93 protein-coding genes and 7 tRNA genes (2 of these 100 running past the window's edge) are annotated in these 115343 nt (G+C 59.4%); 64 read left to right on the forward strand and 36 right to left on the reverse strand.

Annotation, left to right across the window (positions count from 1 at the left end):
• The 19 genes from HGHM_RS07360 to HGHM_RS22240 form a co-directional block, all read left to right on the forward strand.
• Nucleotides 1-47, forward strand: the end of a protein-coding gene (locus tag HGHM_RS07360) for a DegQ family serine endoprotease (RefSeq protein WP_026075792.1). It extends 1423 nt beyond the left edge of the window; the window shows 47 of its 1470 coding nt (coding positions 1424-1470); the start codon falls outside the window, past its left edge; the stop codon is at nt 45-47.
• A gap of 118 nt (nt 48-165) precedes the next feature.
• Entirely contained in the window at nt 166-447 is a 282-nt protein-coding gene (locus HGHM_RS07365) for a glutaredoxin family protein (RefSeq protein ID WP_019140881.1), read from the forward strand.
• A 314-nt stretch (nt 448-761) separates the two neighbouring features.
• Complete coding sequence (gene lepA, locus HGHM_RS07370; protein WP_019140882.1) at nt 762-2555, forward strand: translation elongation factor 4; 1794 nt, start codon at nt 762-764, stop codon at nt 2553-2555.
• Nucleotides 2552-3466, forward strand: a complete 915-nt coding sequence (gene lepB / locus HGHM_RS07375) for a signal peptidase I (protein WP_019140883.1) — start codon at nt 2552-2554, stop codon at nt 3464-3466. The genes lepA and lepB overlap by 4 nt, the downstream gene beginning before the upstream one ends.
• Nucleotides 3467-3484: 18 nt before the next feature.
• Complete coding sequence (locus tag HGHM_RS20945; RefSeq protein WP_245549177.1) at nt 3485-3874, forward strand: DUF4845 domain-containing protein; 390 nt, start codon at nt 3485-3487, stop codon at nt 3872-3874.
• 21 nt (nt 3875-3895) lie between these two features.
• A complete protein-coding gene (gene rnc / locus HGHM_RS07385) occupies nt 3896-4873 on the forward strand; it encodes a ribonuclease III (protein WP_026075793.1) in 978 nt (325 codons plus the stop codon).
• Nucleotides 4870-5772 (forward strand): GTPase Era, encoded by a 903-nt coding sequence (era, locus tag HGHM_RS07390; protein ID WP_019140885.1) that lies wholly within the window; start codon nt 4870-4872, stop codon nt 5770-5772. Before rnc ends, era begins: the two co-directional genes overlap by 4 nt.
• Before the next feature lie 12 nt (nt 5773-5784).
• Complete coding sequence (recO, locus tag HGHM_RS07395) at nt 5785-6696, forward strand: DNA repair protein RecO (protein WP_019140886.1); 912 nt, start codon at nt 5785-5787, stop codon at nt 6694-6696.
• A 15-nt stretch (nt 6697-6711) separates the two neighbouring features.
• Nucleotides 6712-7479: a pyridoxine 5'-phosphate synthase gene (gene pdxJ / locus HGHM_RS07400; protein WP_019140887.1), complete on the forward strand. Its 768-nt coding sequence runs from the start codon at nt 6712-6714 to the stop codon at nt 7477-7479.
• Nucleotides 7476-7868, forward strand: coding sequence for a holo-ACP synthase (acpS, locus tag HGHM_RS07405; protein ID WP_019140888.1), 393 nt, complete (start codon nt 7476-7478; stop codon nt 7866-7868). The genes pdxJ and acpS overlap by 4 nt, the downstream gene beginning before the upstream one ends.
• Before the next feature lie 14 nt (nt 7869-7882).
• On the forward strand, nt 7883-8914 hold the full coding sequence (gene nagZ, locus HGHM_RS07410) for a beta-N-acetylhexosaminidase (RefSeq protein ID WP_019140889.1): 1032 nt from the start codon (nt 7883-7885) through the stop codon (nt 8912-8914).
• 15 nt (nt 8915-8929) lie between these two features.
• On the forward strand, nt 8930-10786 hold the full coding sequence (gene uvrC, locus HGHM_RS07415; protein WP_019140890.1) for an excinuclease ABC subunit UvrC: 1857 nt from the start codon (nt 8930-8932) through the stop codon (nt 10784-10786).
• Nucleotides 10787-10906: 120 nt separating this feature from the next.
• Nucleotides 10907-11491, forward strand: a complete 585-nt coding sequence (gene pgsA / locus HGHM_RS07420) for a CDP-diacylglycerol--glycerol-3-phosphate 3-phosphatidyltransferase (protein ID WP_019140891.1) — start codon at nt 10907-10909, stop codon at nt 11489-11491.
• Nucleotides 11492-11552: 61 nt separating this feature from the next.
• A tRNA-Gly gene (locus tag HGHM_RS07425) sits at nt 11553-11628 on the forward strand.
• 104 nt (nt 11629-11732) lie between these two features.
• Nucleotides 11733-11808: transfer RNA gene (locus HGHM_RS07430), tRNA-Gly, on the forward strand.
• A 118-nt stretch (nt 11809-11926) separates the two neighbouring features.
• A tRNA-Cys gene (locus tag HGHM_RS07435) sits at nt 11927-12000 on the forward strand.
• Between the two features lie 64 nt (nt 12001-12064).
• Nucleotides 12065-12157: transfer RNA gene (locus HGHM_RS07440), tRNA-Leu, on the forward strand.
• Between the two features lie 451 nt (nt 12158-12608).
• On the forward strand, nt 12609-13502 hold the full coding sequence (locus HGHM_RS07445) for a hypothetical protein (protein WP_019140892.1): 894 nt from the start codon (nt 12609-12611) through the stop codon (nt 13500-13502).
• A 185-nt stretch (nt 13503-13687) separates the two neighbouring features.
• A complete protein-coding gene (locus HGHM_RS22240; RefSeq protein ID WP_019140893.1) occupies nt 13688-14104 on the forward strand; it encodes a hypothetical protein in 417 nt (138 codons plus the stop codon).
• Nucleotides 14105-14507: 403 nt separating this feature from the next.
• On the opposite strand, the gene HGHM_RS07455 is transcribed toward HGHM_RS22240, so the two are convergent.
• On the reverse strand, nt 14508-16256 hold the full coding sequence (locus HGHM_RS07455; protein ID WP_019140894.1) for a RecQ family ATP-dependent DNA helicase: 1749 nt from the start codon (nt 16254-16256) through the stop codon (nt 14508-14510).
• Nucleotides 16257-16491: 235 nt separating this feature from the next.
• On the opposite strand from HGHM_RS07455, the gene HGHM_RS07460 reads away from it, so the two are divergent.
• Complete coding sequence (locus HGHM_RS07460) at nt 16492-16695, forward strand: cold-shock protein (protein ID WP_019140895.1); 204 nt, start codon at nt 16492-16494, stop codon at nt 16693-16695.
• A 131-nt stretch (nt 16696-16826) separates the two neighbouring features.
• Here HGHM_RS07460 and HGHM_RS07465 read toward each other — a convergent pair whose 3' ends face one another.
• On the reverse strand, nt 16827-18479 hold the full coding sequence (locus tag HGHM_RS07465) for an L-lactate permease (protein ID WP_019140896.1): 1653 nt from the start codon (nt 18477-18479) through the stop codon (nt 16827-16829).
• A 395-nt stretch (nt 18480-18874) separates the two neighbouring features.
• Complete coding sequence (locus tag HGHM_RS07470) at nt 18875-19783, reverse strand: LysR family transcriptional regulator (protein WP_019140897.1); 909 nt, start codon at nt 19781-19783, stop codon at nt 18875-18877.
• A gap of 191 nt (nt 19784-19974) precedes the next feature.
• Between HGHM_RS07470 and HGHM_RS07475 the strand changes: the two genes are divergently transcribed.
• From HGHM_RS07475 to HGHM_RS07485, 3 genes are all read left to right on the forward strand, one after another.
• A complete protein-coding gene (locus HGHM_RS07475) occupies nt 19975-20661 on the forward strand; it encodes a haloacid dehalogenase type II (RefSeq protein ID WP_019140898.1) in 687 nt (228 codons plus the stop codon).
• Entirely contained in the window at nt 20658-21419 is a 762-nt protein-coding gene (locus tag HGHM_RS07480; RefSeq protein ID WP_026075796.1) for a sulfite exporter TauE/SafE family protein, read from the forward strand. The genes HGHM_RS07475 and HGHM_RS07480 overlap by 4 nt, the downstream gene beginning before the upstream one ends.
• 188 nt (nt 21420-21607) lie before the next feature.
• The gene (locus tag HGHM_RS07485; RefSeq protein WP_019140900.1) at nt 21608-23827 is read left to right on the forward strand and encodes a malate synthase G; all 2220 of its coding nucleotides are present in this window, start codon (nt 21608-21610) and stop codon (nt 23825-23827) included.
• Between the two features lie 157 nt (nt 23828-23984).
• On the opposite strand, the gene HGHM_RS07490 is transcribed toward HGHM_RS07485, so the two are convergent.
• Together HGHM_RS07490 and HGHM_RS07495 are read right to left on the reverse strand one after the other, a co-directional pair.
• Nucleotides 23985-24584 (reverse strand): MarC family protein, encoded by a 600-nt coding sequence (locus tag HGHM_RS07490; RefSeq protein WP_019140901.1) that lies wholly within the window; start codon nt 24582-24584, stop codon nt 23985-23987.
• A 58-nt stretch (nt 24585-24642) separates the two neighbouring features.
• A complete protein-coding gene (locus HGHM_RS07495; RefSeq protein ID WP_034348870.1) occupies nt 24643-25080 on the reverse strand; it encodes a thioredoxin family protein in 438 nt (145 codons plus the stop codon).
• A gap of 329 nt (nt 25081-25409) precedes the next feature.
• Between HGHM_RS07495 and tsaB the strand changes: the two genes are divergently transcribed.
• From tsaB to HGHM_RS07515, 4 genes are read left to right on the forward strand one after another with little or no spacing between them, the layout of a single operon-like run.
• A complete protein-coding gene (gene tsaB, locus HGHM_RS07500; RefSeq protein ID WP_019140903.1) occupies nt 25410-26099 on the forward strand; it encodes a tRNA (adenosine(37)-N6)-threonylcarbamoyltransferase complex dimerization subunit type 1 TsaB in 690 nt (229 codons plus the stop codon).
• A 59-nt stretch (nt 26100-26158) separates the two neighbouring features.
• Nucleotides 26159-26587: a ribosomal protein S18-alanine N-acetyltransferase gene (gene rimI / locus HGHM_RS07505; protein WP_019140904.1), complete on the forward strand. Its 429-nt coding sequence runs from the start codon at nt 26159-26161 to the stop codon at nt 26585-26587.
• Nucleotides 26588-26631: 44 nt separating this feature from the next.
• Nucleotides 26632-27411, forward strand: a complete 780-nt coding sequence (locus tag HGHM_RS07510; RefSeq protein WP_245549249.1) for a uracil-DNA glycosylase — start codon at nt 26632-26634, stop codon at nt 27409-27411.
• 30 nt (nt 27412-27441) lie between these two features.
• Complete coding sequence (locus HGHM_RS07515) at nt 27442-28419, forward strand: DUF1853 family protein (protein ID WP_019140906.1); 978 nt, start codon at nt 27442-27444, stop codon at nt 28417-28419.
• Here HGHM_RS07515 and lplT read toward each other — a convergent pair.
• The gene (lplT, locus tag HGHM_RS07520; protein ID WP_019140907.1) at nt 28416-29681 is read right to left on the reverse strand and encodes a lysophospholipid transporter LplT; all 1266 of its coding nucleotides are present in this window, start codon (nt 29679-29681) and stop codon (nt 28416-28418) included. The genes HGHM_RS07515 and lplT overlap by 4 nt on opposite strands.
• Nucleotides 29682-29831: 150 nt before the next feature.
• Between lplT and alr the strand changes: the two genes are divergently transcribed.
• Both alr and radA read left to right on the forward strand, forming a co-directional pair.
• On the forward strand, nt 29832-30908 hold the full coding sequence (gene alr / locus HGHM_RS07525; RefSeq protein ID WP_026075799.1) for an alanine racemase: 1077 nt from the start codon (nt 29832-29834) through the stop codon (nt 30906-30908).
• A 29-nt stretch (nt 30909-30937) separates the two neighbouring features.
• Complete coding sequence (gene radA, locus HGHM_RS07530) at nt 30938-32308, forward strand: DNA repair protein RadA (protein WP_019140909.1); 1371 nt, start codon at nt 30938-30940, stop codon at nt 32306-32308.
• Nucleotides 32309-32323: 15 nt separating this feature from the next.
• Here the strand turns inward: radA and hpnE are convergent, their stop codons facing one another.
• Genes hpnE through hpnC form a run of 3 tightly spaced genes read right to left on the reverse strand, consistent with a single transcriptional unit; the run spans nt 32324 to nt 35362 of the window.
• Nucleotides 32324-33661, reverse strand: coding sequence for a hydroxysqualene dehydroxylase HpnE (hpnE, locus tag HGHM_RS07535; protein ID WP_019140910.1), 1338 nt, complete (start codon nt 33659-33661; stop codon nt 32324-32326).
• Nucleotides 33648-34481 carry a presqualene diphosphate synthase HpnD gene (gene hpnD / locus HGHM_RS07540; protein ID WP_019140911.1) on the reverse strand — a complete coding sequence of 278 codons (834 nt, stop codon included), beginning with the start codon at nt 34479-34481 and terminating at the stop codon, nt 33648-33650. Before hpnD ends, hpnE begins: the two co-directional genes overlap by 14 nt.
• A 38-nt stretch (nt 34482-34519) precedes the next feature.
• Nucleotides 34520-35362, reverse strand: a complete 843-nt coding sequence (gene hpnC, locus HGHM_RS07545; RefSeq protein ID WP_034348872.1) for a squalene synthase HpnC — start codon at nt 35360-35362, stop codon at nt 34520-34522.
• A 115-nt stretch (nt 35363-35477) separates the two neighbouring features.
• On the opposite strand from hpnC, the gene HGHM_RS20955 reads away from it, so the two are divergent.
• The 10 genes from HGHM_RS20955 to HGHM_RS20960 all read left to right on the forward strand — a co-directional run bounded on the left by HGHM_RS20955 (nt 35478) and on the right by HGHM_RS20960 (nt 48631).
• A complete protein-coding gene (locus tag HGHM_RS20955) occupies nt 35478-36716 on the forward strand; it encodes an efflux RND transporter periplasmic adaptor subunit (RefSeq protein WP_407635407.1) in 1239 nt (412 codons plus the stop codon).
• Entirely contained in the window at nt 36713-39802 is a 3090-nt protein-coding gene (locus tag HGHM_RS07555; protein ID WP_019140914.1) for an efflux RND transporter permease subunit, read from the forward strand. The genes HGHM_RS20955 and HGHM_RS07555 overlap by 4 nt, the downstream gene beginning before the upstream one ends.
• A gap of 172 nt (nt 39803-39974) precedes the next feature.
• Nucleotides 39975-40061 (forward strand) — tRNA-Leu (locus tag HGHM_RS07560).
• A gap of 28 nt (nt 40062-40089) precedes the next feature.
• Nucleotides 40090-41439, forward strand: coding sequence for a trigger factor (gene tig, locus HGHM_RS07565; RefSeq protein WP_019140915.1), 1350 nt, complete (start codon nt 40090-40092; stop codon nt 41437-41439).
• Between the two features lie 32 nt (nt 41440-41471).
• Nucleotides 41472-42098, forward strand: a complete 627-nt coding sequence (clpP, locus tag HGHM_RS07570) for an ATP-dependent Clp endopeptidase proteolytic subunit ClpP (RefSeq protein ID WP_019140916.1) — start codon at nt 41472-41474, stop codon at nt 42096-42098.
• 162 nt (nt 42099-42260) lie between these two features.
• Nucleotides 42261-43529, forward strand: coding sequence for an ATP-dependent Clp protease ATP-binding subunit ClpX (clpX, locus tag HGHM_RS07575; RefSeq protein ID WP_019140917.1), 1269 nt, complete (start codon nt 42261-42263; stop codon nt 43527-43529).
• A 232-nt stretch (nt 43530-43761) separates the two neighbouring features.
• On the forward strand, nt 43762-46212 hold the full coding sequence (gene lon, locus HGHM_RS07580) for an endopeptidase La (protein ID WP_026075800.1): 2451 nt from the start codon (nt 43762-43764) through the stop codon (nt 46210-46212).
• Nucleotides 46213-46417: 205 nt separating this feature from the next.
• Nucleotides 46418-46493, forward strand: a tRNA-Val gene (locus HGHM_RS07585).
• 35 nt (nt 46494-46528) lie between these two features.
• A tRNA-Asp gene (locus HGHM_RS07590) sits at nt 46529-46605 on the forward strand.
• Between the two features lie 79 nt (nt 46606-46684).
• Complete coding sequence (locus HGHM_RS20960) at nt 46685-48631, forward strand: SurA N-terminal domain-containing protein (protein ID WP_019140919.1); 1947 nt, start codon at nt 46685-46687, stop codon at nt 48629-48631.
• Between the two features lie 177 nt (nt 48632-48808).
• Here the strand turns inward: HGHM_RS20960 and HGHM_RS07600 are convergent, their stop codons facing one another.
• Nucleotides 48809-49459, reverse strand: a complete 651-nt coding sequence (locus HGHM_RS07600) for an arylesterase (protein WP_019140920.1) — start codon at nt 49457-49459, stop codon at nt 48809-48811.
• On the opposite strand from HGHM_RS07600, the gene HGHM_RS07605 reads away from it, so the two are divergent.
• Nucleotides 49458-50141, forward strand: a complete 684-nt coding sequence (locus tag HGHM_RS07605) for an ABC transporter ATP-binding protein (RefSeq protein WP_019140921.1) — start codon at nt 49458-49460, stop codon at nt 50139-50141. The two genes, HGHM_RS07600 and HGHM_RS07605, sit on opposite strands and share 2 nt — an antisense overlap.
• A 26-nt stretch (nt 50142-50167) precedes the next feature.
• On the opposite strand, the gene HGHM_RS07610 is transcribed toward HGHM_RS07605, so the two are convergent.
• From HGHM_RS07610 to HGHM_RS20965, 5 genes are all read right to left on the reverse strand, one after another.
• On the reverse strand, nt 50168-51697 hold the full coding sequence (locus tag HGHM_RS07610) for a bifunctional ADP-dependent NAD(P)H-hydrate dehydratase/NAD(P)H-hydrate epimerase (RefSeq protein WP_019140922.1): 1530 nt from the start codon (nt 51695-51697) through the stop codon (nt 50168-50170).
• A 167-nt stretch (nt 51698-51864) separates the two neighbouring features.
• Nucleotides 51865-52974 (reverse strand): NAD(P)/FAD-dependent oxidoreductase, encoded by a 1110-nt coding sequence (locus tag HGHM_RS07615; protein ID WP_019140923.1) that lies wholly within the window; start codon nt 52972-52974, stop codon nt 51865-51867.
• Nucleotides 52967-54217, reverse strand: coding sequence for a D-amino acid dehydrogenase (locus tag HGHM_RS07620; protein ID WP_019140924.1), 1251 nt, complete (start codon nt 54215-54217; stop codon nt 52967-52969). Before HGHM_RS07620 ends, HGHM_RS07615 begins: the two co-directional genes overlap by 8 nt.
• 318 nt (nt 54218-54535) lie before the next feature.
• On the reverse strand, nt 54536-55207 hold the full coding sequence (locus HGHM_RS07630; protein ID WP_026075801.1) for a ParB-like protein: 672 nt from the start codon (nt 55205-55207) through the stop codon (nt 54536-54538).
• A 184-nt stretch (nt 55208-55391) separates the two neighbouring features.
• Complete coding sequence (locus tag HGHM_RS20965) at nt 55392-56651, reverse strand: amidase (RefSeq protein WP_245549251.1); 1260 nt, start codon at nt 56649-56651, stop codon at nt 55392-55394.
• 468 nt (nt 56652-57119) lie between these two features.
• On the opposite strand from HGHM_RS20965, the gene purL reads away from it, so the two are divergent.
• On the forward strand, nt 57120-61139 hold the full coding sequence (gene purL, locus HGHM_RS07640) for a phosphoribosylformylglycinamidine synthase (RefSeq protein ID WP_019140926.1): 4020 nt from the start codon (nt 57120-57122) through the stop codon (nt 61137-61139).
• Between the two features lie 102 nt (nt 61140-61241).
• Here the strand turns inward: purL and HGHM_RS07645 are convergent, their stop codons facing one another.
• The 5 genes from HGHM_RS07645 to HGHM_RS07665 form a co-directional block, all read right to left on the reverse strand.
• Nucleotides 61242-62018, reverse strand: coding sequence for a peptidylprolyl isomerase (locus HGHM_RS07645; RefSeq protein ID WP_019140927.1), 777 nt, complete (start codon nt 62016-62018; stop codon nt 61242-61244).
• A 61-nt stretch (nt 62019-62079) separates the two neighbouring features.
• On the reverse strand, nt 62080-62355 hold the full coding sequence (locus HGHM_RS22615; protein ID WP_019140928.1) for a BolA family protein: 276 nt from the start codon (nt 62353-62355) through the stop codon (nt 62080-62082).
• The gene (locus tag HGHM_RS07655) at nt 62352-62975 is read right to left on the reverse strand and encodes a septation protein A (protein WP_019140929.1); all 624 of its coding nucleotides are present in this window, start codon (nt 62973-62975) and stop codon (nt 62352-62354) included. The genes HGHM_RS22615 and HGHM_RS07655 overlap by 4 nt, the downstream gene beginning before the upstream one ends.
• Complete coding sequence (gene msrB, locus HGHM_RS07660; protein WP_019140930.1) at nt 62972-63391, reverse strand: peptide-methionine (R)-S-oxide reductase MsrB; 420 nt, start codon at nt 63389-63391, stop codon at nt 62972-62974. Before msrB ends, HGHM_RS07655 begins: the two co-directional genes overlap by 4 nt.
• Nucleotides 63388-64887 (reverse strand): protein adenylyltransferase SelO, encoded by a 1500-nt coding sequence (locus HGHM_RS07665; RefSeq protein WP_019140931.1) that lies wholly within the window; start codon nt 64885-64887, stop codon nt 63388-63390. Before HGHM_RS07665 ends, msrB begins: the two co-directional genes overlap by 4 nt.
• A gap of 205 nt (nt 64888-65092) precedes the next feature.
• Here HGHM_RS07665 and HGHM_RS07670 point away from each other — a divergent pair, with 205 nt between their 5' ends.
• The 3 genes from HGHM_RS07670 to HGHM_RS07680 all read left to right on the forward strand — a co-directional run bounded on the left by HGHM_RS07670 (nt 65093) and on the right by HGHM_RS07680 (nt 68259).
• Entirely contained in the window at nt 65093-65869 is a 777-nt protein-coding gene (locus tag HGHM_RS07670) for a class II aldolase/adducin family protein (protein ID WP_026075802.1), read from the forward strand.
• A gap of 32 nt (nt 65870-65901) precedes the next feature.
• A complete protein-coding gene (locus HGHM_RS07675; protein WP_034348447.1) occupies nt 65902-66480 on the forward strand; it encodes an HD domain-containing protein in 579 nt (192 codons plus the stop codon).
• Nucleotides 66481-66606: 126 nt separating this feature from the next.
• Nucleotides 66607-68259 carry a 3-(methylthio)propionyl-CoA ligase gene (locus HGHM_RS07680; protein WP_019140934.1) on the forward strand — a complete coding sequence of 551 codons (1653 nt, stop codon included), beginning with the start codon at nt 66607-66609 and terminating at the stop codon, nt 68257-68259.
• A gap of 27 nt (nt 68260-68286) precedes the next feature.
• Here the strand turns inward: HGHM_RS07680 and HGHM_RS07685 are convergent, their stop codons facing one another.
• Nucleotides 68287-70167: a potassium transporter Kup gene (locus HGHM_RS07685; protein ID WP_019140935.1), complete on the reverse strand. Its 1881-nt coding sequence runs from the start codon at nt 70165-70167 to the stop codon at nt 68287-68289.
• A 412-nt stretch (nt 70168-70579) separates the two neighbouring features.
• On the opposite strand from HGHM_RS07685, the gene HGHM_RS07690 reads away from it, so the two are divergent.
• Nucleotides 70580-72658, forward strand: coding sequence for a 3-hydroxyacyl-CoA dehydrogenase NAD-binding domain-containing protein (locus HGHM_RS07690; protein ID WP_019140936.1), 2079 nt, complete (start codon nt 70580-70582; stop codon nt 72656-72658).
• A 155-nt stretch (nt 72659-72813) separates the two neighbouring features.
• Here the strand turns inward: HGHM_RS07690 and HGHM_RS07695 are convergent, their stop codons facing one another.
• Nucleotides 72814-73905, reverse strand: a complete 1092-nt coding sequence (locus HGHM_RS07695) for an AraC family transcriptional regulator (protein WP_245549180.1) — start codon at nt 73903-73905, stop codon at nt 72814-72816.
• Nucleotides 73906-73992: 87 nt separating this feature from the next.
• Here HGHM_RS07695 and HGHM_RS23695 point away from each other — a divergent pair, with 87 nt between their 5' ends.
• Nucleotides 73993-75483, forward strand: a complete 1491-nt coding sequence (locus HGHM_RS23695) for a flavin-containing monooxygenase (RefSeq protein ID WP_245549182.1) — start codon at nt 73993-73995, stop codon at nt 75481-75483.
• Nucleotides 75480-76496, forward strand: a complete 1017-nt coding sequence (locus HGHM_RS23700; protein ID WP_245549184.1) for an alpha/beta hydrolase — start codon at nt 75480-75482, stop codon at nt 76494-76496. Before HGHM_RS23695 ends, HGHM_RS23700 begins: the two co-directional genes overlap by 4 nt.
• A 4-nt stretch (nt 76497-76500) precedes the next feature.
• On the opposite strand, the gene HGHM_RS07705 is transcribed toward HGHM_RS23700, so the two are convergent.
• Nucleotides 76501-77298, reverse strand: coding sequence for a ferredoxin--NADP reductase (locus HGHM_RS07705; RefSeq protein WP_019140938.1), 798 nt, complete (start codon nt 77296-77298; stop codon nt 76501-76503).
• Between the two features lie 180 nt (nt 77299-77478).
• Between HGHM_RS07705 and serA the strand changes: the two genes are divergently transcribed.
• Complete coding sequence (gene serA, locus HGHM_RS07710) at nt 77479-78678, forward strand: phosphoglycerate dehydrogenase (protein ID WP_026075803.1); 1200 nt, start codon at nt 77479-77481, stop codon at nt 78676-78678.
• A gap of 54 nt (nt 78679-78732) precedes the next feature.
• Here serA and HGHM_RS07715 read toward each other — a convergent pair whose 3' ends face one another.
• From HGHM_RS07715 to HGHM_RS07725, 3 genes are all read right to left on the reverse strand, one after another.
• Entirely contained in the window at nt 78733-80133 is a 1401-nt protein-coding gene (locus HGHM_RS07715; RefSeq protein ID WP_019140940.1) for a SpoVR family protein, read from the reverse strand.
• A gap of 11 nt (nt 80134-80144) precedes the next feature.
• Nucleotides 80145-81308 (reverse strand): DUF444 family protein, encoded by a 1164-nt coding sequence (locus HGHM_RS07720; protein WP_051155288.1) that lies wholly within the window; start codon nt 81306-81308, stop codon nt 80145-80147.
• A gap of 111 nt (nt 81309-81419) precedes the next feature.
• On the reverse strand, nt 81420-83369 hold the full coding sequence (locus HGHM_RS07725; RefSeq protein ID WP_019140942.1) for a serine protein kinase: 1950 nt from the start codon (nt 83367-83369) through the stop codon (nt 81420-81422).
• Between the two features lie 659 nt (nt 83370-84028).
• On the opposite strand from HGHM_RS07725, the gene HGHM_RS07735 reads away from it, so the two are divergent.
• Nucleotides 84029-84982 carry an AAA family ATPase gene (locus tag HGHM_RS07735; RefSeq protein WP_019140944.1) on the forward strand — a complete coding sequence of 318 codons (954 nt, stop codon included), beginning with the start codon at nt 84029-84031 and terminating at the stop codon, nt 84980-84982.
• A gap of 296 nt (nt 84983-85278) precedes the next feature.
• On the forward strand, nt 85279-85734 hold the full coding sequence (locus HGHM_RS23140) for a hypothetical protein (RefSeq protein ID WP_148415437.1): 456 nt from the start codon (nt 85279-85281) through the stop codon (nt 85732-85734).
• A gap of 86 nt (nt 85735-85820) precedes the next feature.
• Here HGHM_RS23140 and HGHM_RS07750 read toward each other — a convergent pair whose 3' ends face one another.
• Nucleotides 85821-86729, reverse strand: a complete 909-nt coding sequence (locus HGHM_RS07750; RefSeq protein ID WP_019140947.1) for a LysR substrate-binding domain-containing protein — start codon at nt 86727-86729, stop codon at nt 85821-85823.
• Nucleotides 86730-86915: 186 nt separating this feature from the next.
• Between HGHM_RS07750 and HGHM_RS07755 the strand changes: the two genes are divergently transcribed.
• The 8 genes from HGHM_RS07755 (at nt 86916) to HGHM_RS07790 (ending at nt 95435) form a co-directional block, all read left to right on the forward strand.
• On the forward strand, nt 86916-87779 hold the full coding sequence (locus tag HGHM_RS07755; RefSeq protein ID WP_019140948.1) for an FAS1-like dehydratase domain-containing protein: 864 nt from the start codon (nt 86916-86918) through the stop codon (nt 87777-87779).
• A 33-nt stretch (nt 87780-87812) separates the two neighbouring features.
• A complete protein-coding gene (locus HGHM_RS07760; protein ID WP_019140949.1) occupies nt 87813-88973 on the forward strand; it encodes an acyl-CoA dehydrogenase family protein in 1161 nt (386 codons plus the stop codon).
• A gap of 16 nt (nt 88974-88989) precedes the next feature.
• On the forward strand, nt 88990-90168 hold the full coding sequence (locus tag HGHM_RS07765) for a CaiB/BaiF CoA transferase family protein (protein ID WP_019140950.1): 1179 nt from the start codon (nt 88990-88992) through the stop codon (nt 90166-90168).
• 21 nt (nt 90169-90189) lie between these two features.
• Complete coding sequence (locus HGHM_RS07770) at nt 90190-91545, forward strand: MmgE/PrpD family protein (protein ID WP_019140951.1); 1356 nt, start codon at nt 90190-90192, stop codon at nt 91543-91545.
• 23 nt (nt 91546-91568) lie between these two features.
• On the forward strand, nt 91569-92384 hold the full coding sequence (locus tag HGHM_RS07775; protein WP_019140952.1) for an HpcH/HpaI aldolase/citrate lyase family protein: 816 nt from the start codon (nt 91569-91571) through the stop codon (nt 92382-92384).
• A 390-nt stretch (nt 92385-92774) separates the two neighbouring features.
• On the forward strand, nt 92775-93242 hold the full coding sequence (locus HGHM_RS07780) for a Dps family protein (protein ID WP_019140953.1): 468 nt from the start codon (nt 92775-92777) through the stop codon (nt 93240-93242).
• Nucleotides 93243-93498: 256 nt separating this feature from the next.
• Nucleotides 93499-94152 (forward strand): c-type cytochrome, encoded by a 654-nt coding sequence (locus HGHM_RS07785; protein WP_019140954.1) that lies wholly within the window; start codon nt 93499-93501, stop codon nt 94150-94152.
• The gene (locus HGHM_RS07790; protein WP_019140955.1) at nt 94149-95435 is read left to right on the forward strand and encodes a c-type cytochrome; all 1287 of its coding nucleotides are present in this window, start codon (nt 94149-94151) and stop codon (nt 95433-95435) included. The genes HGHM_RS07785 and HGHM_RS07790 overlap by 4 nt, the downstream gene beginning before the upstream one ends.
• A gap of 70 nt (nt 95436-95505) precedes the next feature.
• Here HGHM_RS07790 and HGHM_RS07795 read toward each other — a convergent pair whose 3' ends face one another.
• From HGHM_RS07795 to HGHM_RS07820, 5 genes are all read right to left on the reverse strand, one after another.
• Nucleotides 95506-96036 carry a hemerythrin domain-containing protein gene (locus HGHM_RS07795; protein WP_081583551.1) on the reverse strand — a complete coding sequence of 177 codons (531 nt, stop codon included), beginning with the start codon at nt 96034-96036 and terminating at the stop codon, nt 95506-95508.
• A 270-nt stretch (nt 96037-96306) separates the two neighbouring features.
• Nucleotides 96307-97476 carry a CaiB/BaiF CoA transferase family protein gene (locus tag HGHM_RS07805; RefSeq protein WP_026075807.1) on the reverse strand — a complete coding sequence of 390 codons (1170 nt, stop codon included), beginning with the start codon at nt 97474-97476 and terminating at the stop codon, nt 96307-96309.
• 18 nt (nt 97477-97494) lie between these two features.
• Nucleotides 97495-98646 carry an acyl-CoA dehydrogenase family protein gene (locus tag HGHM_RS07810; RefSeq protein WP_019140958.1) on the reverse strand — a complete coding sequence of 384 codons (1152 nt, stop codon included), beginning with the start codon at nt 98644-98646 and terminating at the stop codon, nt 97495-97497.
• 21 nt (nt 98647-98667) lie between these two features.
• Nucleotides 98668-100809 (reverse strand): 3-hydroxyacyl-CoA dehydrogenase NAD-binding domain-containing protein, encoded by a 2142-nt coding sequence (locus tag HGHM_RS20975; RefSeq protein ID WP_051155321.1) that lies wholly within the window; start codon nt 100807-100809, stop codon nt 98668-98670.
• Between the two features lie 35 nt (nt 100810-100844).
• Nucleotides 100845-102050 (reverse strand): acetyl-CoA C-acetyltransferase, encoded by a 1206-nt coding sequence (locus HGHM_RS07820; protein ID WP_019140960.1) that lies wholly within the window; start codon nt 102048-102050, stop codon nt 100845-100847.
• 184 nt (nt 102051-102234) lie between these two features.
• Here HGHM_RS07820 and HGHM_RS23145 point away from each other — a divergent pair, with 184 nt between their 5' ends.
• The gene (locus tag HGHM_RS23145; RefSeq protein WP_019140961.1) at nt 102235-102876 is read left to right on the forward strand and encodes a TetR/AcrR family transcriptional regulator; all 642 of its coding nucleotides are present in this window, start codon (nt 102235-102237) and stop codon (nt 102874-102876) included.
• A gap of 153 nt (nt 102877-103029) precedes the next feature.
• Here HGHM_RS23145 and HGHM_RS07830 read toward each other — a convergent pair whose 3' ends face one another.
• Nucleotides 103030-103725, reverse strand: a complete 696-nt coding sequence (locus tag HGHM_RS07830) for a VIT1/CCC1 transporter family protein (protein ID WP_019140962.1) — start codon at nt 103723-103725, stop codon at nt 103030-103032.
• An 838-nt stretch (nt 103726-104563) separates the two neighbouring features.
• Between HGHM_RS07830 and HGHM_RS07835 the strand changes: the two genes are divergently transcribed.
• Nucleotides 104564-105541, forward strand: coding sequence for a hypothetical protein (locus HGHM_RS07835; protein WP_019140963.1), 978 nt, complete (start codon nt 104564-104566; stop codon nt 105539-105541).
• A gap of 139 nt (nt 105542-105680) precedes the next feature.
• On the opposite strand, the gene HGHM_RS07840 is transcribed toward HGHM_RS07835, so the two are convergent.
• Together HGHM_RS07840 and HGHM_RS07845 are read right to left on the reverse strand one after the other, a co-directional pair.
• Nucleotides 105681-106097, reverse strand: coding sequence for a hypothetical protein (locus HGHM_RS07840; RefSeq protein ID WP_034348882.1), 417 nt, complete (start codon nt 106095-106097; stop codon nt 105681-105683).
• A 27-nt stretch (nt 106098-106124) separates the two neighbouring features.
• The gene (locus tag HGHM_RS07845; protein WP_019140965.1) at nt 106125-106946 is read right to left on the reverse strand and encodes an OBAP family protein; all 822 of its coding nucleotides are present in this window, start codon (nt 106944-106946) and stop codon (nt 106125-106127) included.
• A gap of 249 nt (nt 106947-107195) precedes the next feature.
• On the opposite strand from HGHM_RS07845, the gene HGHM_RS07850 reads away from it, so the two are divergent.
• Nucleotides 107196-108947, forward strand: coding sequence for an autotransporter assembly complex protein TamA (locus HGHM_RS07850; RefSeq protein ID WP_019140966.1), 1752 nt, complete (start codon nt 107196-107198; stop codon nt 108945-108947).
• The gene (locus tag HGHM_RS07855) at nt 108947-112906 is read left to right on the forward strand and encodes a translocation/assembly module TamB domain-containing protein (RefSeq protein WP_019140967.1); all 3960 of its coding nucleotides are present in this window, start codon (nt 108947-108949) and stop codon (nt 112904-112906) included. The genes HGHM_RS07850 and HGHM_RS07855 overlap by 1 nt, the downstream gene beginning before the upstream one ends.
• A gap of 107 nt (nt 112907-113013) precedes the next feature.
• Here HGHM_RS07855 and HGHM_RS07860 read toward each other — a convergent pair whose 3' ends face one another.
• Entirely contained in the window at nt 113014-113952 is a 939-nt protein-coding gene (locus HGHM_RS07860) for a cation diffusion facilitator family transporter (RefSeq protein WP_019140968.1), read from the reverse strand.
• A 451-nt stretch (nt 113953-114403) separates the two neighbouring features.
• On the opposite strand from HGHM_RS07860, the gene HGHM_RS07865 reads away from it, so the two are divergent.
• Both HGHM_RS07865 and HGHM_RS07870 read left to right on the forward strand, forming a co-directional pair.
• Nucleotides 114404-115060 (forward strand): pentapeptide repeat-containing protein, encoded by a 657-nt coding sequence (locus HGHM_RS07865; RefSeq protein WP_218918036.1) that lies wholly within the window; start codon nt 114404-114406, stop codon nt 115058-115060.
• 148 nt (nt 115061-115208) lie between these two features.
• Nucleotides 115209-115343, forward strand: the beginning of a protein-coding gene (locus HGHM_RS07870) for a hypothetical protein (protein WP_019140970.1). Its footprint extends 369 nt past the window's final position; only the first 135 of its 504 coding nucleotides appear in the window; its start codon is at nt 115209-115211; the stop codon falls past the right edge of the window.

Consider the following 115343-nt stretch of genomic DNA (forward strand, 5'->3'; position numbering starts at 1 on the left):
GTGGTGATGCCTCCCAGTTCGTTCCGATAAAACCGAATGGGCAATAAATAGGCTCATTGATGATGACAGGCTGCGGGGCGAACTGCCTCGCAGCCTTTTTGTTTCCTAGGGCAAGGATTTTGTTGGCCTGCATCAATGAGAATTGCTTCAGCCGCCTCTAGGGGCATGTTTCTCGTAACAGGTTTCAGTGCCATGGTCCATTTCACGCTTTATTCCCGCTCCTATTGTCATTTATGCGATGAATTGCTGGAGGCCTTGCAGGCTTTGAGCCCGGAATATTCATTCACGGTCGAAGTGGTGGATGTGGACAGCGATGAGGCGCTCCTTGCCTTATATGACGATCAGGTTCCTGTCCTGTTCGGAAGCCGCGATGGCGCGGCCTCCGTCAGGTTATGCCATTACTTCCTGGATGAGCCCAAGGTAAAGGCTTTCCTGACGAATGGCTGAATCTTGATCGCCTTCCGATGTCTGTTGCATTGAGGACTAAACTCTTCATTCCAGAAACTGGAAACTCTGCTATTTGGACTGACGCAGCCAAGGACTTCCGTAAATTCGTGCCTCTTGCATCCGTTCAATAACCTGCCACCATCTAGCTGCCTGACGGCCATCTTCGGGAGCGGCACGTTCATGCGACCCACAATACGGCTTTTCCTCCTTGAAATCCGGTAAAATGCGTGGTTGGACAACCTTATCCGAAAGGCGCTCGCTAGGGGCAAACGCCCCCGTTCTGGGCGCCTTTTTTGTAATCTTGCATTTAGTTAATGGATAACATTCGCAATTTTTCCATCATTGCCCATATCGACCACGGCAAATCCACCTTGGCAGACAGGATCATCCAGCTTTGCGGCGGTCTGTCTGATCGTGAGATGGAGGCCCAGGTGCTGGATTCGATGGAACTGGAGCGTGAGCGCGGCATCACCATCAAGGCGCAGACGGCAGCTCTGTCATACAAGGCACGTGACGGCAAGATCTACAACCTGAACCTGATCGATACGCCCGGCCACGTAGACTTCAGTTACGAGGTAAGCCGTTCGCTCTCCGCGTGCGAAGGTGCTCTGCTGGTAGTCGATGCATCTCAGGGCGTGGAGGCTCAGACAGTGGCAAATTGCTATACCGCTCTTGATCTCGGTGTCGAAGTGGTCCCGGTGCTGAACAAGATCGACCTGCCTTCAGCCGACCCGGAGAATGCGAGCAAGGAAATTGAGGACGTTATCGGTATCGATGCATCGGATGCCGTGCGCTGCTCGGCCAAGACCGGTTTGGGCGTCGAAGATGTGCTCGAAGCGCTGATCATGAAGGTGCCGCCGCCCAAAGGTGATCCGGATGCGCCGTTGCAGGCCTTGATCATAGACTCCTGGTTCGACAATTATGTTGGTGTTGTCATGCTGGTCCGTATCGTCAACGGTACCTTGCACCCCAAGGACAAGATTCTGCTGATGGCGACCGGCGCTCAATATCTCACTGAAAATGTGGGTGTGTTCACGCCTAAATCGCAGTCACGTGAATCCCTGTCTGCAGGACAGGTCGGCTTCGTCATCGCTGGCATCAAGGAATTGAAGGCCGCCAAAGTAGGCGATACCATCACATCCGCGGCGAAGCCTGCAGCGCAGCCCCTGCCAGGTTTCAAGGAAGTGCAACCGCAGGTGTTTGCAGGTTTGTTCCCAGTGGAGGCGAACCAGTACGACGCGCTGCGTGATTCCCTTGAAAAGCTGAAGCTGAACGATGCAGCTTTGCAGTATGAGCCGGAAGTGTCGCAGGCACTCGGCTTTGGCTTCCGGTGCGGCTTCCTCGGCTTGCTGCACATGGAGATCGTTCAGGAGCGGCTCGAACGCGAATTTGACATGGACCTGATTACCACGGCGCCGACCGTGGTCTATGAAGTGGTGCAGCGTGACGGCACTGTGGTCATGGTCGACAACCCTTCGAAGATGCCAGAGCCCTCCAAGATCGAAGAGATCCGCGAGCCTATCGTTACCGTCAATCTCTACATGCCGCAGGAATATGTGGGCTCGGTGATCACGCTATGTACCCAGAAGCGCGGCGTGCAGATCAACATGACGTACCACGGCAAGCAGGTGATGCTGACCTATGAGATGCCGATGGCCGAGATCGTGCTCGATTTCTTCGACAAGCTCAAATCGACATCGCGTGGCTATGCCTCGATGGATTACGAGTTCAAGGAGTACCGTGCGGCCGACGTGGTCAAGGTGGACATGCTGATCAACGGCGACAAGGTCGATGCGCTTGCCATTATCGTGCACCGTGCCAGCAGCCAGTTCCGTGGCCGAGCGGTGGCAGCGAAGATGCGGGAGCTGATTCCGCGCCAGATGTTCGATGTGGCCATTCAGGCCGCGATCGGCTCGAACATTATTGCGCGCGAGAATGTGAAGGCGATGCGGAAGAATGTTCTGGCTAAATGTTATGGCGGTGACATTACTCGTAAGCGCAAGCTGCTCGAAAAGCAAAAGGCCGGCAAGAAGCGAATGAAACAAGTCGGCTCGGTTGAGGTGCCGCAAGAAGCATTCCTGGCGATATTACAAGTGGAAGAAAAATGAGCCTGCAAGCAATCCTTGGGAATTTTGCGCTAATCCTGTTTGTTCTGACGGTCGTAACTGGCGTCATCTGGTTTCTGGATGTGTTTTACCTGTCCAAGCAGCGGCGACTCAAGGCAAATGCGGCGCTGGCGGAATTCGACGCCCGCAATGCAAAATTGCGCAGCAGCGGGATCAAGACTGACGAGAGCGGGCGTGCGGCACTGGAAGCCAAGTTGCTAAAGCAACCTACCTGGATAGAGTACTCGGGCAGCTTTTTCCCGGTCATCGCGCTGGTGTTTTTCCTGCGCTCCTTCCTGTACGAGCCTTTCAAGATCCCTTCAAGTTCGATGGTTCCGACATTGATGGTAGGCGACTTAATCCTCGTCAATAAGTTTACCTATGGTGTCCGTTTACCGATCATTAACAAGAAAATCATCGACATAAATGTTCCTCAACGGGGCGATGTCATGGTTTTCAAATTTCCGAAAGATCCGTCGCTCGATTACATTAAGCGCGTCGTTGGTGTTCCAGGTGACAAAATAGTGTATAAAAACAAGCGCTTAACAGTAAATGGAAAGGAAGTTTCTTACGAGCCGCTGCCAGACTACCTGGATGAAGAGCATTTGAGTTATTCGAAGCAATATCTGGAAAAACTCAATGGGGTATCCCACCGTATTCTGAATGATGATCGTGCACCAGCTTACGTTCCCAATCCGGATGCCACCTTTCCCTATCGGGATCTTTGCAGTTACAACACTGAAGGGTTTGCATGCAACGTCCCTGCTGGACATTACTTCATGATGGGAGATAATCGGGATAACAGCCTTGATAGCCGGTATTGGGGCTTTGTTCCAGACGAAAATATTGTCGGAAAGGCATTTTTCATTTGGATGAACCTCAGTAATCCCAAGCGGATAGGCGGTTTTCAATAATATTCAGGGAGCGGGTGCATGAAAGTGCAGTCAAACTACAAGCGTGGACAAAGCGGGCTTTCCTTAGTTGGTTTTATTTTTGTAATCGGAATCATTGCACTGCTGGCAGTGATGGGGATGAAAGTGGTGCCGACAGTGATTGAGTATTCGGCAGTCAAGAAGGCGATCGCAATGGCCAAGGCAACGGGCCAAAGCGCACCTGAAATACGGACAGCATTTGACCGCCAAGCGGAAGTTGGCTATATCGAGTCAGTCTCGGGCAAGGATCTGGAAATCACACGCGAATCTGGTGGCATTGAAGTGAGCGTGGCGTATCAAAAAAAGTTGCCTTGTTCGGGCCGGTTAGCTTGCTCATCGATTACGCAGCAAGCACCCAGGAAGTGCGATGAACGGCGGCGGTCGAATTAGCGGGATTAAGCGACGAGTCGAATGGATTTGATGTTATTGCAAAACAGGCTAGGCCATACGTTCAAGGACGCTGCATTGCTGCAGCAGGCCTTGACTCACCGCAGCCATAGCAGTTTGCATAACGAACGGCTTGAATTCCTTGGGGACTCGGTCCTGAATTGCGTGGTCGCTTCATTATTGTTCGAGCGCTATAACTCAATCGACGAAGGTGACCTGTCACGCTTGCGGGCCAATCTGGTGAAGCAGCAATCCTTGTACGAAATCGCGCAGCGCCTGGAGCTTTCCCAGTTTTTGCGGTTGGGGGAAGGAGAGTTGAAGTCAGGCGGATTCCGCCGACCCTCCATTCTGGCGGATACCCTGGAAGCCCTGTTTGGCGCCATTTTCCTTGATGCCGGCTTCAATGCGGCGCGTGACGTCATTCGCGCATTGTATATTCCCATTCTCGATACGGTTGACCCGAAAACATTGGGCAAGGATGCGAAAACCTTGTTGCAGGAATATTTGCAAGGCAAGAAGATCGCGCTTCCGCAATATAACGTGGTGGCAACTCATGGTGCCGCGCATAACCAGCAGTTCGAGATCGAATGTCTTGTGCCGAAGCTCGATATACAGGTGTTTGGGACTGGCGGCAGTCGACGCGCAGGCGAGCAGGCGGCCGCTAAACTGGCCCTGGAAGCAGTTCAAAATGCTTTTGCCAAGAACTCATCCTCAGTCCGCAAGAGCCGGCCCCGTGCCTCGCAGCTGAAATTGGCGGGCATCGCAACGATACAGTCGGATGCACCGGCTCCGGAAGCTCCTGCCAGAAAGACTGCAAGAGTGGCCCCAAAGAATGCAGCAAAACAAGAAGGTCAGTCCGAGGACAAGGAAAAGACCGGAGTGGCGGATCCGGTAACGCCACCGCTGCCGCAAACTGATGTGAAGTCGGATGCGAAGGCGAGCAGTGACGCATCCACAGAAGCGGGAATTCCCGTTGTTTCCTCCGAATCCAAATCCGCATGACCACTCCTGTTGCGCAGTCTGACTTTCGATGTGGCTACATCGCGATCGTTGGCCGACCCAATGTCGGCAAGTCGACCCTGATGAATGCCTTGATTGGCGCCAAGGTCAGCATTACTTCTCGCAAGGCGCAGACAACGCGCCATCGGATTACCGGCATCCAGACCCGTGAGCATGCGCAATTCATCTATGTCGATACGCCCGGCTTTCAGACCCGGCATTCAAATGCGCTCAACCGGACGCTTAATCGCACGGTTACCAATACGCTCACGGCGGCCGACGTTATCCTGTTCACCATTGAAGCAGGCACCTTCGGTCCGGCTGACAGGCAGATACTCGACCTGATTCCCACAAATGTGCCTTGCATTCTGGTCCTCAACAAGACGGATCGATTCAAGGACAAGAAGGCAATGCTTCCTTTCCTGCAAGAGGTTGCAGCGCAGCGAAACTTTGCCGCCATCGTCCCTGTGTCTGCGAAGCAGCGGTTTCAGCTGGATGTACTGGAAAATGAAATCTCCAAGTATTTGCCGATCAATCCGCCTGTTTTCGACGAAGACGACATTACTGACCGCAGCGAGAAATTTCTTGCTGCCGAGATTGTGCGGGAGAAGGTGTTCCGCTTCGTCGGGGAAGAACTGCCTTACAAAAGTACGGTCGTAATTGAAAAGTTCGAAGAAGAAGGGCGATTGCGTCGAGTATTTGCAGCCATTCTTGTGGACCGTGATAGCCACAAGGCAATGGTGATCGGGCAGAAGGGTGCAAAGCTCAAGGAAATTTCCACCCAGGCCAGGCTCGATATGGAAAAGCTGTTTGGCGGACCGGTTTATCTTGAAATATGGGTCAAGGTGAAATCCGGTTGGGCGGACAATGAAGCCGGGCTGCGCGCCTATGGCTATGAATAGGCCATGTGCCTAATGGATGTCGATCCGCATGTGAAAACACGCAGCGAGGAATCTCCGCTTTTGCTCAAGAGCCTTGGTCGAACGGCCGAAGCGCCGGGAGTACTGCCGCCTTACCTTGCCGAAGCCTCCTCGGCGACAGGGGAGGAGGCAGGGGTGCCAGTTGCAGCGTCAACCGTGCCGCAAACAGCCAAGCGCAGCAAGCCTTCGGAAAAGGAGACGCGCGTAGCCGCCCAACCTGGCTTTGTCTTGCACAGCTATCCCTACAAGGAAACCAGCCTTATCGTTGATCTGTTTTCGCGCGATTACGGCCGCGTGGCTCTGATTGCAAAAGGAGCAAAGCGGCCGCATTCTCGCCTGCGCGGGGTATTGCAGACTTTTCAGCCCCTGTCCGTAAGCTGGGCCGGGAAATCGGAAGTGCGCACCCTGACATCGGCCGAATGGATAGGGGGGCTGTTGCCTCTTGAAAAATCCGCGCTTCTCTGCGGCTTCTACTTGAACGAGTTGCTCGTCAGGTTGCTGGCGCGCGATGATCCGCATCCGGCCCTGTTCGATCATTACGTCTCGACCCTGAACCAGCTTGCGCATGACGAGCCAGCGCCCATTGTCTTGCGCAAGTTCGAGCGAGCCCTGCTGAAGGAGACCGGCGTTGGCGGCAATCTGACACTATGTACCTCGACCGGAAATACGGTGGAAATGAATCGGATTTACGTGGTGGATCCCGAACGCGGCCCACGCCATGCGGTTCCAGCGGATACCTGGCCGCGGGTATCCGGCAAGACCCTGCTCGACGTGGAATCCGAAGACTATTCGGACAGCGTCACGCAAACCCAGAGCAAATTCCTGATGCGTTTTTTGCTCGGCCATTATCTAGGCGGGGCACCGCTCAACACGCGCCAGATTCTGATAGATTTGATGCAGTTATAAGTTTCGATCTTCATCATGAGCCTTCTCCATCCGCAATCCCAAGTCATCGAACTAGGCGTCAACATCGATCACGTCGCCACGGTGCGCAACGCGCGCGGTACGGCCTATCCTGATCCACTGCAGGCGGCATTGCTTGCCGAAGAGTCGGGCGCAGATGCCATTACCCTGCATCTGCGGGAAGACCGCAGGCATATCAAGGATGCCGACGTCGAGGCCATCCGACCGCAGCTGCGCACCCGTATGAATCTCGAATCCGCGGTGACCACCGAGATGATCGACTTTGCCTGCAGAATCAAGCCGCATGATGTATGCCTGGTGCCGGAGCGCCGGGAAGAAGTTACGACCGAAGGCGGACTGGACGTCGTCAAGCATTACGCCCAGGTTGACGCGGCAGTCAAGCAACTGCAAGCGGAAGGAATCCGGGTCAGCCTGTTCATTGATGCCGAACCTGAGCAAATCAAGGCGGCGGCAGAAATCGGCGCGCCTGTCATTGAAATTCATACCGGGCGTTATGCCGATGCGGTGACGGAAGCGGAGCAGGCCAAAGAACTGGAGCGGGTGCACGCCGGCGTGCTCGAAGGTATCAGGCGCGGGTTGAAAGTCAATGCCGGCCATGGATTGCATTACACGAACGTCCAGGCAATCGCCGCCATTCCCGAGATCGCCGAACTCAATATCGGTCATGCCATTGTGGCGCAAGCCATATTCGTGGGGTGGCAGAATGCGGTGCGCGAGATGAAGGCGATCATGGTCGCCGCGCGACTGGGCATCCACAAGAAATGATTTACGGCATCGGCACCGACATCATCAAGATTTCCCGCATCGAGGCAGCGCTCGCACGCAATGGCGACCGCTTTGCCGAGAAGGTCCTCGGACCCGAGGAATTCGAAAAATATCAGCGTCGCAAGGCCAAGGTGGAAGCGCGCGGAATCCGCTTTCTGGCAACGCGGTTTGCGGCCAAGGAGGCATTTTCCAAGGCAATCGGACTGGGAATGCGCATGCCGATGACCTGGCGTGCAATGCAAACGCTGAATGCACCAAGCGGCAAACCCGTGGTCGTCGCCAGCGGGGCTTTACAGGAATTCATGGAACAAAACGGGTTGACGGCGCAAGTCTCGATCACCGACGAGGCGGAGTATGCCGTTGCCTTTGTCATAGTGGAGAAAAAATGAAAATAGCAGATGGTATGAAATTGGGACCGGTCATGCTCGACGTGGTTGGAACGGAGCTGGCACAGGACGATATCCGGCGTATTCAGCATCCGCTTACCGGCGGCGTGATTCTGTTTGCGCGGAATTACAAGAACCGCAGCCAGCTCGTCGAATTGACCAAGGCGATTCACGACCTGCGCCCCGGAATACTGATCGCGGTAGACCACGAGGGTGGAAGGGTACAGCGTTTCAGGACTGACGGCTTCACCAGGTTGCCGGCGATGCGCAGGCTCGGTGAATTGTGGGATACCGATGTGCTGGGCGCGACGAAAGCGGCGACCGCAGTCGGTTTCGTGCTTGCCGCGGAGTTGCGTGCCTGCGGCGTCGATCTTGCCTTCACGCCGGTGCTCGACCTTGATTATGGCGAGTCCGGCGTGATCGGCGACCGCGCGTTCCACCGAGACGCGCGCGTAGTGGCCATGCTGGCCAAGAGCCTGAATCACGGCCTCGCGCTGGCCGGGATGGCCAACTGCGGCAAGCACTTCCCGGGGCACGGTTTTGTCAAGGCGGATTCGCACATCGACATTCCGGTAGACGAGCGCAGCCTGAACGCAATCCTCTCGGAGGATGCCGCACCGTACGACTGGCTCGGACTCGGCTTGTCTGCGGTGATGCCGGCCCATGTGATTTACCCAATGGTCGACAAGCACCCCGCCGGATTTTCAAAGAAATGGCTGTCGATACTGCGCCAGGACATGGGCTTCGAAGGTGTGATCTTCAGCGACGATCTGAGCATGGAGGGCGCAAGCGTCGCAGGAGATGTCATAGATGGCGCCAATGCTGCATTGTCGGCAGGCTGTGACATGGTCTTGATCTGCAATTCGCCGGATAAGGCTGACCAATTGCTGGCGGGCTTGAAAATTCAGGCGAATGCCAAAACTAGGGAATCTGCCGCGCGCATTGCGGCACTCGTTCCACAAACGCCGGCCCTTGCCTGGAACGCGCTTCAGGAAGATCCACGTTATCTAGTGGCAAAGCGGGTTGTGCAGGAACTGAGCTCCACCTGAGTTTTTTATCCGGCAATGTCTGATACCGTCGTACCCGAGCCGCGCGCTGCCCTTCTGGAAACCGTTGCCATGCTTCCGCACCTGCCTGGGGTGTATCGCTATTTCGATGCGGAGAACAATCTCCTGTATGTCGGCAAGGCGCGCGACCTGAAAAAGCGAGTGTCCAGCTATTTTCAGAAGACGCTTGCCAGTCCGCGCACCGCAATGATGGTTGAACGGATCGCGCGGCTTGAAACGACGGTCACTCGCAGCGAAGCAGAAGCGCTGCTGCTTGAAAACAATCTGATCAAGACTCTGCACCCCCGTTTCAATATTCTTTTCCGGGACGACAAGTCTTATCCTTTCCTGAAGATCACTAATCAGGAATATCCCCGCATTGCCTACTACCGGGGCTCCGTCGATAAGAAGAACCAGTATTTCGGCCCGTTTCCCAGTGCCTGGGCGGTGAAGGAGTCAATGCAGATCCTGCAAAAGGTTTTCCTGCTGCGTAGTTGCGAGGATACTGTGTTCGCAAACCGTACCAGGCCTTGTCTTCTGCACCAGATTCACCGTTGCAGCGCGCCGTGCGTGAATGCGATCAGCAAGGAAGACTACGCGATCGATGTCGAGAATGCCGCGAAGTTCTTGCGCGGACGCCAGACTGAAGTGCTGCAGGATCTCGAGAAAAAGATGCATGCGTTTGCGGGTGAGCTGAAATTCGAGCAGGCCGCTGCCGTGCGCAACCAGATCAGTGCCTTGTCGCGTGTACTGCATCAGCAGAGCATGGAGACCGTAGGCGATGCCGATATCGACATCCTGGCAGTGGTGGTGCAGGGCGGGCGTGCCTGCGTGAACCTGGCGATGGTAAGAGGCGGGCGCCATCTGGGCGATCGCGCCTATTTCCCGACGCAAGTGGACAGCGCACTGGGCGACGGTGAAGAAGCAATCGAGGTAGAAGTCCTGAAGGCCTTCCTGGCGCAGCACTACATCGACAAATTCGTGCCAGGCACGCTCATCCTGAATATCGAATTCGACGAACCGGCATTGATGATGGCGCTGATGGAGCAATGCGGCCATCGCATCAACCTGGTTTTCCAGCCACAGGGGCAGCGCCGGCAATGGCTTGAGATGGCGCAAAAGGGAGCGGAAATCGCCTTGGCGCGCCTCCTGTCCGAGCGGGGATCGCAGCAGGCACGCACGCGGGCACTGGTGGAAGTGCTGGGCCTCGATATCGGTGACATCGACATGCTGCGCGTCGAGTGCTTTGACATCAGTCATACCCAGGGCGAAGCCACGCAGGCATCCTGTGTCGTCTTTCACCATCATGCAATGCAGAACGGCGAGTACCGGCGGTTCAATATCACTGGTATCACGCCTGGCGACGATTATGCAGCGATGCGCCAGGTGCTCATGCGCCGTTACGAGAAGGTGGCGAACGGCGAAGGCATCATGCCGGACATCGTGCTGATTGACGGCGGCAAGGGCCAGGTTGAAATCGCAAGGCAGGTGTTCAATGAATTAGGACTCGATATCGGCGTGATCGTGGGTGTGGCGAAGGGAAAAGGGCGCAAGGTCGGGTTGGAGACACTTGTATTCGCCGATGGACGCGCACCGCAAGAGCTTGGAAAGGAGTCGGCCGCCCTGATGCTGATTGCCCAGATACGGGATGAGGCGCACCGATTCGCCATTACCGGCATGCGCGCCAAGAGAGCCAAGGCGCGCCAGACTTCGCGACTCGAAGAAATCGAAGGAATCGGCGCAAAGCGGCGCCAAAAACTTCTGTCCCGTTTCGGTGGTCTGCGCGGTGTAATGGATGCAAGCGTCGAAGACCTGGCATCGGTCGAAGGAATTTCACGGCAACTGGCCGAGGAGATCTACAAACAGTTGCATTGAAGCTTGTGCCGCGAGAGGATTTGCGCTTCGAGCGGTTCAAGACTGAGGCTGATGTTCACAATTGCACTCAAGGCAATTTGCGCGAGATAATGCCGACCAAACCGCCTTTAAAGCTGAGCCATGCCATTCAACATTCCGATTCTGCTTACCTGGGTACGCGTTGCCTTGATCCCTTTGGTCGTGGGAGTGTTCTACCTGCCCGATGCATGGTTGTCCCCGGTTGCAAAAGGGGGAGCGTCGACAGCGGTTTTCATCATTGCTGCGGTAACTGACTGGTTCGACGGTTTTCTTGCCAGACGCTGGAATGAGACTTCAGCATTCGGAGCTTTCCTCGACCCGGTGGCAGACAAGTTGATGGTGGCGGGAGCGTTGCTGGTCCTGGTGGAATTCGACCGTGTCAACGCGGTCGTGGCCTTCATCATTATTGGGCGCGAAATAACCATTTCAGCCTTGCGCGAATGGATGGCGCAGATTGGCGCGGCGAAGTCGGTGGCGGTCAGTTCGCTCGGGAAGATTAAGACAACCGCGCAAATGATCGCTATCCCCATGCTGCTCTTTAACGGCACGGTATTTGGCGTGATCAATACCCGCTATTGGGGAAGCTGGTTGCTGGGTATCGCTGCGGTACTTACGGTGTGGTCGATGTTTTACTACCTGCGCAAAGCGTGGCCGCTCATGAAGGAAAATAGCGGTCGCCTGCTTTAATCATGCAGAAAGATGCTTGACAAAAAATGCCGTTTCTCTATAATACGCGTCTGTTGTCGATGCGGGAGTAGCTCAGTTGGTAGAGCGCAACCTTGCCAAGGTTGAGGTCGAGAGTTCGAGACTCTTCTCCCGCTCCAGGAATCCATAAAGGAAGCTTGCGAAGCTTCCTTTTTTTATCGTGTGGATGCGCCTCAGGATGTATTCCTGTTGGGGTTGCTGGCGATAAGAATAGAAGGTCATTGCGGGAATAGCTCAGTTGGTAGAGCGCAACCTTGCCAAGGTTGAGGTCGAGAGTTCGAGACTCTTTTCCCGCTCCAATAAAAAAGAGGAAATGCGAATTTTCTCTTTACCGATCCGGTCGCTGCGAGAGTAGAAATACGAGCAGCACGGCGTGTTCAGCACAATATCAATTTTGTGTTTACAATACGCACCCATGGCGGGGTAGCAAAGTGGTTATGCAGCGGCCTGCAAAGCCGTAGACGCCGGTTCAATTCCGACCCCCGCCTCCAGCATTCCAAAAAAAGCGCCTCGTGCGCTTTTTTTATGCCTGCGATACTCTAAAATTCGCGGTGTGCCCGAGTGGTGAAATTGGTAGACACAGCGGACTTAAAATCCGCCGCTTACCCGAGAGGGGGCGTACCGGTTCGATTCCGGTCTCGGGCACCATTCCTCTTCCATATACCGATTAATCCTGAATGCCTTGTCAGCCATTGTCTTTGTGGGCACAGGCCGGGACGATGCACGTCGCACGCTATCCAGTCGCAGGCTCGTTTTCTCGCTTCCGGGATGCCGTCACAATTGCCAGATGTTTTGAGCCGGCGCCACCCACCCAGCTGTGGCTCGCGCCTTTGCCTGCGGCGAGGGAGGTGCATAGCACTCCATCCTCTTCGCATGCTTGCGGCATGCAGCGATTTTTTTTATTCGCGTGGCTCTGACGGTGTCGTTCAGACGGATTCCGATCAACCGTGCCGCGTGCTTGAAACTAATCTAAGCCTTGACTGCTCTTATCTTTCCTTGTGGTCTATGGTGACTGCCGATTTTGTCTCTGTGTGCGATACAGGCCAGCATCGCGGCCGTTCAGGCGCATCTCCCTATTCCTTGAAAATTTTCACGCCTTATGCAAACCCGCATCACTTCGGTTGGCCTGATCGTTCCTCGCAATCCAGCCGCTGAATTCGAATACCCCTACCACATCGATCGCGTCAGCCTGGATGCGCTGCCATCAAAACCGGGCATTTATATATTTCGGGATGAGCTTGATCGGCCGCTTTACATTGGCAAGAGTGTCAACATCCGCAGCCGCGTGCTGTCGCACCTGCGGACACCGGAAGAGGCACGCATGCTGCAGCAGAGTCGCTACGTGGAATTCCAGCGTACGGCGGGCGAGATTGGTGCGTTGCTGCTGGAATCTCGACTGATCAAGGAGCAGCAGCCACTGCACAACAAGAAGCTGCGGCGCACACGCGAGATGTGCACCTTGCACCTTCCAGACGGCGCGCCGAACGCCGCACCGGAAATCATTTACGCGCGCGATCATGATTTTGCGCGAACAGAGGGGCTATACGGGTTATTCGCCACGCGCAAGGCGGCGCAGGAAAAGCTGCGTTCGATTGTCGAAGAGGAGCGCCTCTGCCCCGCCTTGACCGGTCTTGAGACCGTGTCCCGCGGGAGGGCATGCTTCTCGAGGCAGATATCACGTTGTCTCGGTGCCTGCGTTGGCGAAGAATCCATGGAAGATCATCACCGGCGACTGAAGGCGGCACTGGAGCAAATGCGGGTCATGGTGTGGCCTTATGCGGGACCGATGGGAATCGTGGAAGAGTGCGAAGGCTGGAGGCAGACCCATGTCATCGATCGCTGGTTCTACCTGGGCTCGATAGACCATAAAAATAAGGGCAGGCGGACGCTGAAGAGGCCCGTCAGGCAAACTTTCGACGTCGATACCTACAAGATCGTGGTCAAGCCGCTGATGAGTGGTGAGCTTCGCGTTGAGCCCGTCATTCTTGGCTGATTCCGGCGGCTGTCAGTGATGTGGCAGCGCAAGGAGAGGAGGTTGCCGGTGTTCTGGGGTTCGCTGCCAATGACAAAGCGGCGCAATCAGCCCATGCTGATCACACCGCTTCCTGACTTGGCGCAGGCGTAAAGCCTGTCCCGCCATGTGTTAATGACCGGCGTAGCGGGTTGCCAACGCCGGTCATGCCTGCAAGTTACTTGCTGCCGGAGCTGCCACTGGTGCCACCTGTGCCCGTACCAGGCGTACTGGTGCTTCCAGTGCTACCGCTGGTGCCGCCAGAGGTCCCGCTGCCGCCAGTGCCGCTGGCGCTGGAACCACCGGCACCGCTTGCGCCCGGCGTGCTGGTGCTGGTGCCGCCCGTTCCACCGGCGCCGCTGGTGCCTCCTGAACCCGCAGTGCCTGCGCCGGTTGTGCTGCCAGCAGAGCCGGAAGCCCCGCTGCCGGATTCGCTGCTGCTGGTACCGCCTGCTCCGCCAGCGCTGCTCGGGCTGGAGCTGCTGGAGCTGCCAGCCGGGCTGCTGCTGGATCCGCTGGGGCTGCCTGCGGTTCCACTGGTGGAGGGGCTTGAGCTCGGAGCGCTGCTGCTGGCGCCGCTTTGAGATTCATCTTTTTTACCACATGCGCTCAATGCAAGAGACGCCACCAGCGCTGCGAGTAAAACTGAATGTTTCATCTTCGTTCCTCTCAAGAAAATTATTAGTAAAAAGAGCGCTTATCGTAAGCAGGCAGAATGCCTTAAAACGCCAATTCAGATATTGATCGACATCCGATGACGATGTGATTCTTATAAGAGATGTAATCAAATCGGCAGTTCCAAAAAAGCAGCAAATTTTTACAAAAAAAGAAAACCGAAGGCGCTCGGAAGAACAGGGCGAACCGGACTGGACCACCAACTTTCCTCTCGCCCCATCGTGTCGGGAATAAAGGGGGAGGAAAGGGAGCAGCGGGGTAAGGTTTTCTGTGCGACAGCACATGTCATGTCATATTCAACTGACATTGGCTTTATGCCAGATCCACATAACTGCTTAGAAAAGTTTTCGTCTGACTGTCCGGAAAGACGATGGTGACTTTGTCGCCGGCAACGGATACGATGCGGCCCTCGCCGAATTTCGGCACTTTTACCGTCTTCCCGGCACTGAGCGCCGGCTCTGCCTTTTGATGATGGATTGGCGCCGGCTGCTGCCGCTGCGAAAGAGGTCGCAGGCTTTGTTCCGGAGGCTGCAAGCAATTGTCACAGCTTCCGCAGTGGTCCCAGTCGACCTCCTCACCAAAATATTCCAGCAGCACCTTCCAGCGACAGAATCCCGTCTGCGCGTAAAATACCATCCGTTCGAGTGCCTCGCGATCGTGTTCGCCTTTCTTTTCGTAGGCATGCGCCAGCTCCGCGAGCTCGTGCTTGCCAGGGTGTTTGTCGAGCAATCGATAGTGCATCGCTTCATCCTGCTCGATCAGTCCGCCATCCGTCAGTAGCTTGAGTACAACCTTCAACCTGCCTTGAGGCATTTCCGCAACCTGCTCATGCAGTGACGCAAATTCAATTTGTTGATTCTCGGCAGCAAGCGCCTGAAGCGCGGCGTAGACTTCATTGATGTCCTCTGGTGCCGGGTATCGGCGTGCCAGGAAAAATTGTTGTATCCGCTTGTCCTTGGGGTAGTACAGCAGTGTGCAGTTAGACGCTTCTCCATCGCGGCCGGCACGCCCTGATTCCTGGTAATAGGCTTCCAGACTGGACGGCAGCTGGTGGTGAAGCACGAAGCGTATGTCTGGCTTGTCGATGCCCATGCCGAACGCATTCGTTGCTACCATCACTCTGCAGGCTCCTGCCATGAACATGTCCTGATTGCGCATGCGCTCCTTCGCCGACAATTGTCCGTGATAGCAGGCAACACTCACGCCGGCCTCCTGCAGGCTCTCATGCAATTCCTCAACCGCCTTTACCGTTGCCGCATAGATTATTCCGGGGCCGTCGGTCTGCTTGGCCAACCGGATCGTCTCGGCAAGCTTTTCTTCATCTCCGGTGGTAGGGATCACCCGATAATGCAGATTCGGCCGATAGATGCCGGTGTTGATTACCTGCATTTCTGGCAGGCCGAGCTGCTGGCGAATGTCCGAAATGACGTTTTCGGTGGCGGTGGCCGTCAGCGCTAGTACCGGCGGATGTCCGAGCGCATTGATGGCCGCACCGAGCTGGAGGTAAGCCGGACGGAAGTCGTGTCCCCATTGGGAAATGCAATGTGCTTCGTCGATCACGATAAGATCGAGCTTGTTCTGCTTGATCGTCTCGATGAATTCCGGGTCGGAGAGGCGTTCCGGCGTCGTGAAAACAATATCGCTTTTTTCCTGCGCAATGCTCTCGATCGTCGCTGCCTCTTCCCGCTCGGTCAGCGTGCTGTTGACCTCGGATGCGGCGACGCCCGCATCCTGCAACTTGTCTGCCTGGTCCTTCATCAGCGAGATGAGGGGCGATACGACAATCGTTGTCCCGGGGATGTGCAGTGCTGGCAACTGGTAGCACAAGGATTTCCCCGCGCCGGTGGGCATAACGGCGAGCGTATCGTGGCCCTGCAGCACGCTATCGATGACTTCGCGCTGTCCGGGACGGAGGCGCTCGAATCCGAATACTTCCGTCAGGGTTTCTTTGAGTGGCCGAAATTCCGCAGCCGAAGAGGTGGTTCCCCCAGCATGGTGTTCGGGAGCTGCGAAAACCTGGTTGGGTGTGCGATCAGGATGGGGGTCGGTGTGGCTTTGCATGGCGTCTGAAAAAGAATGTCAGTCCATGCCAGATGCACCAATCATGCCAGACTGGCTTTGGGCGGGAGGCGTCAGATTTTCTAGAAGTGATTTTCTTATTGGTCCTGCAGATTAGGTGAGCTATAATGAAAAACCGTTGAAGTTGAGGTTGTAGTGCAGTGTCTGTCTGTCATTTCTTTCTTGCTTCAAAGGATCTATCCGGGCAATTGCCCAATTAACTGAAATAGGAAATGTAATGGCTACAGGTACCGTCAAGTGGTTCAACGATGCAAAAGGTTTTGGCTTCATCACTCCGGACGAGGGTGGCGAAGATCTGTTCGCACACTTCTCCGCGATCAATTCAAGCGGCTTCAAGTCGCTGAAGGAAAACCAGCGAGTTTCCTTTGAAGTGACGACTGGCCCGAAAGGCAAGCAAGCGTCCAACATCCAGCCGCTGTAAGCTGGATTCGCAAGATAAAAATCCCCGGCGAGCCGGGGATTTTTTTTTGCCCTTCCGAATGGAATTAAACAGCGAAGGAATAAAAAAAGCGAGGCCGGAGCCTCGCTTTTCATTTTGCATCCCGCGCTTGTTTAATGCACTAGCGAGGTGAAGGGCGGAACATAGGCTTGCAAGGTCACCAGGATACCGACCAGGCAGGCAAGGGCGATCGAATGGAAGAACACGTAGCGCAGGATGTCGCCTTCGTGCCCGTACCATTTCGTCGCGGTCGACGCTACCACGATCGATTGGGCATCGATCATTTTGCCCATCACGCCACCGGAGGAGTTGGCGGCAGCCATCAGAACTGGGTTCAGACCGATCTGCTCTGCAGTAGTACGCTGTAGGCCACCGAACAGCACGTTGGAAGCCGTGTCGGAACCCGTCAGAGCCACACCCAGCCAGCCGAGAAGCGTTCCGAAGAAGGGATAGAGCACACCGCTGTGGGCGAATGCCAGGCCCAAGGTCGAGTCAGTGCCGGAATAGCGGGTGGTGTAGCCCAAGGCCAGCATGGCGGCAATCGTGAGCAGCGAAAAGCGCAGAAGCTTCAGCGTGTCCCAATAGACCTTGAACAGTTCGCCCACCTTGTAGCCCATGATCAGGCCGGAGATGACTGCGGCTACCAGAATACCGGAGCCGGTGGCGGACAGCCAGCTGAGCGTATAGACGGCTGCTTCAGGCGTGGCTTTCGACACGACAGGAGGCATCTTCTGCACCATCTTGTGCAGGCCGGCCCACTCGAATTTGAGAACGGAAACGCCATCCAGGAATTTCTTCCACTCAGGGATACCCCAGATGAACACGAGCACCGACAGGATCAGCCATGGCAGCCATGCACGGATCACTTCACCGCGCTGATAGTTGTGGAGCTGGCTGCCAGCCGTGGATTCCGGAGCTGCGCCGCTGAATTTGCCCGCGGCGGAAGTCCAGATTTGCGCAGGCTTCCATACCTTGAGGAAGAGCGTCAGGCATGCCATGGAAATAATGGCGGCGCCGACGTCCACCAGCCACGGACCGTGGAAATTGGAGATCAGGTATTGCGGGATTGCGAAAGTTGCGCCCGCCACCAGAATCGCCGGCCAAATCGCGATCATGCCGCGGAAGCCGCAGAATGCCCAGATCAGCCAGAACGGCACGAGGATGGAGAAGAAGGGCAACTGGCGGCCGACCATGCCGGACAACTGCAGCATGTCGAGTCCGGTCACGCCGGCAAGGGCGATGATCGGCGTGCCGAGCGCACCGTAAGCTACCGGCGCCGTGTTGGCGATCAGCGACAGACCGGAAGCCGCGAGCGGTGCAAAGCCTAGGCCGATCAGGGCGGCGCCGGTTACTGCCACCGGCGTGCCGAAACCACCGGCACCTTCGAAAAACGCGCCGAACGAGAATGCAACCAGCAGCAACTGGAGGCGGCGGTCCATGGTGATGCCGGTAATGCTTTCCTGAAGCACTTTGAAGTAACCCTTCCGCTCAGTGAGCTGGTAGAGAAAGATGACATTCAAAATGATCCAGCCGATCGGCAACAATCCGTTGGCTGCGCCCAGGAGGGCTGATGAAAATGCCATGGAAGCCGGCATCGAATAGCCGATGATCGCAACTGCAAGCGCGGCGATCAGGCCGAGCAGCGCCGCGATATGCGCCTTGATATGAAAAAATGCCAGCGCTGCCAGCATCACCACCACCGGAATTGCTGCCACCAGTGTGGACAAAACGGCGTTATTGAACGGGTCATATACTTGTGACCACATAGCTCTCTCCTCGAGACATCGTTATTAAAGTCCTGCAAACACCAAAAAAATACTGGCGCGAAATTTTGTCATGAGTAAATTTTGCTCAAGATGAAAAAAGATTCATCCCTTGCTGAAAATTTTGCATCGAATTGCTCATGACTTGCGCAAACCGTACTCCCTTTGGTCACCCCAATGCTGCTCCTTCGGCTTGAACGGTTTGCAATGCGTAAAATGCCACTAATTGTAATTCGTGTAAATCATTGATTCGGGGGAGTAGCGTTTTTCCTGCATGAGCCAAAACTTGGCTTTTCACGGCGTGCGAGTTAGATACGGATCAAGGCCAGAATGTGGTGCCTCGCGCAAAGGTCCGCCGGAAAAATTGCGCGTCCCCCAAGCTGCAGCTTCCGCTCTTTCTATTGCCTGTTGCGCCAGTAGTCCGGCTTGCTATACGCGTGGCGCAGAAAGTCGACGAATGCCCGGATGCGAAGGGGCAGATGACGACGCTGGGCGAAAACCGCATAGATATCGTTGCCCGGGGCGGCGAATTCGTCGAGAACGGTAACTAGCTTCCCGGATTCGATTTCAGTCCCCACTTCCCATATCGAGCGCCACGCCAGTCCCTTGCCAGCAAGCGCCCAGTCGTGCAGCACGGCGCCGTCATTGCAAACCATATTGCCGCTGACTTTCAGCGTCACATTCTTGCCGTTCTGGCGAAACGTCCAGCCGCGCTGGCTGCCTTCGCTGCTGATTGCCAGGCAATTGTGCTTGGCCAATTCGTCGAGAGAATTTGGTGCCCCGTGGCGCTTGATATAGGCAGGGGAGGCCACTACCACGCGCTTGTTGTCCGCAAGCTTTATTCCGACCAGATTGGAGTCCGACAGGGCGGCAATCCGGATGGCGACATCGATCCCCTCGCCAATCAGGTCCACCACCCGGTCGCTCAAATTGAGGGAGACCGTGACATCGCGGTGCTCTGCAAGAAAGGAGGGGAGAAGAGGTGCGACATGCTGGCGGCCGAAACCGGCCGGGGCGGAAATCGACAAATGACCGCTCGCTTTCGCGCTTCGTTCGGAAACGGCGGTTTCTGCCTCCTGCAGTTCGGCAAGGATGCGCTGGCAATCTTCAAGGAAAGCTGCGCCTTCATTGGTCAGGGCAATCTTGCGTGTGGTGCGTTGCAGCAACTTGACGCCCAGCCGTTCTTCCAGAGCATCCAGCCTTCGGCCCATCATGGCCGGCGCAATGCCTTCCGCCCGGGCGGCAGCCGACAGGCTCCCTTTGGCAACTACCTCAACGAATGTGGAAATCTGCTTGAATTGATCCATAGGTGGAGCCGTCGAAAATGTGTACGCGCAAGTCTTGGTTTCGGGCAAAGCTTGATCGGATTTGTGTTATCTGTGACTAAAATAAAAAAATGAAGTGAGAAATCCTGCGGCTTATTCGTATTTATATTGAATATACTGCCGATCATGTCCAAGAAGCAAATTCTAGCCCGGCCAAGAACCCGGTTATCGAGATGAACTTGCAAGCCATTGCTTTTGACGCTTACGGCACGCTGTTCGACGTATATTCGATCCGTACTCTTGCCGAACGTCTGTTTCCTTCTCGAGGTGCCGAACTTGCGGACTTGTGGCGCAGCAAGCAGATTGAGTATGCGCAATTGCGCACTCTGTGCTCGATGTACAGGCCCTTCTGGGAGGTCACCCAGGACGCGCTCGTATTCGCCTGCAAGAAGCTCGGGGTCGAGTTGACGCTGGAAGCGCAGACCCAACTGATGGGGCAGTACGCGAAGCTGGAAGCCTTCCCGGAAAACCTGGAGGTCCTGTCGCAGTTGCAGGCGCTGGGGATGAAGCTGGCCATTCTTTCCAACGGCAATCCGCAAATGCTGGAAGCGGCCGTCGCGGCCGTTGGGATGCAGGGATTGTTCAGCCAGCTTCTGTCCGTGGACGCGGTAAGAAAATTCAAGACCGCACCAGAGGCGTATCAGCTCGGGCCGGATGTGTTCGGCGTGTCGCCAAAGAACATCCTGTTCGTATCCAGCAACGGCTGGGATATCTGCGGTGCGAGCTGGTTCGGATACCGGACCTACTGGATCAACCGGACCAATGGGCCTTTTGAAGAATTGGGCGTCGTGCCGGATGGTACAGGGCCGGACATGTGGGCATTACTGGAATACGTGCAAAAGAACAGGACGCAGGGATGATGGGCGTGTGGCAAGTACTATTGGTTGGCATGGCGGCGTTCTGCGCGGGCGCGATGAATTCAGTCGCGGGCGGCGGAACCTTCTTTTCCTTTCCCGCGCTGCTCGCAGTGGGCGTCCCTCCGGTCACTGCGAATGCAAGCAATTCTGTAGCCCTCTGGCCCGCCAGCCTTTCCGGGGCCTGGGCCTATCGCAAGGAACTGGCGCGCTACAAGAAGTATCTGGTTCCGATGGGCGTCGCCTCTTTTATCGGTGGCGTCGGTGGCGGGCTGCTTCTTCTGTCCACGAAGGATGCGACATTTTCGCGCCTGATCCCCTGGCTGCTGCTGTTCGCCACGGTGCTGTTCGCATTTTCTGGCAAGATCTCGGTCTGGCTGCGTGGCAGGAATGCTCAGAAGCCCGGCACTAGCATGTCGTCGCTTGCAGGACAGGTGGTTGTATCGGTATATGGCGGCTTTTTCGGCGCGGGGATGGGCATCCTCATGCTGGCCAGCCTTGCCATGGCGGGGCACGATGACGTGCATGAAATCAACGCGATCAAAAATCTGCTGTCCGCGATCATCTACAGTGTCACGGTATGTACGTTTGTCGTTGCTGGCGCCGTTGACTGGCCCTACACGGTGATCATGCTTGCCACGGCAACCCTCGGTGGATACTGGGGAGCATCCGTCGCTCGCAAGATTCCTGCTCTCTGGCTGCGCCGCTTTATCATTACTGTTGGATTCGGCCTGACCCTGTTTTATTTTTACAAGACGGCCTGACGACAGGCTGCGTGCCTCAAGAGCGCAGCGTTGCAATATGCCGGTGCGATGCCATAGTGTCTGTAAGGGCGTGAACACATGGAAGCCGGCCGATGAATGACCAAAAAGAATTACGGGCAGTACAGGGCAGACCTGATCTGAACGATAAGATTTAATTTAAGCAACCACAACATGCGAGGATTCATACTATGAATGCACGTACCACCTGCCACGGGCTCCAGGTAGCCACCAATCTCTACCGCTTCGTTGAAGACAAGGTATTGCCGGGCACTGGCATCGATAGCGCAAGCTTCTGGAAAGGCTTCGATGCCATCGTCCACGACCTTGCACCGAAGAACGTGGCGCTGCTGGCCGAGCGCGATCGCCTGCAGGCAGAGATCGACAAATGGCATCGTGCCAATCCTGGCCCGATCCGCGACATGGGCGCCTATCGTGCATTCCTCGAATCCATCGGCTATCTGAAGCCGCAGCCGGAAAACTTCACGGTCACCACTACCAACGTCGATGCCGAACTCGCCTTGCAGGCCGGTCCGCAGCTGGTGGTGCCGATCCTGAATGCCCGCTATGCGCTGAATGCAGCCAATGCGCGCTGGGGTTCCCTCTACGACGCACTGTATGGCACCGACGCCATCCCGGAAACCGAAGTGGATTCCAAGCTGGGCGCGACCGGCGGCTACAACCCGGCACGCGGCGCAAAGGTGATCGCCTTTGCCCGCAACTTCCTCGATCAGTCTGCTCCGCTCGCAAAGGGCTCGCACCGTGACTCCACCGCCTACAAGGTCGTTGACGGAAAGCTCGCCGTCACCCTAAAGGACGGCAGCGTTACCGGCTTGGCCGATGAGAAGAAATTCGTCGGATTCCAGGGGCAGGCGGATGCGCCTTGCTCCATTTTGCTCGTCAATAACGGCCTGCATATCGATATCCGCATCGACCGCGGCACGAGCATCGGCAAGGACGATCCGGCCGGCGTTGCCGATGTGGAGATCGAAGCCGCGCTGTCGACCATCCTCGATCTGGAAGACTCGATCGCAGCCGTGGATGCCGACGACAAGGTCCTGGCCTATTCCAACTGGCTCGGCATCCTGCAAGGCACACTGGTGGAAAGCGTTACCAAGAACGGCAAGACTTTCAACCGTACCCTGAATGCGGACCGCCAGTACACCGCAGGCGTTGGTGCGGCGAATGCCAAGGACGGTGTCGTCACCCTGCACGGCCGCTCCCTGCTGTTCCTGCGCAATGTCGGTCATCTGATGACCAATCCGGCCATCCTCTACGGCGACGGGAAGGAAATCCCCGAAGGCATCATGGATGCAGTGATCACTGTAGCGATCGCCTTGCATGACCTCAAGCGCAAGCCGGAACAGAAGATCGGCAACACACGTACCGGATCGGTATACATCGTCAAGCCGAAGATGCATGGCCCGGCTGAAGTAGCCTTCGCCAATGAACTGTTCGGCCGCGTCGAATCGCTGCTCGGCCTGGCTGCCAATACCGTCAAGCTCGGCATCATGGATGAAGAGCGCCGCACCAGCGTCAACCTCAAGGCCTGCCTCAAGGAAGCTGCTGCCCGCGTGGCCTTCATCAATACCGGGTTCCTGGACCGCACTGGCGACGAAATGCATACCGACATGTATGCCGGCCCGATGATCCGCAAGGGCGAGATGAAGAGCAGCACCTGGCTGTCCGCCTATGAGCGCAGCAACGTGCTAGTAGGCCTGTCCTGCGGTCTGCGCGGACGCGCCCAGATCGGTAAAGGCATGTGGGCCATGCCGGACTTGATGGCCGCAATGCTGGAGCAGAAGATCGCGCATCCGAAGGCCGGCGCCAACACCGCCTGGGTACCGTCGCCTACCGCTGCAACCCTGCATGCGCTGCACTACCATCAGGTCAACGTAGCCCAGGTTCAGAAGGAACTGGAAAAGATCGATGCGCCGGCTGAAATCGAACGCCTGCGCAATGAACTGTTGCAGATCCCGGTGGTTGCCGAGCCGAAGTGGTCCGCGAGCGAGATCCAGCAGGAACTCGACAACAACGCACAGGGCATCCTCGGTTATGTGGTGCGCTGGGTCGACCAGGGTGTGGGCTGCTCCAAGGTGCCGGACATCCACAACGTCGGGCTGATGGAAGACCGTGCGACGCTGCGCATCTCCAGCCAGCACATTGCCAACTGGCTGCTGCATGGCGTGGTGACCCAGGCGCAAGTCGAGGAAACTCTGAAGCGCATGGCGAAGGTTGTCGACACGCAGAACGCGGGCGACCCGTTCTACAAGCCGATGGCGCCGGACTTCGAAGCATCCTATGCCTTCCGTGCCGCGCGCGACCTAGTGCTGAAGGGCCTGGAACAGCCGAGCGGCTATACCGAACCGCTTCTGCATGCATGGCGCCTGAAGGTGAAAGCGAATGCCTGAGCCTTGCACAGGTAAGGTAAAGCTGTTCTGAGGATGCGCAGGCGCTTGCCGGTGCCTGCCATCCGTGAAGAAAGCGCTGCATTGAAACCTGCCTCAGCCCGATGGTCCGAGGCAGTTTTTTTATGCCGCCAGTTTCAATGTGTGAACTACGCGTGAATTACAGCGTGGCCAGGTAATCCCGTATTCCCGCCAGCAGCATCTCTACCGCCATGGCGGTCAGGATCAGCCCCATCAGGCGCTCGAACGCAGTCATTACCCGCGTGCCCAGCACGCGCTGCATGCGCTCGGCGCCAAGCAGGACGATCAGCCATACGGCAGCGACCATCGACAGGACGGCGACATGCAGCAATGCTTCGCTTACTCGGTTGCTCGACAGCAGTAATACCGTGACGAGGGCTGAAGGCCCCGCCAGGGCAGGCACCGCCAGGGGAACGATGAAAGGCTCGCCCGACGTTTCGCCATCGCCGAAAATGCCGCCGGGTTGCGGAAAAATCATCCGCAGCGCAATCAGGAACAGGATGACGCCGCCACCGATTCTCAGCGAAATGTCGGTCAGTTGCAGGGCAGCCAGAAAGTGGCGGCCGAAAAACATGAAGACGAGCAGCAGCAGGAAGGCGATGGAGCATTCTCTGACAATGACCCGGCCACGCCTTTCGGCTGGAACATGCGCAAGGGTGCTGGCAAACAAAGGTACATTTCCGAACGGATCGGTAACGAGCAGCAAGAGTATGAAAGTCTGAAAAAAACTTTGCGTCATGGCCTTCCAACCGCTGCGAGCAACCCAGATGCTCGACACACCGACGCGGTGCCCGGATTCATTCCTGTTCGTTCATTGATGCGCGCAAGCGCGCGCGCAGATTGCAGTCGCGCTGCCATTCCTGCCGTTCCTCGCTGCCATTTGCTTCGCGGGTCAAGTCCTCCATGCTTCTTTCCGCCTGAGCCTGGATCAGCCGATCGGCAAGTTTCGCGTCGGGCAGCACTGTCCCAAAAAATGCAACGAGGTCGCCACGCTGAATAAGCAGGGTGGGGAAATTTTCCACGTCGATGTCTCCGACCAGGTCTGCCTGGTCTTCGATGTCGATCCAGATGAAGCGCTTGTCCGGATGGCGCGCGGCCAAGGCATCGAAACCGGCACGGTAGGCGCGGCAGGTATCACACCAGGCCGCGCAAAGGCAGGCGACCACCCACATGCCATCGTTCAGCCATTCGGCGAGCTGTGCGCTGTTTTGCGAATCTAAAGTAAGGCTGGACATGAATCTGGTGATGAACAATAAGGTATCGATCCGTAAGGACAGATGAGGGCTCGATATGATCCGGCTGAACCGGCAGGTGCGAAATCTCAGCCGCCATTTTCCACGTAATGCTTGGGATATCCTGTCGAGAATGAAACAATTTCCGGCAGGAGGTGACCACATTGTAGGGCATGCCGCCGCCTGACGCAGGGCGGAAGCCGGTGTGCATTACTGCGTCCTTTGGTCCTGCCTGTTGCCGGGAACGGCGGAGGCATGCGCCCACCGTCGCCGCGCAGGCAAAAATCCTTCCAAGCCGCCGCGAGCCGCGAGGCGCACGGTAAAATACGAGCATGTCCATCATTCTCGCCATTGAAACGTCCACCGAGCTTGCCTCCGCAGCTTTACTGCAAGGCGAACAACTGATCACGCGTGAATCTTCCGGTGTCCAGACGCATTCCCAGGCTGTGTTACCCATGGTCCAGTCCCTGCTTGCAGAAGCGGGAATTCCACTCGGGCGCTGCGACGCTATTGCATTCGGCGCCGGTCCTGGATCTTTTACCGGAGTGCGCACCGCATGCGGGCTTGCCCAGGGAATCGCATTCGGACTGGACTTGCCTCTGGTGCCGGTCGTGACACTGCTGGCGATGGCGCAGGCATGCCGCGAGGAGAGCGGCGCCACCGACGTGCTGGCAGTGCTCGATGCACGCATGGAAGAAGTCTATTGGGCACAGTACCGCTATGCGGATGGATGGCAGACGGTGATCGAGCCAAGCCTGTCCGCGGCAGTGGCTGTCGTGCCCCAAGGGGTAGTCACGGCCTGCGGCAACGGGATTGCTGCCTATCGATCCGCGTTCGAATCCCGGCCGTTTGTTCAAGATGCGCTGATTGCCGCGATGCCTCATGCGTCGCAGGTTGCGCAACTTGCCAGCATCGAGTATGCGCAGGGCAGGACAGTTGCGGCGCGCGACGCGCAGCCGGTTTATCTGCGCAACAAGGTCGCTTTCACCACCTCCGAACGAATGGCAAGGGCGCAGACATGAGTGCAGTGCATTCCTCACTTCCTGACCGGCCACAATCGCGCCCGATGCAGTTCGCACGCATGCAAGAGAGCGACCTGCCGACGGTCCTTCTCATCGAGAGGGCTGCTTATCCTTTTCCCTGGACACACGGAAATTTCCTGGATTCACTTCATAGCGGTTACGAGAGCTGGGTACTGCGCGATGAAAGTGGCGCGATTGCCGGTTATTTTCTGCTGATGATGGCGGTGGAGGAGGCGCATTTGCTGAACATTACAGTACGGCCGAACTTGCAGGGGCAGGGCTTGGGAATAATGCAGCTCGACAAGGTTTCGGCACTTGCGCGCGAAAGGCACATGGAGTCGGTTTTGCTAGAAGTCAGGCCATCCAACCAGCGTGCCCTCGGTATTTACGAGCAATACGGCTTCATCCAGATAGGGCGGCGCAGAGCATACTATCCGGCAGCGGACAATGCGCGTGAGGACGCAATCGTCATGAGGCTCTCATTGTGAGCGCGACTGTGGATAGACGCGGCATCTTTTTGAGGGAAATCGGGATCGGGCCGGTTTGGGTACGGAAAACGGGGCGGGCAAGTTCTGGCGCCGACAACATCAGTGCCGAAGCTGGACAACCGCTCGTGGAAATGGATGTCCCTGCTTCGCTCCCGGAGACGGCGGTTGAGACCGGCATGGCCTCCGAAGCACTTTCGCTTCCTGCGGGCGAAATGTTGGGCGATGCCCCGCCGGCTGCAGACATTGAGCGCATGGACTGGACGGCGATCAAGGCCGCTGTCGCCGGTTGCGTGAAATGCCGACTCTGCCACGGCCGCACCAAAACTGTCTTCGGCGTCGGCGATGAAAAGGCGAAATGGCTGTTCGTGGGCGAAGGGCCGGGACGGAACGAGGATCAGACCGGCGAGCCGTTCGTCGGACCGGCGGGCAAGCTGCTTGACAACATGCTGTTGCCACTCGGTGTCAAGCGCGGCGAAAACGCATACATTGCCAACATCGTCAAATGCCGCCCGACCGATGCAAGCGGCAAGGATCGTCCACCCACACCGGAAGAAGCCGCGGCATGCATGCCTTATCTGCAGCGGCAGATTGCCCTGATCAAGCCGACGATCATCGTTGCCTTGGGAAAGACCGCCGCCCTGTCGCTTCTCGGGCTCGACCCGGAGACGCCGGTCTCCAGCCTGCGGGGGAAAGTGCACCGATATCAGAATTTGCCTCTCGTGGTAACTTATCATCCGGCCTACTTGTTGCGAAACACCGTGGACAAGAAAAAGGCCTGGATGGATTTGTGCCTGGCCATGAGCACATACGCCGAGAGTGCATAAGTCCGGTGGACAGGCATTTCGGTTCCGACCATGCAGCCTTCGCCACTCATTCCCTCGTTCCAAGCCCATTTCCATTCGCGCTGGGGACATTTGTCCGATCCGCACGTGCGGGCAATGGCATGGCTGCTGGATGCTCCCGACCTGCTCGATCCGCGGGACCCGCTGTGGCAAGGAAAAGTGGCCACACTCGGTCCCATTGATCAGGCAACGGCGGACTGGCTGACAGGTCTGGACCAGGCTCCTGAGGCATTGCACGCTTACCTGAACCTCCAGCCTTTTTCGCGATTGGGCCGCTATGCAGAAAAGCTGATGGCTTTTTACCTCGAACATCAGGGCATTCTGGTTGCGCATGGCGTGCAGGTACGAGGAGAGAACAAGGAAACGATAGGGGAGTTCGATTTCCTCCTGCGGCAGGAGGAAGGGCTTGTTCATTGGGAGTTCGCAAGCAAGTTCTATCTGCTGGAGAACGGGGGAGTCCTGTCGCGCAAAGCCGATTATTTCGTGGGCCCCAATCTCGCTGATACCCTGGGAAAGAAAATACGCAAGATCATGGAGCAGCAGTTGTACTTGTCACAGCATCCTGCTGCACGGCGCCATCTGCCGGCCCCCATTCATGCAGCGCAGGCACTCGTCAAAGGCTGGCTGTTTTATCATGAGGGATCCTCGCCATCGGTCAATCCCCCAGGTGTGTCGCCCTCGCATTGCCGCGGCTTCTGGTGTTCCCTGTCCGAACTGGAGCGATGGGAGACCGGCGAGCTGTACGTTGTGCTTCCACGCCTGAGCTGGCTGGCACCCGCCAAGGTTCCTGCACAGCAGGCACTCAAGCTTGAGCAGCTGAAGCAGCAACTGACTGGCCAGTTTGAAATCGACAAGGCGCCGGCACTGGTTGCGGCAGTGCAGATTCAGGACGGCTGGGCCAATGAGACGGATCGGGGATTTATCGTGCCGGATGAGTGGCATGTCCGTGCCAAGGCAAGTGCCAGCGAGGCTGCGGCCGACCCGGTCTAGTGGTGCTTGTGTTCCCCGATCAGGGCGAGAGAGTTGTAGCGGCGCTGGTTGCTCGCATGCTTGCGCATGGCCAGCATCATCATGCCCGAGACAAACAAGCCGAACAGGATGATGACCGCATTGACATTCAGGTTCAGCTTCACCATCAGCGCATATAGCGCCAGCATGGTCAGCACCGAAATGTTTTCGTTGAAATTCTGCACTGCGATCGAATGGCCGGCGCTCATCAGCACATGGCCGCGATGCTGCAGCAGCGCATTCATCGGAACGACGAAATATCCAGAGAGCACGCCAACCAGCACGAGCAAGGGGTAAGCCAGCCAGAAGGAATGCACCAGGGTCATTGTCATGACCACCATCCCCATGAGCACGCCCAGAGGCATGACCGTCAGCGATTTCTTCAAAGGCACGAAGCGTGCCGCGGCCCCGGCTCCGAAAGCAACGCCAAGTGCGAAAACGCCTTGCAGGATGGCTGCCTTGTCCAGCGGCATATGCAGCGATTTCTCGGCCCATTTGAGGACGATGAATTGGAGCGTGGCGCCGGCGCCCCAGAACAAGGTGGTCACGCCGAGCGAGATCTGGCCGAGCTTGTCTTGCCAAAGAGTAGTGAAACAATTGGCAAAGTCGCTGATCAGCTTGAGAGGATTGCGCTCCTGATGCGGATAGCGCACCCCTGTGTCCGGAATTTTCAGATTGAAGATTGCGGCGATCAGGTAAGTCACCATGATGACTGACAGAGCTGCTTCACTCGGGGTATTGACGCCGGTGTCGATGACCGGGAAATTGAAGCTCAACAATTCGGCAGAGACGTGCGGATTGACCAGTGCCCCTCCCATCACGGTGCCTAGAATGATCGACACCACGGTCAGGCCTTCAATCCAGCCGTTCGCGGCTACCAGTTTTTCGGGCGGCAGGAGTTCAGTCAATATGCCGTACTTCGCGGGAGAATACGCAGCAGCGCCGAAGCCAACCACGGCGTAAGCGGCCAACGGATGCACATCAAGAAACATCATCACGCAGCCGGCGATCTTGATGAGGTTGGTGACAAACATCACCCGGCCTTTGGGCAGGGAATCGGCAAACGCGCCCACAAAGGCTGCCAGCAACACGTAAGAGAGCACGAAAAACAGCTTCAGCAGCGGCGTCATCCACGCCGGTGAATTCATTTCTGCTAATAGTGCAATTGCTGCAATCAGGAGGGCATTATCGGCAAGCGACGAAAAAAATTGCGCTGCCATAATGGTGAAAAAACCGCGATTCATCCGCATTTGGGTTATAACTGGATTTGTCTCTGGCTTGCTTTATACCATGAATCCCCAGAGCGGCCGCGAATTTGAGAGGTGCCAATAAGCACGGTCCGGTAAAATTGCTCCTTCTTCGTCCACGCGCTTCCGATCAAGTTTCATCTTTTCATGCCAAGACCTCTCCAAGCTACTATTGACGTTACTGCCATGCAGCATAATCTGGCCGTTGCAAAAAAGGCGGCCCCGCATTCACGCATGTGGGCTGTCGTCAAGGCCAACGCCTATGGCCACGGCCTGGAGCGCGGCATGCGTGGCTTTGCCGAAGCAGACGGACTGGCATTGATCGAACTTGAAAATGCAGTGCGGCTGCGCGAGATGGGATGGAATAAACCGATCCTGCTGCTGGAAGGCTTTTTCGAAGCGGTTGACCTGGAAGTAGTGATATCGCGGCAATTGCAGGTTGCAATCCATTGCGCCGAGCAGGTCGAGATGCTGGAACGCGTCAGTTCGCAGGCAAGGATCGATGTACATCTGAAGATGAACACCGGCATGAACCGTCTGGGATTCAAGCCGGAGCATTACCGCACCGCTTATGAGCGCGTGCGTGCACTGCCGGCCGTTCGCAATATTGTATTCATGACACATTTTGCCAATGCGGACGATCCCGACAATCCTTCCCTGCCTCTGGCGGAACAGGTGCGGCGCTTTCGCGCCGGCACCCAAGGGCTGCCGGGCGAATGCAGCATTGCCAATTCCGCCGCTGACCTCATGCATGCAGAACTGACGAAAGACTGGGTCAGGCCCGGCATCATGTTGTATGGCGCAAGTCCTGGCGGTGGCAAGGCGGCATCGTTCGGATTGAAGCCCGCGATGACGCTGACGAGCGAAATCATCGGAGTCCAGGAAATCGGCCCAGGCGATGCGGTCGGCTATGGCAGTCGCTTCGTTGCCGAACGGCCGATGAAGATCGGCGTAGTGGCCTGCGGCTATGCCGACGGCTATCCCCGCCATGCACCGAACGGCACGCCGGTGATCGTCGATGGCATACGGACCGGGATTCTCGGCAGGGTGTCCATGGACATGCTGACGGTCGATCTGAGCGATGTGCCGACGGCGCGAGTCGGCAGCAAGGTCGAATTGTGGGGCGAGCTCTTGCCGATCGATGAAGTTGCCGAAGCAGCCGGTACGATCGGGTACGAACTCATGTGCGCCCTGGCGCCACGCGTGCGCGTGGTTGAGTGCTGACGCAAGCTGGAAGTTTTTTCACATTCAGAATGGCAAAACCGAAAATCAATTTCACCTGCACCGAATGCGGCGGGGTCACCAGCAAATGGGCCGGGCAATGTCCTTCGTGTAATCAGTGGAACACACTGGTTGAAACCTTGGTCGAGCCAGCCGGCAACCGGTTCTCTGCCCAGCATCAGGGCATTGCGCAAACGTCGCCAGTGATGAGCCTGGCGGATATCGAAGCCATCGATGTGCCGCGCTTCGGGACTGGGATCGAGGAATTCGACCGCGTGCTTGGCGGCGGCCTGGTCGCCGGCGGCGTGGTACTGATCGGAGGCGATCCCGGCATTGGCAAGTCGACCCTGCTGCTGCAGGCATTGGCCAACATGTCGCGCGCCAAGCGGGCGCTTTATATCAGTGGCGAGGAATCAGGCGCGCAAATTGCGCTGCGAGCCAAGCGACTTGCGGTCGATGCCAGGGACTTGATGCTGCAAGCCGAGATTCAGCTGGAAAAGATTCTGAATACCCTGGCCGAACACAAGCCGCAGGTTGCCGTTATCGATTCGATCCAGACGATTTATTCCGATGCCCTGACTTCCGCACCGGGATCGGTCGCGCAGGTGAGGGAATGCGCGGCGCAACTGACGCGCGTAGCCAAGCAATCGGGGATCACCATCATCATGGTCGGCCACGTGACGAAGGAAGGCGCCCTGGCCGGTCCGCGCGTACTGGAGCATATCGTCGATACCGTGCTGTATTTTGAAGGCGACACCCATTCCAGTTTCCGCTTGGTACGAGCCTTCAAGAACCGCTTCGGCGCGGTCAATGAACTAGGCGTATTTGCAATGACGGAGAAAGGGTTGAAGGGCGTGTCCAATCCTTCCGCCCTGTTCCTGTCGCAGCATGACAATCAGGTGCCGGGCTCCTGCGTCATGGTGACCCAGGAAGGAACGCGGCCGCTGCTGGTGGAAATCCAGGCGCTGGTCGACACCTCCCATGTGCCGAATGCGCGGCGGCTGTCGGTCGGTCTGGAACAGAACCGCCTGGCCATGCTGCTCGCCGTGCTCCACAGGCATGCATCGATCGCCGCATTCGACCAGGATGTGTTCATCAATGCAGTCGGCGGGGTGAAGATCACCGAGCCGGCCGCTGATCTTGCGGTATTGCTCGCAATTCATTCTTCCATGCGCAACAAGGCCTTGCCGCGCGGTCTCGTAGTCTTCGGCGAAGTCGGCCTTGCCGGAGAAATCCGGCCGGCGCCGCGCGGGCAGGAGCGCCTGCGCGAAGCAGCAAAGCTCGGCTTTTCCATTGCGCTTATTCCGAAGGCCAATGCGCCCAAGCAGAAAATCGAAGGGCTTACCATCATTGCAGTCGAGCGCATCGATGAAGCCTTGAACCGGATTCGCGATCAGGAATAAGGGCAGGCTAAAGGCTTACGACACCAGGCTGCGTGCTGCCTGCACGCCGCTTCTGACGGCTGATTCGAGCGTGGCCGGATAATCACTCGCTGTGTAATCGCCGGCAAGTGCAAGATTGTCGATGCCAATTGAAGTGCCCGGGCGGACGAGCGCCGGCGCACAGGAGAAGGTGGCGCGCTTTTCGGAAATGACTTTCGTCCATTGCGGGTGCATCAGCCGAGGCTGGCGAAAGACTTTTGCGAGCTGCGCCGCAACCGCAGTCGCCAGTGCATCGTGGCCGCAGGCAATTGCTTCGCTCGATGCACTGATCACCACCGACAGCAAGCCAGCCTGTTTCGGATCCAGTTGCGCGCGGTCGAATACGAATTGTCCCCATTCGCCTGCGGAGGGATCGTCGAGCAAGGCGAAGAACGGTTCCGGCAGGCCGACATCCGGTCCATATTGGAGATAGCAAGTGGAAATCGGTTCATAAGTCAGTGCTTCAAGCGGCGAAACGTCGATCCACTCACGCAGTAAGGTGGCGGCAGCCGCAGGCGGGGTCGCGATCACAATTCCGTCGAAGCCATCGCACTCGTCTTCCGTGTCAGCTGCGGAAATCTCCCAGCGGTCATCGCGCTTGCGCATTTCTTTCACAGCCGCGCCGGTCTGCACCGATCCCCCATGCGCTTCGATGAACGCTCTTGCGTCTGTAGGAAACAGAGACGTCAAGTCGACGCGTGGGATCAGCATGTCGGAAGCGGCACGCCGCCCGCCAAGGCTGTCGCGCAGCACGTTCAGGAAAACCTTGGCCGATGCTCGTTCGGGTGGCGTATTCAAGGCGGCGATGCACAGCGGCCGCCACATCAGCTGAACCAGGCGATCGGTCTGGTCGAAGCGGTCGAGTAATTCGGAAACGCTGCAATCGTCGTGAAGTTGCCAGCCCATCCAGCGCGCAGTTGACATGAAACGCGCGAGCGCCAGCCTGTCCTGGGTCGCCAATCCACGTGCGCGCAGCAATCCGGCCAGCATGTGAAAGGGCGCAGGCAGCCGGGGGGCGACAAATTCCATGCCGCCGCTTCCTTGCGGATGGCGCATCTGCAGCGGCAGCCGCAACATGGCCTGCTCCGGACGGATTCCGATCAATCGAAGCAGTCGCAGGGTTTCGGAATAGGCGCCGAGGAGAATGTGCTGGCCGTTGTCGAGAATGGTCCCTTCCATCTCGACGCATCTGGCGCGCCCACCCAGGGTGCGGGCCGCTTCGAACAGCTTTACCTGATGACCCAGGCGGGCCAGTTCCACTGCGGCCGCGCATCCGGCCCAGCCGCCGCCGATGACGGCGATTCTTTTTCGGTCCGGCGCCTTAGCCGCGCACATAGGTTTTCCAAGCGAGCCAGAGTTTGCGGATCGGCGTCAGGGAAATTTTCTGGTTGAGCACATGGAAGCCGTCGTCCTCGATTTCCTTCAGCAGGGTCCGGTATATCGCAGCCATCATCAGGCCGGGGCGCTGTGCGCGGCGATCGGCTTTCGGCAGCAGGGCGAATGCTTCATCGTAGAAGGTCTGCGCGCGTTCGGTCTGGAAGCGCATCAGCTTCTCGAAGTTCTCGCTATGCCGCGCATTCAGGATGTCCGATGCGGGTACGCCGAACTGCTGCAACTCGTTGACGGGCAGGTAGATGCGGCCCTTGCGGGCGTCTTCCCCGACATCGCGAATGATGTTGGTGAGCTGGAATGCGAGCCCGAGTTTCTCCGCGTATTGCAAGGTGGCGGGCTGCGTCACGCCGAAGATGCCGGCAGAGAGGATGCCCACTACGCCGGCGACATGCCAGCAATATTTGCGCAGTCCGGGAAAATCAAGGTAGCGGTTCTGATCAAGGTCCATTTCCATGCCATCGATGATGGCGAGGAAATATTTAGTCTCCAGCCCGTACGCTTTCAGGTGCGGTTGCAGCGCCTGTGTTACCGGATGGCTGGGATTTCCCTCGGCCATCGCCGCAATTTCCTTACGCCACCACATCAGCTTGGTCCTCGCAACCGAGACATCGGTGCATTCGTCGACGGTATCGTCAACTTCCCGGCAGAAGGCATACAGCGCAGTGATTGCCCGGCGCCTCTCCGGGGGCAGGAACAGGAAGCTGTAGTAGAAACTGGAGCCGCTCTGGACGGCTTTTTGCTGGCAGTAATCGTCTGGTGACATGGAAAAAGAATGAACTCGTGCCGATCGAAGCCGCTATGCTAGCCGACCTGAGTCTTGGGCGACAAACGGATTTTCATGGAGGCGGCGCGCCAGGCCATCAAGAGCCAGTCACCCGTGCGCAGTTGGGGGCGCTTGCGAAACACGTCATAGCCTGCGGATTCGATCTTGTCCAGGATGCGCAGTCCGCCCTGGACCATCAGCCGCAATTCCCAGCCTATTCTGCCGGGCAGCCGCAAGGCGAGGCCGGCCCCTGACAGCATCATGGCGCGTGCACGATGCACTTCGAAGGACATCAGCGCCGCCCATGCGGCATCCACTCGTTCTTCCTCCAGGTGAGCCAGGGTAACTCCGAACTTTTGAATGTCCTCCTGAGGCAGGTAGATCCGCTTCTTGCGCCAGTCGATGGACACGTCCTGCCAGAAATTGATCAGCTGTAATGCCGAACAGATTGCATCCGCATCCCGCAGGTTCTGCTCGTTCGTCGCACCATAGAGATGCAGCATCAGCCTTCCGACTGGGTTGGCGGAGCGTTGGCAGTAATCCAGCACGTCGTCAATGGATGCATAGCGGGTCGTCACGACGTCCTGCCTGAAGGCCGACAGCAGGTCGCGAAGCGGTTGTAGTGGCAGCCGATAATCGTGGGCGACTTTGGCCAGGGCCTGGAACATGGCCGTATCGGGCTGGACGCCTGCGGCGATGAGATCGAGCTGCTCTTCGTAGGCCATGAGCGCGGCAAGGCGCTCATGCGGCGCGGCATCGCCTTCGTCGGCGAGATCGTCGGCGCTGCGCGCGAATGCGTAGATGGCTTCCACCGCTGGCCTGAGACGTGCGGGAAGGAGGAGGGAGGCGACCGGGAAATTTTCGTAGTGATTGACCGACATTTGCTGTTCGATGGCTGAAAAAGCCGTGTTCAAAGCATGTTGCCACGCTTATAATTACTAACCCAAAAGTCATTAAGGGTTTTGGCATTCAGAAATCATGGATTTTTCCGAAGTATTGCCAAAGCTCTCCCCCGGATCGAAACCGAATAGTAAAGGAAAAAACGTGTTGCCCCTGCTCGTGCGTCTCTCCGGTTGCAGCCGTCCGGCTGTGCGGTCAATTCTGCTTGCTCCGGCATTGGCCGCAGTTTTGCTTGGCGCTTGTTCCAAGTCGGTGGAGAAGGTGGAAGAAATCCGGCCGGTGCGGGCGATCGAGGCTCAGGCCGGGAAGGCCGAGGTGCTGGCCGAGTTTTCCGGCGAGGTGCGTCCGCGCATCGAGTCCCGCCTCGGATTCCGTGTGGGCGGCAAGATCGTGGCGCGCAAGGTGGACGTGGGGACGGCGGTCAGGCGCGGCCAGATGTTGATGCAACTCGATCCTCAGGATTTGCAACTGGCGCAGGCGCAGGCCAATGCCGCACTGAAGGCAGCCGAAAGCAATCGCGATCTGGCCAGAGCGGAGCTCAAGCGCTACCAGGAATTGCGGGAAAAGAACTTCGTCAGCCAGGCAGTGCTCGATTCGAAGCAGACAGCGTTCCACGCCGCCCAATCCAGCTACGAGCAGGCACTTGCCGGATACCGGAACCAGTCGAATCAGGCCGGATACACGGCGCTGGTGGCCGACGCCGACGGCGTGGTTACCGCGGTCGATGCGGAAGTCGGGCAGGTGGTTGCGGCCGGCACCCCGGTTGTGCGGGTTGCGCAGGCAGGCGAGAAGGAGGTCGCGATCGGTATCCCGGAAGACAAGGTGGATGCCTTGCGACGCATTGCGGACGTGCGGGTGCGGACCTGGGCGAATCCGGATGAAGTCATACAGGGAAGAGTTCGGGAAGTCTCGCCGGTCGCCGATCCCGTGACCCGCACTTATACGGCAAAGATTTCCATTCCCGGAGCCAATCCCGAGGTCAAGCTCGGAATGACTGCGTATGTCGGCTTCGCCGCGAAAACCGCAGATCCCATGATTCGCCTGCCGTTGACGGCCCTGTATCAGGTGCAGGACACGACGGCAGTCTGGATCGTGGATGGCGGCGCGGTCAAAGCAGTGCCGGTCCGGATCGGCGGCTATGCTGGCAATGATGTGCTGATTGCCGCAGGCATCTCGCCGGGGCAGAAGATTGTCACTGCAGGAGTGAACCTGCTACGGCCAGGACAGAAGGTGAAAATCCTGGACGACGCCGAAGCGATCGCGAGCGCCGAGAATAATGCTCGGGTCCAATCTTCCAAGGGGCATCCTGCTGCCGGCAGCGAGGCCGTCAAATGAAAGGCGGATTCAACCTTTCCCGCTGGGCTCTTGAACATATTCCGCTTACCCGCTACCTGATCGTCGTGCTGCTGCTCGGCGGCATCCTCAGCTACAGCCAGCTTGGACAGGATGAGGACCCGCCGTTCACCTTCCGGGCGATGGTGGTGCGCGCCGCCTGGCCAGGGGCGACGGCGCTGCAGATGGCCGAGCAGGTCACCGACAAGCTGGAACGGAAGCTGCAGGAAACGCCGTACATCGACAAGATCCGCAGCTATTCGAAACCGGGTGAGACGCTCATCATCCTGCAACTGCGGGAATCGACGCCGCCCAAGGAGACTGCCGGTACCTGGTACCAGGTCCGCAAGAAGATCGGTGATATCAGGCCGACCTTGCCTCCGGGTGTCATCGGACCATTCTTCAACGACGAGTTCGGCGATACCTATGGCTCGATCTTTGCGCTCTCGGGCGACGGCTTCAGCTATGCGGAAATCAAGGATTACGCGGATTTCGTGCGCCAGCAGTTGCTGAAAGTGCCGTCGGTTGCCAAGGTCGAATTGTTCGGCGTGCAGGACGAACGCATCCATATCGAGTTCTCGCACAAAAAGTTCGCCCAGCTCGGCATTCCCTTCGACGCCATCGTGAGCCAGCTCAATGCGCAGAACGCCGTCGAGTCCACCGGCGTGCTGGTCACCCCCACCGACAATCTGCAGGTGCGGGTGACCGGTGCCATGGCGTCGGCGGCGGATTTCGAAAACCTGCAGCTGCGCGCCAACGGCGTCACCTTCCGTCTCGGCGATTTCGCAAACGTCAGGCGGGAGTACAAGGACCCGCCGCAGGACAAGATGCGCTTCAACGGCAAGGAAGTCATCGGCCTCGGCATTTCGATGGAGAAGGGTGGCGACATCATCGATCTGGGGAAGAATCTGCAACTGACGGTGGATGACATCAGGTCCAAGCTGCCGGTCGGCGTCGAACTGGAGCGCGTATCCGACCAGCCCAAGGCGGTGAAATCCTCGGTGAATGAATTCCTGCGCACCCTGGCTGAAGCGGTATTGATCGTGCTGGGGGTGAGTTTCCTGTCGCTCGGCCTGCATACCAAGCCATTGCGTCTGGACGTGTGGCCGGGCCTGGTGGTTGCACTGACGATTCCGCTGGTTCTGGCCGTGACTTTTCTGTTCATGCGCGTCTTCGGTATTGACCTGCACAAGATTTCGCTCGGCGCACTGATCATTGCGCTCGGCCTCCTGGTCGACGATGCCATCATCGCGGTCGAAATGATGGTGCGGAAAATGGAAGAGGGCTTGTCGCGCTTCGATGCCGCAACCTTTGCCTACACCTCCACGGCAATGCCGATGCTGACCGGCACCCTGATCACGGCTGCCGGCTTCCTGCCAATCGGCCTGGCGAAATCCGCAGCCGGCGAATATACCTTTTCGATGTTTTCAGTGAATGCGCTGGCCTTGCTGATTTCCTGGGTGGCAGCAGTGGTGTTCACGCCCTATATCGGCTATGTGCTGCTGAAGGTGAATCCGGCTGCGAATGCGGATGGTCATCACGAATTGTTCGACACGCCGTTTTATAACCGCTTCCGTGCTCTGGTCAGCTGGTGCGTGGAATGGCGCAAGACCACGATTGCCCTGACGCTTGGCGTATTCGCCCTGGGCGTGTTCGGGTTCCGCTTCATCGAGCAGCAGTTTTTCCCTGATTCCAGCCGCCCGGAGTTGATGGTGGAATTGTGGATGCCGGAGGGTGCCGCATTTGCTGCGACGGAAGCGCAGGTCAAGAAGTTTGAGGCCTTCGTGCGCAGGCAGGATGGCGTGGAAAGCGTGACGAGTTATGTCGGCACCGGCAGCCCCCGTTTTTATTTGCCGCTGGATCAGATTTTCCCGCAGTCCAATGTCGCGCAGATCGTTGTCCTTCCCAAGAACCTGGAGGCGCGCGAGGCATTGCGGCTGAAGATTACGGACGCGTTCAAGAACGATTTTCCGGAAGTGCGCGGGCGCGTCAAACTCCTGCCGAACGGGCCGCCTGTGCCTTATCCGGTGCAGTTCCGCGTCTCCGGTCCGGAGGTGGCCAAGGTGCGCGCGATTGCCGATCAGGTGAAGGAAATCATGCGCGCGAATCCGAACACCCTCGGCGTGAACGACAACTGGAACGAGTCCGTGAAGGTGTTGCGCCTGGATCTGGATCAGGACAAGCTGCGTGCGCTCGGGATCAGTTCCCAAACTGTGATGCGCACCGCCAATACCATCCTGACGGGTACGACTGTTGGTCAATTCCGCGAAAGCAACAAGCTGATCGATGTGGTGATGCGCCAGCCGATGGAAGAGCGCTCCACGCTCGGCGCCTTGCAGCAGGCGCATGTACCGACCGCAAGCGGCAGGTCGGTGCCAATGTCCCAGGTTGCGCGCGCCCGGTTTGTCTGGGAACCGGGCGTGGTGTGGCGGGAAGGGCGTGAATGGGCAATCACCGTGCAATCCGATGTGGTCGACGGCATCCAGGGGCCCACCGTATCTAGCCAGCTCCTTCCGAAGCTGGACAAATTGGGTGCGGGACTGCCTGCCGGCTACAGAATCGAGCTGGCCGGTGCGGCCGCCGACAGCGGCAAGGCACAGGCGTCGATCGCGGCCAACGTGCCGCTGGTGATCTTCATCATCTTTACCCTGCTGATGCTGCAACTGCACAGCTTCTCGCGGTCCCTGCTGGTGTTCCTGACCGGGCCGCTGGGCATCGCTGGCGCGGCACTGGCGCTGCTCATCCTGCAGCGGCCCTTCGGTTTCGTTGCTCAGCTCGGCGTGATTGCATTGTTCGGCATGATCATTCGTAACTCGGTGATCCTGATCGACCAGATCGAGCAGGACATTGCAGCCGGAGCCGCGCCATGGAACGCAGTGGTCGAGTCTGCGGTGCGCCGCTTCCGGCCGATCATCCTGACTGCAGCGGCTGCCGTGCTGGCCATGATTCCCTTGTCCCGTTCAGTGTTTTGGGGGCCGATGGCAGTCGCGATCATGGGTGGGCTGATCATTGCAACGGCCTTGACCTTGCTGTTCCTGCCCGCACTTTATGCAGCATGGTTCAGGGTCAGGAAGCCTGGTGCGACCTGATGGATGACGCGCCGCTCTGGAAATACCCGCGGAAAAAAGTAGAGACGGAACGACAAAAAATCCAGTAAAATTTCGGGTTGAAGTTGAAGAGCTACTAACAAAGCTGAGTAGGGCGACCGGATTTCACTTCAGGGTCGCCCTTTGCTTTTGTGCATAATCAATGCAAATTCCCGCGAGGATGGCGAAATTGGTAGACGCACCAGGTTTAGGTCCTGACGCCAGCAATGGTGTGGGGGTTCGAGTCCCCCTCCTCGCACCACAGAATAATCATTTTTTGGACAATTCACATGGCAACAGCAGTCGAAACCCTGGATAAACTCGAACGCCGCATCACCATCACCCTGCCACTGGCCGATGTGCGAGCCGAAGTCGAGAAGCGCCTCAAGATCCGTGCTCGCACCGCAAAGGCCCCGGGATTCCGTCCGGGCAAAGTGCCGATGAAGATGGTGGAGGCACAATACGGTTATCAGGTTGAAACGGAAGTCTTGAATGACAAGGTGGGGCGTGCATTCAATGAAGCTGCCGCTGAAAACAACCTGCGCGTTGCCGGCTTTCCAAAGATCGAACCCAAGACCGGTGAAGGTGTGGGCGAGGGCGCTGTTGCCTTCGACGCCACTTTTGAAGTCTATCCGGACGTGAAGATCGGCGACCTTTCCACTGTCGAAGTGGAGAAGGTCAAGACCGACGTCACCGATGCAGAGATCGACAAGACCATCGAGATCCTGCGCAAGCAGCGTGTCCACTACCACGTCAAGGGCGAGCAAGGCGCGCATGGGGATGGCGGTGCGGACCTGACTGCACAGAATGGCGACCGCGTGACGATAGATTTCGTCGGCAAGATTGATGGCGTGGAGTTCCAAGGAGGCAAGGCCGAGGATTTTGTATTCGTGCTGGGCGAAGGCCGCATGCTGCCCGAGTTCGAAGCAGCGACCATCGGCCTCAAGGTCGGTGAATCCAAGACCTTCCCGTTGAATTTCCCGGCTGATTATCACGGCAAGGATGTTGCCGGCAAAACTGCGGAATTCGCCATTACGCTGAAGAAGCTCGAATGGGCTCATATGCCGGAGGTTGATGCCGAGTTTGCAAAGTCCTTGGGCATCGCGGATGGCGACATCGGCAAGATGCGCGCAGACATCAAGTCCAATCTGGAACGGGAAGTCGGCAATCGCGTCAAAGCGAAGACCAAGGATAGCGTGATGGATGCGCTGATCAAGGTAGCCGAACTCGACGTGCCGAATGCGCTGGTGGAACAGGATACCGAGCGCCTGGCAGAGATGACCCGTCAGGACATGGCCCAGCGTGGCATGAACGTCAAGGACATGCCGTTCCCGCCGGATCTATTCAAGGCGCAGGCAGAGCGCCGTGTGCGCCTGGGTCTGATCCTCGCTGAAGTGGTGAAGGCCAACAAGCTGGAAGCCACCGCAGACCAGGTGAAGGCGCAGGTTGAGGACTTCGCGCAGAGCTATGAGGATCCGCAACAGGTTGTTAAGTACTATTACAGCGACCGTCGCCGTCTGGCTGAAGTCGAAGCCCTTGTTTTGGAAGAAAACGTCGTTAACTATGTGCTTGGGAAGGCAAAGGTAACCGAGAAGACGGTTTCGTTTGACGAATTGATGGGCAATACCGCGCAAGCGTAATTTCGCTTGTGCGCTCTCCTTGAGGAATGCACATGACAGGCATGACAAGACATTCTGCACTGGATACCGACATGCTCGGTATGGTGCCGATCGTGATCGAGCAAAGCGGCCGTGGCGAGCGGGCCTATGACATTTACTCGCGCTTGCTGAAAGAGCGCGTGATCTTTCTCGTCGGTCCGGTTACCGATCACACCGCCAATCTGATTGTGGCCCAGATGCTGTTTCTGGAAAGCGAAAATCCCGACAAGGATATTTCGCTGTATATCAACTCGCCCGGCGGCTCGGTTTCGGCCGGCATGGCGATTTATGACACGATGCAATTCATCAAGCCCGACGTTTCGACCCTGTGCACGGGCTTGGCGGCGTCGATGGGCGCTTTCCTCCTGGCGGCAGGTGCCAAGGGCAAGCGATTCTCTTTGCCGAATTCGCGTATCATGATTCATCAGCCCTTGGGCGGTGCCCAGGGTCAGGCGGCCGATATTGAAATCCAGGCACGGGAAATTCTCTATCTGCGTGATCGCTTGAACCACATTTTGGCCGAAAAAACCGGCAAAGACGTGGAACAAATCAGCAAGGATACGGACAGAGATAATTTTATGTCTGCGGATGAAGCCGCCGCGTATGGCATGATTGACAAGGTGCTGACGAACCGTATTTGATGGAGCTGTCCAAGTGGAAAACGCCCGGACGCATCCACGTTCGGGCGTTTTGTTTTATGGCGACGAATCCTCTTAGCTGTTTTTGTTTTCTTGAGCCGTGTCGTGACGAATGTAAAATTCGCAGGTAATATCGGAATCAATCCCTAAAGATATTTTCCCCCTATGTCTGACAAAAAATCCTCCAGCGGCGAGAAGTTGCTTTACTGCTCCTTTTGCGGCAAAAGCCAGCACGAGGTGAAAAAGCTGATTGCAGGACCCTCGGTATTCATCTGCGATGAATGCATCGATCTTTGCAACGACATCATCCGTGACGAGGCATCCACTATCGAATCTGTGGGCGGATCCAAATCCGACCTGCCGACGCCGAATGAAATATTTGAATTGCTTGGCCAGTATGTGATTGGGCAGGACACTGCTAAGCGCATTTTGTCTGTGGCAGTCTATAACCACTACAAGCGCTTGAAGCACCTCGGCAAGAAGGACGATGTCGAACTGGCAAAGAGCAACATCCTGCTGGTTGGCCCAACGGGTTCCGGCAAGACTCTGCTTGCACAGACCCTGGCCCGCATGCTGAACGTGCCCTTCGTGATCGCCGACGCCACGACCTTGACCGAGGCCGGCTATGTTGGCGAGGATGTTGAAAACATCATCCAGAAGCTCTTGCAGAATTGCAATTACGAAGTGGAGAAGGCCCAGAAGGGCATCGTCTACATTGATGAAATCGACAAGATTTCGCGCAAATCCGACAATCCTTCGATCACCCGCGATGTGTCGGGTGAAGGCGTGCAGCAAGCATTGCTCAAGCTGATCGAAGGCACGATGGCATCGGTACCTCCGCAAGGCGGGCGCAAGCATCCGAACCAGGATTTCGTGCAGATCGATACCACCAATATCCTCTTCATTTGCGGCGGCGCTTTCGATGGGCTGGCCAAGATCATTTCCAACCGGTCGGAGAAGAGCGGCATTGGCTTCTCTGCAAATGTGAAGAGCCAGCAGGAACGGACTGCAAGCGAGATGCTGCTCGATGTGGAACCGGAAGATCTGATCAAGTTCGGGCTGATTCCGGAACTGGTCGGACGCTTGCCGGTAGTGGCCACATTGAGTGAACTAAATGAAGAGGCTTTGATCCAAATATTGCTGGAACCCAAGAATGCGCTGATCAAGCAGTATGCCAAACTGCTGCAGATGGAAGGCGCCGAACTTGAGGTTCGCCCAGCGGCATTGCATGCGATTGCCCGAAAAGCGCTTGAACGCAAAACGGGTGCACGAGGACTGCGCTCCATTCTTGAGCACGCATTGTTGGACGTAATGTTTGAATTGCCTAACCAGCAAAACGTCGCCAAGGTGGTTATCGACGAGAATACGATCGTCAATGGAGCCAAGCCTTTGTTGATTTATCACGAGCAGCCTAAAGTTTCCGGGGCGAAGTAGTAATCCCAGAAATTTCCGGCGGAGCGCGCCTCCGCCTTCGTTTTTGCCAAAAAGCATTACAATTTGAACCACAGGAATCACTTCAGGCTTCCATCGCAAGGCCACCCGAGGGCGACTTCGTGTGTGGCTTTTTTTATTACTGCAAATTGGCAAGTGATTTTTGTTGCCGCTAGTCCTTGTGTTTTCGGCGGTCGTGCCAACATCGTAGGAAAGCACTTAAATAAGGTTCGCCATGACGACTTCTACAACACTTACTGAACACACTCAATTGCCATTGCTGCCCTTGCGGGACGTTGTTGTCTTCCCGCATATGGTGATTCCGCTGTTCGTTGGACGCCCGAAGTCCATCAAGGCATTGGAAGCTGCAATGGAGCAGGGCAAGAGCATCATGCTTGCCGCACAAAAGGCGGCTGCCAAGGATGAGCCGTCCGCGGATGACATCTACGAAATCGGCTGCGTCGCAAACATTCTGCAAATGCTGAAGCTTCCGGACGGTACCGTGAAGGTGCTGGTGGAGGGAGCGCAGCGCGCGCGCATTCACAGTATCAACGAAACCGATACGCATTTCGTTGCCGACCTGACTCCTGTCGAATCCGAGCCGGGTGATGAATCCGAAGTGGAGGCAATGAGGCGTGCGATCGTTCAGCAGTTCGATCAATACGTGAAGCTGAACAAGAAGATTCCACCCGAAATTCTGACTTCGCTTGCAGGCATCGATGACGCCGGTCGCCTTGCCGACACCATTGCGGCTCACTTGCCCTTGAAGCTTGAGCAGAAGCAGATCATCCTTGAAATATTCAATGTCGCGAAGCGGCATGAGCATTTGCTTGGGCAACTGGAAACCGAACTGGACATTCTTCAGGTCGAGAAACGCATCCGCGGCCGCGTCAAGCGCCAGATGGAAAAGTCCCAGCGCGAGTATTACCTGAATGAACAGGTGAAGGCGATCCAGAAGGAACTGGGCGAGGGCGAAGAAGGCGCCGATCTCGAGGAACTCGAGAAGAAGATCAAGGCCGCGAAGATGCCGAAGGAAGCGCGCGAGAAGGCTGACTCCGAGCTGAGGAAGCTGAAGCTGATGTCGCCGATGTCGGCCGAAGCTACCGTGGTGCGTAACTACATCGACACCCTGATCGGCCTGCCCTGGAAGAAGAAATCCAAGGTCAACAATGACCTCGCCTTTGCGGAAAAAGTGTTGGAAGACGAGCACTACGGCCTCGAGAAGGTGAAGGAACGCATCCTCGAATATCTCGCTGTGCAGCAGCGTGTCGAGAAGGTCAAGGCACCGATCCTGTGCCTGGTCGGCCCTCCAGGCGTGGGCAAGACGTCGCTCGGTCAATCGATTGCACGCGCAACGAACCGCAAATTCGTGCGCATGGCCTTGGGCGGTGTACGGGACGAAGCCGAGATCCGCGGCCATCGCCGCACCTACATCGGCTCGATGCCGGGCAAGATCCTGCAAAGCCTCTCCAAGACCGGGGTAAGGAATCCCTTGTTCCTGCTGGACGAGGTCGACAAGCTGGGAATGGATTTCCGCGGTGACCCGGCGTCTGCCTTGCTGGAAGTGCTCGATCCGGAGCAGAACCATACCTTCTCCGACCACTATGTTGAAGTCGACTTCGACTTGTCGGATGTGATGTTCGTGGCGACATCCAACTCGTACAACATCCCGCCAGCTTTGCTGGACCGCATGGAAGTCATTCGCCTTTCCGGCTACACGGAAGATGAAAAGACCAACATTGCCCAGCGCTACCTGCTGCCGAAGCAGATAACGAATAACGGCCTGAAGGAAGACGAGGTTTCGGTTGCCGAATCGGCGATCCGCGACATCATCCGCTACTACACCCGGGAAGCCGGTGTGCGTTCGCTGGAACGTGAAATTTCGAAGATCTGCCGCAAGGTCGTGAAGATGCTGCTGCTGAAGAAGCAGGACAGGAAGATCGCAGTCACTTCGAAGAATCTCGACAAATTCCTTGGTGTGCGCCGTTTCGATTTCGGAATGGCCGAAAAGGAAAACCAGGTCGGTCAGGTAGTCGGACTTGCATGGACTGAGGTCGGCGGCGATTTGCTGACGATCGAAGCGATGAGCATGCCGGGCAAGGGCGACATTATCCGCACCGGCACACTCGGCGACGTGATGAAAGAATCGATCGAGGCAGCGCGTACTGTGGTGCGCAGCCGCGCCAAGCGGCTTGGCATCAAGAACGAGCTGTTCAGCAAGAGCGATATCCACATTCACGTTCCGGAAGGTGCGACTCCCAAGGACGGGCCGTCTGCCGGTATCGCCATGACGACCGCACTGGTGTCGGTACTGACTGGCATCCCGGTACGGGCCGACGTAGCGATGACGGGTGAAATCACCTTGCGCGGGGAAGTGCTGCCGATCGGCGGATTGAAGGAAAAGCTGCTGGCAGCGCATCGCGGCGGCATCAAGACTGCCCTGATTCCGGAACAGAACGTGAAGGATCTGGCGGAGATTCCGGACAATGTGAAAAACAATCTCGAGATCATCCCTGTGCGCTGGATCGAGAAAGTCCTGGAGGTTGCGCTGGAACGTCAACCGGCTCCATTGAGCGATGAAGCGGAACCGGTGGATGCGTCAGTCGTGCCGGCCAGCAGTGAAGCTGAGCAGCCCGCAGCCGTAGCCGCGGCCGGCCAGTCGGACCCGAACGTGATGAAACACTGAGCTCCCGGCTCCATTAAAAAGCGCTCTTCGGAGCGCTTTTTTTGCAGAGAAACTTCCGGGCAGGCTGAATGCAGGAATTTTGGCGCCGGCAAAGTTCAGAAGGGGATAGTTAACTAGTGCATCCCGAGGAAACATGCTGTACAATCATGGTCTTTACGGGGTGGTGACAAACGCCGTAAATGTTTGGCTGACTAAGTAAGCGACAGGGTGCTTAGCTCAGTTGGTAGAGCGGCGCCCTTACAAGGCGTAGGTCGGGAGTTCGAGCCTCTCAGCACCCACCAGGCAGTCAAGCATCTTGAAAGGTTTTAGCAGTTTAGGAGTGGTAGTTCAGTCGGTTAGAATACCGGCCTGTCACGCCGGGGGTCGCGGGTTCGAGTCCCGTCCACTCCGCCAACAAAAAAAAGGCGAACGCGAGTTCGCCTTTTTTTATATGCGATGATATCTGTCGCGATCCGTTAATGAATGGCTGATTATGTTTGAATTTATCCGTACTCATCAGCGCTTGATGCAATTTGTGCTGCTGCTGTTCATATTTCCCTCGTTCGCCTTTTTCGGCCTCGAGAGCTATACCCGGTTTCGCGATAGCGGCAATTCGGTTGCGAAGGTGGCCGGTCATTCGATCACGCAGCAGGAATTCGATAACGCACAACGCGAACAGATGGAGCGCTTTCGGCAGATGTTCGGTCAGCAGTTCGACCCGGGCATGCTCGATACACCGGAGGCAAGGCGCAATATCCTCGATGGCCTGATCACTGAGCGGGTGCTGGCGAAGGATGTCGCCGACAAGCACCTGTCGGTATCGGACCAGGCGCTGCGCCAGACGATTCTTTCCATGCCGGGCATGCTGGATTCAGAAGGTAAATTCGACGGCGAGCGCTACAAGTCGTTGCTCGCGATGCGCGGCATGACGCCCCAGATTTTCGAAGCCCGCCTGCGGCGCGACATTGCGCTGCAGCAGATGGACTCGGCCATCCAATCCAGCGTCTTCGTGCCGAATACGGTCGCAAGCCTGGTGTCGGATTTGTACGAACAGGAGCGCACGGTACAGCAATTGCTGTTCAAGCCATCCGATTACGTGTCGCAGGTCAAAGTCACCGATGAAATGGTGAAGGAGTACTACGACAAGAATGGTGTCCAGTTCGAAATCCCCGAGCAGGTGAAAGCCAATTATGTCGTGCTGGACCGGAACGCGGTGGCATCGCAAATCCAGGTAAGCGATGCGGATATCAAGTCCTATTACGATCAGAACCAGAAGCGCTATTCCGTGGACGAGCAGCGCCGCGCCAGTCATATCCTGTTGACGGTGCAGAAGGGCGCATCCGCAGCGGACAAGGCCGCAGTGAAGGATAAGGCGGAGAAGCTGGTCGCACAATTGCGCAAGAACCCGGGTGACTTCGCCAAGCTGGCCAAGGAGAATTCACAGGATCCGGGCTCGGCGGAACAAGGAGGCGACCTCGGCTTCTTCGGCAAGGGAATGATGGTCAAGCCTTTCGAAGATGCGGTTTACAAATTGAAGGAAGGCGAGATCAGCGACCCGGTCGAGTCCGAGTTCGGCTATCACATCATCAAGGTGACAGGCATCAAGCCGGCATCCGTGAAGAGCCTTGCCGAAGTCAAGAATGAAGTCGCCGGAGAAATCAAGAAGCAGTTGGCTGCAAAGAAATACTCCGAACTCGCAGAAGTATTCAGCAATACTGTGTACGAGCAATCCGACAGCCTGAAACCGGTAGCGGACAAGTTGGGCCTGAAAATCGAAACGCTCGACAACGTGACGCGCACGCCCAATCCCAAGCAGCCAGCCGACGCGCCTTACAACCAGCCGAAATTCCTGCAAGCCCTGTTTTCGGATGAGGCAATCAAGAACAAGCGCAATACCGAGGCGGTGGAAGTTGCGCCAAGTACGCTGATTGCAGGCCATGTGTTGGAATACAAGCCGGTGACGAAGCGTCCGCTCGATGAAGTGCGGGCAATGGTGAGGGAGCGGCTTGTCCAGGCCGAGGCAGCCAAGCTCGCCAGAAAGGCAGGAGAAGAAAAGCTTGCCCAGCTGAAGACGAAGGACGACACAGCCGGTTTTTCCGAAGCGAAAACCGTGTCACGCGTGAACAATCAAGGCCTTGCGCCGACGGCGTTTGCTGCCGTGATGAAGGCCGATACTAGCAAGCTGCCGGCATACACCGGTGCAGATATGCCGGGCCAGGGGTATGCCGTTTTCCGCATTGGCAAGGTAAGCCAGCCAGCAACGGTGGACAAGACGCAGCGCCAGGCTCAGCAGGCTGAAATCAGGAACGCGCTCGGGCAGCAGAACACGCTGGCATACATCAATGCGCTGAAACAAAGTGCCAAGGTGGAAATCCTCAAGCCGGAATTGAAGCCCGCCAGCGAGCGCCAGAAGGATGGCAATAATCCCGACGTGAAGTGATCGCCGTCCCTGACCAAGAAGCCGCTCGACTGCAGAGCGGCTTTTTTTTGCCCGGGACCCTGCCCATCTCGATTCGTTGCCGCTTGCGATATGCCGCGTAGGGCGCAGTTGCGGGCAAGGGCGGTGAGGAGCAGCATCAGCGCACAGACTCGATGTGCGCCGAAGCGTTCTCGTTCTCTATTTGGTGAGTAGCACCTTCAGCTGCGGCCAGACATTATTGAGCATGATGGGCTGGGCCGCTGCCGTAGGATGGATGCGGTCGGCCTGGAACAGGTCGGTGCGGTCGGCGACATCTGCAAGCAAAAATGGCACCAGTGGAACCTTGCTGCTCTTGGCCACCTGCGAATACAGAGCCGCAAATTTCTGGGTATATTCGCGACCGTAATTTGGCGGAATCTGCATGCCGACCAACAGCACTCGCGCATTTGCCCTTTGTGCGGCAGTCACCATTGCCCGCAGATTGCTTTCGGTCGATGCCAGCGGGAGCCCCCGCAAGCCATCATTCCCTCCTAGTTCGATGATGACAATGGAGGGATGATGCTGGTCGAGGAGCGCCGGCAGGCGAGCTCTGCCACCGCTGGTGGTTTCACCGCTGATGCTCGCATTGACGACCCTGGCATCGATGTTTTCTTCCTTGAGCCTTTTCTCGAGCAGCGGGACCCAGCCCGTGCCGCGTGACAGTCCGTATTCAGCCGACAGGCTGTCCCCGAGCACCAGCACGGTTTTTGATGCAGAATAGGCGCACGTCACGCAGAGAGTCAGCGCAATGAATGCAATCGCGCGCATGCTCCGGGCAAAACTTTCCGATTTCTTTTGAACATACTGCATGTTGGATCCTTCCATCTCTTCGGCAGCCATCGAAGTCATTCATTTGAGCAAGCGGGTTGCCGACGCGACCGGTGAATTGACCATTTTGCAAAACGTCGATTTTACCGTGCAGCCCGGCGAGACGCTTGCCATCGTCGGCGCGTCCGGTTCGGGAAAATCCACGTTGCTCGGCTTGCTGGCAGGTTTGGATACGCCGTCGGAGGGGACGGTCAAATTGCACGGGACAGACATCTTTGCCGTGGATGAAGATGGGCGCGCTGCGCTGCGCAAGAGCAAGCTGGGTTTCGTATTCCAATCCTTTCAGTTGCTGGCCCACCTGAACGCGCTGGAAAACGTGATGCTGCCGCTGGAACTGCGTGGCGACGCCAGGGCAAGGGAAAAGGCCGAAGCGATGCTGGCACGCGTAGGGCTGTCGAGCCGCCTCAAGCATTATCCCAAGTATCTGTCTGGCGGTGAACAGCAGCGTGTCGCACTGGCACGTGCCTTCGTGACGGAACCGCCTCTGCTGTTTGCAGATGAGCCGACTGGCAGCCTGGATGCGGCAACCGGGGAGGCAGTAATTCAGCTCATGTTTGAACTCAACAGGGAGCGCGGCTCTACTCTGGTACTGGTCACGCATGACCCCATGATTGCCGCGCGCTGCATGCGCACCATCACGATCGTCGCAGGTCGGCTGAACTGATGGCGCAGCGGCTTTGCGGAGTGCGTTTAGTGCGCGCCACGCGGTGAGCGCCCATTCCCGGCCAGCTGGTTCAAGGCCAGACGCACGGCCGGAATCAGCTCGCTGGCGGTGAGCCCGATCGGGCCGCTACCTTGTTCCACCAGTATGTCGGCTGCATGTCCATGCAGCCAGACTGAGCCAAGCGCTGCTTCCCATGCAGGCCAGTGCTGCGCCAGCAGTGCCCCGCAAATACCTGACAGTACATCGCCGCTCCCGGCAGTGGCGAGGGCAGGATTGCCGGTAGCATTCACGACGGCTTCGCCATCCGGGCGGGCAATCACCGTTCCGGAGCCTTTCAGTGCCACGACGGCATTGAACCGGCTGGCCAACTGACGGGCGGCTGCCAGGCGGTCGCGCTGGATTTCCGCGGCCGTTGTGCCGAGCAGACGCGCCGCTTCCAGGGGGTGTGGCGTCATCAGCGCGTTTTCTGTCCGCTCGGCGAGCTTCTGCGCGAGCGCTGGAAAGGCTGCAAGCAGGTTCAGCGCGTCGGCATCGAGCACCAGCTTGGAAGCGCTGAGCGAGCGCTCGAGAAGGGCCTGCGCGATATTCGATGTTCCGAGGCCGGGGCCGGTGATCAGGACTGACGTTCCGATACCGATATGCGTCGCACGGCGGCACATCAATTCCGGATGGGCATTGTCGTAGGCAAGCGGCTCTCCGAGGAACCCGATGAAGACGCGGCCCGCACCGCATTTCGCAGCGGCACGTCCTGCCAGAACCGCCGCACCTGCCATGCCGGGTGCGCCACCGATGATGCCAACATCGCCGTAGGTACCCTTGTGGGAATTCCGGGAGCGCGGCCGGAGGAATTCTGCGAACAGGGCGACATCGTTGAGGCGCGCATGCGAGGTGTGGAGAAATCTCTCATCAACATGCAGGTTGGCGACGCTGACCTTGCCTGCATAGTCCTGGCCGTCGCAGGTATGCAGGCCGGGTTTGTCGCCGATAAAGGTGATCGTATGGCTGGCTCGCACCGTGACTCCCTGTTTGCCGATGACGTTGCCGGTATCGGCATCGAGCCCGCTCGGAACGTCGAGAGCCAGCACCGGGCAGTCAAGTTGATTGATTCGCGCGACCAGGTCTGCCAGCTCCCCTTCGATCGGACGGGCCAACCCAATGCCGAACAAGCCATCGATCACGAGCGAATAGTTCGAGGAAAGGATATCTTCGCGACGCGCCGGGTCGGCAAACTGCAGTGGAACATTTTTCGCGCGCTGCAGCGCCTGCTGCGCATCGGGTGGAAGCTTGTCCGCATCCAGGCAGGGCAATACCAGTACCCGCACACCGGCATGAGCCAGCCGAAATGCCGTCTCGAGGGCATCACCGCCATTATTGCCGGGACCGGCGATGACCAGCACTTTTGCGGCTTCGGGCGGGTCGGGGATGAGCTTGAGGGCTACTTCCGCCGCGGCCTGTCCTGATCGCTGCATCAGGGTTCCGGCTGGCAAACCTGCAAGCGCGGCCCGCTCGATCTCGCGGAGCTCGGCCACCGTATAGAGGAAGGTATGGTTGATCATGGATGGAGCGGGTCAGGAATTAGCCGCAGGCCGGTAAGCAGAAATTGTATTCCACCCGGGCGGAAAGCTGCGTTGGCCGGGTTGAAAACCCCGCTGGAGCAGGCGATGCATGCAAGGAGGCCGGAATGATGGAGCCCAAGGCGGACCAGTCCGTCTTTAACGAAGGATTACTCGAGTAGACTCAGTACATGTTCAGCAATAGCGAGGGAAGCAGTGAGGCCGGGAGATTCGATACCGTAGAGGCCGAGATAATGTTTGCTTCCATGCGATGCGAACCGGAAGTCGGCAGCAGGCGTGCCGGCCGGGCTGATCTTGGGACGCACTCCCGCATAGGCTGGTTGCAGCGCGCCATCGGGCAAGTCTGGCCAGTAACAGCGTATCTCGCGATAGAAGGCGGCAGAACGGCCGGGATCGACGGCATAATCGATTCCGCCTTCATCCGGCATGATCCATTCGACATCCGGGCCGAAGCGTGCCTGGCCGCCCAGGTCGAGCGTCAGATGGACGCCGAGGCCGCCCGGTTCAGGCACAGGGTAAACCAGGCGCGAGAACGGTGCCTTTCCGGAAAGTGAATAGTAGTTCCCTTTCGCAAAATAGGCAGCAGGAATGCTTGCCTGATCCAGTCCGTCGATGTGGCGGGCAAGCCGCGGCGCCCACAGCCCGGCGCAGTTCACAACTGTTCCGGCGTGCAGTTCCATCTCGGTATCAGGACCGCTCCGCACGCGAAGCATGACCCCGCTTTCAGTTGTCTTGCCAGAGATCACGCAGCTGTCGAAGGCAAACAGCGCACCCGCATTCTCCGCATCGCCTTGCATCGACAGCATGTAGGCATGGCTGTCGATGATGCCGGTCATCGGGGAGAACAGCGCGGCCACGCAGGAGAGTTGCGGCTCCAGCGATTTTGCCTCGGCAGCGTCGACGGATGTCACTTCGCTGCAGCCATTGGCATCGGCCTGGGCGAGGATTGCCGACAGCTTGGCGGTTTGGCTTTCCGAAGTCGCGACTATCAGCTTGCCGCAGCGCTTGTGTGGAATGTCCCTCTCGCTGCAATAGCGGTACAGGGCATCGCGCCCCGACACGCACAGCGTTGCTTTCAGACTGCCGGTTGGATAATACAGGCCGGCGTGAATGACTTCACTGTTGCGCGAGCTGGTTTCCATCCCGATCGCCGGGTTCGATTCGAGGACGATGACTTCCCGGCCGCGCAAGGCAAGGGCACGCGCGACCGCAAGGCCGACCACGCCGGCACCGATAACCACGCAATCAACTTTATCCATAGCGAGAAAGGGTCAATCCATCAATGTCGATGTCCGGAGTTTGCCCGGAGACGATATCGGCAACGATCTTACCGGAACCGACCGCCATGGCCCAACCCGAGGAGCCGTGCCCGATATTGACGTACACGTTCTGCATCGGCGTTGCGCCAAGCAAGGGCGGCCCGTCGGGGAGCATCGGACGGACGCCGCACCAGAAATTCGCCTTGTTGTAGTTGGCCGCATTGGGAAACCAGTCGGATCCCACCTTGATCAGTGTGCGTATTGCCGCCTCATGCAGTTCAGCCGTGCGCGACCCCAGCTCCGCGGTACCGGCAATGCGTATCCGGTCGCCCATCCGCGTGACGGCGACCTGATAGGACGCATCCACCAGCGCCGCATTCGGAGCGCTCTCGAAATTCTTGATGTTGGCCGTCGCGGAATAGCCCTTGACCGGGTAAAGAGGCACATGGATGCCGAGCGGATTGAGCAGTTCGGTGCTGTCCGCGCCGGCAGCAATCACGACCGCATCGGCAAAGAACAGATCGTCGTCGATGCGCACGGCAATGCGGGAACCATCCTTCTCGATGCTGCGGACTCTGGTGGAAAAATGAAAACTGACGCCCATCGATTGCGCGATCTGCTTTAGCCGCTTGGTGAAGAGCGGGCAATTTCCGGATTCATCCTGCGGCAGATACAAGGCGCCGGCGAGGGGGGTGTCCGACGCCAGCGCCGGCTCGATGCCGCGTGCCGTTTCGGCGTCGATCATGCGGTGCTGCACGCCGTGCTCCGCCAGCAGCTCGCAGGCCGGCTCCGCCATCTTGAGGTCGCGTTCGGTGCGGAAAAGCTGCAGGACACCCGCGGTCTGCTGGTAATCGATCTGGTAATACTCGGACATCTGGCGCAACAGGTCGCGGCTGTAGGAGACGATGCGCTGCATTCGGGATTTGTTGATCCGGTAGCGATCGATGTCGCATTCGGCCAGCCATCTGCGGGCCCAGCGCCACAGGGAACGGTCGAGCGTCGGCTTCAGCAATACCGGCGCTTCCGATCTGAATAGATAGGACAGGATCTTCCGTGGCATGCCAGGCGCTGCCCAGGGTTCGGTGTAAGCCGGCGAGATGATGCCGGCGTTGGCGTGACTCGCCTCCTGGGCCACGTTCTGGTGCCGCTCGATGACCACCACCTCATGCCCGGCTTCAGCCAGAAAATACGCGGTGCAGACGCCTATGACGCCGCCGCCGATGACTGCAACTTGTTTTGTCACTTAACTAACCTGAAAAATTGATACGGTCCTCTGGTTGCCGATGCAGGCCTTGCGCGGCATCCGGGCAGAAGACTGCTGGCGTCCGGTCCTTGGCGAGATGTCCTGGCTCGTCACTGCAGCATGAATCGGGCAATGCCCGCGGAATTCCCTTGGCACTGAGCCGCTCCCTATTCTTCGTGCATCATCGTAGACCACGTGCAAGGCCTTCGGTTCGCCGGCCGGGATTGTAAAGCGTAAAACGGCCGCGATGGTGAATTGGTGGACGTAAATTGGTGGACGTATTCATTGCTGCGAAACGACGACACGGGTGAAGCACCGCTATTGGCCAGTCGTCCTGCAAGGGCCGGCGTAGCCCGGCAAATCGCGAGCGTCAGGCTGGCATGCGAGCTTTTCCGCAGCTTGCAATGCCGAGAGCAGGTTCAGACGGTCGATCGGTTGCCAATTCATCTTCATTCCGAAATAGCGCGCCCATGCAAACTCCATGAAATAGGCATCCGTCTTGCGGAAGTAGCCGGCATCCTCCGCATAACTCGCCAGTGCGCGGTAGGGATCGTCCGCAAGGTCGGATATCCGTTTCGGAAGTGCCGACGGACGGATCGGATTGCCTTTGGCGTCGAAGAGATAGACCCAGTGCCGGGTCTGCATCTCCTTCCAGAAAGTACGGGGATTGTCGAAACGGCCAATGACTTCGACGGTTGCTGTACGGCCGCCGCTGCGCACCAGCACGTTCGCCAGATGATGGCCATCCGTCAGGTAGAAGTCGCCGTCCGGTCCCCGCACCACCGGGAGAGGTCGTCTGCTGGTGTATTGGGCAAAGTTTGTTTCGCCTTTCATTTTCGCCGCGCGTTCTTCCACACGCATCATGCCGACAGACGGTTGAGTGGGGCGCAGCATGTTCAGGGCGATTTCACAGCGAGCCTTGACCGGAGTGGCCCGGCTGCATGCGGGCGTCGCCTGAGCGGCATTGCACAGGATTGCAATTGCCGCCATGGCAAAGCAGGCACTCTTTGTAAGGAATTTACGCGGAACTGCCGCGAATGAAACCGAATGCATAAAAGGCATGAAACAAATCTGTGGGAAGAGTGGGGGGCAGAAGCAGTTCGAGATGATACCTGCAGAATGCGGCTTTTCGTCCGCGGCATCTGCGGTCATCCGGCAAAATCCGGTCTGCCGCTCATTCCCCTTGCAACAGCCGCTCAATCGCGCGAGCAATGCCCATGATCCGCGCATCAGCCATTGCGGGACCGCCGATCATCAAGCCTACTGGCAGTGAACCCGGAGCGTGACAGGGCAGGCTTATCGCGCACCCATCCAGCAGATTGAAGACTGAGGGATTGCGCAGCAGCAGGCCATTGGCCTTGAAGAAGGTCTCTTCAGATTCTTCCAGTTCCGCAATTGGCGGCGCTACCAGAGGAACGGTGGGCATGATGAGTGCATCGAACGGCGCCAGCGCCGCTTCCATGCGGGCGATCCAGTCGCGCCGCCTTGCAAGCATCTCGATGTAATCCGCGGCGCTCAGGCCGGCGCCCAGTCGGATGCGCTTGGCGACACGGACGTCGTATTTCGCTTCATGCTGGTCGAGCAGGGCACGGTGCCAGGCAAATGCCTCGACGGGGGAGAAGCGGTTCAGTTCGGCAGCCTCCCGCAGCAAAGGAAGGGGCGCATCGATGACAAGTGCACCCGCAGCGGACAGGCGCGAAAGCACCGCGGAAAAGCTCGCTGCGACATGGGGATCGACGCCATCGAACATGACATTGCCGGGAACGCCGAGGCGCAGGCCTGCCAGCGGCAACTCCGGCACCGACAGGGGCGCGTCGGCAATGATGCTGTCGATCAGGAGACAATCATCCACCGAGCGGGCCATGGCGCACGCTGTGTCCAGTGTCAAGGACAAAGGGACGGTACCGATGGTTGGCACGCGGCGCGAGGTGGGTTTGAAGCCGACCAGCCCGGTAAGTGCAGCGGGGATGCGAATCGAGCCGCCGGTGTCCGACCCCAGGGCGGCGACGCAAAGGCCCGCCGCCACCGATACCGCCGCACCCGAGGAGGAGCCGCCTGGTATGCGTGCGGTCTGCCGGTCAACCGGATTGACTGGCGTGCCGTAATGCGGATTCAGGCCGACTCCGGAGAAGGCGAACTCGGTCATGTTGGTCTTGCCAAGAATGGCCGCTCCGGCTGCGCGCAGGCGTCGGACGACAGGTGCATCGGCGATGGCAGGTGCTGCATCTTTCAGCGCGATCGATCCCGCAAGCGTTGTCTCGCCTGCGATGTCGAACAGGTCTTTCACGGATACGGGCAAGCCTGCCAGAGGCCCGGTTTGTACGCCTGCAGCGCGCATTGCGTCGGCATGGACCGCCGTTGCGCGGGCGGCTTCCGGATAAAAGCCGGGTGAAAACGGAAGGGAGGCGCGCTGCCTCGTGCAGGCAGCTGTCAACCAGGGCACGCCGGGATTGCAGTCCAAGCGCCGCAATCGGTTTGGAAATCGGTGCAGTCATGCGAATATCCGTTCGCTCGAAATAATGGGGCACAGCAACGATAGCACACGGGTGGCGCCTTTTGCAGAGCCGGCTTGCCTCGTGGAGGAATGCATGCCGGGTATGCTGTTCGGGAGCAGCCGGCATGCGGGAATAATCTGTCGATTCCTCGGAGGCTCCGTTGCGGCCTTCCCGGCAACATGATGGGTTCGTGACCCGGCATTGCGAGGGAGGGGAGGGCTGAGGGCAAGCAGTGCGAGTGGCTGATTTGCCAATCGATGGGAACGGGTGGCGTCGCGCGGCGACAGGAAATACTTGCCTGCTTGTTCATAAAGGAAAGGCCGCTGTCGCGGTATAATCTCGGCTTCTCGACTTAACCGCAGATCCGCCGCCCGCCAAGCGGGCGCTGCACCATACATTTCCTCGCCATGCTGATTTTGCCAGGCTCCAATGCCCTGTCTGCCTTCCGCACCCAACGTCTCCTCACCCAGTTGCGCACAGTCGAACCGGCGATTGCCGGAGTGACCGGGAGATACTTGCATTTCATCGATACGGCCGCTCCGCTCACGCAGGACGACATCGGACGGCTGAATGCGCTGCTGACCTACGGCGAACCATTCTCCGGCAGTAGCCAGGGTGATGAATTCGTGGTGATTCCGCGCTTCGGAACCATTTCTCCCTGGGCCAGCAAGGCGACCGACATCGCGCACAACTGCGGCATGGGGCACATTCATCGCATCGAGCGCGGCATTTCTTACCATGTTCACCTCAAGCCCGGCCTTCTTGGCGGAACAAAGAAGCTGGGCGAAGAGGCGGCACGCTCGGTGGCCGCGCTGCTGCACGACAGGATGACCGAAGCGGTCTTGCGCAATGCCGAGGATGCGGCCGGCCTGTTCAGCGAGCTCGAAGCCAAGCCGCTGGAATACGTCGATCTTCTCGGCGGAGGGAAGAATGCCCTGGTGCGTGCCAACAGCGAATTGGGCCTCGCCCTGTCGGAAGACGAAATCGATTATCTGGTGAATGCATTCACTCAAGCGCGACGCAATCCGACGGATGTCGAACTCATGATGTTCGCGCAGGCCAACAGTGAACATTGCCGCCACAAGATTTTCAATGCGGACTGGACCATCGATGGCGTGAAGCAGGACAAGTCCCTGTTTGCGATGATCAAGAATACGCACCAGCTGCAGCCGAAAGGCACGGTGGTTGCCTACAGCGACAATGCTTCCGTGATCGAGGGCGCCACTGTTTCGCGCTTTTATCCGCGCGGCGCGAAAGAAGGCAATGTGTACGCAGCGTCGGAAGAGCTGACGCACATCCTGATGAAGGTGGAAACGCATAACCACCCGACGGCAATTTCGCCGTTCCCGGGCGCCTCCACCGGCGCCGGCGGGGAAATCCGCGACGAGGGGGCTACCGGCCGCGGCGCCAAGCCGAAGGCGGGGCTGACCGGCTTTTCCGTATCCAACCTGATGATCACTCATGCGGTACAGCCTTGGGAAAATGCGCGCGACGTGACGGAAGCGCTGGATCAGCGCGAAGGGCGCGGCCAGGCCGGCATCTATGGCAAGCCGGACCGGATCGCTTCTGCATTGCAGATCATGATCGAGGGCCCGATCGGTGGCGCCGCCTTCAACAATGAATTCGGCCGGCCGAACCTGTGCGGCTATTTCCGCAGCTATGAACAGAATGTGGGCGGCGCGATCAGGGGTTATCACAAGCCGATCATGATTGCCGGCGGCATCGGCAACATCTCGGCCAAGCATACGAAAAAGAATGACCTGCCGGTTGGCAGCCTGCTGATCCAGCTTGGCGGTCCCGGCATGCGCATCGGCATGGGCGGCGGTGCTGCGTCTTCGATGGCAACCGGCACCAATACCGCCGACCTCGATTTCGATTCGGTCCAACGTGGCAATCCGGAAATGGAAAGGCGAGCGCAGGAAGTGATCAACGCCTGCTGGGCCATGGGCGACGACAATCCCATCCTGTCGATCCACGACGTGGGTGCCGGCGGCCTGTCAAACGCCTTCCCGGAAATCACCAACGATGCCAAGCGCGGAGCAGTGTTCGATCTGTGCAAGGTGCCGCTGGAAGAAAGCGGACTGGCGCCCAAGGAAATCTGGAGCAATGAATCGCAGGAGCGCTATGTGCTCGCGATCTCGCCGGAAAACCTGCCGCTGTTCCAGTATTTCTGCGAACGCGAGCGCTGCCCCTTCGCGGTGGTCGGCACTGCGACCGAAGAGCGGCAACTGAAGCTGATCGATCCGGAGCACGGCAACGATCCGGTCGACATGCCGATGGATGTCCTGCTCGGCAAGCCGCCGAAGATGCATCGGGAGGTGACGCGCGTGCGTCCTGCATTCCCCCCGCTGGATTTGACCGGGATGGATCTGGCCGAAGTGGCGATGCGCGTGCTGCGCCTGCCGACCGTGGCGGACAAGTCGTTCCTCATTACCATTGGCGACCGCACTGTCGGCGGCATGTCGGTGCGCGACCAGATGGTCGGCCCCTGGCAGGTGCCGGTGGCGGATTGCGCGGTTACCACGATGAGTCTCGAAGGCTATCGCGGTGAAGCGATGGCGATGGGCGAGCGCACGCCAGTGGCGGTGATCGATGCCGCGGCTTCCGGAAGGATGGCAGTGGGCGAGGCGATCACCAATATCGCTGCCGCGCCGATTGAGAACATTTCCGACATCAAACTGTCGGCCAACTGGATGGCGGCCTGCGGGCAGCCAGGCGAAGACGCGGCGCTTTTCGATACCGTCAAGGCAGTCGGCATGGAGCTTTGCCCGGCGCTCGGCATCAGTATCCCGGTCGGCAAGGATTCCCTGTCGATGCGCACCACGTGGAGCGACGAGGATGGCACGAAGTCGGTGACTGCGCCGGTATCGCTGATTGTCTCGGCATTTGCGCCGGTTTCCGACGTCCGGCTTTCGCTCACGCCACAGTTGCGCAAGGACGCGGGCGACACGGTGCTGATCCTGATCGACCTCGGCCGTGGCCGGAATCGCATGGGTGCGTCTGCACTGGCGCAGGTCATGCAGCAGCTTGGCAACGACGCACCCGATGTCGATCGGCCCGAGGACCTGAAGGCATTCTTCGCAGCGATCCAGCAGTTGAACCGCGAAGGGAAGCTGCTTGCCTACCATGACCGCTCGGACGGCGGGCTGTTCGCGAGCCTGTGCGAAATGGCATTTGCCGGTCGGAGCGGTGTGTCGGTCAACCTCGATATTCTGACAATGGAAGGCGAGCATGCATCGGATTGGGGCGATTCCAAGAACTGGGCCAGCCAGGTCGCGGAGCGTCGCAATGAGCTCAGCCTGCGTGCCCTCTTCAATGAAGAACTCGGTGCCGTCATCCAGGTTCGCGCGGAACAGAAATCGGAAGTAATGGACGTGCTGCGCAGTTACCAGTTGGGCGCCTGCAGCCATATCATCGGCAAGCCGAATGATCGCGATGTGATCGAATTCATGAGGGATGCGAAGATGATCTACAGCCAGGCGCGCGTGGACTTGCAGCGCGCCTGGAGCGAAACCAGCTGGCGCATTGCACGCCTGCGCGACAATCCGGCGTGCGCCGATGCCGAGTACGACCGCATCCTCGATGCTGCCGACCCCGGCATTACGCCGAAGCTCAGTTTCGATCCGCAGCAGGATATTGCTGCGCCCTTCATTGCCACCGGCGCGAAACCGAAGGTTGCGATCCTGCGCGAGCAGGGCGTGAACTCGCATATCGAGACCGCCTACGTGATGCACAAGTCCGGCTTTGCCGCGGTGGATGTGCACATGAGCGACCTGATCGCCGGCCGTGCACGCCTTGGCGATTTCACCGGTCTGATTGCAGTAGGCGGCTTCTCCTATGGCGACGTGCTCGGTGCAGGCGAGGGCTGGGCGAAGACGATCCTGTTCAATGCGCGCCTGGCCGAGGAATTTGCCCGCTTCTTCAATCGTGGCGACACCTTTGCGCTTGGCATCTGCAATGGCTGCCAGATGATGAGCAACCTGAAGTCCATCATCCCCGGCGCGCATGCCTGGCCCAAGTTCACCCGCAACAAGTCGGAGCAGTTCGAGGCGCGTTTTGCGATGGTGGAAGTGGCGGATTCGCCATCGATCTTCTTCGATGGCATGGCGGGCACCCAGACTCCCATTGCCATCGCTCACGGCGAAGGCTATGCGGATTTTTCCCAGACCGGCGACATCGGCGCGGCGATCGTGGCGATGCGCTATGTGGACAACAAGGGGCAAGTGACTGAAACCTATCCGTACAATCCGAACGGCTCGCCGGACGGAATTACTTCGGTGACGACGCCGGACGGACGGTTCACGGTGTTGATGCCGCATGCGGAACGGGTATTCCGGACTGTGCAGCAATCCTGGCATCCGGAATCCTGGGGCGAGGATTCGCCGTGGATGCGCATGTTCCGCAATGCGCGCAAGTGGGTCGGCTGAGGACCCTATTCCAACAGGGCCGTCCGGCCATTGTTTTTCTCTGGCCGGACGCAATAAAAAAGGCGCCAATCAAGGCGCCTTTTTCGTGTCTGGAAAATCCCCTTACTGGATCTTCGCTTTCTTGCGCAGGTCCTGCTGGAATGCCTGGAGCTTCTGCTGCTGCAGCGATTCCGCGATCTGCGGCTTCACTTCTTCCAGCGGCGGAATCTTGGCGTCGCGCACATCTTCCAGCTTGATGATGTGATAGCCGAACTGGGTCTTGACCGGCGTCTCGGTGAACTGGCCCTTCTTGAGCGATACCATGGCATCGGAGAAGGGCTTCACGAAGGAAGCGGGAGAGGCCCAGTCGAGGTCGCCGCCATTGGAGGCCGAGCCCGGGTCCTTGGACTGCTTGGCGAGGTCTTCGAATTTCGCGCCGCCCTTCAGCTTGGCGATGATCGCCTTGGCTTCATCCTCGTTCTCAACGAGGATATGGCGCGCATGGTATTCCTTGTCGCCGGCCTGAGCCTTGAACTTGTCGTATTCGGCCTTGATCTCGGCGTCGCTGACCGGGTTCTTCTTCAGGTAGTCGGCGACCAGCGCGCGGATCACGATCGACTGACGCGCGATCTCGACCTGGTTCTTCACGTCCGGCGTATTGCTCAGGCCGCGCTTGTCGGCTTCCTGCATCAGGATTTCACGATTGATCAGTTCTTCCTTGACCATGCTGCGCAGTTGGGGCGTGTCTTGCTGGCCTTGTGCTGCCAGCTGCTTCATCATGAGGTCGGCACGGGAGGAAGGCACCGGTTTGCCGTTGACGACAGCAAGGTTTTGCGCCATCACGGGGAGCGCGGCAGCTGCAACGAGAAGCAGCAGCAGGCGAGCAGGTTTTACACTCATTTATGGATTCCTAAAGTTGGGAAATGATTCAAAGATAAATACGAAACCGGAGTGCGCCTGCCTATCTGGGAACCTCGGACGGCGCCAATGCAATGATGCTGAGTGCATGTATGTCTGACTGCATCATGTCATCGAGGCAATCATACACTAGCTGATGACGCTTGACGCGATTCAAGCCTTCAAAACGGTCGGAAACCAGACGCAGCCGATAGTGCCCTGCTCCCGATGCCGCGCCTGCATGTCCTGCATGCAGATGGGATTCATCGGACAGTTGACATTCGAGTGGTGAAAAAGTTGCAAGGACCCGGCTCCGGATCCGCTCCATCCTGTCAGTCATCTCGAATCCTTCATGTATTTCGACAGGACCAGACTCTGGGCAATGATGAAGGCAAACATCAGGCCGGTGAAGCCGAACAGCTTGAAGTTGACCCAGGTTGCCGTGGCATAGTTGAAGGCCACATAGAGATTGAGCACGCCCATCGCAAGGAAGAAAAGACCCCAGGTGACGCCCAGCCGCTGCCAGACGGAATCGGGGAGGCTAATCTGTTTTTCCATCATGAGCCGAACCAGGTTTTTGCGGAACAGCGTCTGGCTGACCAGTAATGCTGCGCCAAAGCACCAGTAAAGAACCGTCGGCTTCCATTTGATGAAGGTCTCGTTATGGAAATAGATGGTTGCACCGCCGAACAGGGTAATGATGGCCAGCGATACCCAGAGCATGGAATCGATCTTTTTCCGGCGCAGCAGCAGGAAGGCGATCTGGGCGGCAGTTGCAATAATCGCCACCGCAGTGGCGAGCATGATGGGTGCCTGGCTGGCGGTAATGGCGGCGTTTCCACCGACCAGTCCGGACAGGTATTGCTGGGCCAGCGCCTGCGCGGTTTCGCCATTTCCCTCGCCCCACTTGAACATGACGAAAAACAGGACAACTGGAAATATGTCGAACAAAAACTTCATTCATTTTCCTTATTGGATTGCGGCTGCGCCTCGAAGCGCAGGGACGCGGAGTTGATGCAATAGCGCAGACCGGTGGGAGGTGGGCCGTCCGGAAACACGTGGCCGAGATGCGCATCGCAGACATTGCACAGAATTTCGGTGCGTATCATGCCATGGCTGCGGTCGATGCGCTCCGTGACATTGTCCGGATTGATCGGCTCGAAGTAGCTCGGCCAGCCGCAGCCGGAATCGAACTTCGTGTCGGATTCGAACAGCGGCGTGCCGCAGCAGACGCAGGTATAGATGCCGTGTTCGTGGTGGTCCCAGTAGCGGCCGGTAAAGGCGCGCTCGGTGGCCGCCTTGCGTGTGACCTGGTATTCGAGGGGATCGAGGACGGCGCGCCATTCCTCATCGGTCTTGATGACTTTGTCTGTCATGATGAACAACTCACTTCTAAATGGCTGGCCCAATCGGGCGGCAGCTGCGCATAGCTTTCATGTTCAGGCTGCTCGTCGAAAGGCTTTTCGAGCACCCTGAGTAACTTTTTGATTTCGGAAAAATCCTTGTCCTGGGCCTTTTCGATGGCGATTTGTGCAAGATAGTTTCGCAGGACAAATTTCGGATTGACTGCATTCATTGCAATTTTACGCGAACTGTCGTCGCTGTTTTCCTGCTTCAAGCGCGCCCGGTAATCCGCGGCCCAGGCATCGAAGGCCGGGCGGTCGAGGACGAGGTCACGCAAGGGTTCGTCCGCAGCGGCGTCGTCAATCTTCAGGCTGCCCAAGCGGCGGAAGAATAGGGTGAAGTCCACGTGGTTCGCTTGCAGCAGCGCGAACGCGGCGTCCACCAATTTGCCGTCTTCCGGCATCTTCGTTTGCAAGCCGAGCTTCGCATGCAGCAGATCGTCCAGCTTGGTCTGGTATTCCGCCTTGTAGGGCTCCAGCGCCGCCTGCGTGTCTTCGACCGTGCCGATCAGGGGCAATAATGCCTGGCCGAGCGCGAAGCAGTTCCATTGCCCTATGCCGGGCTGCATCCGGTACGAGTACCGGCCCTGCTGGTCGCTGTGGTTGCAGATATGTCCCGCATCGAAAGCTTCCATGAAACCGAAAGGGCCGTAATCGATGGTCAGGCCGAGGATGGACATGTTGTCGGTGTTCATGACGCCATGCATGAAGCCGACCGCCTGCCATTGCGCGATCAGCCGGGCGGTCCGGCGCGTCACCTCGGTAAGGAATGCCGCATAGGGATTCGGCGTGTCGCGCAACTCAGGATAGAAACGGTCGATCACGTAGTCGGCCAGGATCTTTAGTTCTTCCTTCCTGTCCTTGTAATACCAGTGCTCAAAGGAGCCGAAGCGCACGAAGGTTGGCGACATGCGGGTGGCAATCGCCCCTGTCTCCACCGTTTCCCGCATGACCGGGAGGTCGGTGCCGACGACGCACAAGGCACGGGTGGTGGGAATGCCGAGTGCAGCCAAGGCTTCGGAGCAGAGGAATTCCCGGATCGATGAGCGCAGCACAGCCCGGCCGTCACCCATGCGGGAATAGGGCGTCAGGCCGGCGCCTTTCAGTTGCAATTCCAGGGTGGGATATCCGCTTGCCGGTCCCGGCACGTCGCCCAGCAGGATGGCCCTGCCATCGCCGAGCTGCCCGGCCCACACGCCGAACTGGTGCCCCGAATACACAGCAGCGAGCGGGATCGAGCCTGACGGCACACGGTTTCCGGCGAAGGTCTGGATGAAATCGTCAGTCGTAAATTCTGCCGGATCCAGCCCGATTAGTTGCGCTGCGTCGGTGCTCGCGCATACAAGGTAAGGCGAGGGGACCGGGGTAGGCATCAGCCGGGTATAGAAGGCTGGCGGAAGCTGCGCGAACGAGTTCTCGAAAGTCAGCGTGTCGGTACGATAAGAGGCCGAAGGGCCAGGTGCATTCATAGGAAATCCTTGAGGGTATTCACCGCTATCCGGGCCGTCAAAGCAGCCGGGCATGGATGGGGGTCGTCACTTGTGCGCCGGCGCCTGGCACAGTTTTCGGAAATCAATGCCGGTCATTCCACGCGTGATAGGATGCGCAAGTATGTTTCAGCTCAGTGTGCCGCGCGCACAGCCGTCTATTTTGACAGAGAAGAGGAAAAGCCATATGAATGCTCCAGAAAAACTAGAGATTCCATCCATGAAGGACAGGGTTTCCGCGGAGGAATGGCAAACCCGGGTCGATCTCGCCGCCTGCTATCGCCTGGTTGCAGATTTTGGCTGGAGCGATCTGATTTTCACGCACATCACTGCGCGCGTGCCGGGAACCGGGGACCAGTTCCTGATTAACCCCTACGGCATGATGTTCGACGAGATCACGGCATCCTCGCTGGTGAAGATCGACATTCATGGAAATAAGCTTGACGAATCGCCGTTTCCGGTGAACCCGGCGGGATTCACCATTCATTCGGCGATTCACTCCGCACGGCACGATGCGCAATGCGTTCTCCACGTCCATAGCATCAACGGCGTGGCGGTATCGGCGCAGAAGAACGGCCTGCTGCCATTGTCCCAGCAATCGATCTTCGTCCTGTCGAGCCTTGCGTACCATGATTACGAAGGCGTCGCGCTGAATGAAGAGGAAAAGCCGCGCCTGGTCGCGGATCTCGGCGAGAAAAATTATTTGATGCTACGCAATCACGGATTATTAACATTAGGCAAGACTATCGCCGATGCCTTCCTGAACATGTACATTTTTGAGGCGGCATGCATGATCCAGATCCGTGCCCAGGCTGGTGGCGGAGAGTTGGTCCCGATTCCATCCGCCATCATCAAGGGAGCCCAGCAGCAAGCCAAGACGGTCACCAAGTCTCAAGGTGGCATGCTGGCGTGGCCGGGGTTACTGCGGCGTCTCGACAGGATCGATTCATCCTTCAGGACCTGAAGGAACTTGAACAAGATTGACGGGAGGCAGACATGACACAGGCGCGGGCGGGATTTCGTGACATGCAGTTGAGCACGGAAGAGGACTGGAAACTCATCGCCGCTGAATTCAAGCCGTACGCTGCGGCGCTGCCCGACCGCGTGCTCGCCCATTTGCGCATTCTCGAAGGCGATTGCGGCGGCTTCCCGGTGGATCGGCTGACGCACAGTCTGCAGACGGCCACCCGGGCCTATCGCGACAAGCGCGACGAGGAATATGTGGTGTGCGCCTTGCTCCACGATATTGGCGATACCCTGGGCAGTTACAACCATCCGGATATCGCAGCCGCCATCCTGAAGCCTTTCGTGAGCCCGGAATACCATGCGATGGTGGAAAAGCACGGCGTCTTCCAGGGCTACTATTTCTTTCACCATCTTGGAATGGACCGCAACCTGCGCGACCAGTTTGCGGGACAGTCCTTCTATGACGCGACCCTCGAGTTCTGTGAAAAATACGATGCGCCGGCATTCGATCCGGACTACGACACGCTCCCGCTGTCCTTTTTCGAGCCCATGCTGCGGCGCGTGATGGCGCGTCCGAAAAACACGATCTACAAGGCCGTCAAGGAGTAGGAAAACGACAGAAGAAATCTGGTGCGGCGCACCATCGAAAATCGTTGACGACTCGGAACGCACATTCAAAAATCACCAGAAAAACACAACCGGTTTTGTAGTCGCAATACCAATCTAGGAGACAAGATGTCACATTATCTGAAGAGCCCGCTCATGGGCCAGATGATGAGCCAGCCCCTGCTCATCTCCACCATCATCAAGCACGCAGACCGCTACTTCGGCGCCAACGAAATCGTTTCGCGCCGCGTTGAAGGCGACATCCACCGCTATACCTACCGGGACTGCCACAAGCGTGCGCGCCAGATGGCGAATGCGCTCGGGAAGCTGGGTGTGAAGATGGGCGACCGGGTCGCCTCGCTCGCATGGAACGGCTACCGGCATCTCGAACTGTATTACGCGGTATCCGGCTCCGGCGCGGTGCTGCATACCGTCAATCCGCGTCTGCATCCGGAACAGATCGCCTATATCGTCAACCATGCCGAAGACCAGTATCTGTTCTTCGACATGACTTTCCTGCCGCTGGTCGAGGCCTTCGCACCACTATGCAAAACCGTGAAGGGCTTCGTCGCGATGTGCGACCGCGAGCGCATGCCGAAGGAAAGCAAGGTCGCCAATCTCTTGTGCTATGAAGACCTGGTCGAAGGCAGTTCGGAGGATTATGAATGGCCGGTGTTCGATGAAGATTCGGCGTCCAGCCTCTGCTACACCTCCGGCACGACCGGGAATCCGAAAGGTGCGCTGTATTCCCATCGTTCCACACTGTTGCATTCCTACGCGTCGGCGATGCCGGATGCGCTGAATGTTTCCTCACGCGATACCGTGCTGCCGGTAGTGCCGATGTTCCATGTGAATGCATGGGGCTTGCCCTACTCCGTGCCGCTTACCGGGGCGAAGCTGGTGTTCCCGGGGCCGGCGCTCGACGGCAAGTCCCTGTACGAAATATTTGAACAGGAAAAGGTCACGTTCTCGGCCGGCGTGCCGACTGTATGGCTCGGGCTGCTCAATTATGTCGGCCAGAACAAGCTGAAATTTTCCAGCTTCAGACGCACTGTGATCGGCGGCTCCGCCTGCCCGCCTGCGATGATGAAGACCTTGCGCGACCAGTACGGCATCGAAGTGGTGCATGCCTGGGGCATGACGGAAATGTCGCCACTGGGGACCACCTGTACCCTGCAGACGCGGCATATGTCTCTGCCCGGGGAACAGCAGCAGGCTATCCTGGAAAAGCAGGGACATACGATCTTCGGCGTGGACATGAAAATTGTCGACGACCATGGCAGGGAATTGCCGTGGGACGGCAAGACTTACGGCAATCTGCTGGTCAAGGGACCATGGGTGATCAGCAGCTACTTCAAGGGCGAGGGCGGCGACGTGCTGCAGGATGGCTGGTTCCCGACCGGCGACGTGGCGACCATCGATCCGGATGGCTACATGCAGATCACCGACCGCAGCAAGGATGTGGTCAAGTCAGGCGGTGAATGGATCGGCACGATCGACCTCGAAAACATCGCAATGGCTCATCCTGCAGTGCAGATGGCTGCCTGCATCGGCGTTGCGCATCCGAAGTGGGATGAACGCCCGCTGCTGGTGGTGGTGAAGAAACCGGACGCCGAAGTGACGAAGGAAGAGCTGATCAGGTTCTACGACGGCAAGATTGCCAAGTGGTGGACGCCGGATGACGTGACCTTCGTCGATGCGCTGCCAATCGGCGCGACCGGAAAGATCCTGAAGAACCGGATCCGCGAACAGTTCAAGGATTACAAACTGCCGACGGCATAAAGGGGCGCGTGTTCGACATGGTTTGACTCATATTTCCACCTGAGTACCAAGTTCGATCACGCGATTCCTGGGGACGCGGAAGTAATCGGCTGCGTCCCGCGCGTTCCGGTACATCATTGCAAACAGGGCTTCGCGCCATAAGGCCATGCCTGCGCCGACAGTGGGGATGACGGTCTGACGGGAAATGAAAAAGGACGTGTCCATCATCTCAAACTTCAGCCCCTGCGCCTCGCACTGTTCCAGTGCCTGAGGAATGTCGCGCTCATCCTTGAAGCCGTAATACACATTCACTTGGTAACACTGGTGTTCCAGCGGTTCCACCCTGATCCGCTCACTGACGGGTACGGTTGGGATGTCAACATTGCGCACGGTCAGAAAGACGATCCTTTCATGCAGGACCTTGTTGTGGGCCAGGTTGTGCAGCATGGCATGGGGTACGCCTTCGCCCGCGGGCCGGAAGAATATTGCCGTTCCCTGTACCCGGGGCGGCGGGGCGACGAACAGCGAGGAGAGGAAGGCGTCGATAGGGATTGCCTGCTTTTGCAGGTTGGTAAACACCATGCGGCGCCCGGTCTCCCAGGTCAGCATGACGACAAGAATGCATGTTCCGAGCAGCAGGGGGAACCAGCCTCCCTGGAGAATCTTGAGACCATTGGCCGAGAACAGGGTGATGTCGATCAACAGGAAAAATCCGGTCGCCGCCCAGCATAGCAGCAGGTTGTAGCGCCAGCCGTAACGGATGACGAAAAATGTGAGGACGGTCGTGGCCAGCATCGTTCCGGTTACGGCAATGCCATAGGCTGCGCCCAGCCTGTCGGACGACTGGAAGTTGAGCACGGCGAGGATGACGGTTGTCAGCTGCATCCAGTTGACCAAGGGAATGTAGATCTGGCCCATCTCGCGCTCTGACGTGTAGATCACTCGCATGCGCGGCAGGACGCCCAGCGAAATCGCCTGATGGGTGATGGAAAAGGTGCCCGAAATGGTGGCCTGCGAAGCGATCACGGTGGCGAGCGTCGACAGGGCGACGAGGGGCAGCACGCTCCATGCTCCCAGTTGCTGGAAGAAAGGATTCGATATCGCCGCCGGCTCCGACAGCAGGAGCGCCCCCTGGCCGAGGTAATTCAAGGCAAGCGCCGGAAAGACCGCTGCGAACCATGCAATGCGTATCGGTTCTTTGCCGAAGTGCCCCATGTCGGCATAAAGTGCTTCGGCGCCCGTAAAGGCAAGGACGACGGCGCCGAGTGCAACAAATGCCAGCCAGCCGTTGTGCAGGAGGAAGCGCAGGGCATGCACGGGATTGAGCGCTGCGAGAATGGCAGGTGCACGCACGATGTTTACGATTCCCATCACGGCCAGCACCACGAACCAGGCCAGCATGACCGGGCCAAACCATTTTCCGATTCCACTCGTGCCCGTGTGCTGGACCATGTACAGAGCAATCAGGACGGCGATGGTCAGCGGGATGACATACGGCTCGAGTGCGGGTGCGGCCACTTCGAGGCCTTCTATTGCGGACAGCACAGAGATGGAAGGGGTGATGACGCCGTCGCCATAGAACAGGGCGGCGCCACACAGGCCGACGATCAGGAGCGCATGGTGCAGCCGGGCTTTTTTGGAAACGGCCGAGAGGGCGAGGGCCATCAGTGCGATGATGCCACCTTCGCCCTGATTATTGGCACGCAGGACCAGTGTCACGTATTTCAGGGAGACGATGATCATCAATCCCCAGAAGATCAGGGAAACCACCCCCAGCAGGTTGGCCGGGTTCAGCGCGAGCCCATGTTCGGGGGAAAAGACGGTCTTCATCGTGTACAGCGGGCTGGTACCGATGTCGCCGTAGACAACGCCGATCGCGGCAATCGTCAGTGTCGCAATGCTGCTTCGGTGGATATCCGGACTTTCCATGCCGGTATGAGTACTCGCATGGCGCGAGCCGTCTCCTTCGTTTAGGACCACAGATCTTTGTTGATGACGTTTTGTCGTTGGGAATCGGACCGCTCCGCGCCGGCGAATTGGCGTGCGCTGGCTTCGGTGTATCGGTCCTGCGATTCTTATTTGGCAGCCATTTGCCTTTCTTGTTCCCACCGCTTAAGGGGGCTGGATTCGTGGATGCCGGGTGAGGCCGGGGAAGATTCCGTACAGAACATATGAGGGCATTTGAGAGTGCCTGCGTCGTCTGCTTTGAAGCTGAAAAGGCCTCCGGCTTTTTTGGAAAAAAATAATACGATCGTTCTTTTCTCGGGTATAGTTAAGCCTTTATTTAACATCAGAACTGCTTCAGCAGACCAACGAGACCCCATCTAAAAAAGGAAGAGATATGACTGCCGAATACAAGGTCAACGGCGCCGTCGCCGTCATTACCCTCAACAATCCGCCGGTGAACGGATTGGGCCATGCAACCCGCAGCGCGATCGTGGAAGGCATGAAGAAGGCCTTGAACGACAATGCAGTGAAAGCAATCGTGATCACCGGCGCGGGCAAGGCCTTTTCCGGCGGTGCCGACATCAAGGAATTCAATTCGCCCAAGGCGCTGGCTGAACCGACCCTGCACACCGTCATCAATGTCGTCGAAAATTCTGACAAGCCGGTCGTGGCCGCGATCCACACCGTGTGCATGGGTGGCGGTCTCGAACTCGCACTTGGCTGCCACTATCGCGTCGCCGCACCTGGCGCGCAGATCGCCCTGCCGGAAGTCAAGCTCGGCATCCTGCCGGGCGCGGGGGGCACGCAGCGCCTGCCGCGCGTGCTCGGCCTGGAAATGGCACTGAACATGATTGTCTCCGGCAATCCGGTGCCATCCGAAAAGCTGGCGAAGACCGCGTTGTTCAACCAGATGGTCGAAGGCGACCTGCTCGAAGGCGCAATTGCCTTCGCCAACAAGATCGCCGATGCGCGTCCGCTGCCGAAAGTGCGCGATATCAAGATCGATTATCCGAACCATGAGGCTTTCCTGCAGTTCTCGCGCAATACCGTCAAGGCAGTCGCCGGTCCGTTCCCGGCGCCCTTGAAGTGCGTCGATGCGGTCGGCGCTGCCGTCACCAAGAAATTCGACGACGGTATCCGTTTCGAGCGCGAACTGTTTACCGAACTGGTGCAGACCACCGAATCCAAGGCCCTGCGCCATGCCTTCTTTGGCGAGCGCGCCGCCAGCAAGGTGCCGGACGTTCCCGAAGATACGCCGACCCGGCCGATCAAGTCGGCAGCCGTGATCGGCGCGGGCACCATGGGTGGCGGCATCGCGATGAACTTCGCGAATGCCGGTATTCCGGTCACCATCCTGGAAATGAAACAGGAAGCGCTGGACAAGGGCCTGGCCACGATTCGCAAGAATTACGAAAACACGCTGAAGAAGGGCAAGCTGACTCAGGAAAAGTTCGAACAGCGCGTAGGTCTGATCAAGGGCACCCTGTCATACGAAGAGATCGGCCAGGCCGACATCGTGGTGGAAGCCGTGTTCGAAGACATTGGTGTCAAGGAACAGGTATTCAAGAAGCTTGACGAAGTAATGAAGCCTGGTGCGATCCTCGCTTCCAACACCTCGACCCTGGACGTGAACAAGATCGCGTCCTTCACCAAGCGCCCGCAGGATGTGATCGGTCTGCACTTCTTCAGCCCGGCCAACGTGATGAAGCTGCTGGAAATCGTGCGCGGCGCAAAAACTGGCAAGGATGTGCTCGCGACTTCGCTGCAACTGGCGAAGAAGATCAAGAAGACCGGTGTCGTCTCAGGCGTATGCGACGGCTTCATCGGCAACCGCATGATTGAGCAGTACAGCCGCCAGGCCGGCTTCCTGCTCGAAGAGGGCGCGTTGCCGGAGCAGGTGGACAAGGCGATCGAGAAGTTCGGCTTCGCGATGGGGCCGTTCCGCATGGGCGACCTGGCGGGCAACGACATCGGCTGGTACATCCGCAAGCGTCGCTATGTCGAGAAGCCGGAAATCACCTACTCGAAGACTGCAGACCTGCTGTGCGAAATGGGACGCTTCGGCCAGAAGACTTCGGCCGGCTGGTACGACTACAAACCGGGTGACCGCAAGCCTTATCCGTCTCAGGTCGTCAACGACATGATCATCAAGCACTCGGCCGACCTCGGCATCCAGCGCCGTCAGATCAGTGACCAGGAAATCGTCGAGCGCCTCGTGTATTCGCTGGTCAACGAGGCGGCGAAGATCCTGGAAGAAGGCATCGCGATGCGCGCTTCCGATATCGACATGGTTTACCTGACCGGCTATGGCTTCCCGCTGTTCCGCGGCGGTCCGATGTTCTATGCCGATACCGTCGGCTTGCCGAATGTGGTGATGGCAATGGAAAAATATGCCAAGGGGCGTCACGGCGACGCCTGGAAGCCGGCACCATTGCTGGCGAAGCTGGCCGCCGAAGGCAAGACCTTTAATTAAGGACGGAAGCCTGCCGGATCAGGCGCGCAGATCAAGCCGCCTGGAGGCAAATGCAGTAAAAGAAAAGCGGGAGGATTCGACATCCTTCCGTTTTTTTTCTGCGCCGAACGTCCGTAGACCGCGGCGGCCTCGCTCTCCTTACGGCCGTTTTCTCCTTACGGCCTTTTACGATATTTCCGGTACTCACCAGGCGCGACTCCGTTCCAGCGCTTGAAAGCCTGGATGAAGCTGGATACGTCGCTGAAGCCGAGGCGCTCGGCAATCTCGGCATGCGTGAGCCTCTCCATCCGCAGCAACTCCTCGCACAAGGTGGCTCTCGCCTCGTCCAGCAATACACGATAGGACGCACCTTCCTCCTGCAGGCGCCGGCGCAGCGTGCGCGGCGTCATGTGCAGGCGAGCAGCGACCGACTCCAAATCGTTCGGCCCCGTTCCCGGCACCATCAGGCAGCGCCGTACTGCAGCCGCGACGCCGGAACGTTGTCGTCTGCGCTCGAGCAGGGCTTCGCACATTTCCTCGCAGATGGCCACTGTCAGGGGATTGGCCTGAGGGAGCGGTTGTTCGAGATACGCTTCCGCACAGACCAGGGCATTGCGTGCCGACTCATAATTCGGCTGCAGCCCGAACAAGGCCGCGCAAGGATCGTCCCGGCTGCCCGCTGCAGCAGTACCTTCGGGGGTGCGGAAGCGGAATTCCACTGCGTCAAGCGGCAACTGCCCGAGGATTTCCCTCATCAATGCGGCCGCGGCTGCCATGTCCCGCTCCACCAGAAAGCGGCGGACGGGATGTGCAAGCGCGGGCTCCTCGAACACCAGGCTGGCGAATTCTCCTTCTTCGTGTAGCGAAACGCGGGTGAATGCGAAGGTCAATGGCAGGAAGCGAAGTGCAGTGGCGATTGCGTCGCGTACGGTGGCGCTGCTGATCAGGGCATAGCCCCAGATACCGAAAGTGGTCGGGTGGTAACGCATTCCCACCCTGATCCCGAGCTGTTGAGCCGCCCCCATTACGCGCAGCAGATTGGCTACCACGCAAAGCTCCTGGTGCGCCGACACTTCGGCATGCGGGTCATCCAGTTGGTCGGGCGTCACGCCGCTTCCACTCAGCAAAGTGTCCAGCGTGCTCCCCGACTCGATGCCGAAGGCAGTCAATAGCCGTATGCCTGCCATGCTGCGGCGGTAGTCCCACGATGCGGGTGGACCTTCAACGCTTCCAGGCGATTTGGCCTGATTTTCAAGTTTTTTGTCCACTTTTTCTATTCTCCTCGTCCCGCAGCCTGCCTATACTTTTTTTTGTCAGACATCCTATCAGAAGCATCTGGGTTAACAGAACATCTCATGGAGACATCTTTCGAGCATTTGGCGGCCAGCTGCGCGGCGCCGCTGGAGGCAATCGTCATCGGCGCCGGATTCGGCGGCATCGGCTTGGCCATTGCGCTCAAGCGCGAGGGGATCCATGAGTTCCTGATCCTGGAAAAGGGCCGCGATGTGGGAGGCTGCTGGCGCGACAATGTCTACCCTGGCGCCGCATGCGACGTGCCGTCTCATCTCTACTCCTTCTCCTTCGAGCCCAACTGGAACTGGTCGCGCAAGTATGCAACCCAGCCTGAAATTTTCGCCTACCTGAAGCAGGTTGCGCGCAAATACCGGCTCGAAGGCCTTCTTCGGCTGAACACGGAAGTGGCCAGCGCAAGCTATGACGAGGCGGAACACGTGTGGCGCGTGGAACTGGCGAATGGCAGTGTCCTGCACGCGCGCATGGTGGTGACCGCCACCGGCCAATTGAGCCGTCCCGCCTATCCCGGATTGCCCGGGCTGGAAAGCTTCGCCGGCAAGTCCTTTCATTCTGCGACCTGGGACCGCGAGTATTCGCTGAAAGGAAAGCGCGTTGCCGTCATCGGTACCGGCGCATCCGCCATTCAGTTCATTCCGGAAGTCGCGGTCGAAGTGCAGCACCTCAAGGTTTTTCAGCGGTCTCCTGCCTACGTCATTCCGCGCTCGGACCGCGCTTACCGCGACTGGGAAAAGGCCATGTTCCACCGGTTTCCGTTCACCATGAAAATGGTGCGCGCCGCAATATACCTGCGGAACGAATCCTTCGCGATCGGCTTTACCCGGTTCAGGCATCTGACCAGCTTGCTGGGCGGCATTCCTTTCAAGCGCCTGCTGGCGGTACAGGTGCCCGACCCGGAATTACGCCGCAAGCTCACACCGGATTATCCCGTCGGGTGCAAGCGCATCCTGATATCAAATGATTACCTGAAGGCGCTGGCGCGGCCAAATGTTGAACTGGTCACCGAAGGGATAGAAAGGATCACTCCGACCGGCATTATCACGAAGGATGGCCGGCAGCATGAGGTGGATGCAATCATTTTCGGCACAGGCTTTGCCGCCACCGAGTTCCTCACGCCGATGAAGGTTTATGGCATGGGCGGTATCGAACTCAGCACTGCATGGAAGAACGGGGCCGAAGCCTATCTTGGCATCAGCATCCCGAGATTCCCCAACTTCTTCATGCTGTACGGCCCGAATACGAATCTCGGCCACAACTCCATCGTCTACATGCTGGAGAGCCAGATCCGGCATGTGATCGCCTGCCGGAAGAAGATGCGGGAGAGCGGGGCGCGCAGCATGCAGGTCAGGCAGGAAGCTTGCGCGGGCTACAACGCGCGGATACAGGCGCGCTTCAGGCATACGGTGTGGAATGGCTGCACCAGCTGGTATATCGACGCGTCCGGCCGCAATACCATCAACTGGCCCGGCTTCACCTTCAGGTATCGTGCCATGACGCGCGATCCCGACATGCAGCATTACGAGCTGACGCCATGACGACCGCTGCCCAACCTGCAAGCAGTCGTGCCGAAGAGGCTTTCCTGGCCAATGGCGGCGTGCGGCGCATTCCGGCGCCGCGGGTTTTTTCGGAGCGTGCGTCGGCCGCGTTCCTGCAAGCCTTGCTGCGCCTGAGCTTTCGCACCTTCATCGGCCCGCCCTTGTCGGCAGGCATGCAGCGGATGTTGGTGCGTTTCCTGGCGCTGGTCATGCCGGGCGCGGAGCGGACATCGCGCCATTGGAAAAAGCTCGGCACACTCCCTGTCGAAGTAACCATCCCGCTGGCCGGCACGCCTGCGGGCATTGTGCTGTACCTGCATGGCGGCGCATTCTGCCTCGGTAGCCCGATGACCCACCGCAGCCTGACCAGCCGTCTTGCGGCCTACGGAGGATTCACCGTGTGGACGCCGGATTACCGCCTCGCACCGGAGCACCCGTTTCCGGCAGCACTGGAAGACGCCTGCGCCTGCTATACCGCACTGCTTGACCAGGGCTACCATCTAGGGGAAATCATCATTGCAGGAGATTCCGCGGGCGGCAGTCTTGCATTGGCGCTGGCCCTGCATTTGCGGGAGCGGGGCATCGCCATGCCGGCATGCATGCTTCTGCTCTCGCCAGTGACCGGGGTGCGTCTTGACGGCGCATCCTTCCACACCCGCGCAGCGAGCGATCCGATGGTTCGCAAGAGCTGGCTGCAGCAAGCGCTGGGTTGGTATCGCTGCCCGCCCGGCGCACGCGTCCATCAACCCCTGCATCAGGACTTGCACGGCTTGCCACCCATGCTGATTCAGGTCGGGGATCACGAAATCCTGCTGGAAGATTCCATTCGCCTGGCGGAACACGCCCGAAGCTGCGGGCTGGAAGCGACGCTCGAAATCTATGAGGAGCGCTGGCATGTGTTCCAGCTGCAGGCGCCTTTCCTGCAATCCTCGGTAATGGCTATTCAAGGGCTGGCGGATTTCGCAAAGCGCCGGCTGCGCAGACAGCCGGCAGCACAGCGGACCACTTCCTGATCGATTACCAATAATTCTCCGTCAGGAATTGCCCGGGAATCGCACGCCGCACTGGCCGCATTTCCCGCGCATGCAGGATGCGGCGCATGTCTTCGATCATGGCCGGATTTCCGCACATCATGATGCGCGATGCTTCCGGCGTCATGGCAATGCCGGCTGCCTTTTCGAGTGATCCATCCTCCAGCAGTGTCGTGATCCTGCCCTCCAGGTATCCTTTGGCGCTGGCTGCGTCCTTGTCCCGGCTGACGGCGCCGATGACTTGCAGCGTCGCCGGGGAAGGGGCATCCACCGGAGGACGCTGGGCCAGTGCACGCAACTCGTCATGGTAGGCGAACTCGCTCGCATGCCGCACCCCGTGCACCACGATCATCCGGCGGAACCGCGTCCATGCCTCGGCATCTCGCAGGATGGAAATGTAGGGTCCGATGCCGGTGCCGGTGGCGAACATCCAGAAATCCTCGCCGCCGGTGAAACGGTCCATCGTCATGAAGCCGAAGCACTGCTTTTCCACCCAGATCTTCGCGCCAGGCTGGAGATCCCTGAGCACTGTCGTGAACAGGCCGCCGGGCACCACGATGCTGTAAAACTCCAGATGATCCTCTTTCGGTGCCGACGTCATGGAATACGCACGCCACACCATGCATTCGTCGGCCAGCAAGCCCAGGCGTGCGAACTGGCCCGCGATGAAACGATATCCGGGCGGCCTGGTCGTGGTGAAGCTCAGCAGGTTGTCGGTCCAGCGGCGGACGTCAAGAACGGTTTCCTGCGTTGCCTTGTCGGTGTTGGCCGTGTCGTTGGTCATGTATAGGGTCCATGGAAGAAAAGCGCGGGTTTCGAGGCGGACATGAAAACCGACGGCGTGGCAGAATGTCTTATCCCGAAAGACGCAGGCAACATGACGCCTGCCATGTATCTGGACCTTGCTTCGGTTTCCGCAAGTGGCGCCGGTTACATTTTAATTCCCGAAACCATAGGACTGACGATGACGAAGATTGTTCTACTGGAAAAGATCCACAAGAGCGCGGTTGCCCATTTCCAGAACGAAGGATTTGACGAGGTTGTGGAGATTCCGACGGCATTGGCTGGCAATGACCTGATCAGCGCATTGCAGGATACCGACGTGGTTGGAATCCGTTCCGGCACGCATCTCACGGCAGAGGTGCTGAAGGCGCTGCCGAAGCTGCGCAGCATCGGGTGCTTTTGCATCGGGACCAATCAGGTTGATTTGAATACCGCTGCGATGCGCGGCATTCCGGTATTCAATGCGCCGTTTTCGAATACCCGGTCGGTGGCTGAACTCGTGATTGCCGAAGCCATCCTGCTTCTGCGCCGGATTCCGGAAAAGAACGCGCGGGCGCATCGCGGGAAATGGGAAAAGACGGCCCTGGGCGCCTACGAGGCGCGCGACAAGCTGCTGGGCATCATCGGATACGGAAATATCGGCTCCCAGCTGGGCGTGCTGGCCGAAAGCATCGGCATGCGGGTCTGCTATTACGACATTGAGAGCAAATTGCCCTTGGGGAATGCAAAGCCGATGGCTACGCTGGAAGAACTCCTGGAACAGGCAGACATCGTGTCCCTGCACGTGCCTGGCGGCAAGGCGACCGAGCTCCTCATGGATGCGCGCCGCCTGCAGCTGATGAAACCGTCTGCCATCCTGATCAATGCCTCCCGCGGCGGCGTGGTCGACATCGACGCCTTGTTCGAGGCGCTGAAGGAAAAGCGTCTGTCGGGCGCTGCGCTGGATGTGTTCCCGGCCGAGCCCAAGAATGACAAGGAGGAATTCGTGTCGCCGCTGCGCGGGCTGGACAACGTGATCCTGACGCCGCATATCGGCGGCAGCACGCAGGAAGCGCAGGAAAACATCGGCCGCGAAGTCTCGGACAAGCTGGTGCGATTCCTGAAGGCGGGCACGACGCGCTGGGCAGTGAATTTCCCCGAAATCCCGCACCGCGAGAAGGAAGTGCGAAGCCGCATCCTGCACGTGCATCGCAACGAGCCCGGCGTGATCGCCCGGATGAATGCCGACTTCGCGGAGATGGGTCTCAACATCGTCGCGCAGCAGCTGCAGACCCGCGGTCCCATAGGTTATGCCGTGACCGACGTCGATGCCCCGATCTCGCAGGCATTGCTGAGCAAGCTGTGCAAGGAGCCGGCAACGATACGCTGCAACCTGATATGAGGCGTACCTGCGCCGCCTCCCGGGCGGTGCCGCAACGCAGCAGGACGAAAACGGTCAGATCCGCTTGCTGGTGACCACCCGCGCTTCGCCCCGATCGCCAACCGTATGCAGGGTGACGGGACGGCGCCAGACCTTGCCGATATACTCCAGCACGCGCTCGGCGCGGCTCAGGTCGACCCCGCGGCCGTCGCTCTGGTGATCATGCAGGAGCTGCAGACTGCCATCGACATGCAGATGGTTCGCTGCGATGCGCGGTGCGCCGTAATTGAATTTCGGCGCCAGGATCGCTTCATGAACGGCATGGATGCTGTTGTCCGAGATCCGGATGTCGCCGTCGTCGCGTGCCTGGTAGACGAACAGCTGAAGCTTTTCGGCAAGCTCGCGCGTGAGGTAGTTGCGAATGAAGCCGAAGTCATCCTCTTCCTTGCAAATCCGGCGCGCGGCTTCCAGTCCATGCTTCTCGATGATGTCTTCCCAGATCGAGAAGCCGAGATGATAGGGATTCACCGCCAGCGCCAGCTGCTGCTCGGCAGCATAGGGCCGGACCACGTCGGAGTGCGCCTTGATCGCAGAGAGGTACAGGTCCTGCGGCAGGAAGTCGGCCTCGCGCAGCAGGCGCGCGTGCCAGTAGGATGCCCATCCTTCATTCATGATCTGGCAGGCGAACACCGGATAGAAGTAGAACGATTCCTCGCGTACTGCCAGGAAGATGTCGCGTTCCCAGTCTTCCAGATCGGGACCGTAGTGGGCGATGAACCAGAGCAGATCGTATTCGGGCTGTGGCGGAATCGATGCCCGTCTCGGTGCCGGGGCGGCTTCCTCGGGCGGCCTCTCACCCGGCAGACTGCGATAGCGGCGATGGAACGCATCCAGTTCGGGCGCAATCTCAGCCTTGGCCGGCGCAGCCGGCGGCGTGGTCGGGTACAGGGGGCGGTGCAATTCGCGGTTGATGTCGATGTGCGGTTCAAGCGCGAGCGCGGCATCGAGTACTGCTTCCACGCGCTGCTGTCCATGTTCGTGCAGGGCTTCCTCGATGCGATGCGCGCGTGCCGCCGCCTGCTCGAGGATGTGCCCGCCCGCCATTTCCATGAACTTGGCGAACAGGTGGTTGTTCTTGGCGAAGTCCGCATGGCCGAGCACATGCGCAGTCACCAGCGTGTTCTCGGGCAGGGTATTGCTGTTGACGAGATACGCCCGGCATGGATCGCCCGGAAACATCACTTCGAAAATCCGGGAATGCCCCATGCCCTGCCGGATCAGCTGATGGATGTAGCGGATGCCGAATGACCAGTGCGGCATCCGGACCGGCAAGCCATAGACGGCGATTTCCATCATGAAGTTGTTCGGCACCAGCTCGAAGTCGACCGGATAGTAATCCAGGCCAAGGTCCCGGGCGAGCTGCTCGATCCGGGCGGAATATTCCTTCAGGGTTTCATTGGAATCCGCAGTGCACATGGATATTTCCCTTACTCAGCCTGCTGTTGCGTGAAGAACTTGCGTATCGCCTTCCACACGTCTTCATGATGGGAGAGGACGCAGCTGCCGATCGGCGCGCCGGCGCGCTCGACTTCGCCGCAAAGCATTTTCATTTCCGTCTCGCTGGCGCGCGGCGACCCTGGCACGGTTTCCACATAGCCGATGTAATTCAGGAGCCCGCCCAGCCGCGTCAGGTACTCGATGGCCGCGGAGCGGTCCTCGGTGAAGTTCTCGCCGTCGGAGGCGTAAAACATGTAGCCGTTGTACTGGGACGGGTCGTATTCCTTCTCGACCAGCTCGACGGCCAGCTTGAACGCCGTCGAGGCGCCGGTGCCGCCGGTGCCGCTGACGTTGAAGAACTCGCTTTCCGAGAATTCCCAGGCCTGTGTCGTGTGGGCGATGAAGCGGGTTTCCACCTTCGAGTACTTGCGCCGGATGCCCTGCAGGGCGAAAAAGAAGAAACTCTTCGCGAGCTTGCGTTCGGCGTCGGTCATGCTGGCGGACACATCAAGGGCAAATATGACAACTGCATTGGTTGCCGGCTTGCGCCGATGCACCAGCTGCTTGAAGCGCAAGTCTTCATTGGTGAAGGGCACCGGATTTTCCTGGGTGGCGCGGCGCTTCACCGCTTCCTTTACCGTGCGCCGGCGGTCGAGCCGGGCACGGGCGCCGTGCTTGTCCCAGCCTTCGCGCACGTATTCCTCGTCATTCACATGGACATTGCGCTTGGGCTGCAGGTCGGGAAGCTGCAATTCTTCCCAAAGCCAGTCGATGATGTCATCGACCTTGAACTCCAGCAGCATCCTGACTTCGCCTTCGCCATTCCCGCCTTCACCCTCGTCGCCGCCCATGTCCAGCGGGGACGGCGCCTGGCGCAGGATGTCGCCCGGCTTGCCCTGGCCCTGGCCGGCGCCCGTGGCAGGCTGGGAAGAGGAATCGGCGAGACGAAAGCGTGCGTGCTCCAGCATGCGCACCGGGACCTGGACAGTACGGTCCTGCGAACCCGTCATGACGTCCGGTCCGGCGACCAGGTTGGGCAGGTTTTCCTGCACCGCCTCCCGCACCTTGTCGTTATGCCGCAGCCAGTCGCGCGCGCCACGTGAAAACAAGTCGTACCACGGTGTTCCTGTAGAAATCGTAATGTGGTTCACCATATGTTTCCCTATCACCATTCATGCCGGGCCGGCGCATACCGCTTAAATGCGCAGTACGTGCCGGCCGGAGCCGTTTGAGTCCGCGCGCTATCTGCTGGTTCTCATTTTTCTTTACTCCTGTGCCATCAGTGTCGTGACATAGTTGAGCGCTTCGCGCGCGCTATGGGTGTCGTAGCCGTATTCCTCGACCAGGCGCTTTTCGACCACTGAAATCTTCTGCCGTACTTCCTCGTCCGGCCGGGCACTGGAACTGACGAGGCGGAGGACATCGCGTCGTTGTTCAAACAGGTATTGCTGAACCGCATTGTGCAATTGGGCATGGCTGTCAAGCGTGAATTTCTCGCCGCGCTTGTAGGCTCCCATCGCCTTTCTGACCACTTCCTGGCGGAACGATTGCTTGCCCGAGTCGGAAATATGGATCTTTTCTTCCACCGCCCTCAGGAAGCGCTCGTCCGGGCGCCGTTCCTCGTTGGTAATCGGATCCTTGATCTGGCGGTTGTCGAGCATGGCTTCCACTTCGTCCAGATACTTGTCGAGCAGATCCTGCGCTTCCTGCTCGAAGGATACGAACAAGGCCTTGTGCACGTCTTCCTTGACCCAGCGGTTGTAAAAGTCCTTGCGGGCCAGAACCAGGTAATCGACCCACTTGCGCTTCTTCTTCGGGTCGATGCGCGCATCGTTCTCGATCCCGTCCTTCAGGGCCAGCAAGACATCCATCGTCGTGAGGCTCTTGGTATTGGACTGGATGATCGCGTTCGACAATGCATTGATGACGAAGCGAGGCGAGATACCGCCCAATCCTTCATCCGGCATCTTCTGCTTCATCCGCTCCACATCCGCGTGGGCGTAACCTTCCACCTCCTCGTTGGCGTAGAGACGCACCCTCTTGGATAGTTCAACTTCGCGCTCGTCGCCTTCATGCAGGCGGGTGAGAATCGCGAACACCGCGGCAGCATGCAGCACATGCGGATCGAGATGCACTTCGCGGAAGGTGGGTGCAGCCGAGGAAATCAGCTTCTTGTAAATCCGGGCCTCATCCTTGTAATTCAGCGTGTAGGGCACCTGGATGATCACCATCCGGTCGAGCAGCGCCTCGTTCTCGCTCTCCTGCAGGAACTTGCGGAATTCCGCGAGGTTGGTGTGCGCAAGAATCGTTTCGTCGAGGTAGATCAGCGGGAAGCGCGATACCTTCACGTTCTTTTCCTGCGTCAGCGTGAGCAGCAGGTACAGGAATTCGCGCTTGACCTTCAGGATCTCGATCATTTCCAGCATGCCGCGGCTGGCTGCATAGACGGCGCCCGACCAGGACCAGGCACGCGGGTCGCCTTCATCGCCGTACTCTGCGACTTTAGACAGGTCCACCGAGCCCACGAGATCGGCGAGATCGGCAGTGGTCGGATCGTGCGGCGCATAGGTGCCGATGCCGACGCGTCCCGCTTCGGAGATGAAAATGCGCTCGACCGGCATGGTCATGAAATCGCCCTTGTGTTCGGTCTCCAGGCGGGTGCGGCAATGCGGGCATACCTCGCCGGTGACTTCCACACCATAGGTTTCGCGGAAGGACGGACGCAGGGAATGCGGGATCAGGTGCAGCGGCGATTCATGCACCGGGCAGCCCTTAATCCCATAGAGCGCGCCGTCATCCGTCAGACTGTACTCTTCCAGGCCGCGCTTGAGAAGAATCACGAGGGAAGATTTTCCGCCGGACGGAGGGCCGAGCAGAAGCAGCAGCCTGCGTCCCACCTCGGAGCCTGCAGCCGCTGCCTTGAAGTAGTCAACGACACGATCGATTGCTTCGTCGATGCCGAACAACTCATCGGCGAACAGCTTGCAGCGGAAATTCCCCGAGCCATCCACATCCCCCATCCAACGGATCATGTCCCACATGTATTGATGAGAACTGCGTGCAGCTCCTTGCGGATTGGCGGGAATGATTTTCTGCACGAACTGCGACAGAGTCCCTGACCAATAACTGGCGCGATGCTCCTGAGTGAACGCAACCAGGCTCTTCATGAAGTTTTCTTGCTGCTCGGCATTTCTGCCATTCTCTTCATTCATCATCACTTTGCTTCCCTAGAAGTTATGGGGGATTCACCTGATGGACATCGGAATAAGATTTACGTTTCTTCCAACATCGCTTTTAGTATAGGGCGCTTCAGAAATGTCGACTCATGACCACTATCAATGAAGTCGACCATCTGTTCTGTATTGAATGTAGACGCGCAAGGTGAAGATGCAAGATGCATGCAAGCAGGCTGATCTTATTTGGCGACACTTGCCGGTTCATGATCTTCACCATGGCGGTGCATGAATTACCGGGCGGTATCTGTCCGAGTATCAAGGTTCGTATCGGCTTGTACGATTGAAGCGGAAATAGATGCATTACGCTCTCCGCTACAGGAATTCGACGTGTATCGGACTTGAAAAAATTACATGGATTGCTTGCGTTGAATCACATGGAGAGACGGTGGCATGCGGCATAGAATTCCGACATGAGGCTGTGCCCAGTGCGAATTCGCAACGAACGAGACCGCGCATGCATCCCTGACCTCGCCGCTATTTCTAGCGGGCGCATTTCTTGTTAGGATGGAACAGCGATTGCAGCATGCAGAAAAGAAGTCTGCGCGTGCCGTATGACGACAACACGCGAAAGTCTCAAACCGCGTGCACGCTGTCGCATGAAGTAAGGTACATACATGGTTTTCAGGAGGTTCTCGGCCATGACGATCACGATTGCCCGCTCTCATCCGGTCTACGACGTGCAGGAAGTGGAAAGTGCCCAGGAACGGGCGCGAGCACTCAATTCACCCGAGCTGGAGGCGTTCTATGAAAACATGCTGGCGATGGGTGGCGACCGCTTCGTGACCACGCCTTCCTCACCGGAGGCATTCGATCCCCTGTATGAAGATTGTCCCAACTTCGGTGAAGTACTGGATGATCTTGCACGCTACCTCGGACTGGCCCTTGCAGGCGGTGCAAGCGTGAACGTGATGCCGGTGCTGCTGCTTGGCGACCCTGGTGTTGGAAAAACCCATTTTGGAAAAAGGCTGGCGACGGCACTCGGCACGGAATTCGAGTTCATCAGCATGAATGCGTTGTCTGCGGGTTTCGTGATCACCGGCAGTTCTTCGAGCTGGCGCGGGGCGAAATGCGGCAAGGTGGCGGAGCGCCTGGTGCGCGGAAAATTCGCCAACCCGGTGGTGTTGCTGGACGAAGTCGAGAAGGCGACCGGCTCCACGCAGTCGGATCCGCTCGCGGCGCTGTATCAGTTGCTCGAACCCGAAACCTCGCGCGCATTCCATGATGAATTCATCGATGTCGACCTCGATGCGAGTCAGGTGTTCTGGGTATTGACCGCCAACAGCCTCGAGGGCATACCGCCTGCACTGCTGAGCCGCATGGCGGTCTACGAGGTGCCGTCCCCGACACGGGAACAGGCTGCGGGCATCGCGAAGCGCATTTACGCCGGCTTGCTGCGCGAGCTGAAGCTGAAAAAGCTCGACGCCGACCTGCCGGAGAATGTGCTGGACAAGATGTCGGAAATTTCGCCGCGGGAAATGCGCAAGGCTTTGCTTGATGGAATGGGATTCGCCGTCGCTGCTGGCAGGACCTCGCTCGTGCCGGAGGACATTCGCCTGAAGGCCGACGGCGGCAAGCGCCGCATCGGCTTCTAAACCGCATCGCAAGACCGCGTTCGTACTGCGCCTGGCTGACGGCTTTCCTCTCCGTCTGGAATCTCTTCCCCTTGCGAAAAGGGAGGGCCGGTTGCGCCAGCCGCCCGCTTTCCCGTTGCCGAAACTCATCGCACATCGCGGTTTCCTGCGCCGGATCAGAGATCGGCGTGTTTTCCGAAGTTGACGAAACTGAAAGAGCTTCTTTCTGTCTATTTCATCAGAGCCCTGTTGGCGGGCAGTGTTTCGCATTGCTCGTGGCAGAACTGTCCTAGAGGAAATTAATTTCGGAGGAACTGATGAAAAAACTGTCGATCTCGATCTTCGCTGCCCTGTTTGCCATGGCAGGCTTGGCATTTGCACAGAGCAGTTCAAGCGGTTCGAGCCATTCCGGCAGCTCGGGCAAGTCGAGCGGCACCAGTGGTTCAAGCGGTTACAGCAGCTCGAGCGGATCCATCGGATCGAGCAGCTCGGGAAGCTCAGGCGCTTCGAGCGGAGTCCAGGAAAGCACCGATCCCGCGAAGATTTCAGCGATCGAGGACCGTGCAAGGGAACTGCAGTCGCAGCAGCAAGCCTCGTCGCAGGGGCAGGCATCTTCCGGCGATTCGTCCGGCGCATCGTCCGGCAAGAGCAGCGCCAAGAAAGCGAAGCGCCACTCGAAACGCAGCACATCCGGCAAGAGCGGCTCCAGTGCTGACAGCTCCTCCGGTTCGAGCGGTGGGAGCAGCTCTTCCGGCTCTTCCGGAAGCAAGTAAGCAGAGCTACGCTATCAGCCCGCAACTCCGGTAACTCCGGCGTTGCGGGATCGTTCTGCGTCCCGTTTGATGCAGTCGTGGCGCGGTCAGCGTGTTGATTCCGGCGGAGACTGCAGCAGCAGGTCGATCAAGTCCCGCGCGAAAGCCGGCAGCAGATCCAGACTGCGAACACAGATCTGCAGGTTGCGAATGGCCCATTCGTCGCTCAGCAGGATGATCCGGATCGCCATCGATTGCGCATGCCTGCGCGCTGCCGATTCCGGCAGAATGCCTATGCCGACATTGGCTTCGATCATGCGGCATGCAGCCTCAAAATTTCCCACCTGCACCCGCATCTTCAGGGACCTGTTCAGGTCGGCAGCTGCCTTGCTCAGAAAGGCGTGAATGGCACTCGCCTCGGTGAGCCCGACATAATCGTAGTCCGCGGTCTCCTCGAATTTCACTTCACTGCGCTCGGCCAATGGGTGATGGGGCGAGGTTGCGAGCACCAGACGGTCCTGGCGGTAGGGAAGAACCTGCAAGCCTTCGGTACGCACGTTGCCCGCCACCAGACCGATGTCGGTGCTGCCGTCGCTTACTGCCCGCACGATGTCGTGGCTTAATTGCTCCTTCAGGTCGACATTCACATCCGGATGGCTCGCGAGATAAGAGCCCAATACCGTCGGCAGGAATTCCGTGATGGCGGTGGTATTCGCGAAAATCCGCAGATGACCTTTCACCCCCTGCGCATACTCCTGCAGCTCGGCATCCAGCTGGCGCAGCTGCAGGAGCACCATGCGCGCGTGGTGCGAAAACGCCTGCCCGGGCGGCGTGAGGGTCACGCCCTGGCTGGTGCGGTAAAGGAGCTTGGTGCCGAGCCCGTCTTCCAGATGCTTGATGCGCAAGCTCGCAGCTGGCGCCGAGATGTGGGAACGTTCGGCACCGCGGGTCAGGCTGTTCGTCTCGGCGATGTTGACAAACAGTTTCAGGTCGACCAGGTCAAAATGCGTTGCCATTCGGGGATCTCCAGCAGCGGCGCGGGGGCAGCGTTCGCCCCCGCGTTCGGGACGCACATGGTAGCACGCAGCATCAGCCGCCCCTGGACGTGATCCGCCAGGCCGCTTAAGCGCAGGCTAAGCCGGCGTTTGGCAAATGCAAATTCCCAGCCGGCGCTCGCTCCGGCAAGCTATTGCCTGTCAAATATGGAGCGTCAAAAGATGGACATCGATCACCTCAGGTCATGGATCGGCCGCACGGAAACCCTGGACGATCTCGTTACGCCGACGCCGATTGCCGCGTTGGCTGCTACGCTGGACCGAGATGACCCGCAGCCGCGCAAAGGCGACGCGCTGCCGCCTCTATGGCACTGGCTCTATTTCCTGCCTTTGCACCGGCGATCCGAACTCGGCCAAGATGGCCACGCCAGGCGCGGGGGCTTCCTGCCACCGGTGCCGCTGCCGCGCCGCATGTGGGCGGGTGGACGGCTGCGCTTCCATCATCCGCTCCGGGTTGGCGAGGACATTTCCCGCACCTCCCAGATCGTCGATGTCAGCCACAAGCAGGGACGCAGCGGAGAGCTGGTGTTCGTGCTGGTGCGCCACGAGATCAGCAACGATCAGGGCGTCGCGTTGACCGAGGAGCACGACATCGTCTATCGCGACAACCCCAAGCCGGAGGATCCGGTCGCCGAGCCGCCAGCCGCGCCTGCGGAAGCCGCCTGGAGCCGCGTCATCACGCCCGACGATGTGCTGCTGTTCCGCTATTCCGCGCTGACCTTCAACGGCCACCGCATCCATTACGACCGCCGCTACGTCACGGAAGTGGAAGGCTATCCCGGGCTGATCGTGCACGGGCCACTGATCGCGACGCTGCTGGTGGACCTCCTGCGGCGCAATCTGCCGCAGGCCGATCTCGCCGAGTTTTCCTTCCGCGCCGTGTCGCCGGTGTTCGACGTCGCGCCATTCTCGGTGTGCGGGCAACCGGAGGCCGACGGCAAGACGGTGCGCCTGTGGGCGAAGAATGCGGGCGGCGGACTGGCGATGCAGGCAACGGCGCGCCTGCGCTGAATCCATCCTTACCGACAGAACAGTGGAAGATACATGCTGACTACCAACGACCAATATCAGGAAATCCGCGATGCGGTACGCGACTTGTGCGGGCAGTTCTCCTCCGAATATTTCCGCAGGATCGATGAAGAGCGCGGCTATCCGGAAGAATTCGTGAATGCGCTCACCAAGGCCGGCTGGCTGGCCGCGCTGGTTCCGCAGGAGTACGGCGGCTCCGGGCTGGGCCTGACCGAAGCTTCGGTGATCATGGAAGAGATCAACCGCAGCGGCGGCAATTCAGGCGCCTGCCACGGCCAGATGTACAACATGGGAACGCTGCTGCGCCACGGGTCGCCGGAGCAAAAGCGCCAGTACCTGCCGAAGATTGCCAGCGGCGAACTGCGGCTGCAGTCGATGGGCGTGACCGAGCCGACTACCGGCACCGACACCACCAAGATCAAGACCACGGCGGTGAAGAAGGGCGACCGTTATGTCGTCAACGGCCAGAAGGTCTGGATCTCGCGCGTGCAGCATTCCGACCTGATGATCCTGCTCGCGCGTACGACGCCGCTGGACGAGGTCAAGCGCAAGTCGGAAGGCATGTCGATCTTCCTGGTCGACCTGAAGCAGGCGATAGGCAATGGCCTGAGCGTGCGGCCGATCCCGAACATGGTCAACCATGAAACCAATGAACTGTTTTTCGAGAGCCTGGAAATCCCGGCGGAAAACCTGATCGGCGAAGAAGGCAAGGGCTTCAAGTACATCCTCGACGGCCTGAACGCCGAGCGCACGCTGATCGCGGCAGAATGCATCGGCGATGGTTACTGGTTCATCGACAAGGTGGTCAAGTATGCCGGCGAGCGCGTGGTATTCGGGCGCCCGATCGGCCAGAACCAGGGCGTGCAATTCCCGATCGCGCGCGCCTTCGTCAATGTCGAAGCGGCGAACCTGATGCGCTTCAAGGCCTGCGAACTCTTCGACCGGCATGAGCCTTGCGGCACGCAAGCCAACATGGCCAAGCTGCTGGCAGCCGATGCGTCCTGGGAAGCGGCGAATGCCTGCCTGCAGTTCCATGGCGGCTTCGGCTTTGCCAATGAATACGACGTCGAGCGCAAGTTCCGCGAGACGCGCCTGTATCAGGTCGCGCCGATCTCGACCAATCTGATCCTTTCGTACGTGGCCGAGCATGTGCTCGGACTGCCGCGTTCGTTCTGAAAGCGGGGAGAAGCGAATGCGTCCACTCGACGGAATCACTGTCATCACGCTGGAACATGCGATTGCCGCGCCGTTCTGCACACGCCAGCTGGCCGACCTCGGCGCCCGCGTCATCAAGGTCGAGCGTCCCGGTGTCGGCGACTTCGCGCGGGCGTATGACGAGCGCGTGCATGGCCTGGCTTCCCACTTCGTCTGGGTCAACCGCTCCAAGGAGAGCCTGACCCTCGACGTCAAGCACGAGGAAGCGCACGCCGTACTGCGCAAGCTGCTGGCCAAGGCCGATGTCCTGGTGCAGAACCTCGCGCCCGGTGCGGCAGCCCGGCTCGGCCTGTCCTATGAAGCGCTGAAAGAAGAATTTCCGGGCCTGATCGTCTGCAACATTTCCGGCTATGGCGAGGATGGCCCTTACCGCGACCGGAAAGCCTACGACCTGCTGATCCAGAGCGAATCCGGCTTTCTGTCGGTGACCGGCTCACAGGAAGAACCGGCCAAGGCGGGCTGTTCGATTGCGGACATCTCGGCCGGCATGTATGCCTACACGAATATTCTTGCTGCCCTGATCCAGCGCGGGAAGACCGGGAAGGGCTGCAGCATCGATGTGTCGATGCTGGAAAGCATGGTCGAGTGGATGGGCTATCCGCTGTACTATGCCTTCGAGGGCGCAACGCCGCCGCCACGCGCGGGTGCCGCCCACGCGACCATCTATCCCTATGGTCCGTTCCGCTCCGGCGACGGCAAGACCGTCATGCTCGGCCTGCAGAACGAGCGCGAATGGGTGGTGTTCTGCGAGAAGGTCCTGCGGCAGCCGGAGCTGGCGCGCGATCCGCGCTTTGCCTCCAATTCGGCGCGCACCGCCGCACGCGAGGAATTGTGCAAGGTCATTCTCGAAGTCTTTTCCACCCTGAGCGCGGAACAGGTGACGCAGCGCCTGGATGAGGCGCAGATCGCCAATGCGCGCATGAACGACATGCACGAAGTCTGGGAGCATCCGCAGCTGAAGGCACGCGAGCGCTGGCGCAGCGTCGACACGGCTGAAGGCCCTATACCCGCCTTGCTGCCGCCCGGCTCGACCAATTGCTGGGAACCGAGGATGGATGCGATCCCGGCGCTCGGTGCGCACACTTCTTCCATCCTCTCGGAACTTGGCTATGACGAATCGGCCATCAAAAAGCTGCAGCAGGAAAAGGCCATCTGAACCCTTATCGACCTCATCATCATGACCGAACACACGACCGAAGCCCTGGCCGCCTTTGCGGCGACACTCGAATATGCCGACATTCCGGCGCCGGTGCGCCGCCGTACCGAAGACCTGTTCCTCGACTGGTTCGGCTCCGCGCTTGCAGGCAAGGGCGCGCGGCCCGTGGAAAGCATCGAGCGCTTTGCGCAAGTGATGGGACCATCGACCGGCCCTTCCGAAGTGCTGATCTCGCGCCGCACCACCTCGCCGATGTTTGCCGCCATGGTGAATGCAGCGTCCTCGCATTTTGCGGAACAGGATGATGTGCACAACGGCTCGGTATTCCATCCCGCGACCGTGGTGTTTTCGCCGGCGCTGGCCGTGGCCCAGTCCCTCGGCAGTTCCGGCACGGAGCTGCTGACGGCTTCGGTGGCTGGCTATGAAGTCGGTATCCGGGTCGGCGAGTTCCTCGGACGTTCGCATTACAAGATTTTTCATACCACAGGCACCGCAGGCACGATCGCCGCAGCTGCCGCAGTGGGCCGGCTGCTCAAGCTGAGCCCGGTGCAGATGCTGCATGCATTCGGCTCCGCCGGCACGCAGGCAGCGGGCCTGTGGGAATTTCTGCGCGACGCCGCCGATTCCAAGCAGTTGCATACCGCGCATGCCGCATGCAGCGGATTGTGGGCAGCGTATCTCGCGAAGGATGGCTTCACCGGCGCAAAACGCATCCTTGAAGGGACGCAATCCATGGCCGCCGGCATGTCGCGCGATGCGGATGCGAAGCGCCTGACAGAAGGATTGGGCCAGCGCTGGGCCACCGCCGAAACGTCCTTCAAGTTCCACGCCTCCTGCCGTCATACCCATCCCGCGGCGGACGCATTGCTGCAGGTCATGCAGGAGCACAAGCTGCGGCCCGAGCAGATCGAGGAAGTCGTGGCGGGCGTGCACCAGGGAGCGATCGATGTGCTCGGCCCGGTGACCGATCCGCAGACGGTGCACCAGGCAAAGTTTTCCATGGGCACCGTGCTCGGCCTGATCGCGCAATTCGGCCGGGCCGGCATGAGCGAATTCGAAGCGGAATTCAAGTCGGCGCCCGTGGTCGAATTCCGCAACAAGGTGCGCATGGAACTCGACGAGGAAGTCGATCGTGCCTATCCCGTGCGCTGGATCGGCAAGGTGCGTGTGAAGACCACCGATGGCCGATTGTTGCAGGGCAGGGTGGATGAGCCGAAGGGCGACCCCGGCAATACCCTGAGCCGTTCCGAACTGGAACAGAAAGCCTTGCGCCTGGCCCAGTTCGGCAAGGCTGCCACGCGGGAAGAAATGACCGGCGTATTCGCGAACGTCTGGACCCTAGAACGGATCGAAAAGATGGGGCGACTGCTGCCCTGAGGGAGGCAAGCGAGGAGAGGGCGATGCAAGAACATATTCCGCGGTCTTACCTGTTCGTTCCCGGCGACCGCCCGGAGCGCTATGCCAAGGCGCTGGCAAGCGGCGCGCATGCGGTGATCGTCGATCTCGAAGATGCAGTCCCGATCAGCGGCAAGGCTGCGGCGCGCGAGGCGCTGGCTGCTTTCCTCAATCCGGCTTCACCGGTGCTGATACGGATCAATGGCGCGCAGACGGAGTGGTTCCGGGACGATCTCGAACTGTGCAGCCATCCGGGCGTGGCCGGGATCATGCTGCCGAAGTGCGAGCGCACCGGCGAAGCGGAACTGGTCGCCGAATGCCTGCGGGATGAGCAGGCCCTGCTGCCGATCATCGAGAGCGCGCACGGCTTCAGCAATGCCCTGGAGATCGGCAAGTGCGCCAAGGTGTCTCGCCTCATTTTCGGCGCCCTCGATTTCCAGGTCGACCTTGGCATATCCGGTGATGGCGAGGAACTGCTGTATTTCCGTTCCCAACTGGTGCTGGCCTCGCGGATGGCAGGCATAGGTGCACCGGTCGACGGGCCGACCACCGTTCTCGACAATGAGGAAGCCATTCGGGCTGAAACCTTGCGTGCGCGGCGCATCGGCTTCGGAGGGAAACTCTGCATCCATCCGAAGCAGGTGGTCGTCGTGAATGAATGCTTCCGCCCGACTGCCGAGGAAGTGGCATGGGCCACACGCGTGATGGATGCAAGCTCGGGTGCGCAGGGTGCAGCCGTCGCGGTGGATGGCAGGATGGTGGACCGGCCGGTGATCCTGAAAGCGGAAGCGATTCTTGCCGAAACGCGGCGGCCGGTATAAGCAGCAAGCGCGCGCAACAGAAGGCAGTCTGCATGGGAGGCTTGCCTGATGGAGCGGGGCAAGGATATTTCATGCGCCACCGTCCCGCTCAACCAAGCGCGGAATCATTCGGGTGGAGTGCGTGAAGCAGGCACACAAGCGCTCAGGTCCGGCCAAGCATTGCTCCTCAAGACCTTCATTGGTAATTGCGCGCTGCCGCGCCGGACAAAAACTCGCCGCGATTATAAAATTGACACCTGTTTGGACTAGGGTTGGGCAAGAAGTTTCCCTGCTGCACCCGGCACTTGTTTTGCTTGCAGGCGCGTTGTTGACGCTCTGTCTACATGCGTGAGCTTGCGAAAAGGCTCGTGCAATCGCATCCGTTCAACTCAGCTTAAAGGTGAAATCGCTATGGAAATCAATCTTGGAATCGATGAAAAGGATCGCGCAGCGATCGTGGAAGGATTGTCGCGCCTGCTGGCCGATACCTATACGCTGTACCTGAAGACCCACAATTACCACTGGAACGTGAAGGGGCCGATGTTCCAGACCCTGCACCTCATGTTCGAGCAGCAATATACCGAGCTTGCAGCAGCAGTGGACCTGATCGCCGAACGTATCCGCGCACTCGGCTTTCCGGCACCCGGTACCTACGCCGCGTTCAGTCGTCTGAGCCAAATCAAGGAAGTCGAAGGCGTGCCGAAAGCGGAAGAGATGATCCGCGACCTGATCAACGGCCAGGAAACGGTGGTGCGTACTGCGCGTTCCATCTTCCCGACCGCGGAAAAGGCGAACGATGAACCGACTGCGGACTTGCTGACCCAGCGCATGCAGGTGCATGAGAAAACCGCCTGGATGCTGCGCAGCCTCTGCGAATAAGGCTTGCGTCGCTGCCCTGAGAGGGGTGGCGCGGCTGTGAAGTTGATAAGCTTCCGTCGCAGCCAATCACCGGCAGTCCGCGGCCGCAATGCGCCCGGCGCCGGCAACTCGGCTGCATGAAGAAACTGGCCGCCGCAGGCGGCCGCGATAAAACGATTTCCCTGCGCAAGTAGAAGGTGCGCACCCCGGCATGTTCATATTCCAACCAATAAAAAGACTTCTGCCTGCCATCTGTGCAGGCCTTGTCACGAGCGCGATGGCGCAACCCGTTCCCGATACCACTGCCCAGCGCGTGACCGCCTGCACTGCATGCCATGGCAAGGAAGGGCGGGCCACCAGTGACGGCTATTTCCCGCGTATCGCGGGCAAGCCGGCCGGCTACCTGTACAACCAGTTGCTGAATTTCCGCGAAGGTCGCAGGCAGTATCCGCTGATGACCTACATGGTGGCGCACCTGTCCGACGATTACCTGCGGGAGATCGCGGCCTATTTTTCGAGTCTGCATCCGCCGTATCCCGCGCCGCAGCCTGTGAATGCTTCGCAGGCGGTGCTCGACCGCGGGCGCATGCTGGTGACCTCCGGCGATGCGTCGAAACAGGTTCCGGCTTGTATTTCCTGCCATGGCAAGTCGCTGACGGGCGTGGCGCCCGCGATTCCCGGCCTGATCGGCCTGCCGCGCGATTATCTGAATGCGCAATTCGGCGCATGGAAGAGCGGAGCCCGCCATGCCGCGGCACCGGATTGCATGGGGCAGATCGCTACAAGACTGACGCTCGAAGACATCAGCGCCGCATCGACCTGGCTTGCTGCCCAGCCGGTTCCTTCCGACGCGGCACCGCTGGCTGCAGCCAGTGAAAAGCTGCCGATGGAATGCGGCAGCGTGGCCCAGGCTGAAGGGGGGCGGCAATGAAGCGCATTCTGCTCATTCTGCTTTTCCTGGTCGCGGCAGGCCTCGCTGTCATCGCAGGCATGGAGTGGCGCAACGAACTCGCGTCGCGCGAACAGGCTCCTCCCGTCGCCGATGCGGCGCAGCAGATTGCGCGCGGCGCCTACCTTGCCCGCGCCGGCGATTGCATGGCCTGCCATACCACGCGCGGCGGAGCGCCCTTTGCTGGCGGAAGGACAATACAGACCCCGTTCGGCAGCATCGTCTCTTCCAACATCACGCCCGATCCCGAGCATGGGATCGGCAGCTGGACTGCGGACGATTTCTGGCGCGCGATCCACAACGGCAGATCGAAGGATGGCAAGTTCCTGTATCCGGCCTTTCCCTATCCGAACTATACGAAGGTAACGCGTGCCGATGCGGACGCACTGTTCGCCTATCTCAGGACTGTCACGCCCGCGGCACAACCGAGTCAGGAACATGCGCTGCGCTTTCCCTTCAATCAGCGCATCCTGCTGGCTGCCTGGCGCACCCTGTATTTCAAACCCGGGACCTACCAGCCGCAGGCCTCGCAAAGCGCCGAATGGAATCGCGGCGCCTATCTGGTGCAAGGCCTGGGCCACTGCAATGCCTGCCACACCAACCGCAACGTGCTTGGCGCGACCGAAACCAGCGGTGACCTGGCCGGCGGGCTGATCCCGATGCTCAACTGGTATGCGCCTTCGCTCACTTCGGATGCGGAAGCGGGGTTGGGCGGATGGGAAGTGCAGCACATCGTCCAGCTGCTGAAAACCGGTGTCTCGCCGCGCAGCACCGTGTTCGGTCCGATGGCCGAGGTGGTGCGCGAAAGCCTGCAGCACCTTGACGAAAGTGATATCCGTGCGATGGCGGTCTATCTGAAATCCCTGCCGCAGGGAGATCCGCCGGTGAAGCCGGACACGGGAAGGCTGAGTCCGGCCGAATCCGAGCGTGTCCTGAAACTCGGTGGTGAGCTCTATGAGAAGCATTGTGCGGAATGCCACAAGAGCGACGGCAAGGGGGCGCCGCCGGCGTATCCGCCGCTGGCAGGCAACCGCACGGTGAGCACGCCGCTGGCGACCAATCCGATCCGCATCGTGCTCAATGGCGGCTTCCCGCCCAGCACCGGCGGAAACCCGCGTCCCTATGGCATGCCGCCCTTCAGCCAGGCGCTGAACGATGCGGAAGTGGCAGCCGTAGTCTCCTATATCCGCAGTGCCTGGGGCAATCGGGCGGATCCGGTGACGACTTTCGAAGTCACCCGTTACCGCAGCGTGCCGGCGGACTGAGGGTGAAGGACGGGCTGCATGCCGGCTCGGCGCCGGCATGCAGAGGGATGCGCAAGTGCGAAGATGCCGTTCAGGTGCTGCGCCGCCCCGTCACGTCGCGGCGCTCTGTGGCCTGTGCCTGGGCTGCGACCGCATTGGCTTCGAAGGCCTGCATCTCCAGTCCCATCGCTTCCATGTCGATGTTCGCCTTCTGGATCGCCGGGAACAGCTGGTGTTCCTCGATCTCGATATGCTGGACGATGGCATCGCGCAATTGCTGGAACATGCGCTGGCACTGTGGATCGCTTGGATTCATGCCCTTGAGCTGATGCACCATCTGGTCGGTCTGCTCATGCTGGTCCTTGCACTGGTCGACCAGCCCCGGATCGATGTTCTGGACGCGCGGATAGAAGGTTGCTTCCTCCATCGATGAATGCATCTCGAGCGCGATCAGTATCTGCTTGCCAGCCTGCTCCCTGACCGCCTGATCCTGCGTGTTCATATAATGCTCGAACAGCTTTTTCACGTAGTTGTGGTCCTTCTCCAGTGCCTGCAGGGGCTGGTTGACTGGAAAGCCGCCGCTGCTGCGTTCAGCAATAGGATCGCCCATGTCTGTAATCATTCTTTCCTCCGTCGTGCCGCCGGGCGGCAAAAATTAAAATCCGGAAATCGGCGCGGCCATCCATGCGGCGCGCCGGAATTGCACTGCGTCGGTTTGATGCGGATCAGCCAACGGAATTCCGCGAAGGCCGGATGATTGAAAAATAAAAATACAGTGGAAATGCTTTCCGGTTTTTCCGGAAGTCATTGTTGAATCCCTCGCTGCCATGCGGAAGCAGCGAGGAAAGGGATGACGACGGGGAATGGGATGGACAGTCTTCCCGCTTATGACTCAATTGATTGCCTGTGCCGCTCTCAGCTCGGCAATGCGCTCGGCATTGAAACCCCAGGCTGCGAGCACACGTTCCGTATCGGCGCCCGGCGCTGATGCGGGTTCCGGCTTCTCCGCCGGCGTGCGGCTGAAGCGCGGTGCGGGAGCGGGCTGCGTCACTCCTGCGATGTCGATAAACGTGGCACGCGCCTGGTTGTGCGGATGCTGTGGCGCCTCGTCCATGTCGAGTACCGGCGCAAAGCAGGCGTCGCTGCCTTCCAGCAGTGCGCACCACTCATCGCGGGTGCGCTTCCGGAAAATGGCGGCCAGTGCCTGCTTGAGTTCCGGCCAGCGACGCGGATTCATCTGTTCCTGCAGCTGCTTCAGAAGACCTTCGTCCTCGATGCCTATGCGTTCGAGCAATTGCGCATAGAACTGCGGTTCGATCGCGCCGATGCTGATGAATTTGCCGTCTGCGCATGCATAGCAGTCGTAGAAGTGGGCAGCACCGTCGAGCAGGTTGGATTCGCGCCTCGTCGTCCACATGCCCGCCGCCTTCATGCCGTACATCATCGTGCCCAGCAGTGCGGAGCCGTCCGTCATGGCAGCATCCACTACCTGGCCCTTGCCAGAGCCTTGCGCCTCGAGCATGGCGCAGACCATGCCGAAAGCCAGCAGCAAGCCTCCGCCCCCGAAATCGCCTACCAGGTTGAGCGGCGGGGGCGGCGGCTCGCCGCGCCGACCGATCGCATGCAGCATGCCGGACAGCGCCACGTAATTGAGGTCGTGTCCGGCAGCATGCGCAAGCGTGCCACCCTGTCCCCAGCCGGTCATGCGCCCATACACCAGCTTCGGATTGGTCTTCAGGCAGGCATCAGGGCCGAGTCCGAGGCGTTCCATCACGCCCGGACGAAATCCCTCGATCAGTGCATCAGCGCGAGATATCAGGTCGAGCGCGGCGCGCTTGCCCGCGGGATTCTTCAGGTCCAGTGCCGCCGAAGGGCGGCCTCGCGCCAGCACGTCGAATTCCGGAGGAATGGTGCCGATGCCGGCCTTGCGTGCGCTGGGCCCGGGCTTCTGGTCTATGCGGATGACTTCCGCGCCCATGTCGGCGAGCATCATCGCGCAAAAGGGGCCAGGGCCGATACCCACGATTTCAACGACTTTCAAGCCTTGCAGTGGTCCGCCCATGGCCGCTCCTCACCGTGCTTACAGCGCACGTGCAATCAATTCCTTCATCACTTCATTCGCGCCGCCATAGATGCGGCCGACACGCACATCCGCATAAAGGCGGGCAATCGGATACTCATTCATGTATCCGTAGCCGCCATGCAGTTGCAGACATTCATCGACCACGCGGCATACCTGATCGGTGGCCCAGCATTTCGCCATCGAGGCTTCCGACGCGCTCAGATTGCCGCCGAGATGTTTTTCGACGCATTCGTCGACGAAGGCGCGCGTCACGCGGGACAAGGTTTCGCACTCCGCCAGCTTGAAGCGGGTGTTCTGCATGTCCATCAGCGCCCGGCCGAAGACCTTGCGCTCCTTCACATGTGCCAGCGTGAGGGAGATCGCATACTCCATCTGAGCCTGCGCACCGACTGCAATGGCCAGCCGTTCCTGCGGCAATTGCTGCATCAATTGTATGAAGCCGTAGCCTTCGCCGCCGAGCAGGTTTTCCGCCGGGACCCGAGCATCTTCGAAGAACAGTTCCGACGTGTCCTGTCCCTTGAGGCCGATCTTGTCGAGCACACGCCCGCGCGAAAACCCCGGGGTCTTTGCGGTTTCGACGACGATCAGGGAAACGCCTTTGGCGCCCGCGTCCGGATCGGTCTTGACCACGACGATCACGAGGTCGGCCTGGCTGCCATTGGTGATGAAGATCTTGGAGCCGTTCAGAACATAGTGCTCGCCGTCGCGCACGGCGCGGGTCCGGATGCCCTGCAGGTCGGAGCCGGCCGCCGGTTCGCTCATCGCGATGGCACCTACCATTTCGCCTGTGCACAGCTTCGGAAGCCAGCGCTGCTTCTGCCCTTCGTTGCCGTAGGCCAGCAAATAATGCGCGACGATGGTGCCATGTACCACCTGCCCGAAGCTGCTGCAACCGATATAAGCCAATTCCTCGGAAACGACTGCCTCGTGCGCGAAGCTGCCGCCGCTGCCGCCGTAGGCTTCCGGGATGCTGGGGCAGAGCAGACCCATTTCGCCAGCCTTGTTCCAGAAGCTGCGGTCGACATGGTGCTGCTGCATCCAGCGCGCGTCATTCGGCACGATTTCCGCTGCGAAGAAGCGGCGCACCGCATCGCGGAACATCGACAGGTCATCGTTTTCCCAGCGCGGGCGTCTTGTCGGATAGGACATGGAAATCTCCCTTATGTATGGTCAGGCAGAGGCCGATTTGTCGCCAGGCTGCCAGCCGACGGGCAGGGAAGGCGGCGCGAAGCGCGGGCCGAATTCCTCCGCCAGTGCGTGCGCCCGTTTCGAAAATTCCTGCAGGCCCTGCGCTTCGATGAAGCGGTAGGCGCCGCCGGTCCATGCCGGGAAGCCGATGCCGAAGATTGAACCGATATTCGCATCGTGCCCGCTGCGCAGCACGCCCTCCGCCAGGCAGCGCAGCGTTTCGACCGCCTGGCGATAGAGGATGCGGTCGCGCAGCTTGTCGAAGTCATAGGACACACGCGGCTTTTCGAACACTTCCTTCAGGCCCGGCCACAGGCGCTTCTTCTCGCCCTGCGGGTAATCGTAGAAACCGCCGCCCGCAGCGCGTCCGGCGCGCTTGAATTCCTTCACCATGCGCTCGATCAGCGCTTCGCCCGGCTGCTTCACATAGGTCTTGCCTTCCGCCGCGAGGTCGGCCATGGTCTGCTCCATTACATGCAGCGACAGCGACAGCGAGGTTTCATCGATGACTGCCAGCGGGCCGACCGGCATGCCGGCGGCAAGTGCCGCATTCTCGATCACCGAGGCGGGGATGCCTTCCTCCAGCATCGCCGCGCCCTCCATGACGAAGGTGCCGAAGGTGCGGCTGGTGTAGAAGCCGCGCGCATCGTTGACCACGATCGGCGTCTTGCCGATCTGAAGGACATAGTCATAGGCATGGGCCAGGGTTTCCTCCTCGGTCTCCTTGCCGACGATGATTTCCACCAGCTCCATCTTGTCCACCGGGGAAAAGAAGTGCAGTCCGATGAATTTTTGCGGCCTGGCGGAGGCTTTCGCCAGCCCGGAAATGGGCAGGGTGGAGGTGTTGGAGGCAAAGAAGCCGCCGGCGGCAAGCATGGGCTCGGATTCGCGCGTGACCTGGGCCTTGAGCTCACGCTTCTCGAACACGGCTTCGATGATCAGATCGCAGCCTTGCAAATCTTCCGCCTTGTCGGTCGGAAGGATGCGCGCCAGGATATCAGCTTGCCGCTCGGGGCTCATCGCGCCTTTCGCCACGCGCTTGTCGGTCAGCTTCTTCGTGTATGCCTTGCCTTGTTCCGCCTTTTCAAGCGATACATCCTTGAGCACACACTCGACGCCGCGATTCGCATTGGCATAGGCGATGCCGGCACCCATCATGCCTGCGCCAAGGATGCCGACCTTGCTTGCCTTCCATTTCGGAATGCTCCTGGGGCGGGACATGCCGCTCTTGATTGCATTCCGGTCGAAGAACAGGTGGATCAGGTTGGTCGTGACCGGATGCGTGAGCAGTGAGCAGAACGCGCGCGACTCCAGCCGCAGCGCGGTGTCGAAATCCACTTGCGCGCCTTCGACGGCGCAGGCAAGGATGGCTTCCGGTGCCGGCATCAGGCCGCGCGTCTTCTGACGCAGCATGGCTGGCGCTACGCTCAGTGCCGGCGCGATCTTCGGAGAAGATGGCGTCCCACCGGGAATCTTGTAGCCTTTCTCGTCCCATGGCTGCACCGCGTTCGGATGTGCGGTGATCCATTCACGCGCGGCGGCGAGCATGGCGGCTTCGTCGGCCGCCAGTTGCACCAGGCCGAGCCTCGACGCATCCGCCGGCTTCATGATCTTGCCTTCGAGCAGATAAGGCAGGCCTTCCAGCAGGCCGAGCAGGCGCACGGTTTTCGTCACGCCGCCAGCCGCCGGCAGCAGGCCGAGGGTCACTTCAGGCAGGCCGAGCTGGGTCTTCGGATTGTCGATGGCGATGCGGTGATGCGCGGTCAGCGCAATTTCCCAGCCGCCCCCAAGCGCCGTGCCGTTCACGCAGGCGACAACCGGGCGGCCGAGCTTCTCCAGACGGCGCATCTGCGCCTTCATCCTTTGCACGTCGTCGAAGACTTTCGCAGCATCTACCGGCCCGTGCTCCAGCATTTCCTTCAGGTCGGCGCCGGCAAAGAAGGTGTCCTTGGCCGAGCGCAGCAGTACCCCGCGTATCGCATCCCGGTCCGCTTCCAGCCGGTCGAGTGCTTGCGCGAGGTCCTCCTGCCATTGCTGGCTCATGGTGTTGACGGCCGCATCCGGCGCGTCGAATGTGAGGGTGGCGATCCGGTCGCCGTCGATTTCGTATCGAATGGTTTTCATGTTTTCCGCTCCGTTGAAGGCCTGCGCTTCGCGCATTACAGCCGTTCGATGATGGTGGCAATGCCCATGCCGCCACCCACGCACAGGGTGACTAGGCCGTAACGCAACTGACGCCGCTCGAGTTCGTCGAGCAGGGTCCCGATCAGCATGGCGCCGGTTGCGCCGAGCGGATGGCCGAGCGCGATGGCGCCGCCGTTGACATTCACTTTTTCATGCGGGACGCCGAACTCTTTCATGAAGCGCATCGGCACCGCGGCAAATGCCTCGTTCACCTCGAACAGGTCGATCTGGTCGATGCTCATTCCGGCCTTCGCCAGCGCCTTGCGCGTGGCCGGCATCGGACCCGTCAGCATGATGGTGGGATCGGAGCCGGCGAGGGCTGTGGCGACGACGCGGGCACGCGGCGTCAGGCCGAGTTCGCGGCCGATGCGTTCGCCGCCGATCAGCACCGCCGCTGCGCCATCGACGATGCCGGAGGAATTGCCTGCGGTGTGCACGTGGTCGATGCGTTCGACCTGCGGGTACTTGCGGATGGCGACCGCATCGAAGCCCATCTGGCCCATGGCTTCGAAGGAAGGCCTGAGCTTGCCGAGACCATCCATGCTGGACTCGGGCTTGATGAATTCATCCTGCGATAGGATGGTCAGGTCGCTGGCATCGGTTACCGGCACCACCGAGCGCTTGAAGCGCCCCTCGGCACGCGCTGCCGCAGCGCGACGCTGGGATTCCAGCGCATAGGCATCGATATCGGCACGTGAAAATCCTGCCAGCGTGGCGATCAGGTCCGCGCCTATGCCTTGCGGCAGGAAGTCGGTGGCGAGATTGGTCTGCGGGTCCAGCGCCCACGGGCCGCCATCGCTGCCCATCGGCACGCGCGACATGGACTCGACGCCACCTGCCACCACCAGGTCTTCCCAGCCGGAGCGCACCTTTTGCGCCGCGATATTGACGGCTTCCAGGCCGGATGCGCAGAAGCGGTTGAGCTGCAGGCCGGAGGCATTCCAGTCCCAGCCGGCGGCAAGCGCCGCGGTCTTGGCAATGCAACCGCCCTGGTCGCCGACGGGTGTGACGCAGCCCATCACCACGTCGTCCACCCGTGCCGTATCGAGTTTCGTGCGCTCTTCCAAGGCGCGCAGCAGGTTAGCCAGCAGGCTGATCGGCTTGACTTCATGCAGGGAGCCGTCGGCCTTTCCCTTGCCGCGCGGCGTGCGCAGCGCTTCGTAAATGATTGCTTCGCTCAAGATGTGTCTCCTCCATTTTCTGCCTGGCGCGGGTCCGGATACGGATGATAGGTCAGATGACCTAATGCGGCGATGGTACACCGCGCAAACCGAAAGTCAAGAAGCTTGTATTGTCTTAATAGGTCATTTGACCTATCCTTGCGAATGCCGGCATGTGTCGCCGTTCCAAGCCAGTCAGGGAAGCATGAAGAAAGCCAGGTCCACGCCGCTCGAAGGCAAGATTTCACAGACGACCGATCGCGGCCATGCGCGGGCAAGCGAGATCCTCGCCGCTGCCCACGAAGTGTTCGTGCGCGATGGTTACGGGGGCTTTTCGGTACGCAGCGTCGCGGCGCAGCTCGGGATGAGCTTGAGCAACATCCAGCACTATTATCCGAGCAAGGATCACCTGGTCCAGGCCATGCTGCTGTCGGCTGCCGCGCGCTACCAGACAGTAATCGATGAAATCGTTGCCGGCATGCCGGAGGCTTCGCAACTCGAGCGCTTCATGGCCGCGATGGAAATGTTTCTGGCGGATGCAAGGCAGCCGATGGTGGGCCGCACCCTGGTACAGATGTGGGCCGCCGCCCTGGTCGATCCGCTGGCTGCCAAGACACTTGCCAAGATCCAGCGACGTGAACGGAAAACCATTCTCGAGCTGATACGCGGAATTTCATCGGAATTGTCGGATGCGGAATGCGAAGCGCGCGCGGCGCTCATCGTCGCGCAGATCGAAGGACTGATCCTGCTCCATGCCGGCAACCGCATCACGCCGGTATCCGCAGCTGAACATATGGATGGGGCGGCGCGCCTGTCATTCAGGTGGCTTGCGACGCGGAAGGCATGACTCGACGGCGGCCCATTACAGACCATGCGGGAAAACAGCCGGCGTCCCGGAAGATCAATCCCGCGCGGCGGGACGCGGATCAACGAGATCCTTCTCCGGGTGAAACGCGCGCCTGCTGATGCGTTCGCAAACGCCGCGGATCCGCGGCCGGGCTTAAATCACCTTTCCGGACAGCGCGCCAATGCCCATCGTCACTCCCATTGCCAGCACGCTCCAGAACGTGACTCTGACCACGCCCTTCATCACGTTGGCGCCGCCGGCTTTGGCCGCCCAGCCGCCCAGGATTGCAAGGAAGAACAAGGACGCAAGGGAGACAAGCAGTATCAGGCGATCGGACGGCGCCAGTGCAGTGACCAATAAGGGGAGGAGGGCGCCGACTGAAAAGCTGGCGGCGGAAGCGAAGGCTGCCGGCAAAGGCCTCGCGCTCAGTGTTTCGGTAATGCCCAGTTCATCCCTCGCATGCGCGCCAAGCGCATCGTGCGCCATCAACTGGCTGGCCACCTGTTTTGCCAGCGGGCCGTCCAGGCCGCGCGCAACATAAATGCTCGTCAGTTCCTGGTGTTCGCCCTTGGGGTTTTCGGCAAGTTCGTCGCGTTCCGTCTTCAGGGCCGCTTCTTCGGTATCGGCCTGGGATTGTACAGAGACGTATTCTCCGGTGGCCATCGACATGGCTCCTGCGACCAGGCCGGCAACGCCGGTGACAAGAATGTCATGCTGGGTGGCATGGGCGGCCGCCACGCCGAGAATCAGGCTGGAAGTCGACACGATTCCATCGTTGGCCCCCAGGACGGCCGCACGCAGCCACCCCACATTTTCGAGCTTGTGCAGCTCCCGGTGACGATGCGTCATGAGTTGCATCCTTTCTTGTAGAAGACCGGAATTGAATTGCAGGGATGACTGGTCGGATATCGGAGGCATTATACGTGTCGCCCATACTGGCTGGCCCATAGCAGGTGCAAGCCGGCTCCGGCCGATCCGCTGTTCGCCCGGTTTCATCAATGCAAGCAAGCACGGCATCGCTGCCGTCCTTGCGCCTGTCATTCTGCCTGCTCGCGGCCGGTCAGGATTGCCGCGAGAGGTTTTCGCCACGTCCCAGGCTTCTCTGGGACTGCATTGAACAACCGGGGGTTGGGCGCAACCATCCTGTTTCCCGGATCCGGTGGAATTTCTGCGCGTCCTGAAACATGAGGCCCGGTTGGAAATACGGATAGGCAGGATTGCGAAGAGGAGCCCTTTGAGTGACCAATTGCGAACTTCCTGTTTGCTCCAGGAGAACCGGGCGGAAGATCAAAAGAGAGTGTCCATTGGTTAAATGGATCTCCTATTTAACATAATGCGAATTATGCGCGTTAAAGGTATGGGTCAGGCTCGGACGTTTCAGCGGGCTAAAGCCAAATACCGTCGTCCGATCAGTTCATCCGGCTGATTGCAATTGCCGCTTCAGTACCCGCAATACCAGAACACGCCGCCACATCTCATACAGAGAGAGCCGACATCAACCCACGGCCCGACCCGTGTGGCATTTATGCCGACTAGCCTGGCGCATCTCCGATGCATGCGCAGCCTTCCGGGCCGTCCTGCCTTTGGCTTTGACGATACTCAAGCTTTCCATCGCGCGCTTTCGATACGCTTGGACGACTACAACACGAATCATCAGGGAGACGACCAATGACCAAAGGCCCGATTCATGTATCAAGCATCCCTGAAAATAACAAGCATCCTTTTTTGCGGCCTGCTGGCTGCCTGCGGCGGCGGCGGCGGTGACAGCAGCGCTGCTGCGGCCAGCAACCTGAGCGCCAATCCCGCATCAGCCGACGCAAGCACCACCGGCAGTACATCCACTGGCAGCACAACCACCGGCACTACGACTACCGGCAGCACGACAACTCCCACGACAAGCCAGACCGGCAATGCCGCCAGCGTGAGCACGTCCGGCAACACGAACTCCGTCACCGTCACCCAAACCAGCAACGGCGGCAACAATACGACCACGGTACAGAGTTCCGACGGCTCCGGTCCAACGACCACCATCAACTTTTCCGCATCGGTGACCGAAGCGCCGCCGGACGGCGCGACCGTTTCGGGAGTGATCAGGATCGTGGTGCGCGGGTCCGCGATCGAAAACGTGGAGATGCTGCCGGCAACCGGCTACACGCCGATCCTGGCGACTTTCAACGTCTCGGCTGACAAGACCATGGCATGGCTGGATTTCGATACCCGCAGCTTGCCGAACGGTACCTTGCAGGTGCGGATCAGCGCCTTCAACCGAAGCGCGGGCGGCTCGGGCGGCATCGAAATCAGCGCGATGACCACGCGGAAATGGCTGATACGGAACAACGCGCCACCTGCGCCCGCGCAAATCCCGCCGGCATCCTACATGCCGGAAGTACTGGTCAGCTTCACCAACCTGCCCTATGTCGATCCGCAGCCGCTGATTGCATTGGTGCAGCGGGATGATGCAAGCTTCGACGCCATGCTGGCCAACGACTGGCCGCGGGTGGAAAGCACCATGCACCTGTATGTGCCGGCAAACGTCGTGCTCGACTTTCCCACGCCGCTTGGCTTCTACGGACCGTGGTATGACTGCCTCGGCACCCATACGCGGCCTTCATGCCGGGAAGGCATGAATTACATGATTGGATTCATGCAAAACAAGGGGGCCTGAGCAGCCAGCCGATCAATGGGCCCGGCGCAGGCTTTACGCGCCGGGAGCGGCTCGGTTGGGATGGTTTGCAAACCGAAACGGCCGGGGCAGGCACCGCCCTATTCCACCGCCAGCCAGCGGCGCTGCGTGACCCGGCGGATCAGTACGGGTCCAGCAGCGCCATCAAAGCGTAGCGTTCGCGGTCAATTTCTTTGCGCGTGCGCACGCCGAGCCGGCGCAACAGCGGCAAAGGCGGGCACCAGCCTTGCACGGCGTGCTGCAGCAGGAATGGCAGCACGATCCCCGGAACCGCCAGCCATTTCCGGTTGACAGTCAGCCCAAGCACAAGCCCTGTCAGCGCCAGCGTCGAGGCATTCATCTCGAGCACCCGTTCCACATCCCATTCCCTGTCCAGTTCCGCGATGCGGCTGCGGATGGCATCGCGTTCGCTGTCCTCGTAGCGCCGGATGTTGCGGTCCGTCCGGGCATCGATCTCGCGATTGATCCACGGAGCGGTGGAACTGCGTACCCGGTCGGCGCCGCCACGCGTCGGGTCCTCGGCAAAAGAAAGTGCCATGATGCGCTCCATAAAATGCACTGCCATCTACTTCACAGGCTGCGTATTGCCCTGCGCGCTCGCGCTCTTCTTGTCGACCACGCCCGGAATGTCCCGCGTCGGGCGGCCGAACTTGCCTTTCAGGTCATCCACGCCGGACTGCGGATGCGCCAGCTTTTGCAGGTCGGCACGCTCCCTGCGTGTCTTTGCGGTATCGATGTCCATCGCCCGGTCCCGCTTTACGATCAATCCGGGGGCGGCTTCGCCGTCGCGGCTGAACGACCAGGCCAGCATCGGGTCACCCAGCGGCAGCCTGTCTCCGGGCTGTCCCTCATGCCCGGTATTCCAGAAATGCCAGGTCTTGCCGTAGCTGTTCATCTTTTCCCGCATCAGCGACTTTTCCGCTACCCCGGGAATGCCCGGGGCCACCAACTGGCCGGACAGGATTTCCCCATTGTGCGGATGCCAGTAATTCCTTTCTTCCTGAGGCAAGGTCTCGAACAGCTTTTCCGAGATGATGTATTCGATGCCGTTCATGTTGGCCTTGCTGGTATTGCCGTCGAATAAGACGCACTGCGCAAAGTCCTGGTTCATCTGGTGGCAATAATGATGGGCTTCCATTTGCATGTCGGGCCGGTCCTTCATCGGATGAAACCCGACGAGGTAGATATCGAAGCCCTGTACCGGCGCATTGTCCTGCAGGGTTTTCGCGCCGGCTTCCAGGGTCTTCGTCTTTGCGGATTTTTCTCCGCCGGCGGGCGCGGTCTTGGGCGCAATTGCCTCCTGGGCCAGTGCCGGGCACAGAACAAAACCAGCGACGATCGCGATCAACAGACGCATTCCGGGAACGGTTTCGGCCTTGCTCATCATTATCCTTTCTCGTTATCCACGACAGCGTTGTGTTCCATCTTCAAGAAAGCCGATAATTAAGACAGCAGGCTGGCCGCGAGTTCTCGGCAGTTCTACTGCTTCATGCCGCAGGTCCGGCCGTCGACTGACCGGCAGCAAGAATGCTGCCTGGCTTTTCTGCTTAAATAGGCTGTTTGTTTTCCCTCAGGATCTTCCCGTGCTGGTGACGAATTGAGAGCGGCGTCCCACTTCCGGCGAACGCCATTGCGCATGTTGGCCGGAATCACTTGCGTGCTTTTCGGCCTGGCGAGCGCGTCGGCATCCGCAGCCTACCGGGTGGAACTCGATGCGCCCGATTCCCTGCGCAAGCTGCTGGAGGAATTCCTCGACCTGGAACGCTACAAGGACCGGGAAGACCTGAACGCCGATCAGCTCAATTTCATGGCGGCCACGGCGCCGGACCAGGTGGCGAAGCTGGCGGCGACCGAAGGTTATTTTTCGACAAAGACCACAGTCAGGGTGGATGAATCGTCCGGAAAAACGACGGTGAGGCTGGCGGTGGATGCCGGACCGCGGACGAGGGTGTCGGATGTCGGACTGCAAGTGAGCGGCGCTGCCAGCGAGGAATCGCCACGCCAGGTTGACAAGCTGCGTCAGGGCTGGTCGCTGAACCAGGGCGACCCGTTCAGGCAGCAGGACTGGGACAAGGCCAAGCAGGACGGCCTGGAAATCCTGCGCCAGCGGCGCTATGCGGCGGCACGCATTGCCGATTCGGAAGCGCGCATCCATCCGGAACGCCATGAAGCCGAGCTCTCGGTGGAATACGACAGCGGGCCGGCCTTCACACTTGGACCAGTGCAGGTCAGCGGCACCCAGCGCTATCCGCAGCGCATCATCGAAAACGTCAATCCGCTTCAGGTCGGGGAGGAATTCAGCACGGAGCGACTGCTCGAATTTCAGCGCCAGATCCTGCGCACGCCCTATTTCAGCAATGCCGTCGTGAGCATCGACCGTGATCCGGCGCACTCCGAACTTGCGCCGGTGAACGTCAACGTCACCGAATTTCCAACCCAGCGCGTGCGCGGCGGCGTGGGCTACGGCACGGATACAGGCGCGCATGTCGAAGGCCGCTATTCGCACTACAACATCTTCGGACGGGCCTGGGTGTTTGACGCGCAGACGCGACTGGAACAGCGGCGCCAGACCGGCTCGCTCGAACTGGCGATGCCGCCCGACGGTTCCGCCTTCGTCAACAGTGCCCAGGCCTCCATCGAACGCACCACGCTGGAAGGCGTCGACCTGAGCAGCCGGCGCATCGGACTGCGGCGCGCGCGCACCACCGACGAATACGACCTCGCCTTCACACTGGAATATTTCAACGACCGGCTGGAGCAGACGAGCGGCGCGGCCCTTCCATCCGACACCATCGTCCTGCCTGGCGTGCACCAGGCGCTGGTGGCCGGTTTTGCCCGCACCCATCGCCAGGTCGACAATCCGCTGTTTCCGCGCTCGGGCCATATCTCGACTTACCAGGCCGGTATCGCCGTCAAGGGTCCCCTGACGGACGAAACATTCTTCCGGCTCTACTGGCGCCGGCAGGATTTCCGGCCGGTAGGAAAAACCGATCTGGTGATCCTGCGCGGCGAACTCGGCGCCGTGATTTCCAAGGGGGGCAATGCGCAAATCCCCGCCTCGCTGCTGTTTCGCGCCGGCGGCACGGAATCGATACGCGGCTACAGCTACCAGAGCATAGGCAACGAGCAGAATGGCACCGTCTATCCGACCCGCTTTCTCGCAACCGGCAGCGTCGAATACCAGCACTGGTTCACCGCAAGCTGGGGCGGCGCCGTGTTTTACGACCTTGGCACCGCAACCGACAACTGGCCCGAGAAGCAGATCTTCCACGCGGTGGGCATCGGCGCGCGCTGGCGCAGCCCGGTAGGACGAATCAACGTCGACCTCGGCTACGGCATCCAGCGCAGCCAGATCCGGCCGCATCTTTCCCTCGGCGTGGCGTTCTGATGGCAGAAAAGACTCCCTCCAGACAAGATGAAAAGGCGAGCGCTCCGCGCCCCAGCCGTATCCTGCGCGCACTCGCATGGACCATAGTCACGCTGCTGGTGCTGATCCTGCTGCTTGCCGGACTGATACTGGGCGCGGTCTCGACGGAGACCGGCACCCGCCTGCTGTGGCGGGCTGCGACTCGGGCGCTGCCGGACCGGCTGTCGGGAGAGTTCGCCGGCGGCAGCCTGACGAGAGGAATCGAGCTGCGCAATGTCGGCTACCGGGATGCGACGAAACAAGTCCGGATAGACTCCGTGAACGGAGGCTGGGATCTGTCGTTCTCTCCCCTCGCCCTGACGGTAAATTACCTACGCACAGGCGACGTCGACGTCACGCTTCTCCCCTCGCCGCCAACGCCGCGCACGCCCACAAGCCTGCCGGACCAGATCACCCTGCCGCTGGCGATCGACCTGCAGCAGCTCAGCGTCAAACAAGTCCTGATCCACAAGGAAGAGTCCACCACCGAGTTGCGCGACATCCTGCTCAGGGCCGGCTCGGACCGCATGCAGCACAGGATCGATCTCGACAACGCCGTTACGCCTTACGGAACCTTGCGCGCCTCCTTGCGCTTGAATGGAAAGCGGCCATTTGCCACCAGCGGTTCGGTCAGCATGAACGGCCCGATCCGCGACGAGTCTTATCGCGCGGCTGCGCAGCTTTCCGGCAGCCTGCAGCACCTCGGTGTGCGACTCGATGTGATGGGGGACAGGCTTGCCGGCAATGCGGACATTGATGCCACGCCCTTCGATCCGGTTCCTTTCCGGCGTGCCCTGCTCCATGTGGCGCATCTGAATCCCCGCCTTTTCACCCCGGGCGCGCCGCAGGCTGACCTCGATATCCGTGCCGCGCTGGAGCCGGTTACCGGCAGCGGGCAAGCGGCAAGCCCGCAGGCGTTCGCAGTCGCCGGGCCGGTGTCGATCAGCAATGCGCGCCCCGGCACGCTCGATGCGCAATTGCTGCCGCTGGCCTCGGCCAGTGCCGATGTGCGACTCGACACCGAGCAACAGCAACTCTCCCGGCTGCAGATCAGGCTGCGCGGCGGCGCGAGCCTGGACGGCGGCGGCGAACTGCGCGGCAATGGCCAGGGGCGTTTCACCCTGCGTGCGAGCGGACTGGACCTGCATGCGCTGCATGCAAAACTGAAGACTACGCGGCTCGACGGCCCGCTCTCCATTCGGGTCGACGGAACCACCCGGGACATCAGCCTCGATCTTGCCGGGCCGGAGTTGTCTGCAAAGGCGGATGCACGGCTGACACCGCAGCAGATCGAACTGCAGGCGGCGCAACTCAAGTCCGGACCGGCGCAGCTGAAGTTGAGCGGCAGCCTGTCGCGCGACCAGCAATCGGCATATGCATTCAAGGGCAGCTTGTCCGATTTCAATCCTGCACACTTCCTTGCCACCATGCAGCCGAAAGGCGCGCGCGGCAAGTCTGGCAAACAGCTGCCGGACACCCGCATCAACATGAATTTCTCCGCGCAAGGCAAGCTGCAGCCGGAACTGAGCGCACAATTGCAGTTCGCCATCCGCGACAGCATGTACGCCAGTCTGCCGATGACCGGCGCCGGCACGGTGCATCTCGCGGGCAAACGCCTGCTGCCTAGCGATGCGAATCTGTCGATCGCCGGCAACCAGCTCCGGCTCAAGGGCAGCTTCGGCGCGCCGGGCGAGCGGATGGATTTCAATATCGATGCGCCGGCGCTCGATCGCCTGGGTTTCGGCTTGTCCGGCCTGCTGCAGGCGCAGGGCCGCCTGGGCGGCACGCTACAGCGCCCGGTAGTCGATGCCGACTACCGCGCCGAGCGGATCGCATTCGGCGAGCACCGGCTGGCGCAACTGTCCGGGCAGGCCCATCTGAACGGCGTTCCGGGCGAAGCGCCGGATGCGCGCGTGGCGCTGGGACTGGAAGCACGGGGCTTGCAAAGCGGCGAGATCCGTCTGGACAAGTTCACGGCCGACATCAGCGGCACCTATGCCAGCCACACGATCGGGCTGCATGCGAACGGCCGCCTGCGCGGCCAGGTCGTCGCTCTCAGTCTTTCCGCACAGGGCCGGCTGCGGGATTCGGCGCAGGGCTTGGCCTGGGACGGCATGCTGCGCAAGCTGGAAAACCGCGGCATTCCGCGCCTCGTGATGGAGGCGCCACTGACGCTCAGCGTGGCGCAGAACCGGATCGAGCTCGGCGCCACCCGGCTGGAAGTCGAGCAGGCACGCATCGACCTGAAAGGCCTGCGCTATGACGACGGCCAACTGCGCTCGGAAGGCGCGTTCAGCGCACTGAATATCGGCCGTCTGCTTGCGCTGCGGCGCGAGCTGACTGGCGCCGAGCCGCCATTCCAGACCGACCTGGCGCTCGACGGCAGCTGGAATGTCACGCTCGGCGACTCTGCCGCCGGATTCGTTCGCATCGACCGGCGCGGCGGCGACATCGCGATACCGACTGGCGCCGGCGAAAGCAGGCTCGGCTTGAATACCCTGTCATTGCGTGCCGACATGGAAGCGAATCGCGTCATGCTGAATGCGGACATCAATGCCACACGCATCGGCAGCCTGAAGGGCCAGGGACGGCTCACCCTGCAGCAGTCCGGCGGTCGGCTCACGCTCACGCCTGGCGCGCCGGTTTCCGCCGAAGTCACCGGCACCATACCGAAGCTGCAGTCCATCGCTTCCCTCGCCGGCCCGCGTGTCGCGCTCGATGGCAGCGCCGCGATCAACCTGAATGTCGCCGGCACCCTGGGCGATCCGGTCCTTTCCGGCACTGTGGCCGGCGACAATCTTGCGCTGACCCTGTTCGACCAGGGCGTCCGTCTGCATGACGGCATCGCCCGCATCACACTGGACAACAATATCGTCGAACTGCGCCAGGTGGAATTCCGTGGCGGCGACGGCACCCTGCGCGCCAGCGGCCGGATTCCGATCGACGAAAACAGTCCCGACATCAAGGCCAGCATCGTCGCCGACAAGCTCCAACTCCTCGCCAGCCCTACCGGCCAGCTCACCCTGTCCGGCCAGGCGGGCGTGTCGAACGTCGGCAGGCAGTTGCGGATCAATGGCGGCTTCACTGTCGATCATGCCTTGTTCAACCTGCGTGAAAAAAGCGCGCCGAAGCTGGGCGACGATGTCATGATCGTGCGCGGCGACACGCCGCAGAATGCGGGCGGCATGTCGAAGACGAGCGCGAAGGCAGCGGGCCCGTTTTCTCCCGTCGTGGATATCGAGGTCAATCTCGGCCGTGATTTCCGCTTCGAGGGATCGGGCGCGAACGTGCGCCTTGCGGGCACGATCGCAGTGCAAAGCGTTCCCGGTGAGGCTCCGCAGGCGAAAGGCACGGTGCGGGTGGTCGAAGGCAGTTACGAAGCGTTCGGCACCAAGCTGGCGATTGAGCGCGGCGTGATCACCTTCCAGGGACCGCTCGGCAATCCCAGCCTGAACATCCTCGCCATGCGCCGCGACCAGGAGGTTGCGGCCGGCGTGCAGGTTACTGGCACGGTGCAGCAGCCACGGGTGGAACTCGTATCCGAGCCCAATGTCGCGGACGAGCAGAAACTGTCCTGGCTGATTTTCGGCCGCGGCGGCGGCAGCAGCGAACAGGGCCAGGCACAGGCGGCCGCCCGGGGAGCGGCGACCGGTCTGCTCAACAAGTTCGGCGGCGAACGCATCGCCAAGGGCCTCGGGCTCGATCAGCTCTCGATCGGCACAAGCGAATACGGGCAGACGACGCAGCAGGTGGTCAACCTCGGCAAGGAAGTCTCGGACCGACTGACAGTGGGCTACGAACAAAGCCTGACCGGCGCGGCCGGCGTGCTGAGGCTGACCTATGAATTGTCACGACACTGGTCGGTGGTGGTGCGCGGCGGGACGATTGGAGGGCTGGATGTGTTTTTCAACCAGCGGTTTGATCGGATTAGGGGGAGGTAGAGGAAGATTCAGTTGTCATGCCTGTGCATGCGGAAATCCGGCGTTCCCCATGTACTCAAAACTCCATTCGCACATGCATTCGCTGACCTAACAATCGAAAGTCGGCCCTAATGCCGATGCGCATGCCCTTCCCCCGGCCCACCCGGAAAATGCTCTTCCCTGTCCGCCTCCTCGCAGGGCTCCAGCTCGCATTGCACCGTGATATGCGAAATTCCGAACTTCTCGTTCACCCTCCTGCGCATCGCATCGAGGACGTCAGCTGCCACCATTCTCTCGTCGTACACCGCATGCACGGTCAGGCTGACCTTACCGCTGCCGATGGACCAGATGTGCAGGTCGTGGATGCTGGTGACGCCGGGCGTGGCGAGCAGCGCCTGCTCGACTTCTGCCATGTCGATTTCTTCCGGCACGCCTTCGAGCAGGATGTGCAGGCTGGACTTGAGCAGGCTCCAGGTGCGCGGCAGCACCCATAGGCCGATGCCGACGGCGATGGCGGAATCGACCCAGGTCCAGCCGGTGGTGCGGATGATGATGGCGCCGATGATGACGCCGACGGAGCCGAGCATGTCGCTCCATACTTCGAGATAGGCGCCCTTGATGTTGAGGCTTTCTTCCTTGCCGCCGCTCAGGAAGCGCATGCTGACGAGGTTGACGACGAGCCCGAGCGCAGCGATCGCCAGCATGCCTGTGGAGTGCACTTCCGGAGGATGCTTCAGGCGCAGCCAGGCTTCGTAGACGATGTAGATGGCGACGGCGAACAGCAGCAGCGCGTTGAAGGCGGCGGCGAGGATTTCGAAGCGGTAGTAGCCGAAGCTGCGCTGGCGGTCCGCGGGTTTCTTGCCGATCTGGTTCGCCGCGAGGGAAATGGCGAGCGCGGCCGCGTCGGTGAACATGTGGGCCGCATCGGAAATCAGGGCAAGGCTGCCTGTGACGAAGCCGCCGATGACTTCGGCGAGCATGAATCCGGTGGTCAGTGCGAAGGCGATCCAGAGAGAACGTTCGTTGCGCTTGTCCGCATGGTGATGATGGTGGTGTCCTGCACTCATGGCTTTCCTGTTATCACAACTGCGAGCCTGCTTCAGGCCGCCGCCGAAGATCTCGATCTGGAGCGGGCAAAGTCGGCATCATAAACATTCATATGCGGCTCGTCATTCATGCTGCGGGAACGGACACCGAAGCCCGTGGGCCGCCAAAAACCGGAGAGGACGTGGTTTAAGGATCGCCTTCAGAGTGATGACTGGCAAGTTTATTTCGCGCATTGTTGATGGCTGTTCATGTCACGCGCTTTTTTGCCTTTGCGAGAACCGTTCCAGTAAAGGCAAGCGCGAATCGCGGAACCGTTTCCGGAAAAACAGACCAAACTGCATCAGATGGGATCAAACGTTCTTGCGGTCCGATGCGATGAAGAACACCCGGCACCGCTTTCGCCGGCAGCCGCATTATCAGCGGAAACCTGCCGCGCAGCTACAGCGATTAATTCGAGAAAGGATGTGCCTAATGTCTCTTTCACTTCGTTCCTGTGCGCTCGCTTGCATGCTTGCGCTGCCTGCGTCCGCCAATCTGGCGGGCGCCCTCGATGCCGTCGGCGGCGTCCGGGAAGTCGGCAATTGCGCCATACGCCCCGGCACGCTGTGCGCCGACATGAATCTGGAAGGCGCGGACCTGCAAAACGCCGACCTCTCCAATTCCCAGTTCACGCGGTCCAAGATGGCCGCCGTGAACCTGCAGCGCGCAGATCTCGAAAGCGCGAACCTGGAGTCGGCGGACCTTGCCAAGTCCGATCTGAGCCGGGCAAGCATGAAAGGCGTCAGCCTGCGTGATGCCATCCTGAGAGAAGCCGATCTGAGCGGCGCGAAAATGCAGGAAGCGAATCTGCAGAATGCGCGACTCGGGCAGGCGAAGCTGAGCGAAGCGGTCATGAACCAGGCCAATCTTTACACGGCTGAACTTCCGGGCGCGAACCTTGAAAACGCGCAGCTGGAGCGCGCCGACCTGCGCTCGGCCAACCTGAAGGGGGCGATGCTTGCCGGCGCCAATTTGCGCGCCGCGATACTTACCAATGCCGATCTGACGAATGCCGATCTTAGCGGGGCGAACCTGGAACTGGCCGATCTGAAAGGCGCGTTGACGGATGGATGCAAGGGGTGCCCGTGAATGCGCCTTCACAGGAGGAGTCCGAACCTGGGGCTGCCTGCAATGATGCAAGACAAGGCGCAGGCTGTCGATCGATTGCTTGCGAGTGTGCGTGGCACGAGATCAGTCCTTCCCGGCAGGCCGTTCCATACCTGACTGACGATCCAACATGAGATTCCTGCTGCGCGTTGCTGCCGCCATCCATTTTCTGATCAGCGCCTTCTTTGTCTGCGCCTGCCTCGTACTGATCTACATTGCCGTGGCGACCGGTGCGGCTGCCCTGGAGTCCGGTCCCACCGTGCAG

It is taken from the genome of Noviherbaspirillum massiliense JC206, assembly GCF_000312045.1.
In the GTDB taxonomy this organism is placed as follows: Bacteria; Pseudomonadota; Gammaproteobacteria; order Burkholderiales; family Burkholderiaceae_D; genus Noviherbaspirillum; species Noviherbaspirillum massiliense.

Excerpts from the sequence above, each read along its gene's own strand:
- lon (WP_026075800.1), top strand. The coding sequence starts at position 43,762 with ATGACGACTTCTACAACACTTACTGAACACACTCAATTGCCATTGCTG.
- HGHM_RS07460 (WP_019140895.1), top strand. The coding sequence starts at position 16,492 with ATGGCTACAGGTACCGTCAAGTGGTTCAACGATGCAAAAGGTTTTGGC.
- pgsA (WP_019140891.1), top strand. The coding sequence starts at position 10,907 with ATGCCATTCAACATTCCGATTCTGCTTACCTGGGTACGCGTTGCCTTG.
- radA (WP_019140909.1), top strand. The coding sequence starts at position 30,938 with ATGGCAAAACCGAAAATCAATTTCACCTGCACCGAATGCGGCGGGGTC.
- HGHM_RS23695 (WP_245549182.1), top strand. The coding sequence starts at position 73,993 with ATGGAGACATCTTTCGAGCATTTGGCGGCCAGCTGCGCGGCGCCGCTG.
- HGHM_RS07805 (WP_026075807.1), bottom strand. The coding sequence starts at position 97,476 with ATGGGCGGACCACTGCAAGGCTTGAAAGTCGTTGAAATCGTGGGTATC.
- tsaB (WP_019140903.1), top strand. The coding sequence starts at position 25,410 with ATGTCCATCATTCTCGCCATTGAAACGTCCACCGAGCTTGCCTCCGCA.
- serA (WP_026075803.1), top strand. The coding sequence starts at position 77,479 with ATGACGAAGATTGTTCTACTGGAAAAGATCCACAAGAGCGCGGTTGCC.
- HGHM_RS07630 (WP_026075801.1), bottom strand. The coding sequence starts at position 55,207 with ATGGCGGCAATTGCAATCCTGTGCAATGCCGCTCAGGCGACGCCCGCA.
- acpS (WP_019140888.1), top strand. The coding sequence starts at position 7,476 with ATGATTTACGGCATCGGCACCGACATCATCAAGATTTCCCGCATCGAG.
- HGHM_RS07750 (WP_019140947.1), bottom strand. The coding sequence starts at position 86,729 with ATGGCAACGCATTTTGACCTGGTCGACCTGAAACTGTTTGTCAACATC.
- HGHM_RS07685 (WP_019140935.1), bottom strand. The coding sequence starts at position 70,167 with ATGGAAAGTCCGGATATCCACCGAAGCAGCATTGCGACACTGACGATT.
- HGHM_RS07835 (WP_019140963.1), top strand. The coding sequence starts at position 104,564 with ATGTATCAAGCATCCCTGAAAATAACAAGCATCCTTTTTTGCGGCCTG.
- hpnC (WP_034348872.1), bottom strand. The coding sequence starts at position 35,362 with ATGTCGGTCAATCACTACGAAAATTTCCCGGTCGCCTCCCTCCTCCTT.
- rnc (WP_026075793.1), top strand. The coding sequence starts at position 3,896 with ATGGATTTGATGTTATTGCAAAACAGGCTAGGCCATACGTTCAAGGAC.
- HGHM_RS07785 (WP_019140954.1), top strand. The coding sequence starts at position 93,499 with ATGGCGCAACCCGTTCCCGATACCACTGCCCAGCGCGTGACCGCCTGC.
- HGHM_RS07555 (WP_019140914.1), top strand. The coding sequence starts at position 36,713 with ATGAAAGGCGGATTCAACCTTTCCCGCTGGGCTCTTGAACATATTCCG.
- HGHM_RS07605 (WP_019140921.1), top strand. The coding sequence starts at position 49,458 with ATGTTGGATCCTTCCATCTCTTCGGCAGCCATCGAAGTCATTCATTTG.
- HGHM_RS07860 (WP_019140968.1), bottom strand. The coding sequence starts at position 113,952 with ATGAGTGCAGGACACCACCATCATCACCATGCGGACAAGCGCAACGAA.
- HGHM_RS07675 (WP_034348447.1), top strand. The coding sequence starts at position 65,902 with ATGACACAGGCGCGGGCGGGATTTCGTGACATGCAGTTGAGCACGGAA.
- HGHM_RS07855 (WP_019140967.1), top strand. The coding sequence starts at position 108,947 with ATGGCAGAAAAGACTCCCTCCAGACAAGATGAAAAGGCGAGCGCTCCG.
- HGHM_RS07770 (WP_019140951.1), top strand. The coding sequence starts at position 90,190 with ATGACCGAACACACGACCGAAGCCCTGGCCGCCTTTGCGGCGACACTC.
- HGHM_RS07865 (WP_218918036.1), top strand. The coding sequence starts at position 114,404 with ATGTCTCTTTCACTTCGTTCCTGTGCGCTCGCTTGCATGCTTGCGCTG.
- HGHM_RS07680 (WP_019140934.1), top strand. The coding sequence starts at position 66,607 with ATGTCACATTATCTGAAGAGCCCGCTCATGGGCCAGATGATGAGCCAG.
- rimI (WP_019140904.1), top strand. The coding sequence starts at position 26,159 with ATGCAAGAGAGCGACCTGCCGACGGTCCTTCTCATCGAGAGGGCTGCT.
- HGHM_RS07615 (WP_019140923.1), bottom strand. The coding sequence starts at position 52,974 with ATGGATAAAGTTGATTGCGTGGTTATCGGTGCCGGCGTGGTCGGCCTT.
- HGHM_RS07670 (WP_026075802.1), top strand. The coding sequence starts at position 65,093 with ATGAATGCTCCAGAAAAACTAGAGATTCCATCCATGAAGGACAGGGTT.
- HGHM_RS07765 (WP_019140950.1), top strand. The coding sequence starts at position 88,990 with ATGCGTCCACTCGACGGAATCACTGTCATCACGCTGGAACATGCGATT.
- nagZ (WP_019140889.1), top strand. The coding sequence starts at position 7,883 with ATGAAATTGGGACCGGTCATGCTCGACGTGGTTGGAACGGAGCTGGCA.
- HGHM_RS07760 (WP_019140949.1), top strand. The coding sequence starts at position 87,813 with ATGCTGACTACCAACGACCAATATCAGGAAATCCGCGATGCGGTACGC.
- HGHM_RS22615 (WP_019140928.1), bottom strand. The coding sequence starts at position 62,355 with ATGACTGACAGGATGGAGCGGATCCGGAGCCGGGTCCTTGCAACTTTT.
- HGHM_RS07445 (WP_019140892.1), top strand. The coding sequence starts at position 12,609 with ATGCAAACCCGCATCACTTCGGTTGGCCTGATCGTTCCTCGCAATCCA.
- HGHM_RS07655 (WP_019140929.1), bottom strand. The coding sequence starts at position 62,975 with ATGAAGTTTTTGTTCGACATATTTCCAGTTGTCCTGTTTTTCGTCATG.
- HGHM_RS07780 (WP_019140953.1), top strand. The coding sequence starts at position 92,775 with ATGGAAATCAATCTTGGAATCGATGAAAAGGATCGCGCAGCGATCGTG.
- hpnD (WP_019140911.1), bottom strand. The coding sequence starts at position 34,481 with ATGTCACCAGACGATTACTGCCAGCAAAAAGCCGTCCAGAGCGGCTCC.
- clpP (WP_019140916.1), top strand. The coding sequence starts at position 41,472 with ATGACAGGCATGACAAGACATTCTGCACTGGATACCGACATGCTCGGT.
- HGHM_RS07645 (WP_019140927.1), bottom strand. The coding sequence starts at position 62,018 with ATGAGTGTAAAACCTGCTCGCCTGCTGCTGCTTCTCGTTGCAGCTGCC.
- HGHM_RS23140 (WP_148415437.1), top strand. The coding sequence starts at position 85,279 with ATGAAAAAACTGTCGATCTCGATCTTCGCTGCCCTGTTTGCCATGGCA.
- lepB (WP_019140883.1), top strand. The coding sequence starts at position 2,552 with ATGAGCCTGCAAGCAATCCTTGGGAATTTTGCGCTAATCCTGTTTGTT.
- lepA (WP_019140882.1), top strand. The coding sequence starts at position 762 with ATGGATAACATTCGCAATTTTTCCATCATTGCCCATATCGACCACGGC.
- HGHM_RS07365 (WP_019140881.1), top strand. The coding sequence starts at position 166 with ATGTTTCTCGTAACAGGTTTCAGTGCCATGGTCCATTTCACGCTTTAT.
- HGHM_RS07725 (WP_019140942.1), bottom strand. The coding sequence starts at position 83,369 with ATGATGAATGAAGAGAATGGCAGAAATGCCGAGCAGCAAGAAAACTTC.
- HGHM_RS22240 (WP_019140893.1), top strand. The coding sequence starts at position 13,688 with ATGCCTGCAAGTTACTTGCTGCCGGAGCTGCCACTGGTGCCACCTGTG.
- HGHM_RS07705 (WP_019140938.1), bottom strand. The coding sequence starts at position 77,298 with ATGACCAACGACACGGCCAACACCGACAAGGCAACGCAGGAAACCGTT.
- era (WP_019140885.1), top strand. The coding sequence starts at position 4,870 with ATGACCACTCCTGTTGCGCAGTCTGACTTTCGATGTGGCTACATCGCG.
- HGHM_RS07775 (WP_019140952.1), top strand. The coding sequence starts at position 91,569 with ATGCAAGAACATATTCCGCGGTCTTACCTGTTCGTTCCCGGCGACCGC.
- lplT (WP_019140907.1), bottom strand. The coding sequence starts at position 29,681 with ATGAATCGCGGTTTTTTCACCATTATGGCAGCGCAATTTTTTTCGTCG.
- tig (WP_019140915.1), top strand. The coding sequence starts at position 40,090 with ATGGCAACAGCAGTCGAAACCCTGGATAAACTCGAACGCCGCATCACC.
- recO (WP_019140886.1), top strand. The coding sequence starts at position 5,785 with ATGGATGTCGATCCGCATGTGAAAACACGCAGCGAGGAATCTCCGCTT.
- HGHM_RS07840 (WP_034348882.1), bottom strand. The coding sequence starts at position 106,097 with ATGGCACTTTCTTTTGCCGAGGACCCGACGCGTGGCGGCGCCGACCGG.
- pdxJ (WP_019140887.1), top strand. The coding sequence starts at position 6,712 with ATGAGCCTTCTCCATCCGCAATCCCAAGTCATCGAACTAGGCGTCAAC.
- HGHM_RS07810 (WP_019140958.1), bottom strand. The coding sequence starts at position 98,646 with ATGTCCTATCCGACAAGACGCCCGCGCTGGGAAAACGATGACCTGTCG.
- HGHM_RS07600 (WP_019140920.1), bottom strand. The coding sequence starts at position 49,459 with ATGCAGTATGTTCAAAAGAAATCGGAAAGTTTTGCCCGGAGCATGCGC.
- HGHM_RS20960 (WP_019140919.1), top strand. The coding sequence starts at position 46,685 with ATGTTTGAATTTATCCGTACTCATCAGCGCTTGATGCAATTTGTGCTG.
- HGHM_RS07455 (WP_019140894.1), bottom strand. The coding sequence starts at position 16,256 with ATGCAAAGCCACACCGACCCCCATCCTGATCGCACACCCAACCAGGTT.
- HGHM_RS07475 (WP_019140898.1), top strand. The coding sequence starts at position 19,975 with ATGAACTTGCAAGCCATTGCTTTTGACGCTTACGGCACGCTGTTCGAC.
- hpnE (WP_019140910.1), bottom strand. The coding sequence starts at position 33,661 with ATGTGCGCGGCTAAGGCGCCGGACCGAAAAAGAATCGCCGTCATCGGC.
- HGHM_RS20975 (WP_051155321.1), bottom strand. The coding sequence starts at position 100,809 with ATGAAAACCATTCGATACGAAATCGACGGCGACCGGATCGCCACCCTC.
- HGHM_RS07485 (WP_019140900.1), top strand. The coding sequence starts at position 21,608 with ATGAATGCACGTACCACCTGCCACGGGCTCCAGGTAGCCACCAATCTC.
- HGHM_RS07845 (WP_019140965.1), bottom strand. The coding sequence starts at position 106,946 with ATGATGAGCAAGGCCGAAACCGTTCCCGGAATGCGTCTGTTGATCGCG.
- HGHM_RS23145 (WP_019140961.1), top strand. The coding sequence starts at position 102,235 with ATGAAGAAAGCCAGGTCCACGCCGCTCGAAGGCAAGATTTCACAGACG.
- HGHM_RS07465 (WP_019140896.1), bottom strand. The coding sequence starts at position 18,479 with ATGTGGTCACAAGTATATGACCCGTTCAATAACGCCGTTTTGTCCACA.
- uvrC (WP_019140890.1), top strand. The coding sequence starts at position 8,930 with ATGTCTGATACCGTCGTACCCGAGCCGCGCGCTGCCCTTCTGGAAACC.
- HGHM_RS07790 (WP_019140955.1), top strand. The coding sequence starts at position 94,149 with ATGAAGCGCATTCTGCTCATTCTGCTTTTCCTGGTCGCGGCAGGCCTC.
- HGHM_RS07490 (WP_019140901.1), bottom strand. The coding sequence starts at position 24,584 with ATGACGCAAAGTTTTTTTCAGACTTTCATACTCTTGCTGCTCGTTACC.
- HGHM_RS07470 (WP_019140897.1), bottom strand. The coding sequence starts at position 19,783 with ATGGATCAATTCAAGCAGATTTCCACATTCGTTGAGGTAGTTGCCAAA.
- HGHM_RS07610 (WP_019140922.1), bottom strand. The coding sequence starts at position 51,697 with ATGATCAACCATACCTTCCTCTATACGGTGGCCGAGCTCCGCGAGATC.
- HGHM_RS07830 (WP_019140962.1), bottom strand. The coding sequence starts at position 103,725 with ATGACGCATCGTCACCGGGAGCTGCACAAGCTCGAAAATGTGGGGTGG.
- HGHM_RS07735 (WP_019140944.1), top strand. The coding sequence starts at position 84,029 with ATGACGATCACGATTGCCCGCTCTCATCCGGTCTACGACGTGCAGGAA.
- clpX (WP_019140917.1), top strand. The coding sequence starts at position 42,261 with ATGTCTGACAAAAAATCCTCCAGCGGCGAGAAGTTGCTTTACTGCTCC.
- HGHM_RS20945 (WP_245549177.1), top strand. The coding sequence starts at position 3,485 with ATGAAAGTGCAGTCAAACTACAAGCGTGGACAAAGCGGGCTTTCCTTA.
- HGHM_RS07690 (WP_019140936.1), top strand. The coding sequence starts at position 70,580 with ATGACTGCCGAATACAAGGTCAACGGCGCCGTCGCCGTCATTACCCTC.
- HGHM_RS23700 (WP_245549184.1), top strand. The coding sequence starts at position 75,480 with ATGACGACCGCTGCCCAACCTGCAAGCAGTCGTGCCGAAGAGGCTTTC.
- HGHM_RS07720 (WP_051155288.1), bottom strand. The coding sequence starts at position 81,308 with ATGGTGAACCACATTACGATTTCTACAGGAACACCGTGGTACGACTTG.
- HGHM_RS07715 (WP_019140940.1), bottom strand. The coding sequence starts at position 80,133 with ATGTGCACTGCGGATTCCAATGAAACCCTGAAGGAATATTCCGCCCGG.
- HGHM_RS07665 (WP_019140931.1), bottom strand. The coding sequence starts at position 64,887 with ATGAATGCACCTGGCCCTTCGGCCTCTTATCGTACCGACACGCTGACT.
- HGHM_RS07755 (WP_019140948.1), top strand. The coding sequence starts at position 86,916 with ATGGAGCGTCAAAAGATGGACATCGATCACCTCAGGTCATGGATCGGC.
- HGHM_RS07850 (WP_019140966.1), top strand. The coding sequence starts at position 107,196 with ATGTTGGCCGGAATCACTTGCGTGCTTTTCGGCCTGGCGAGCGCGTCG.
- HGHM_RS07515 (WP_019140906.1), top strand. The coding sequence starts at position 27,442 with ATGCAGCCTTCGCCACTCATTCCCTCGTTCCAAGCCCATTTCCATTCG.
- HGHM_RS07480 (WP_026075796.1), top strand. The coding sequence starts at position 20,658 with ATGATGGGCGTGTGGCAAGTACTATTGGTTGGCATGGCGGCGTTCTGC.
- purL (WP_019140926.1), top strand. The coding sequence starts at position 57,120 with ATGCTGATTTTGCCAGGCTCCAATGCCCTGTCTGCCTTCCGCACCCAA.
- msrB (WP_019140930.1), bottom strand. The coding sequence starts at position 63,391 with ATGACAGACAAAGTCATCAAGACCGATGAGGAATGGCGCGCCGTCCTC.
- HGHM_RS07795 (WP_081583551.1), bottom strand. The coding sequence starts at position 96,036 with ATGATTACAGACATGGGCGATCCTATTGCTGAACGCAGCAGCGGCGGC.
- alr (WP_026075799.1), top strand. The coding sequence starts at position 29,832 with ATGCCAAGACCTCTCCAAGCTACTATTGACGTTACTGCCATGCAGCAT.
- HGHM_RS07495 (WP_034348870.1), bottom strand. The coding sequence starts at position 25,080 with ATGTCCAGCCTTACTTTAGATTCGCAAAACAGCGCACAGCTCGCCGAA.